This window comes from Rhizobium sp. Root483D2, assembly GCF_001426685.1.
In the GTDB taxonomy this organism is placed as follows: domain Bacteria; phylum Pseudomonadota; class Alphaproteobacteria; order Rhizobiales; family Rhizobiaceae; genus Pararhizobium; species Pararhizobium qamdonense.
In genome coordinates this window covers 1,205-116,547 of the sequence record NZ_LMFB01000005.1, presented here as the reverse complement: position 1 = coordinate 116,547, position 115,343 = coordinate 1,205, and the positions used below count along the sequence as shown (strand labels likewise).

At 60.5% G+C, this 115,343-nt stretch carries 95 protein-coding genes and 1 other annotated feature (1 of these 96 cut by a window edge); of the genes, 27 read left to right on the top strand and 68 right to left on the bottom strand.

Annotated features, from left to right (window positions below; all coding sequences use genetic code 11):
• Window positions 1–358, bottom strand: the beginning of a protein-coding gene (locus ASD32_RS04080; RefSeq protein WP_082546632.1) for a class I SAM-dependent methyltransferase. The gene continues 557 nt to the left of window position 1, outside the view; 358 of the gene's 915 nt are visible here — the first part of the coding sequence; its start codon is at window positions 356–358; its stop codon lies off the left edge, out of view.
• Window positions 359–1,236: 878 nt separating this feature from the next.
• On the opposite strand from ASD32_RS04080, the gene ASD32_RS04075 reads away from it, so the two are divergent.
• Window positions 1,237–3,318: a carboxy terminal-processing peptidase gene (locus ASD32_RS04075; RefSeq protein WP_060636621.1), complete on the top strand. Its 2,082-nt coding sequence runs from the start codon at window positions 1,237–1,239 to the stop codon at window positions 3,316–3,318.
• Between the two features lie 365 nt (window positions 3,319–3,683).
• Window positions 3,684–3,833, top strand: coding sequence for a hypothetical protein (locus ASD32_RS29980; protein WP_162252633.1), 150 nt, complete (start codon window positions 3,684–3,686; stop codon window positions 3,831–3,833).
• 138 nt (window positions 3,834–3,971) lie between these two features.
• Here ASD32_RS29980 and ASD32_RS04070 read toward each other — a convergent pair whose 3' ends face one another.
• Window positions 3,972–4,655 carry a GntR family transcriptional regulator gene (locus tag ASD32_RS04070; RefSeq protein ID WP_060636620.1) on the bottom strand — a complete coding sequence of 228 codons (684 nt, stop codon included), beginning with the start codon at window positions 4,653–4,655 and terminating at the stop codon, window positions 3,972–3,974.
• A 143-nt stretch (window positions 4,656–4,798) separates the two neighbouring features.
• On the opposite strand from ASD32_RS04070, the gene ASD32_RS04065 reads away from it, so the two are divergent.
• The 9 genes from ASD32_RS04065 to ASD32_RS04025 all read left to right on the top strand — a co-directional run bounded on the left by ASD32_RS04065 (window position 4,799) and on the right by ASD32_RS04025 (window position 12,025).
• Window positions 4,799–6,313: an aldehyde dehydrogenase family protein gene (locus ASD32_RS04065; protein WP_060636905.1), complete on the top strand. Its 1,515-nt coding sequence runs from the start codon at window positions 4,799–4,801 to the stop codon at window positions 6,311–6,313.
• Window positions 6,314–6,437: 124 nt separating this feature from the next.
• Window positions 6,438–7,388, top strand: coding sequence for a substrate-binding domain-containing protein (locus ASD32_RS04060; RefSeq protein ID WP_060636619.1), 951 nt, complete (start codon window positions 6,438–6,440; stop codon window positions 7,386–7,388).
• A gap of 72 nt (window positions 7,389–7,460) precedes the next feature.
• Entirely contained in the window at window positions 7,461–8,480 is a 1,020-nt protein-coding gene (locus tag ASD32_RS04055; RefSeq protein ID WP_200953565.1) for an ABC transporter permease, read from the top strand.
• A complete protein-coding gene (locus ASD32_RS04050) occupies window positions 8,480–9,217 on the top strand; it encodes an ATP-binding cassette domain-containing protein (protein ID WP_060636901.1) in 738 nt (245 codons plus the stop codon). The genes ASD32_RS04055 and ASD32_RS04050 overlap by 1 nt, the downstream gene beginning before the upstream one ends.
• Before the next feature lie 31 nt (window positions 9,218–9,248).
• The gene (gene kduI / locus ASD32_RS04045; protein ID WP_060636618.1) at window positions 9,249–10,091 is read left to right on the top strand and encodes a 5-dehydro-4-deoxy-D-glucuronate isomerase; all 843 of its coding nucleotides are present in this window, start codon (window positions 9,249–9,251) and stop codon (window positions 10,089–10,091) included.
• Window positions 10,088–10,843, top strand: a complete 756-nt coding sequence (gene kduD / locus ASD32_RS04040) for a 2-dehydro-3-deoxy-D-gluconate 5-dehydrogenase KduD (protein ID WP_060636617.1) — start codon at window positions 10,088–10,090, stop codon at window positions 10,841–10,843. The genes kduI and kduD overlap by 4 nt, the downstream gene beginning before the upstream one ends.
• Before the next feature lie 11 nt (window positions 10,844–10,854).
• Window positions 10,855–11,184, top strand: coding sequence for a cupin domain-containing protein (locus ASD32_RS04035; protein ID WP_060636616.1), 330 nt, complete (start codon window positions 10,855–10,857; stop codon window positions 11,182–11,184).
• A 158-nt stretch (window positions 11,185–11,342) separates the two neighbouring features.
• The gene (locus ASD32_RS04030; RefSeq protein ID WP_060636615.1) at window positions 11,343–11,597 is read left to right on the top strand and encodes a hypothetical protein; all 255 of its coding nucleotides are present in this window, start codon (window positions 11,343–11,345) and stop codon (window positions 11,595–11,597) included.
• Window positions 11,594–12,025, top strand: coding sequence for a type II toxin-antitoxin system VapC family toxin (locus tag ASD32_RS04025; RefSeq protein WP_060636614.1), 432 nt, complete (start codon window positions 11,594–11,596; stop codon window positions 12,023–12,025). The genes ASD32_RS04030 and ASD32_RS04025 overlap by 4 nt, the downstream gene beginning before the upstream one ends.
• Here the strand turns inward: ASD32_RS04025 and ASD32_RS04020 are convergent.
• From ASD32_RS04020 to minC, 14 genes are all read right to left on the bottom strand, one after another.
• Window positions 11,994–12,359: a hypothetical protein gene (locus ASD32_RS04020; RefSeq protein ID WP_060636613.1), complete on the bottom strand. Its 366-nt coding sequence runs from the start codon at window positions 12,357–12,359 to the stop codon at window positions 11,994–11,996. The two genes, ASD32_RS04025 and ASD32_RS04020, sit on opposite strands and share 32 nt — an antisense overlap.
• Window positions 12,359–13,846, bottom strand: coding sequence for a siroheme synthase CysG (gene cysG, locus ASD32_RS04015; RefSeq protein WP_060636612.1), 1,488 nt, complete (start codon window positions 13,844–13,846; stop codon window positions 12,359–12,361). The genes ASD32_RS04020 and cysG overlap by 1 nt, the downstream gene beginning before the upstream one ends.
• Window positions 13,818–16,475: a nitrate reductase gene (locus ASD32_RS04010; RefSeq protein ID WP_060636611.1), complete on the bottom strand. Its 2,658-nt coding sequence runs from the start codon at window positions 16,473–16,475 to the stop codon at window positions 13,818–13,820. Before ASD32_RS04010 ends, cysG begins: the two co-directional genes overlap by 29 nt.
• Window positions 16,476–16,786: 311 nt before the next feature.
• Window positions 16,787–17,122 carry a nitrite reductase small subunit NirD gene (gene nirD, locus ASD32_RS04000; RefSeq protein ID WP_156383048.1) on the bottom strand — a complete coding sequence of 112 codons (336 nt, stop codon included), beginning with the start codon at window positions 17,120–17,122 and terminating at the stop codon, window positions 16,787–16,789.
• 5 nt (window positions 17,123–17,127) lie between these two features.
• Window positions 17,128–19,578: a nitrite reductase large subunit NirB gene (nirB, locus tag ASD32_RS03995; RefSeq protein WP_060636609.1), complete on the bottom strand. Its 2,451-nt coding sequence runs from the start codon at window positions 19,576–19,578 to the stop codon at window positions 17,128–17,130.
• Between the two features lie 5 nt (window positions 19,579–19,583).
• Window positions 19,584–20,381, bottom strand: a complete 798-nt coding sequence (locus tag ASD32_RS03990) for an ABC transporter ATP-binding protein (RefSeq protein ID WP_060636608.1) — start codon at window positions 20,379–20,381, stop codon at window positions 19,584–19,586.
• A gap of 12 nt (window positions 20,382–20,393) precedes the next feature.
• On the bottom strand, window positions 20,394–21,287 hold the full coding sequence (gene ntrB, locus ASD32_RS03985; protein WP_060636607.1) for a nitrate ABC transporter permease: 894 nt from the start codon (window positions 21,285–21,287) through the stop codon (window positions 20,394–20,396).
• 111 nt (window positions 21,288–21,398) lie between these two features.
• Window positions 21,399–22,697 (bottom strand): CmpA/NrtA family ABC transporter substrate-binding protein, encoded by a 1,299-nt coding sequence (locus tag ASD32_RS03980; protein ID WP_060636606.1) that lies wholly within the window; start codon window positions 22,695–22,697, stop codon window positions 21,399–21,401.
• A 372-nt stretch (window positions 22,698–23,069) separates the two neighbouring features.
• Window positions 23,070–24,368: a CmpA/NrtA family ABC transporter substrate-binding protein gene (locus ASD32_RS03975; RefSeq protein ID WP_060636605.1), complete on the bottom strand. Its 1,299-nt coding sequence runs from the start codon at window positions 24,366–24,368 to the stop codon at window positions 23,070–23,072.
• Window positions 24,369–24,402: 34 nt separating this feature from the next.
• The gene (locus ASD32_RS03970) at window positions 24,403–24,990 is read right to left on the bottom strand and encodes an ANTAR domain-containing response regulator (protein ID WP_060636604.1); all 588 of its coding nucleotides are present in this window, start codon (window positions 24,988–24,990) and stop codon (window positions 24,403–24,405) included.
• 192 nt (window positions 24,991–25,182) lie between these two features.
• Window positions 25,183–25,680, bottom strand: coding sequence for a hypothetical protein (locus ASD32_RS03965; RefSeq protein ID WP_060636603.1), 498 nt, complete (start codon window positions 25,678–25,680; stop codon window positions 25,183–25,185).
• Between the two features lie 131 nt (window positions 25,681–25,811).
• Entirely contained in the window at window positions 25,812–26,075 is a 264-nt protein-coding gene (minE, locus tag ASD32_RS03960; RefSeq protein WP_060636602.1) for a cell division topological specificity factor MinE, read from the bottom strand.
• A complete protein-coding gene (gene minD / locus ASD32_RS03955) occupies window positions 26,072–26,887 on the bottom strand; it encodes a septum site-determining protein MinD (RefSeq protein WP_060636601.1) in 816 nt (271 codons plus the stop codon). Before minD ends, minE begins: the two co-directional genes overlap by 4 nt.
• A gap of 33 nt (window positions 26,888–26,920) precedes the next feature.
• Window positions 26,921–27,670 (bottom strand): septum site-determining protein MinC, encoded by a 750-nt coding sequence (minC, locus tag ASD32_RS03950; protein ID WP_060636600.1) that lies wholly within the window; start codon window positions 27,668–27,670, stop codon window positions 26,921–26,923.
• Window positions 27,671–28,144: 474 nt separating this feature from the next.
• On the opposite strand from minC, the gene ASD32_RS03945 reads away from it, so the two are divergent.
• The gene (locus ASD32_RS03945) at window positions 28,145–28,498 is read left to right on the top strand and encodes a hypothetical protein (RefSeq protein ID WP_060636599.1); all 354 of its coding nucleotides are present in this window, start codon (window positions 28,145–28,147) and stop codon (window positions 28,496–28,498) included.
• Between the two features lie 343 nt (window positions 28,499–28,841).
• Entirely contained in the window at window positions 28,842–29,597 is a 756-nt protein-coding gene (locus ASD32_RS03940) for an MBL fold metallo-hydrolase (protein WP_060636598.1), read from the top strand.
• 26 nt (window positions 29,598–29,623) lie between these two features.
• On the opposite strand, the gene ASD32_RS03935 is transcribed toward ASD32_RS03940, so the two are convergent.
• On the bottom strand, window positions 29,624–30,394 hold the full coding sequence (locus ASD32_RS03935) for an SDR family oxidoreductase (protein WP_200953557.1): 771 nt from the start codon (window positions 30,392–30,394) through the stop codon (window positions 29,624–29,626).
• Between the two features lie 23 nt (window positions 30,395–30,417).
• Here ASD32_RS03935 and ASD32_RS03930 point away from each other — a divergent pair, with 23 nt between their 5' ends.
• Entirely contained in the window at window positions 30,418–31,371 is a 954-nt protein-coding gene (locus tag ASD32_RS03930; RefSeq protein ID WP_060636597.1) for a LysR family transcriptional regulator, read from the top strand.
• Between the two features lie 5 nt (window positions 31,372–31,376).
• On the opposite strand, the gene ASD32_RS03925 is transcribed toward ASD32_RS03930, so the two are convergent.
• From ASD32_RS03925 to ASD32_RS03880, 10 genes are all read right to left on the bottom strand, one after another.
• On the bottom strand, window positions 31,377–32,147 hold the full coding sequence (locus tag ASD32_RS03925) for an enoyl-CoA hydratase (RefSeq protein ID WP_060636596.1): 771 nt from the start codon (window positions 32,145–32,147) through the stop codon (window positions 31,377–31,379).
• Between the two features lie 24 nt (window positions 32,148–32,171).
• Entirely contained in the window at window positions 32,172–33,068 is an 897-nt protein-coding gene (gene mmsB / locus ASD32_RS03920) for a 3-hydroxyisobutyrate dehydrogenase (RefSeq protein WP_060636595.1), read from the bottom strand.
• A complete protein-coding gene (locus tag ASD32_RS03915; protein WP_060636594.1) occupies window positions 33,065–34,168 on the bottom strand; it encodes an enoyl-CoA hydratase/isomerase family protein in 1,104 nt (367 codons plus the stop codon). Before ASD32_RS03915 ends, mmsB begins: the two co-directional genes overlap by 4 nt.
• Window positions 34,152–35,543 carry a dihydrolipoyl dehydrogenase gene (gene lpdA, locus ASD32_RS03910; protein WP_060636593.1) on the bottom strand — a complete coding sequence of 464 codons (1,392 nt, stop codon included), beginning with the start codon at window positions 35,541–35,543 and terminating at the stop codon, window positions 34,152–34,154. The genes ASD32_RS03915 and lpdA overlap by 17 nt, the downstream gene beginning before the upstream one ends.
• 4 nt (window positions 35,544–35,547) lie before the next feature.
• Window positions 35,548–36,867: a dihydrolipoamide acetyltransferase family protein gene (locus ASD32_RS03905; RefSeq protein WP_060636592.1), complete on the bottom strand. Its 1,320-nt coding sequence runs from the start codon at window positions 36,865–36,867 to the stop codon at window positions 35,548–35,550.
• Between the two features lie 2 nt (window positions 36,868–36,869).
• A complete protein-coding gene (locus tag ASD32_RS03900) occupies window positions 36,870–37,883 on the bottom strand; it encodes an alpha-ketoacid dehydrogenase subunit beta (protein WP_060636591.1) in 1,014 nt (337 codons plus the stop codon).
• Between the two features lies 1 nt (window position 37,884).
• Window positions 37,885–39,117 (bottom strand): thiamine pyrophosphate-dependent enzyme, encoded by a 1,233-nt coding sequence (locus tag ASD32_RS03895; RefSeq protein ID WP_060636590.1) that lies wholly within the window; start codon window positions 39,115–39,117, stop codon window positions 37,885–37,887.
• 65 nt (window positions 39,118–39,182) lie between these two features.
• Window positions 39,183–40,310 carry an acyl-CoA dehydrogenase family protein gene (locus ASD32_RS03890; RefSeq protein WP_060636589.1) on the bottom strand — a complete coding sequence of 376 codons (1,128 nt, stop codon included), beginning with the start codon at window positions 40,308–40,310 and terminating at the stop codon, window positions 39,183–39,185.
• 25 nt (window positions 40,311–40,335) lie between these two features.
• A complete protein-coding gene (locus ASD32_RS03885) occupies window positions 40,336–41,523 on the bottom strand; it encodes an acetyl-CoA C-acyltransferase (protein WP_060636894.1) in 1,188 nt (395 codons plus the stop codon).
• Window positions 41,524–41,545: 22 nt separating this feature from the next.
• Window positions 41,546–42,313, bottom strand: a complete 768-nt coding sequence (locus tag ASD32_RS03880; RefSeq protein ID WP_060636588.1) for a 3-hydroxyacyl-CoA dehydrogenase — start codon at window positions 42,311–42,313, stop codon at window positions 41,546–41,548.
• A 191-nt stretch (window positions 42,314–42,504) separates the two neighbouring features.
• Between ASD32_RS03880 and ASD32_RS03875 the strand changes: the two genes are divergently transcribed.
• Window positions 42,505–43,515 (top strand): AraC family transcriptional regulator, encoded by a 1,011-nt coding sequence (locus ASD32_RS03875; RefSeq protein WP_060636587.1) that lies wholly within the window; start codon window positions 42,505–42,507, stop codon window positions 43,513–43,515.
• 49 nt (window positions 43,516–43,564) lie between these two features.
• On the opposite strand, the gene ASD32_RS03870 is transcribed toward ASD32_RS03875, so the two are convergent.
• Window positions 43,565–44,251: a GntR family transcriptional regulator gene (locus ASD32_RS03870; RefSeq protein ID WP_060636892.1), complete on the bottom strand. Its 687-nt coding sequence runs from the start codon at window positions 44,249–44,251 to the stop codon at window positions 43,565–43,567.
• Window positions 44,252–44,430: 179 nt separating this feature from the next.
• Here ASD32_RS03870 and ASD32_RS03865 point away from each other — a divergent pair, with 179 nt between their 5' ends.
• The 6 genes from ASD32_RS03865 (at window position 44,431) to ASD32_RS03840 (ending at window position 51,367) form a co-directional block, all read left to right on the top strand.
• Window positions 44,431–45,465: a 4-hydroxythreonine-4-phosphate dehydrogenase PdxA gene (locus tag ASD32_RS03865; RefSeq protein WP_060636890.1), complete on the top strand. Its 1,035-nt coding sequence runs from the start codon at window positions 44,431–44,433 to the stop codon at window positions 45,463–45,465.
• A gap of 69 nt (window positions 45,466–45,534) precedes the next feature.
• On the top strand, window positions 45,535–46,524 hold the full coding sequence (locus tag ASD32_RS03860; protein ID WP_060636586.1) for a tripartite tricarboxylate transporter substrate binding protein: 990 nt from the start codon (window positions 45,535–45,537) through the stop codon (window positions 46,522–46,524).
• A 62-nt stretch (window positions 46,525–46,586) separates the two neighbouring features.
• A complete protein-coding gene (locus tag ASD32_RS03855) occupies window positions 46,587–47,087 on the top strand; it encodes a tripartite tricarboxylate transporter TctB family protein (protein WP_060636585.1) in 501 nt (166 codons plus the stop codon).
• A gap of 33 nt (window positions 47,088–47,120) precedes the next feature.
• Window positions 47,121–48,659 (top strand): tripartite tricarboxylate transporter permease, encoded by a 1,539-nt coding sequence (locus tag ASD32_RS03850; protein ID WP_060636584.1) that lies wholly within the window; start codon window positions 47,121–47,123, stop codon window positions 48,657–48,659.
• A 39-nt stretch (window positions 48,660–48,698) separates the two neighbouring features.
• Window positions 48,699–49,652 (top strand): sugar phosphate isomerase/epimerase family protein, encoded by a 954-nt coding sequence (locus tag ASD32_RS03845; protein ID WP_060636583.1) that lies wholly within the window; start codon window positions 48,699–48,701, stop codon window positions 49,650–49,652.
• A complete protein-coding gene (locus tag ASD32_RS03840; RefSeq protein WP_060636582.1) occupies window positions 49,649–51,367 on the top strand; it encodes a dihydroxyacetone kinase family protein in 1,719 nt (572 codons plus the stop codon). The genes ASD32_RS03845 and ASD32_RS03840 overlap by 4 nt, the downstream gene beginning before the upstream one ends.
• A 79-nt stretch (window positions 51,368–51,446) precedes the next feature.
• Here the strand turns inward: ASD32_RS03840 and ASD32_RS03835 are convergent, their stop codons facing one another.
• The 21 genes from ASD32_RS03835 to ASD32_RS03735 all read right to left on the bottom strand — a co-directional run bounded on the left by ASD32_RS03835 (window position 51,447) and on the right by ASD32_RS03735 (window position 82,262).
• Window positions 51,447–51,998 carry a glutathione peroxidase gene (locus ASD32_RS03835; protein ID WP_060636888.1) on the bottom strand — a complete coding sequence of 184 codons (552 nt, stop codon included), beginning with the start codon at window positions 51,996–51,998 and terminating at the stop codon, window positions 51,447–51,449.
• A gap of 58 nt (window positions 51,999–52,056) precedes the next feature.
• Window positions 52,057–54,234, bottom strand: coding sequence for a tetratricopeptide repeat protein (locus ASD32_RS03830; protein ID WP_060636581.1), 2,178 nt, complete (start codon window positions 54,232–54,234; stop codon window positions 52,057–52,059).
• Window positions 54,231–55,283, bottom strand: a complete 1,053-nt coding sequence (locus tag ASD32_RS03825) for a glycosyl hydrolase family 8 (protein WP_060636580.1) — start codon at window positions 55,281–55,283, stop codon at window positions 54,231–54,233. The genes ASD32_RS03830 and ASD32_RS03825 overlap by 4 nt, the downstream gene beginning before the upstream one ends.
• Window positions 55,280–57,631, bottom strand: coding sequence for a cellulose biosynthesis cyclic di-GMP-binding regulatory protein BcsB (locus ASD32_RS03820; RefSeq protein WP_060636579.1), 2,352 nt, complete (start codon window positions 57,629–57,631; stop codon window positions 55,280–55,282). Before ASD32_RS03820 ends, ASD32_RS03825 begins: the two co-directional genes overlap by 4 nt.
• The gene (gene bcsA / locus ASD32_RS03815) at window positions 57,628–59,814 is read right to left on the bottom strand and encodes a UDP-forming cellulose synthase catalytic subunit (RefSeq protein WP_060636578.1); all 2,187 of its coding nucleotides are present in this window, start codon (window positions 59,812–59,814) and stop codon (window positions 57,628–57,630) included. The genes ASD32_RS03820 and bcsA overlap by 4 nt, the downstream gene beginning before the upstream one ends.
• 108 nt (window positions 59,815–59,922) lie before the next feature.
• Entirely contained in the window at window positions 59,923–60,849 is a 927-nt protein-coding gene (gene bcsN / locus ASD32_RS03810) for a cellulose biosynthesis protein BcsN (protein WP_060636577.1), read from the bottom strand.
• Window positions 60,850–61,035: 186 nt separating this feature from the next.
• Window positions 61,036–63,057: a penicillin-binding protein 1C gene (gene pbpC / locus ASD32_RS03805; protein WP_244490105.1), complete on the bottom strand. Its 2,022-nt coding sequence runs from the start codon at window positions 63,055–63,057 to the stop codon at window positions 61,036–61,038.
• Window positions 63,058–63,119: 62 nt separating this feature from the next.
• Window positions 63,120–68,570: an alpha-2-macroglobulin family protein gene (locus ASD32_RS03800; RefSeq protein WP_060636575.1), complete on the bottom strand. Its 5,451-nt coding sequence runs from the start codon at window positions 68,568–68,570 to the stop codon at window positions 63,120–63,122.
• 178 nt (window positions 68,571–68,748) lie between these two features.
• Window positions 68,749–69,918 carry an FMNH2-dependent alkanesulfonate monooxygenase gene (ssuD, locus tag ASD32_RS03795; protein ID WP_060636574.1) on the bottom strand — a complete coding sequence of 390 codons (1,170 nt, stop codon included), beginning with the start codon at window positions 69,916–69,918 and terminating at the stop codon, window positions 68,749–68,751.
• A gap of 247 nt (window positions 69,919–70,165) precedes the next feature.
• Complete coding sequence (locus ASD32_RS03790; protein ID WP_060636573.1) at window positions 70,166–71,563, bottom strand: FAD/NAD(P)-binding protein; 1,398 nt, start codon at window positions 71,561–71,563, stop codon at window positions 70,166–70,168.
• Window positions 71,564–71,802: 239 nt separating this feature from the next.
• The gene (locus ASD32_RS03785; protein ID WP_060636572.1) at window positions 71,803–72,195 is read right to left on the bottom strand and encodes a hypothetical protein; all 393 of its coding nucleotides are present in this window, start codon (window positions 72,193–72,195) and stop codon (window positions 71,803–71,805) included.
• Between the two features lie 165 nt (window positions 72,196–72,360).
• The gene (locus tag ASD32_RS03780) at window positions 72,361–73,077 is read right to left on the bottom strand and encodes an ABC transporter ATP-binding protein (RefSeq protein ID WP_060636571.1); all 717 of its coding nucleotides are present in this window, start codon (window positions 73,075–73,077) and stop codon (window positions 72,361–72,363) included.
• Window positions 73,058–73,822, bottom strand: a complete 765-nt coding sequence (locus ASD32_RS03775; RefSeq protein WP_060636570.1) for an ABC transporter ATP-binding protein — start codon at window positions 73,820–73,822, stop codon at window positions 73,058–73,060. The genes ASD32_RS03780 and ASD32_RS03775 overlap by 20 nt, the downstream gene beginning before the upstream one ends.
• The gene (locus ASD32_RS03770) at window positions 73,822–74,820 is read right to left on the bottom strand and encodes a branched-chain amino acid ABC transporter permease (protein WP_060636569.1); all 999 of its coding nucleotides are present in this window, start codon (window positions 74,818–74,820) and stop codon (window positions 73,822–73,824) included. The genes ASD32_RS03775 and ASD32_RS03770 overlap by 1 nt, the downstream gene beginning before the upstream one ends.
• Before the next feature lies 1 nt (window position 74,821).
• Window positions 74,822–75,685 carry a branched-chain amino acid ABC transporter permease gene (locus ASD32_RS03765; RefSeq protein WP_060636568.1) on the bottom strand — a complete coding sequence of 288 codons (864 nt, stop codon included), beginning with the start codon at window positions 75,683–75,685 and terminating at the stop codon, window positions 74,822–74,824.
• A 123-nt stretch (window positions 75,686–75,808) separates the two neighbouring features.
• Window positions 75,809–76,981 carry an ABC transporter substrate-binding protein gene (locus ASD32_RS03760; RefSeq protein ID WP_060636567.1) on the bottom strand — a complete coding sequence of 391 codons (1,173 nt, stop codon included), beginning with the start codon at window positions 76,979–76,981 and terminating at the stop codon, window positions 75,809–75,811.
• Between the two features lie 259 nt (window positions 76,982–77,240).
• Entirely contained in the window at window positions 77,241–77,804 is a 564-nt protein-coding gene (locus tag ASD32_RS03755) for a hypothetical protein (RefSeq protein ID WP_060636566.1), read from the bottom strand.
• Window positions 77,805–77,952: 148 nt separating this feature from the next.
• A complete protein-coding gene (locus ASD32_RS03750) occupies window positions 77,953–78,903 on the bottom strand; it encodes an omptin family outer membrane protease (RefSeq protein ID WP_162252635.1) in 951 nt (316 codons plus the stop codon).
• Between the two features lie 237 nt (window positions 78,904–79,140).
• Window positions 79,141–80,403, bottom strand: coding sequence for an MFS transporter (locus ASD32_RS03745; protein ID WP_060636564.1), 1,263 nt, complete (start codon window positions 80,401–80,403; stop codon window positions 79,141–79,143).
• 108 nt (window positions 80,404–80,511) lie between these two features.
• Window positions 80,512–80,799, bottom strand: coding sequence for a metal-sensing transcriptional repressor (locus ASD32_RS03740; RefSeq protein WP_060636563.1), 288 nt, complete (start codon window positions 80,797–80,799; stop codon window positions 80,512–80,514).
• Between the two features lie 233 nt (window positions 80,800–81,032).
• On the bottom strand, window positions 81,033–82,262 hold the full coding sequence (locus tag ASD32_RS03735) for a DUF882 domain-containing protein (protein WP_244490095.1): 1,230 nt from the start codon (window positions 82,260–82,262) through the stop codon (window positions 81,033–81,035).
• 326 nt (window positions 82,263–82,588) lie between these two features.
• Here ASD32_RS03735 and ASD32_RS03730 point away from each other — a divergent pair, with 326 nt between their 5' ends.
• On the top strand, window positions 82,589–83,755 hold the full coding sequence (locus ASD32_RS03730) for an ATP-binding protein (RefSeq protein ID WP_060636886.1): 1,167 nt from the start codon (window positions 82,589–82,591) through the stop codon (window positions 83,753–83,755).
• Window positions 83,756–83,883: 128 nt separating this feature from the next.
• Here ASD32_RS03730 and ASD32_RS03725 read toward each other — a convergent pair whose 3' ends face one another.
• From ASD32_RS03725 to ASD32_RS30575, 6 genes are all read right to left on the bottom strand, one after another.
• Window positions 83,884–86,259, bottom strand: a complete 2,376-nt coding sequence (locus tag ASD32_RS03725; RefSeq protein WP_244490104.1) for a DNA translocase FtsK — start codon at window positions 86,257–86,259, stop codon at window positions 83,884–83,886.
• A gap of 329 nt (window positions 86,260–86,588) precedes the next feature.
• Window positions 86,589–86,789, bottom strand: coding sequence for a hypothetical protein (locus ASD32_RS03720; protein ID WP_060636560.1), 201 nt, complete (start codon window positions 86,787–86,789; stop codon window positions 86,589–86,591).
• 11 nt (window positions 86,790–86,800) lie between these two features.
• Entirely contained in the window at window positions 86,801–89,041 is a 2,241-nt protein-coding gene (locus ASD32_RS03715) for a glycosyltransferase family 4 protein (RefSeq protein ID WP_060636559.1), read from the bottom strand.
• A complete protein-coding gene (locus ASD32_RS03710) occupies window positions 89,038–92,268 on the bottom strand; it encodes a glycosyltransferase (protein ID WP_060636558.1) in 3,231 nt (1,076 codons plus the stop codon). The genes ASD32_RS03715 and ASD32_RS03710 overlap by 4 nt, the downstream gene beginning before the upstream one ends.
• Window positions 92,265–94,499: a UDP-galactopyranose mutase gene (gene glf, locus ASD32_RS03705; RefSeq protein WP_244490103.1), complete on the bottom strand. Its 2,235-nt coding sequence runs from the start codon at window positions 94,497–94,499 to the stop codon at window positions 92,265–92,267. Before glf ends, ASD32_RS03710 begins: the two co-directional genes overlap by 4 nt.
• A 191-nt stretch (window positions 94,500–94,690) precedes the next feature.
• Entirely contained in the window at window positions 94,691–95,989 is a 1,299-nt protein-coding gene (locus tag ASD32_RS30575) for a glycosyltransferase (protein ID WP_244490094.1), read from the bottom strand.
• Between the two features lie 349 nt (window positions 95,990–96,338).
• On the opposite strand from ASD32_RS30575, the gene ASD32_RS03695 reads away from it, so the two are divergent.
• The 4 genes from ASD32_RS03695 to ASD32_RS03680 all read left to right on the top strand — a co-directional run bounded on the left by ASD32_RS03695 (window position 96,339) and on the right by ASD32_RS03680 (window position 99,633).
• Entirely contained in the window at window positions 96,339–96,731 is a 393-nt protein-coding gene (locus ASD32_RS03695; RefSeq protein WP_060636556.1) for a hypothetical protein, read from the top strand.
• A 10-nt stretch (window positions 96,732–96,741) separates the two neighbouring features.
• Entirely contained in the window at window positions 96,742–97,014 is a 273-nt protein-coding gene (locus ASD32_RS03690) for a hypothetical protein (RefSeq protein ID WP_060636555.1), read from the top strand.
• Between the two features lie 262 nt (window positions 97,015–97,276).
• Window positions 97,277–97,332, top strand: a sequence feature (sul1 is cis-regulatory element that is thought to sense ions involved in sulfur or methionine metabolism; They are found in Alphaproteobacteria).
• A gap of 70 nt (window positions 97,333–97,402) precedes the next feature.
• Window positions 97,403–98,869, top strand: a complete 1,467-nt coding sequence (locus ASD32_RS03685; protein WP_060636554.1) for a SulP family inorganic anion transporter — start codon at window positions 97,403–97,405, stop codon at window positions 98,867–98,869.
• 155 nt (window positions 98,870–99,024) lie between these two features.
• Entirely contained in the window at window positions 99,025–99,633 is a 609-nt protein-coding gene (locus ASD32_RS03680; RefSeq protein WP_060636553.1) for a J domain-containing protein, read from the top strand.
• Window positions 99,634–99,759: 126 nt separating this feature from the next.
• On the opposite strand, the gene ASD32_RS03675 is transcribed toward ASD32_RS03680, so the two are convergent.
• The 7 genes from ASD32_RS03675 to ASD32_RS03645 all read right to left on the bottom strand — a co-directional run bounded on the left by ASD32_RS03675 (window position 99,760) and on the right by ASD32_RS03645 (window position 107,027).
• On the bottom strand, window positions 99,760–101,379 hold the full coding sequence (locus tag ASD32_RS03675) for a dihydroxyacetone kinase subunit DhaK (protein ID WP_060636552.1): 1,620 nt from the start codon (window positions 101,377–101,379) through the stop codon (window positions 99,760–99,762).
• Between the two features lie 10 nt (window positions 101,380–101,389).
• Window positions 101,390–102,385, bottom strand: a complete 996-nt coding sequence (locus ASD32_RS03670) for an ABC transporter ATP-binding protein (protein ID WP_060636551.1) — start codon at window positions 102,383–102,385, stop codon at window positions 101,390–101,392.
• Window positions 102,378–103,475, bottom strand: coding sequence for an ABC transporter ATP-binding protein (locus ASD32_RS03665; RefSeq protein WP_060636550.1), 1,098 nt, complete (start codon window positions 103,473–103,475; stop codon window positions 102,378–102,380). The genes ASD32_RS03670 and ASD32_RS03665 overlap by 8 nt, the downstream gene beginning before the upstream one ends.
• Window positions 103,476–103,477: 2 nt before the next feature.
• On the bottom strand, window positions 103,478–103,666 hold the full coding sequence (locus ASD32_RS03660) for a hypothetical protein (protein ID WP_060636549.1): 189 nt from the start codon (window positions 103,664–103,666) through the stop codon (window positions 103,478–103,480).
• Window positions 103,663–104,604, bottom strand: a complete 942-nt coding sequence (locus ASD32_RS03655) for a carbohydrate ABC transporter permease (RefSeq protein ID WP_060636548.1) — start codon at window positions 104,602–104,604, stop codon at window positions 103,663–103,665. The genes ASD32_RS03660 and ASD32_RS03655 overlap by 4 nt, the downstream gene beginning before the upstream one ends.
• On the bottom strand, window positions 104,601–105,584 hold the full coding sequence (locus ASD32_RS03650) for a sugar ABC transporter permease (protein ID WP_060636547.1): 984 nt from the start codon (window positions 105,582–105,584) through the stop codon (window positions 104,601–104,603). The genes ASD32_RS03655 and ASD32_RS03650 overlap by 4 nt, the downstream gene beginning before the upstream one ends.
• Window positions 105,585–105,689: 105 nt before the next feature.
• A complete protein-coding gene (locus ASD32_RS03645; protein ID WP_162252634.1) occupies window positions 105,690–107,027 on the bottom strand; it encodes an extracellular solute-binding protein in 1,338 nt (445 codons plus the stop codon).
• Between the two features lie 278 nt (window positions 107,028–107,305).
• Between ASD32_RS03645 and ASD32_RS03640 the strand changes: the two genes are divergently transcribed.
• Window positions 107,306–108,328, top strand: a complete 1,023-nt coding sequence (locus tag ASD32_RS03640) for a LacI family DNA-binding transcriptional regulator (protein WP_060636881.1) — start codon at window positions 107,306–107,308, stop codon at window positions 108,326–108,328.
• A gap of 25 nt (window positions 108,329–108,353) precedes the next feature.
• On the opposite strand, the gene ASD32_RS03635 is transcribed toward ASD32_RS03640, so the two are convergent.
• From ASD32_RS03635 to ASD32_RS03610, 6 genes are all read right to left on the bottom strand, one after another.
• On the bottom strand, window positions 108,354–109,619 hold the full coding sequence (locus tag ASD32_RS03635; protein WP_060636546.1) for an SfnB family sulfur acquisition oxidoreductase: 1,266 nt from the start codon (window positions 109,617–109,619) through the stop codon (window positions 108,354–108,356).
• Between the two features lie 83 nt (window positions 109,620–109,702).
• Window positions 109,703–110,515, bottom strand: coding sequence for a MetQ/NlpA family ABC transporter substrate-binding protein (locus ASD32_RS03630; protein WP_060636545.1), 813 nt, complete (start codon window positions 110,513–110,515; stop codon window positions 109,703–109,705).
• Between the two features lie 20 nt (window positions 110,516–110,535).
• Window positions 110,536–111,195, bottom strand: a complete 660-nt coding sequence (locus ASD32_RS03625; protein ID WP_060636544.1) for a methionine ABC transporter permease — start codon at window positions 111,193–111,195, stop codon at window positions 110,536–110,538.
• Window positions 111,185–112,282 (bottom strand): methionine ABC transporter ATP-binding protein, encoded by a 1,098-nt coding sequence (locus ASD32_RS03620; RefSeq protein WP_082546627.1) that lies wholly within the window; start codon window positions 112,280–112,282, stop codon window positions 111,185–111,187. Before ASD32_RS03620 ends, ASD32_RS03625 begins: the two co-directional genes overlap by 11 nt.
• Window positions 112,283–112,288: 6 nt before the next feature.
• Window positions 112,289–113,518 carry an acyl-CoA dehydrogenase family protein gene (locus ASD32_RS03615; protein ID WP_060636879.1) on the bottom strand — a complete coding sequence of 410 codons (1,230 nt, stop codon included), beginning with the start codon at window positions 113,516–113,518 and terminating at the stop codon, window positions 112,289–112,291.
• Between the two features lie 80 nt (window positions 113,519–113,598).
• Complete coding sequence (locus ASD32_RS03610; RefSeq protein WP_060636543.1) at window positions 113,599–115,014, bottom strand: LLM class flavin-dependent oxidoreductase; 1,416 nt, start codon at window positions 115,012–115,014, stop codon at window positions 113,599–113,601.
• Window positions 115,015–115,343 lie beyond the last annotated feature (329 nt).

Sequence of the window (115,343 nt, the reverse complement as noted above, 5' to 3'; positions counted from 1 at the left end):
TGAATTCGGCTTTATGGGATAAGCCAAATGATGCAAAAAGCGCTTTTCCCTGTTCGACCCTTTGCTCGCTTATCTCAAATAATTCAAAAGCTCCAACGATCCCGCATTTTATCAATTGTAGTTCTTTGCCACCTGCGCCACACCCGATCGAGATGCCTCGCTCTAGGATTTTCCCCGCAAGTTGCGCTTTCAGCTTGTCGATAAGGCCATCCATCCAGGCCGCGCTGTCAGTGCCAATTCGTTTGTTAATTGCTCGAACGCAATCGGGGAAGAGCCAATATCGGCGGGGAATAGGACCCATTGTGACGGTATTCCAGTGCTGGGACGCTTTGGACTTTGTTTCGGTTGGCTCCATCATTAAAAGCCCAACTTGGAGGAGTTCTCTTTGGGATAAGTTTTGACCATCCGATCTTTATTCCGTTTTGCGGCTCGGCTTCCCAAAACCTGGCTCGCGGCTTCGTTGAAACTTTTTCGCATGAACGTCCTCCAAGAAATAATCCACCTTATACTTGCGGTAAATGTCAATTTGCAACTACCCTCTGCCAGGCTCTATCAACAATCTTCATTAAAGCTGAATCTAGATCTTTCCAAAAGCCGACGGATATGAATCGATGGCTTCGTTTCAAGGGTTGCAGCACTTTCTTTGCGATAAGATTTTGGCGAATATAGGCTTTGTCTTCTGGCCCGGTAGTCGCCGACGATGGACAGGCCACCCCAATACGAGATCAGGGAGGGTGGCGCATGCCCCACAAACTTCTGATCTCCGCAACATCACCACCTTGCCTTTTGCCGCCGAAATCTCGAACCTAATCCCGTAGAAAATATCGGGCAGTTCATGCATGGAAAAACCGGCTCTCAAGTCGCGTCTACAAACTCAACGACGGCATCATCAATCACTGCTTCCACCCTCGGGGAACACTGAAGAACCATCCATGGAATCATGCCTATGGGCTTTCGGAACGGGGCTATGGTTCTCATTAATTATGCGGTATTCTATCCAAACGACCGGTTTATTTTTTAGATTGGATTTTGCGTTTCGCTTTGTGGAGGCCGCTCTCAACCCTCCAGTGTCCCCCGTCACGGTATAGTGAGTTGAAACTCCCCGCCCGGCGCTTCAGAGTTGTCGGCGATTAAACCGATGCATCGAGGCAAAAGTTTCTTTCGTTGCTAAAAGGCCGTAATTGTTCCACCAACCTCCGTTACCGACGACACGACGTTTCAAAATTGGATAGCTGAATGCGTATACGATCTGGCTTGCTCTGTATTTTCCTGGCTCTCGCGCCCTCGGCTTACGCGCTGGATGCCGGGTCGCCGCCTGTTTTGGCGCCGCAGAAAGAGCAGGCGCAGGCTGCCCGTTTTAGTGCGCAGTTTCTGTCGCGGTATGGGTATAAGCCGGTTCCGCTTGATGATGCCCTGTCGGCGAAGATCATGGACCGGTTCATCAAGTCGCTCGATCCGGACCGGGTGCTGTTTCTGCAGGCCGATATTGATACGTTTATGGCAGACAGCACGAAGATCGATGATGCCATCAAGCGGGAAGATCTGAAGATCCCGTTTTCGATCTTCAACACCTATGGGCAGCGTGTGGCCGGACGGATGGACTATGCGCGCAATCTGCTGAAGCAAAATTTCGATTTCAGCGTGCAGGAAGTCTATGCGTTGGAGCGTGAGGACGCGCCCTGGCCGCAAACGGAAGCTGAAAGTGATGATCTCTGGCGCAAACGCGTCAAGGGCGACTGGCTGCGGCTGAAGCTGGCGGGGAAAACCGATGCGGTAATTCGCGATACGCTTGGCAAACGCTACCAGAACTCCCTCGAGCGCGCCTTCAAGTACAAGAGCGAGGATGTGTTCCAGTCGTTCATGGACGCGTACACCACGTCGGTTGACCCGCACACGGACTATTTTGGCGCGCGCGCGGCGGCGGAGTTCGATATTTCCATGAAGCTGTCGCTGGTGGGTATCGGTGCTGTCCTGCAAGAGCGCGACGACTATACGACGATCCGCGAGCTGGTGCCGGGCGGCCCGGCGCAGCTGTCCGGCAAGCTGATGGTCGGTGACCGCATCACCGGTGTCGGTCAGGGCGAGGACGGTCCGATCAAGGAAGTGGTGGGCACGCGCCTGGATGAAGTCGTACAGATGATCCGCGGCAAGGAGGATAGTGTCGTCCGGTTGGATATCCTGCCGGCGGATGCCGGGCCGGATGCCAGCCACCGCGTCATCAGCCTGAAGCGCGACAAGATCAGCCTCGACAAACAGGCTGCCAGGAAGGCGATCCTGCCCGTCAAGGACGGCGAGGCGACGCGCAAGATTGGCGTGATCACGCTTCCGGTGTTTTACGAGGATTTCGAGGCACGGCAGAAGGGTGATCCGGAGTATAGAAGTGCAAGCCGCGATGTGGCCAAGCTGCTGGGTGAACTGAAGCAGGACGACGTCGAGGGCGTGGTCATCGATCTGCGCAACAATGGCGGCGGGTCGTTGAGCGAGGCGATCGAATTGACGGGCCTGTTCATCGGCAAAGGGCCGGTGGTTCAGCAGCGCGGCGCCGACGGCCGGGTCGAGGTGGGAAGAGATGATCTGTCAAAGCCCGCCTGGACCGGGCCTGTCAGTGTGCTGATCAATCGCGGCTCGGCATCGGCATCCGAGATCTTTGCCGCAGCCATCCAGGACTATGGCCGTGGCGTGATTGTCGGCGAACCGAGTTTCGGCAAGGGAACGGTTCAGACCGTGATTAATCTTGACAAGGCGGCGCGCAACAGCAAGCCGAAATTTGGCGAGCTGAAAGTGACGATTGCCCAGTTTTTCCGGGTGAATGGCGGCACGACACAGCTGCGTGGGGTGACGCCCGATATCAGCCTGCCGGGTCTTTCGGATCTGAAAAGCTTTGGTGAAGCGAGCTTCGACAACGCGCTGCCATGGACGCAGATCAAGCCGGTCAGCTATGCACCTTCCGGCAATAACGCGGCGCTGCTGCCAAAGTTGCAAAGCCGCCATGATGAGCGGGTGCGAACCGACCCGGATTTCCAGCGTTTCGTGGAGGATATTGACGAGCTGAAAGCGCAGCGGGAAAAGGGCTTCATCTCGCTCAATCTGACCGAGCGCCGCAACGAACTGGCCGCTCAGGCAGCGCGTTCGAAGGCGCGCGCGCAGATCAATGATGGCGTCAACCTGAGTGAAGACGATGGGCTGCAGGCGGACGAGCGTAGCCTTAGCGCCGATCTTGCCCTGGAAAATGCCCGCAAGAATGCCAAGGATGTCCTGCTGAACGAGGCTGCAGCCATTCTTGCCGATGGGGCGGACTTGCAGCAAAGCATGCAATAGGCAGTCGCGGGTGACGCAACCACCGAAGACTGAGGTATTGCGTTGCGTAGGCTTGCGCTCTGGCTGGAATATGGATCTAGGCCCCGCAGAGGCGGCTCTGCAATGGACGGGCGTGCGATGGTGATCGCTTGGGCGGATTGGGACTGGGGTGGATAGCGCCCCAGTCCGGTCAGGAAAGCTGTTTGGTGGCCCCGCCATCGGCCGGTCAAGGCCCATCTCTTGGCAAGTCGCGTCCGGAAGATTTGCCAGCCGCGCCGCATTCTCCCCAAAAATGGTGCATCCACCGCAGGAAATCACGGGTGCTCCATTAGGGTTTCGTTAAGGATGCGAGGCCAGGCTTTCAACATCCGAAAGAGGAGTTGATTATGGCAAATACAATCGTCGATCTGCTTGAAAGTGCAAAGATTCTCGCCAAAGTGAACGGCGACCAGATGCTTGGCTATCTCATCGAGATGGCCCTGGTGGAGGCCCGGGAAGGCCAGCCGGCATCCGCGAAGGCAAAAAAAGCAGCGTAACTGTTCCACAAGGCGACATGGTGTACCGCGTATAGCCGTCACAGGAAGCGGTGGGGCGTTCGGTTCCTACCTTTAAGGACAGTCCGTGTGCGCACGCTGCATGCGTTGGATTCCGTGATGGCCGCTGGGTCAATGCCGCTATTCGAACAGGTCGCGGTTATCGGATTCGATCTGCGGCAGGTCGTTCAAGATGCCGTTGAGATGTGCCCGCATGGCGTCTGCGGCGGCATCGGCGTTTCTAGCGTCGATCGCGGTGACGATCTTTTCATGCTGCTCGATAAGATTGTTCATCGACGTGGGGTTGCGAAGTTGCAGGTTGCAGACCCTGTCCATATGCGCCTTGATATCGGAAATCGCATTCCAGGCGAGACCGCAGCCTGCACCTTCCGCGATTGCGATGTGAAACTGCTCATCCTCCCGCCGGAATGCATTATGATCGTGATCGGTCGCCGCCATCTTCTGGCGCAGCAGGATGCTGTCGATCTTCCGGCGTGTCCATGTGTCGAAGCTTTCGCTGGCCCGGCGGGCCACAGCCACTTCGATCGCCTCGCGCACGAAACGGGCTTCCATCATTTGACGGGCTGAGATCCGGACGACCACCGTGCCGCGATTGGGGCGGATCTCCACCAATTTCGATTTTCCAAGAGCGATCAGCGCTTCGCGGACCGGCTGCCGCGACACGCCGAGACGGGACGCGATTTCCTGTTCGGAGAGGCGCGAGCCGGGGGCGAGGTCCAGCCGGATGATGGCCTCGCGCAGATCGCGTTCGACCTGCGCTGCCGTGGTTTCCCCGGTCTCGATCTTCAATGTTTCAAGGTTCATGCTTTTCGCCGCCGCTGTCTCGTTGACATCCGTTTATAACCACCATACAGTACCATACATATTAGCGGTAACACAAGCGCGGCGCTCGATACGCCGGGCCGGAATGGAGGAGCCGGGACGGACATCCCGGTTGGTTGATGACGATACAGAACAATTTCATAGCGCCCGATTCTAGTGATCCGCGGCTACAGAGTAAATCCCGCTACCGGATGCTTGTCGATGGCAAGTCTGTGGATGCGCAGTCAGGCAAAACCATCGATCGCGTCAGCCCCGGCCATGCCGGCATCGTTGTCGGAACATGGCCTGACGCGTCTGCGGATGACGTCCGCGCCGCCATCGCTGCCGCCCGCCGCGCCTTCGATACAGGTCCCTGGCCGCGCATGTCGGGTGCCGAGCGGTCGCGGCTGATGTTCAAGACCGCCGAGCTTATTCTCGCCAATGTCGAAGAGATCGCGCTGATCGAGAGCCTGGAGGTTGGAAAGCCGATCGCACAGGCGCGCGGCGAAATCACCTTCTGTGCCGATCTCTGGTCCTATGCGGCCGGTCAGGCCCGCGCGCTGGAAGGCCAGACCCACAACAATATCGGCGACAATCGTCTCGGCCTCGTGCTGAGGGAGCCGGTCGGCGTCGTCGGCATCATCACACCATGGAACTTTCCCTTCATCATCGCCTCCGAGCGCGTGCCCTGGGCGATTGGCGGCGGTTGCACGGTGGTGCTGAAGCCATCCGAATTCACCTCCGGCACCTCGATCCGCATGGCGGAACTGGCGCGCGAGGCAGGCATTCCTGACGGCGTCTTCAATGTCGTCACCGGTTATGGCGATCCGGCAGGCCAGATCCTGGCGGAAGATCCGGGCACCGATATGATCGCCTTCACCGGCTCGGTCAGGGTTGGAACGAAACTCGGCGAGATCGCCGCCCGCAGCGTCAAGCGCGTCGGCCTGGAACTGGGCGGCAAGGGGCCGCAGATCGTTTTTGCCGATGCGGACCTCGACGCGGCCGCCGACGGCATCGCCTATGGCGTCTACCACAATGCCGGCCAATGCTGCATCTCGGGAAGCCGGCTTCTCGTTCAAGAGGGCATCCGCGATGCGCTAATGGAGCGCCTGCTCGACATCTCCCGCAAGGTGACCTTCGGTGATCCGCTGAACGAGCGCACGAGGATCGGTGCGATGATCTCGGAGGCTCATGCCGCCAAGGTCCATTCCTATGTCGAGGCGGGGCAGGCGGACGGGGCCGAATTGCTGCTTGGCGGCATGCGGGTCGGGGAGGGCTCGGGCCTCTATTATGCGCCGACCGTGTTTTCCGGCGTCACGGCCGATATGTCGATCGCCCGCGAGGAGATCTTCGGTCCGGTTCTGTCCACGCTGACATTCAAGACGGCCGATGAGGCGGTCGCCTTGGCCAACGCCTCGGAATTCGGCCTGTCGGCCAGCGTCTGGTCCACCAATCTGGAAAACGCGCTGCAAAGCATCCGGCGTATCCGCGCCGGGCGCTGCTGGATCAACAGCGTCATCGATGGTGCGCCTGAATTGCCGATCGGCGGCTACAAGAAGAGTGGTCTCGGACGGGAGCTCGGCCGCTACGGTTTCGACGAATATTCGCAGTTCAAGGGCATTCACGTGACCTTGGGCCGGCCGGATCCTTGGTTCCGGTGAGCATGCTCACCGGCATCTGAGGCAGAGGAGGAGTATCCCGGCTGGCGCGATCTTTGGTCGGAGCCCGCCAGCCGGGACATGGGTCTTTCGACCCCGATTGCACATCCAAAGGGAGGATACGCAAATGAAATTGACCAGACTGAAAACCGCAATGCTTGCGGCATGCGCAGCTATGGCTTTCACATCCACCGCCGTGGCGGCCGATGTCAAGGCGACGATGATCATCTACCTTGATCCGAGTGTCCAGTTCTTTAACCCGGTCGTCAAAGGCGCACAAGATGCCGCTGCCCAGTTCGGCGTCGATCTCGACGTGCAATATGCCAACAACGATCCGGTGCGCCAGAACGACCTGATCGAAAGCGCCACAGTGAGCGGCGTCGATGGCATCGCTGTTGCCATTTCCTCGTCGGATGCGTTTGACGCCAGCATTTGCGCTGCCGTCAAGGCAGGCATCATCGTCATCGGTTTCAACAATGACGACCTCGATGGCGCCAAGGGCAATTGCCGCCAGGCCTATGTCGGCATGGATGAATTCGCCTCCGGTTACGAGCTCGGCAACCGCATGATCGAGCAGTTCGGCCTGAAGGAAGGCGATGTCGTCTTCAATCCGCGCGAAATTCCAGAAGCCTCATTCGCTGTCGCCCGTGGCGGCGGCATCGAAAAGGCGATGAAGGAGAAGGGCATCAAGGTGGAAACGGTGCGCTCCGGGCTCGATCCCGCCGAGGCCCAGAATATCATTGCCCAGTTCCTGATCGCCAATCCCACCGTCAAGGCGCTGTTCGGCACCGGATCGGTCACCTCGACCGTCGGCGCCGGCGCCATCAAGGATGCCGGCATCGATATTCCCTTTGGCGGGTTCGATCTGGCGGTGGAAATCGTCAATGCCGTGGAGTCTGGCGCCATGTTCGCAACGATGGACCAGCAGCCCTATCTGCAGGGCTACTATCCCATCGCCCAGATCGCGCTGGCCAAGAAATATGGTCTGACGCCCACCGATGTCGATACGGGCCAGGGCGCCTTCCTCGACAAGTCGCGCATCAGCTCGGTCAAGCCGCTGATCGGCAGCTACCGCTAGCGCGTTTCGCCTGAGAGACCTTCCGGCCACCAACCGGAAGGTCATCGCGATCCCTGGAACAGAGTGATGACAGTGACCTATGCCATGACCGACAGTACCGTGCCAAAATCGCGCACGAAAAAACAATCGCTGCTGAAGCAGATCATGACGATGCCGGCCGGAGCCATCCTCCTGGTCTTTGCGACCCTGCAGATCGTCTGCATCGTTGGCGCGCTCGCCTATCCCGACGACTTCCGCTATTTGTCGCCGCAGAACCTGACGATCCTGATGAAGGCCATTCCGGTGCTCGGCTGCCTGGCGCTCGGCGCAGGTATCCTGATGATCGCCGGTGAATTCGACCTGTCGATCGGCTCGGTCTACACGTTGACGGCCGTCCTGATGGCAAGCCTCGTCGATGGCGGCATGAGCGCGTTCATTGCAGCGCCGCTCGGTATTCTGCTCGGCGTGATGATCGGACTTCTCAACGGTACGATCACACTGCGCTTCGGCCTGCCGTCCTTCATCGTCACGCTCGGGGGACTGCTGTTCTGGCGCGGTGCGGTGCTGCTCTATAATGGCGCCGTCCAGGTCCGGTTCGATCCGGAGCCTGCCTTTACCAGCCTGTTTGCCGGAACGATCTTCGGCATCAATGCCGCCTTCATCTGGATCGTGCTGTTCGTCATCGGCTTTTACCTGCTGCTGCACCGTCACCGGTTTGGCAACCATGTCTTTGCGACCGGCGGCAATCCCGCTGCGGCGACCGCCATCGGCATCAACACCGATCGCGTCAAGATGATTGCCTTTGCCATTGCCGGCGGCATGGCGGCTGTTGCCGGCATCATCGCCACGGCGCGCGTCGGCAGCGTTCAGCCGGGGCAGGGGGCGGGGCTGGAACTCCAGGCGATTGCCGCCTGCGTCATCGGCGGGCTTTCACTGCGCGGCGGGCGCGGCTCGATCATCGGGATCTTCCTCGGCGTCATGCTGATCCACACCATCACCGATGTGCTGCTGCTGCTCAGAGCACCGGGCTTCTATCTCGACATGTTCATCGCCACGCTGATCGTGGTCGCGGCCGCCTTCAACCATCTCATCGAACGCCGGGGGGCTGCATGATGTCCGCACCCAATCTTCTCGAACTGCACAATATCTCCAAGAGCTTTGGCGCATTGACGGCGCTGCGCGACCTCAGTTTCCACATCGGCCCCAACGAAGTCGTCGGCCTTCTCGGCGATAACGGCGCCGGCAAATCGACCACGGTCAACCTGATATCGGGGATCCACAAGCCGACCTCTGGCCACTTGAGCGTCGACGGCCAAAGGGCGGTGTTTACCTGCCGGTCCGATTCCGCCGATGCCGGGATCGAAACGATCTATCAGAACACCGCCCTGGTGGATTCGCTCTCCATCACCCGCAACATCTTCATGGGGCGCGAGCGCACCAATGCGTTCGGCTTCCTGAAACAGGGGGAGATGCGCGATATTGCCATGGAGGTGCTGGAAAAGGCCGTCCATATTTCCGGCATTGATTCTCCCGACAAACTGGTGGGAGACCTCTCCGGCGGCCAGAAGCAGGCCGTCGCCATCGCGCGTGCCGTCTTCTTCAAGCGGCGGGTGCTGCTGCTTGACGAGCCGACCTCGGCTTTGTCGGTGCGCGAAACCGAGGCCCTTCTGGCGCAGGTGCTGAAGCTGAAGGCCGAGGGCGTGTCGAGCGTGCTGGTGACGCACAATCTCTATCACGCCTACCAGGTCTGCGACCGGTTCGTGATCATGAGCCACGGGACCAAGGTATTCGATGTGCAAAAGGCCGATACCAGCATCAGCCAGCTCACCGAATATGTCGTCCTTACCTGACCCTTTCCTTCAAAGCCAAGAGGCAAATGCCGTGACAATTTCCGTAAACGTGCGCCAGGTCGTCGGACCAGAAGACACCGCCCGGCGCGACACGAAAGGCCTGCGCGAAGGCTTTCTCATCGAGGGGCTTTTCTCCAAAGGCCAGATCAATCTCACCTACAGCCATCTCGACCGGATGATCGCCGGCGGCATCGTGCCTGTGGAGCAAACGCTTGTCATCGACGAAGTCAAGGAAACCGGCACCAGCCAGTTCCTCGAACGGCGCGAAGCCGCCATTCTCAACATCGGCGGCAAGGGCACGGTAACGGCCGGGGGTACCGAGTATCCGCTGGGGTTTCAGGACGCGCTCTATGTCGGCATGGGGCAGGGGACGCTATCGTTTCGCAGCGACGACCCCAATACCCCCGCCGCATTCTATCTGCTGAGTGCGCCGGCACACCGCGTCTGCCCGACGATGCTGATCACGCTCGACATGGCAAAGAAGGTGCGTACCGGCTCGGCCGAAGAGGCCAATGCCCGGACGATCAACCAGTATGTGCATCCGGACGTCTGCGAGAGCTGCCAGCTTCTGGTCGGCCTGACGATCTTCGAGCCCGGTTCCGTCTGGAACACCATGCCCGCGCATGTGCATGACCGGCGCATGGAGGTCTATCTCTATTTCGGCATGGAGGAGGCGACCCGCATCTTCCATTTCATGGGCGAACCGCATGAAACGCGCCACCTCGTGCTGAAAAACCTTGATGCGGTGCTGTCGCCGGGGTGGTCCATCCACTCCGGTGCAGGCACCGGACGCTACTCCTTCATCTGGGCGATGGCCGGCGATAACATGAGCTTTACCGACATGGACAAGGTCCCGATGGAAAGCCTGAGATGAACCCGTTCGATCTTTCCGGCCGCTGCGCCATCGTCACCGGCGCAAACACAGGCATCGGCCAGGCGATCGCCGTGGGCCTAGCCAATGCGGGCGCCGACATTATCGGCGTCGGACGCTCGCCGATGGTCGAGACCGCTGATCTCGTCACCACTGCCGGCCGGGCGTTTCACCCGCTTCTGGCCGATCTTTCCAGGATGGACGAGGTGCGCGCCGTCATCGCGGATGCCTGCGCCATCCGGCAATCTCCTGACATTTTGGTCAATAATGCGGGAATTATCAGACGCGCCGATACGATCGATTTCACCGAGGAGGATTGGGACGCCGTCATGGACACCAATCTCAAATCGGCATTCTTTCTCTGCCAGGCCTTTGCACGAGTGGCAATGGCGCAAAAGCTCCCCGCTAAAATCATCAATATCGCGTCCCTCCTGTCGTTCCAGGGCGGCATTCGGGTGGCATCCTATACCGCCGCAAAAAGCGGCCTTGCCGGGCTGACGCGATTGATGGCCAATGAATGGGCAGTGCATGGCATCAACGTCAACGCCATCGCCCCCGGCTATGTCGAGACCAACAACACCACGGCACTGCGGGCAGACGCCGAACGCAATGCCGATATCCTCAAGCGCATTCCGGCCAGGCGCTGGGCGCGGGCGGATGATATGGCTGGAGCCGCCGTCTTCCTCGCCTCGCACGCCTCGGACTATGTGCACGGCACTGTCCTTCCGGTCGATGGCGGATGGCTTGCACGATGACGGAGAAACCAATGCCTGAGCACACCACATTACCGGAAAACCTCATCTGGACGGAAACCTCCCCCGGCAACCGCCGCGCCGTTCTCTCGCATCGGCCCGAACTGATGCTCGTTGCCTTCAGTTTCGACAAGGGCGCCATCGGCGCACTGCATTCCCACCCGCATACGCAGGTCAGCTACGTGGCCAAGGGCGTTTTCGAAGTGACGGTCGATGGCATAACTACCACGCTGCCCACCGGCAGCAGCTTCATCGTCGCACCAAACCTCGTCCATGGCGTCGTGGCGCTTGAGGAGGGATTGCTGATCGACACGTTCACGCCCAGACGGGACGATTTTTTGTAGTCTGCCTTCGGCTGCGCTTGTCAGCGCTCGAACGGTTCGCCGAGCGAGGCCGGCATTTCAGCTTTGGCAAGCAGCTGCCACAAATTCCACCTCCTTGAAAAGCGATATCATAATGTATATTTTGATATCAAAGCTATCGTTCTTTCGAGGTGATATCAATGCCGGCGGTGACCATTCGTAATCTGTCAGAGGAAACGCATCGCGCTTTAAAGGTGCGAGCAGCTCACCATGGCCGAAGCACCGAGGCGGAAATCAGGGACATTATTGAAGCCGCCGTGCGTCCAGCTGAGCGTGTCAAACTCGGGTCTTTACTGGCGGCCATCGGCCGTGACGCGGAGCTTTCTAACACCGATGTCGAAGCGCTACAGCAAAACCGCGGTAAGACACCCGCCGAGCCTATGACATTCGAATGATCTTGCTCGATACCAACGTGATATCGGAGCCTTGGAAACCGGTCCCTGACGAGACAGTGGTCGTCTGGCTGGACGCACAAGCGGTCGAGACGCTGTTTATCTCAGCGATAACAATTGCCGAACTGCGTTTTGGTATCGCCGCCATGCCCGCTGGCAAACGGCAAACTATCCTCCGTGATCGCCTGGAGGCCGAAGTGCTTCCGCATTTTGCCGGGCGTATCCTGCCTTTTGGCGTTGCCACGTCGCAGTTTTATTCGGAACTGATGGTGCGCGCGCGGTTGTCCGGTAAGGCGATCGGCGAGGCCGATGGATATATTGCAGCCACGGCAGCAGAAAACCATCTTGCGGTCGCAACCCGCGACCTCAATCCTTTCGAGGCCGCTGGGTTGAAGGTGATCAACCCTTGGATTCTGCAGCAATCAAGCTGACCGCCACGACCGGATCTATTGAGATCCAAATATGAAACATCAGTAAAACGCTCGCTAAGCTCAGCGCGACCTCGGTTGAGGTGCGCACCTGAAGCCTCTTAAGAACAAAGGGCAAGAGCAAGCCCAATGCGACAATCAACCCACCAGCGCCGAGTGTCGCGGCATTGAATGCCAATCCTACGGCGCTGAGGCAGATTGCACTTGCCAGGGTTGTTGCCGGTGCGCGTAAGATGTCAACATTGGTGGATGACGAGAAAATCGGGCGAAACCGGCTCCAACTGAGCGCGATGGCCAAGCTGAGCGAGAGGGCGGCCAGGATATTCGTCGCCATCATCAGCGCCTCCGAATTTTCATCAGTTGCGAGGGGTTCGACATCATCGCCGTCGATCGGCCGGCTTTCGAAAACACACGGCCGACCCCAATCAGCACAGGGTTCTCGACGCCGATAACCGTCATGGCCTCTGCCATCGTGTCGAGTGTGCCGGCCCATTGCGTTTCGTCGCTGCGTGTCACGGCGCTCATGATGACGGCTGGAGTGTTCCCGTCCATCCCCGCCGCAAGCAACCGCGCGCTGATCTCGCCTGCTGTGCGGCCACCCATATAGAAGATCGTCGTGGTCGCGGGCTTTGCAAGATGTTGCCAGTCGAGATTGGCGGGCAGGTGGCCGGAGCGGGAATGGCCGGTGACGAACTGGACTGCTTGCGCATGGTCGCGATGGGTCAGTGACACCTTCAGCCGTGCGGCCATGGCGCTGGCGGATGTGATCCCGGGTACGATGTCGACCGGGATGCCCTCTTTTTCCAGAGAGGCGATTTCTTCTCCGGCGCGCCCGAAGATCATCGGGTCGCCGGATTTCAGCCGGACGACGCGCTTGCCGGCCTTGGCGAGCGAAATCATCATGGCGTTGATATCTTCCTGCTTGCAGCTTGTCCGGCCGCCGCGTTTTCCCACCAGCAGACGCTTTGCCTCGCGTCTAGCCAGTTCCAGGACGTCGCTGGACACGAGATCGTCAAACAGGATGACGTCGGCGGCCTGCAGGGCCCGCACCGCCTTCAAAGTCAGGAGCTCGGCATCGCCGGGGCCTGCGCCAACGAGCGTGACGCGGCCGGGGGATGAATTTTCTGCAGCGCCTAAGCCGCTGGCGATGGCCAGAAGATCATCCTCGATGCCAGCGTCCGGAGCCGGGCCGAAGGCGCGATCGACAAAACTTTCCCAGAAGGCACGGCGCGGCGCACCGGGGTTGAGCCGTGCATTGACCTTCGCGCGCAAGGCATGCGCCAGCGCTGCCCAGGATTTCAACGATGGCGGCAAGAGCGTTTCGATCCGGCGGCGGATGGCCTGTGCCAGGATCGGCGCCGCCCCATCGGTCGAGATGGCGACGACGACAGGTGAACGGTTGACGATCGACCCGAATTGGAACTGGCAGTATCTGGGCTTGTCGATGATATTGACGGGAACCCCGGCCGTGCAAGCTGCCTCAAAGAAGGCGGCAGCGGACGCGTCGTCCTCACTATCGGCAATGGCGATTGCAGCACCCTCAAAGACCTGCGGCGACCATGAGCCATCGTGATGAAACAGGCGCCCTTCGCCCGCGTCCGAACTCCGGTTGATGATCTCCACGAACGTGTCGCTCAGTTCTTCGGCATAGACATGAACATCAGCACCGCAAGCTAAAAGGAGCTCGGCCTTCCAGGCCGCCGCGTCCGAACCGCCGGCGACAATGGCGCGTTTGCCGGCAAGCGCCCAGAAGACCGGCAGCGTGGCGAGCGGCGCCATGCGCGCAGGGGTGCGGTTATTCGGCAGCAGCTGCAAGACATCCATCGATGATCCCCCTGATTTCCGCGCGGCAGGAGCCGCAGTTGGTTCCGGCGTTCAAGTCCCGGCCGACGGCTTCAACGCTATGGCAACCGCTGCGAACAGCAGCGACGATCTGGTTGATGCCGACGCTGAAGCAGGAGCAGACGGTGGCGCCGGGATCCATGCGGCCTGCACCCGGCCGGCCGGCAACAACCGCAAAGCGCTTGCCGATTTCGCTGTGGGGAACCGTCAGCTGTTCGATCGCCCAGTTGCGGGCAACGGCAACCGGTTGGAGCGCGACAAACAGAGCGGCGGCCAGCCGGTCTCCATCAAAGAAGGCAAGGCGCAGATCGCCGGACTGCGCATCGGCATAGCCGAGCGGGTCGATATGGGCGGGAATGTTGAACTGCATCCGGCACCATTCCGACCAATCCTGCGGCGCCGCGTCAAAGGCGAGTTCGATGCGCCAGCCGCCATCCGCCTTTGCCAGCGCCCAATAGGCGGTGTCCGGATGCTCCGGTTTGATCGCAGAAACGGCAAAACCATAGTGAGAGACCGCAAAAGACCGCGCGGCAACAGCGATGTTCTTGGAGGCGGGCTGACCGGAAACGGGGTCGGTGACCGGGGCGACGACGGCGTCGATCCTGGCCTTGGCAGAAAACTGGCCATTCCAATGCATCGGCACGAATAGGCTTCCGCGCGCCTGCCGGTCGGTGACAAGGGCGCGCACCACGGCCTTGCCATAGGGGCTTTCGATCTCGACCAGTGCAGCGCTGGTGATGCCCATCTCCATGGCGTCGCGGGGATGGATTTCGGCGAAGGGCTCGGCGATATGCGCAGACAGGCGCGCGCTCTTTCCCGTCCGCGTCATCGTGTGCCACTGGTCACGGATGCGGCCGGTGTTGAGCGTGAAAGGCAAGCCGGCGCTGGTTCGATCTGTCACGGGTGCATGAATAGCAATGAAACGCGCCTTGCCATCGGCGTGATAAAACCCGCCGTCGCAGAAGAAGCGGGTCTGCTTCGCCGTCGTGCCTCGCGGCTGCGGCCACTGGAACGGCATCAGCGCATCGTAGTCTTCATCGCTGGTTTGCGCATGCGCGCCGATATCGAAATCGCGGCTGCCGCCGTTTTCAAACGCTGAAAGCGCTGCATGTTCGGCAAAGATGGCGGCGGCGGATGAAAAGGAAAAGGCGCCGGCAAAACCCATGCGGCAGCCGACTTCGGCCATCTGCCACCAGTCGGCCTTGGCTTCGCCGGGTGTTGAGAGAAAATCGCGCTGGCGGGAGATGCGGCGTTCGGAATTGGTGACCGTTCCATCCTTTTCGCCCCAGCCAAGCGAGGGCAAAAGCACATGCGCGTATTGCGTCGTATCGGTTTTTTCAAGCACATCGGAGACGACGACGAAGGGGCAGGCGGTAAGCGCAGCCGCGACCGCGTCGGCGTCCGGCATCGAGACAGCCGGGTTGGTCGCCATGATCCACAGGGCCTTGATCCGCCCATCGGCGACAGCGCGGAACATATCGACGGCCTTGAGGCCGGGCTTGCGGGCGATTACCGGTGACGCCCAGAAGCGCTGAACGCGGCCGCAGTCCTCCGGGTTTTCGATGGCCATGTGGGCCGCGAGCATATTGGCAAGCCCGCCAACTTCGCGTCCGCCCATCGCATTCGGCTGGCCCGTCAGCGAGAATGGTCCCATGCCGGGCCGGCCGATACGGCCGGTCGCCAGATGGCAATTGATGATGGCATTGACCTTGTCCGTGCCGGATGCGGACTGATTGACGCCCTGGCTGTAGCAGGTGACGACCTTTTCGGTCTCCTCGAACAGGCGGTAGAATTGCCGAAGCTGCATGGATGGCAGGCCGGTCAGCTCCATCAGTTTGGCAATGCTGAGCGCAGAGGCGGCCGCGAATGCTTCAGCAAAGCCTTTCGTATGCTTGCCGATATAGTTCTGGTCGATCGCTGCCGTGCCGGAAAGGTGGGCGAGAAGCCCCATGAACAGCGCCACGTCGCCATCCGGTCGGATCGCCAGGTGCAGGTCGGCAATATCGGCCGTCATCGTCCGGCGCGGATCGATGACGACGATCTTCATGCCGGGCCGGGCGGCCTTGGCTGCGGCAAGACGTTGGTAGATGACGGGATGACACCAGGCGAGGTTTGACCCGGTGAGGATCACCAGATCGGCAAGTTCGATGTCCTCATAAGTGCCGGGAACGGTATCGGCCCCGAAAGCGTGCTTGTGGCCGGCGACGGAGGACGACATGCAAAGGCGCGAGTTGGTGTCGATATTGGCCGAGCCGATAAAGCCCTTCATCAGCTTGTTGGCCACATAATAATCTTCCGTCAGCAGCTGGCCGGAGACATAGAAGGCAACCGAGTCCGGTCCGTGCCTGGCAATGGTTTGCGAGAAGCGAGAGGCAACACGGTCGAGCGCGTCGTCCCAGCTTGTCCGTTGGCCGTCCACCTGCGGGTGAAGGATACGGCCGTCGAGATCGATAGTTTCGGCGAGTGCCGAACCCTTGGAACAGAGCCGTCCGAAATTGGCGGGATGATCGGGGTCGCCCTTGACGCTGACCATGCCTGCGCCGTCGATTTTGGCAATGACGCCGCAGCCGACGCCGCAATAGGGGCAGGTGGTTTTTGTTTCAGTGGACATAGAGAATGTTCCGCTGCAGGGTTACGAGATCGCCACGCGTTACCCCGCCATGTCCCCTATTCGCATCGCGTCGCTCACATTCGTTTTTTCGATCCAGGGCAAAAGCGTCGAGATCCCTCTTCTCCCCAGCGGGGAGAAGTGCCGAGCGGATGCGAGGCGATGAGGGGGGCTTCGGCGAAGCCGGAGCCAGACAGAGGTGGCCTTCGGCCCCCCTCATCCGGCCCTGCGGGCCACCTTCTCCCCGCTGGGGAGAAGAGGACGCCAGGACGAAACCTCGGTCCAATTTTCGTGCCGCAAACTCCATCATGCGCCTATTCCGCCGCCATCATCAAACTCTCAAGCGAGATGAATAACGCACCGTGGTCGTTACGCACCCGGATGGTCCGGACCTCGCCCTGATCGGCACCCAAAGCCTTGCCGGTTTCAAGGGAGATGACCCAATTGTGCAGCGGGCAGGTGACGGCGGTTCCATGGACGATGCCTTGGCTGAGAGGCCCGCCCTTATGCGGGCAGTGATCCTCGATGGCGAAGACTTCGTTTTCAGCGGTACGGAATACGGCGATCTTGCCCTGCGGGGTTTTCACGCAGCGCGCACCGCGCAGCGGGATTTCTGTGATGTCGCCGATCGCGATCCAGTTCATGTCCATCGTCATCACTCCGCCGCCTCCGGATAACCGACCGTCGCCATCGGCCGGAATTCGTGCTTGTCCTTGCCGGAGACCCGCTCCGACCAGGGATCGACCTGGGCGAATTTTTGCGAAAACACGAAACGGTCGTAATAGGCCTGGCGCTTGTCCGCATCGCCCATGATCTGGCGGCGGATTTCATCAAGGCCGATGCGCTTTGCCCATTTGTAGATGCGCTCGAGATAGCGGCCCTGTTCGCGGTACATCTGGGTGAGCGCCACGATATATTGCAGCGCCTCATCCTCGGTCTTGACGAGACCCAGCACTTCGGTGCCCTTGATGTCGAGCCCGGCGGCACCGGCAAAATGGAGTTCAAAGCCGCTATCGACGCAGATGACGCCGATATCCTTGCAGGTGGCCTCGGCGCAGTTTCGCGGACAGCCGGAGACCGCGAGCTTCAGCTTGGCCGGTGTCCAGGAACCCCACATGAACTTTTCGATGCGAATGCCGAGCCCGGTCGAATCCTGCGTGCCGAAGCGGCACCAGTCGGACCCCACGCAGGTCTTGACCGTGCGCAGACCCTTGGCATAGGCCTGGCCGGAGATGAAGCCGGCCTTGCCGAGATCGGCCCAGACGGCCGGCAGGTCCTCCTTCTCGATGCCGAGAAGGTCGATCCGCTGCCCGCCGGTCACTTTGACCAGTGGGATTTCGAACTTGTCGACGACGTCGGCAATCGCGCGCAGCTCGCCCGCATTGGTCACGCCGCCCCACATGCGCGGAACCACCGAATAGGTCCCGTCCTTCTGGATATTGGCGTGGACACGTTCGTTGATGAAGCGCGATTGGTAGTCGTCGGCATATTCGTCCGGCCAGTCGCAGACGAGGTAATAGTTGAGCGCCGGGCGGCATTTGGCGCAGCCGCAGGAGGTCTTCCACTCCAGTTCCTGCATGACCGCCGGAATGGTCTTCAAGCCCTTGGCCTTGATCAGGCGGCGCACGTCGTCGTGACCGAGCTCCGTACAGCCGCACATCGGTTGAACAGCCTTTGGATTATAGGCATCGCCCAGCGTGATCGTCATCAGCTGCTCGACCAGCCCGGTGCACGAGCCGCAGGAGGCCGACGCCTTGGTATGGGCGCGGACGTCGTCGAGAGAGGTCAGGCCCTTGCCGGTGATTGTTGTGGTGATCTTGCCCTTGCAGACGCCGTTGCAGCCGCAGATTTCCGCATCATCCGGCAAGGCTGCAACGGCCGCCGTAGGGTCCAGCGGCGACCCTCCCTGGTAGGCCTGGCCGAAAATGAGCGTTTCGCGCATTTCGGAGATATCGGTGGCTTTCTTCTTCAGGTCGTTGAACCAGGCCCCATCGGCCGTTTCGCCGTAGAGCACGGTTCCGATGATGCGGTTGTCCTTCAGCACCAGCCGCTTGTAGACACCGGCGGTGGCGTCGCGCAGCACGATCTCGTCGCGGTCGTCGCCTTCGGCGAAATCGCCAAGCGAAAAGAGATTGATGCCGGTGACTTTCAGCTTGGTTGGCGTGTCGGAATGCACGAAAGCGGGGGTGCGGTCGCCGGCCAGATGCGACGCGGCGATACGGGCCATTTCGTAGAGCGGTGCAACGAGACCATAGACCATGCCATCGACCTCGGCGCATTCGCCGAGCGCCAGGATATCGCCATCGGACGTCTGCATGCCGGCATCGACAACGATGCCGCGATTGACTGCAAGACCGGCCTCTTTCGCAAGTCCGGCGCTGGGCCGGATGCCCACCGCCATGACGACGAGGGTCGCCGGGATGATCGTGCCGTTGTCGAGTTCGATGCCCTCGACCTTGCCATTGCCGATGATGGCTTTCGTGTTGGCCTTGCAGATAACCTTGATGCCACGGTCCTCAAGCGCACGCTGCAGCAAATAACCGGCCGCCGGATCAAGCTGGCGGTCCATCAGGGTGGGCGTGACATGCAGAACGGTAACATCCATGCCACGGGAATTGAGGCCCGCCGCCGCCTCAAGACCCAAAAGACCGCCACCGATAACGATGGCTTTTTCGCGCGACTGGGCGGCGAGCAGCATGGCTTGCACGTCGTCGATGTCGCGATAGGTAATGACGCCCGGAAGGTCCTTGCCGGGAACCGGGATGATGAAGGGGGTGGAGCCGGTGGCGATCACCAGCTTGTCGTAGCTTTCGGTGACGCCATGGTCGGAGGTGACTGTCTTGGCCGTGCGGTCGATCGCAACGATCCGATGGCCCTTGTAGAGCGTGATGCCATGCTCGATATACCAGCCGTCGCCGTGAATAACGATCTGCTCATAGGTCTTTTCGCCCGACAGGACGGGGGAGAGCATGATGCGGTCATAGTTGACACGCGGCTCGGCGTTGAAGATCGTGACCGTGTATTTCCCCGGTGCCTGTTCGAGCAGGTGCTCCAGCATGCGGCCGGGCGCCATGCCATTGCCGATGATAACGAGTTTCTGGGTCATTCCGGTTACTCCGCAGCTTCGACGAAGCGGTGACGCTCGTAGAGAAATTTCAGCACGGCCTCGCGGCATTTGAGATAGGTCCGGTCGGAGGCCAGCTCGATACGGGCGCGCGGCCGGGCGATCGGCACGTCGAGCACCTCGCCGATGGAGGCTGCCGGGCCATTGGTCATCATCACGATCCGGTCGGACAGGAGCACCGCCTCATCGACATCGTGGGTGATCATCAGCATGGTGTTGCCAAGCCGAAGATGGATGTCCATCACCGCGTCCTGCAAATGCGCGCGGGTCAAGGCATCGAGCGCGCCGAAGGGCTCGTCGAGCAGCAGGATCTTCGGCTCCATGGCAAGCGCGCGGGCAATGCCGACGCGCTGTTTCATACCGCCGGAGATTTCCGAGGGTCGTTTGTCCCTGGCATGGGCCATCTGTACGAGATCGAGATTGGCCATGACCCAGTCATGACGCTCCGTCTTCGTTTTGCTGCGGCCGAACACCTTGGAGACGGCGAGATTGACGTTCTCATAGACGGTCAGCCAGGGCAGAAGACTGTGGTTCTGGAAGACGACGGCGCGTTCGGGGCCCGGCGCATTGACCTCGCGGTTTTCGAGAAGCACCGCGCCCGCCGAAACCGGCGTCAGCCCGGCGATGAGATTGAGCAATGTCGACTTTCCGCAGCCGGAATGGCCGATGATCGAAACGAACTCGCCCTTGGCGATCGTCAGGTTGATGCCCTTGAGGACTTCGGTGCGGCTGCCCGCCCGGTCGAAATATTTGTCGATATGGTCGAGCTTGAGATAGGTGTCCATGATCGATGCTCCTTAAGCTGCCGAGGCGCCGCGCGTGACGATGGTGCCGACAGCCGAAACCAGCTTGTCGAGGATGAATCCGACGACGCCGATATAGGCCAGCGCGACGATGATGTCGGGCAGGCGCGACGAGTTCCACGCATCCCAGATGAAGAAACCGATGCCGACACCGCCGGTCAGCATTTCCGCCGCGACGATGGCAAGCCAGGAGAGGCCAATGCCGATGCGCAGGCCCGTGAAGATGTAGGGGGCGGCCGAGGGCAGCATGATCTTGAAGAAGAACTCGATCTGGTTGAGACACAGAACCTTGGCGACGTTGCGGTAATCCTGCGGGATGTTGCGCACGCCGACGGCGGTGTTGATGATCACCGGCCAGATGGAGGTGATGAAGATCACGAAGATCGCCGAAGGGTTGGAATCCTGGAATGCGGCCAGCGACAGCGGCAGCCAGGCGAGCGGCGGCACGGTGCGCAGGATCTGGAAGATCGGATCGAGACCCCGCATCGCCCAGATCGACTGGCCGATCAGCGCACCGACGAGAACACCGGTGACGGCGGCAAGGCCGAAGCCATAGGCGACCCGTTGCAGCGAGATCAGCACACGCCAGCCAAGACCGATATCCTGCGATCCGTAATTGAAAAACGGATAGGCGATCAGGTCGTAGCTTTCCTGCCAGACCTGCGATGGCGGCGGCAGCGTCGCGCCCACCTCCGAACAGAGAACCTGCCAGACGGCCATGAGAACGGCGAGAACGACCAGCGGCGGCACGACGTTGCGCGCCATTGCGGTTGCCATTTTTCGGGCGTTGAATTTCGCAGCGGGCCTGCCGGGCAGGGCGATGACCTGACCGTTTTTGGATATTGCCGGCAGTATTGTTGGGCGTTGTTTATGGGCAGTTGCTGTCATCGTCTTCGTCCTCGATCGTGAATCCGGCTGTGTTGGTGAGCCCCTCATCCGCCCTTTCGGGGAGAGGGCTAGGGTGAGGGGCAGTGCCCGCAACTGTCATCGTGAACCCCATCAGGACGCAGCCTTGATCGACAGGCTGTCGAGATAGGCGGACGGGTTTTCCGGATCGAAGACCTTGCCGTCGAAGAAGGTTTCCGTGCCGCGCGAGGTGGTCGCCGGAATATCGGTGGCGGCAATGCCGAGATCTGCGGCAGCAGCACGCCAGATATCTTCGCGGTTCACCTGATTGACCAGCGCCTTGATGTCCGTATCGGGCGCGAATTTGCCCCAGCGGATGTTCTCGGCGATGAACCAGGTGTCGTGGCTCTTGAACGGGTAGGATGCGCCGTTCGCCCAGAACTTCATCTGAAGATCGGTACCATCGGCGACACGGCCATTGCCGTAGTTGATGTTGCCCTTCAACCGGCCGATAATGTCTTTTGCAGGCACGTTGAACCATTGCCGGCGCCCGACGATCGCGGCCATTTCGTCCTTGTTGTCCATGCTCTCGCACCAGATCTGGGCCTCCATCACCGCCATCATCAGTGCCTTGGCGGCGTTGGGGTTTTTCTCGACCCAATCGGCGCGAAGCCCGAGCGCCTTTTCCGGGTGTCCCTTCCAGATCTCGCCGGTGGAGGCTGCGGTAAAGCCGATGCCCTGGTTGACCAGCTGCTCGTTCCACGGCTCGCCGACGCAGAACGCGTCCATATTGCCGACCTTCATATTGGCCACCATCTGCGGCGGCGGCACGACGATGGTGGAGACGTCCTTGTCGGGATCGATGCCGCCGGCGGCCAGCCAATAGCGCAGCCACAGGTCATGCGTGCCGCCGGGGAAGGTCATCGCCACTTTGATGTCGCCGCCGTCGGCCTTCTTTTTCGCAAAGGCTGCCTTCAGCTTGGAGGCATCGAGCTGAACGCCGGTATCGGCATATTCCTTGCCGACTGAGATTGCCTGGCCGTCACAGTTGAGCCGGGCAAGGATTGCCATCGGCACCGGGACATTGTTTTGCGTAACCTTGCCGGCATGCATCAGATAGGGCATGGGCGAGAGGATATGTGCACCATCGATGCCGTTTGCGGCACCGCCCAGCACCAGGTTGTCGCGCGTCGCACCCCAGGAGGCCTGCTTGGCAACCTCGACATCCGGCAAGCCATGCTTTTCGAAAAAGCCCTTTTCCTTTGCGATCACCAGCGCGGCCGCATCGGTCAGCGCGATATAGCCGAGCTTGACACCGGTGACTTCCGGACCGGCAGTAGCCGCAAAAGCGCCTGACGGGAAAGTGGTCTTGATAGCGGTGAACAAGGCCGCTGCCGCAGTCGTCTTGAGAAGAGTGCGGCGGGTTATGCCGTTGCTCAAAGTAGATGTCATGGTTTCTTCCCTATGGTTGCGGGGACTGTGACGGGCCGGAAATTTGGCAATAAAAAACGCCGCTCGGAGATTGCACCCGCCGGGAGAAATTTCATCCCGGACTGCAAAAACCTTACGACGTCGATGTCTGTGCGAACGCCAGTCTTGGGTTCGGCTCGCCGCGATCGCCATTGACCGCTGCGATTTATGTCATGCAATGGCTGTGCCAGTTTCGAACGAAAAATCTATCCCATTGAAACGGCTGGATTTTCTATGAAAATCATAACGGCGCACAAAATTTGATCATGACTTTGTGTTGCAAAATTTTTCAGCGTTTGCTTTTGCGGTGCTAACGTGTCCGGAGAAATTTTGTGCAATGCAAAATGCAAAACGTCAGATGTCATCGCCGAAACTGCCGTCGCGAAGCACTGTTTTGACCGGAAATCCCGCGACGTAATCGGCGATCCGCCCGGGATCGAAGACCTGGCCATCCATGAAGCGGTCACCGTCTGCAGCGCCCTCGATAGCCATGTCTGCCTCTGCCGGACAAGCCTTCCCGCCAAGCGCAAGGCGGTAGATATCCGGCCTATAGGCGGCGGCCGCCGCCGTCCCACCCTCAGGCGAAAAATCGGTCTGTCCCCAGCGGATCATCTGGCTGTAAAGCCAAAGCGCCTGGCTCGGCCGCGGGTAATTGGCCGCGCCCGCATGGAAGGTGAAGTAGTTGGTGATAATGCGCCGGTTCCCCTCGGCATCAAGGTTGAATTCGCCGGCAAGAACCCGGCGGATAATATCGACCGGGGCCGAGATATAGCGGCTGTCGGCCAGTGCCGCAGACAGTGCATCATGATTGACCGGATCATCACACCAGCGCGCGGCGGCATCGAGCGCGACGATCAGCCGTGAGACGGTTTCCGGGTGAGTTTCTGCCCATTCCGGCCGCATGCCGATCACCTTTTCCGGTGCTGACGGCCATATATCCTGCTTTGCGGCGACGATGCGGCCGACGCCGCGTTCGGACGCGACCATATTCCAGGGCGCACCAACGCAAAAGCCATCGATGGCACCAGCTGCCAGTGCGTCCGATGTCATCGGCGGCGGCACGACGACAAGTTTGACATCCCTGTCCGGATCGATGCCGCCGGCGGCCAGCCAGAAGCGGAACTCGTAGTTATGGGAGGAGAAGGGGTAGGTGACCCCCAGCGTTGGCAGCGGTTCGCCGCGTGCCTTCATGCCAAGTATCACCTTGGCCAATGCCTGCGCATTGTCCAGTGCGCCGGCCGTCTCCGGAAGCTCTGCCTCGCGCCGCATGCGGGCATAGAGCCGGGCCGAAAGCGTGATGGCGTTACCGCCACGCCCCAGCGAAAATGGCGTGATGGTCGGCGAAGGGTTGGAGCCAAGCCCCAGCATCGAGGCAACCGGCATCGGCGACAGCATATGGGCGATATCAAACTGGCGGAAGGCCAGCCGGTCGCGGACATTGGCCCAGGACACGTCCTTGACGAGATCGAGAAGGATGCCTTCCTTCTGTGCAAAGCCGAATTCGGCGGCTGCAATCAGCACTGAGGCATCGACAAGCGGAATGAACCCGGCGCGCAGCGTGCGCGGACCTTCGCCGGTCAGCCGTCCAGGCGCCGCCAGTTGGCTATTGCCGCCGGGCGGTGCGCCGGACGGATGCGTGGATTTCGTCATCATGTTCACTCCACTGCCTCCCTGGGCATCCCGGCCGTCACATCAAAAGCCGTGCGGCGGTAACGACGCTTTGCGCGATGTCCGCCATCTTCTTCTTTTCGTTCATGGCTGTCTGGCGCAGCAGTGCGAAAGCCTGCTCTTCCGACAGACCGCGCATCTTCATCAAAATGCCCTTGGCGCGCTCGACGATCTTGCGCTCTTCAAGCGCCGATTTCGCCTGCGCCAGTTCGCGCTGCAGTCTTGAGAACGCGTTGAAACGGCTGACGGCCATGTCGAGGATTGGTTTGACCCGCTCTTTCTTCAAACCGTCGACGATATAGGCGGAGACGCCGGCATCGACGGCAGCCTCGATGGAGGCCGTGTCCGAGCGATCGACAAACATGGCGATCGGCCGCCCGACCGTCCGGGTCAGCTGGAACAGGTGCTCCATCATGTCGCGATTGGGGTTTTCCAGATCGATGAAGATCACATCGGGCCGCAGCGTCTCGATGATCCGCGCAATACCATTGACCTCGTGCACGACGGTCACATTCGCATGCCCCGCCTCGCGCAATCCTTCCTCGATGATCGACGCGCGGATCGCGTTCTCATCGATGACAAGAATGGTGAGGTCGAGATAAGCCATTCGGCATTCATGACGCAGCGCAACACAGAGCGCAACATGAAATCGCCTAAAATTGGGGCATTCTCAAAAAAGATCAAAAGCTAGGCGTTTTCGGCTTGCCCCTGCAGCCGCACAGGTTAATGCGCCAGGGTGGGAAGGCGTGTAGACTTTAGGAATACTGCCCCACACTCGTCAGCCTGCTTCCAATGCTGACTACCTGGATAGGCGGATATCGCTCGTCACGACGTTCCGGCCGGTCTTTGGATCCTTGTCCGTGGTGCGCAGGCGCAAGCCCCTCGTGCCAAGCTTTTCGATCGTCATCTGGGCGCTGCGATCGCCGTTGATCTCCCGGCTCCAGCGGACGGCAAAGTTGATTGTGTTGCCGCGCCTGGTCCCGGAAAGCCGCGAAGGACGTCCTGACGGGCCGATATAGGTGCCGCTGTAAGTCGCTCCGTTTGCCTTGATATCGGCAGAGACTGCCCGGCGCACGACAAGCAGACCCCGGCACTGTCCCGTCATGGACAATGCCGCGCCCCTGGGACGGCTCGCGAACGTGCACGTTACATTGACCGGGGAGGAGCCGATTTTCGTGATCACGATGCCCTTGCCTGACCAGGCACCACCAATGGATTTGAGAAAACCGCTTTCGTCTGCAAGGACAGGCTGGGAAAAGGCTGCGATGAGGACCGCAGCCATAAGAGCGATTTTCATGGGGAATCCTTTGACAATTGCGCGCATCAGGCACAATCGCCATCCTTGGAAAAGGTTCCATAATCGCATCGGCGCTGGATTGACCACCGGGGAGGACGGCTAGCATTATTGCCGGATGAAGCAGATGGCCTTCAGGCCGCCTTCCTCGTGGCATCGAAGGGGATTTCGACATCGACCACGAGTGTCGAGACCTGGATGCCGCGCTCCAGCTTGACGCTGACCTTTTCGCTGTCGATCTCCATATGCTTGGAAATCGCCCGGAGAATTTCGTCGCGCAATTTGACGACGAGGTCGGAATCGCCAGCCGATGCCCGCTCATGCGCGAGCAGCACCTGCAGCCGTTCGCGGGCAGCCGGTGCGGACTGCGATTTGGAAAACAGACGGAACAGGTTCATGCCGCTTTCCTTCCAAAGATCTTGCCGAACAGGCTGCGCTTTTCGCCGGGGATGGTGATCGGCAGGATTTCGCCCCTCAACCTGCGCGCCGCATCGAAATAGGCCATGGCCGGCGCACTGCGGCCGTCCGCGAGCGTGACGGGGGCGCCGACATTCGACGCGCGCAGCACATCCATGCTTTCCGGAATGATGCCGAGAAGCGGGATCGACAGGATATCGAGGACATCGTCGACTTTCAGCATATCGCCGCGTTCGGCGCGGCCCGCGTCGTAACGGGTCAAGAGCAGGTGCTTTTCCATCTGCTCGCCGTTTTCGGCCTTCAGTGTCTTGGAATCGAGCAGTCCGATGATGCGGTCGGAATCGCGCACCGAGGACACCTCCGGATTGGTCACGACGATCGCAACGTCGGCATGACGCATGGCGAGCGTCGCGCCACGTTCGATGCCTGCGGGACTGTCGCAGATCACCCAATCAAAGGCGTTCTTCAACGCCTCGATAACCTTTTCCACGCCTTCCGGCGTCAGATTGTCCTTGTCGCGGGTTTGCGAGGCGGCGAGCAGGTAGAGCGTTTCCACGCGCTTGTCGCGGATCAGCGCCTGCGTCAGCTTCGCTTCGCCCTGGATGACATTGACGAGATCATAGACGACGCGCCGCTCAGCGCCCATCACGAGGTCGAGATTGCGCAGGCCGACATCGAAATCCACCACCACGACCTTGTCGCCATTTTGCGCGAGCGCTGCGCCCAAAGCTGCAGTCGATGTCGTCTTGCCGACCCCGCCCTTGCCGGACGTCACCACAATTACCTTGCCCATATACCTCTCCAATTCAACAAAACCGTCTTCGTTTTAGCCGAGCGCTTCAGCCTTGATCGTCTCGCCTTCAAGCCAGATCTGGACTGCTTTTCCCCGCAGCCGTGGATCCATGTCCTCCGCCGTCTGGTAGAATCCGTCGATTGCGATCAGCTCCGCTTCCAGCTTGCGGCAGAAGATCCGCGCCGACGCGTTGCCCATCGTACCCGCCATCGCCCGCCCTCTCAGCGCGCCATAGACATGGATCGATCCCCCGGCGACCACTTCCGCACCGGATGCAACCGAGCCGGTAATGGTGATGTCGCCCTCGGGATGAAACAGCGCCTGCCCCGAGCGAACCGGTTGGCTGACAACAAGCGACGGCGCGGCTTTCGTTGGTGCAGAGGAAGAGGCTATGACAGCCTCAACCACCGCTGCGTCCGCCAAGGCTGGCTTTTCCGTTTCCCCGGCACTCGGCAATTCCACATCGGAGGCCGGACGCCCATCCTGCATGGCTGGCGGCAGGTCGGGCCCGAGCAAAGAAGAGCGCGCACCCTCGATCCCCATCACTCTGACGTTTCGCGCACCGAGCTGGCTGACAAGCTCGCGCAGCTGCGCACGATCGATCTCAAGACCCTGAACATCGAGCACGATCGGGCGCCGCAGGAAGAACCCGGCGGAACGGGACGCAAGCGCATCGAGCTGCACGAGCCAATCTTCAAATGGCAGCTCGGGCGCCAACGCAAGCGCAAGAAAGGATCGCCCCTTAAGACGGATCGGCCGGGATTGTGTTAACACATCATTCAACTTGGTAAATTTTCCGTTGCCACCGTTCTGCGAGAAAATGGTTAACAGAAGGTTAATGGAAGGCTACGCATATAGGGGTTTGATGAGAGGCCTTACCAATGTGAAGCTTCATCTTAGACGCCGATGCGACGCGCCATGGATTAGCGATTTTACGATTGGCCGAACCTTTCAGAGCCAATGAGAGCGGACGCCACGCGTGACTGGAAAATTAATTTTCGCCGCGAAATGCAACGAGCAACATTTTCATGCGTACTGCAAGTGGCGGTTTCTTATAAGAACCGTTGTTACGATTGTTCATTATACTGGACATTTGAATTGTGTTTTCGCGCTACGGCTATCCAATTATTAGCGGTCGCTTGCTGCCATTTCTTAAAACCATTATCCGAATAAATTTCTTGCATAAGTTGCGGCAGCAGGTATGCTGCGATGCACAAAAATTTAATATACATAAGACAAATTTAATTGGAGGCAGTTTTGCTCCTGAATAAGATTTTCTCGTTTAACTGGACAAAAGTTCCTGATGGCAACCAGGATGTAGAGGCTCTCCTTAGAGGCTATTCGCTCTTCAACGAGGCTGATTATTTGTTAGCTCACCCAGATGTAGCTCTTGCTGTATCGGATGGTACATTTTTGTCTGCACTGCAACACTTTCAGCTGTATGGGAACGCGGAGAGCAGGTTTCCCGGCTATTCAGGGTTTAACTGGGATGACTATATAAAAGCGAATGCTGACTTGGCAGATTTTCGGAAAGACGGTGATCCGGAAGCGAAAGCAAAGAAACACTTTAAAGAAGCGGGCTACGCAGAAGGTAGAAGGATACGGCCCTGATTGAACCGGTTGGTGGCCTTCACTGCATTGGCAGGTTAACAAGACCTAAAATCTATCCGCAGTTGCAAGGTGATTGCATGGCGGTTACGCCCGCATTTAATTTTTTACTAGCGCGCTGGGGGTAAATTCTTGCTAGCGTAACANACACGTCAAAAGCAGTATATTAGTTCCATAATCTATCTTATGTGATAGATATATGTAGCCGGGGTGGGTTCAAGACTCAATCGCGACAAATACCTCGCCCTGTGTTCCCTACAGCATCCCTACTTTTAGACTTGCTTTTATTCCAACAGGCGCGACGATGGCACGAACAATCCCGCCAGCTCCTATTGAGGAAACTCGCATGAAACTCCAGCTAATCCGCAATGCCACATTGAAGCTGGAATATGCCGGGCGTACCGTTCTGATTGATCCTTATTTCGCAGACAAACACAGCTTGCCGTCGTTTACCGGCCGGTCGCCCAATCCGATGGTGGAGCTTCCGATCGCCATTGAGGATATTCTGGAGGGTGTGGAGATGGTGATCGTGTCGCATCTTCATACCGATCACTTCGATGATGTTGCGATGCAGCGGGTGCCGAAACATTTGCCGCTTTTCTGTCAGCCGGGTGACGAAGAAACCATTCGCGGGGCCGGGTTTAGCAATGTGACGCCTTTGGCCGGCACTGCGATCTGGCGGGGACTGACACTGACGCGCCGCGAAGGCAGCCATGGTCTTGGGCCGGTGGTCGAACTGATGGGGCACGTCATGGGATTCACCCTTGAAGCTGCGGAGGAGCCTTCGGTCTATTGGGCTGGCGATACCGTTCTCTACTCACCGGTAACTGACGTGATCGCCGCGAGCACGCCGGATGTCATCGTCACCCATTCCTGCGGCGCGCGCTGGGATGGAGACCTGATCGTGATGGACGCTGCTGAAACGGTTGCCGTATGCGAAGCCGCACCGGATGCCATTGTCATTGCCACCCATATGGAAGCGCTTGATCATGCGACGATCAGCCGTGAAGATCTGCGGCACGTGGCGGATGCGAAGGGCATAGCGGCTTCGCGGTTGCTGATTCCGGCGGATGGCGAGACGGTGGCCGTTGGGCGGCCTTGACCGGCTGGGCGCCCCCGTTTCCTATTTTAGCGCAGCGTGTAGCCGCCGTCGCTGTAGAGCGTTGATCCGTTCATATTGCCGTTGTCGAGCAGGAAAAGGGCCGCATCCGCAGCGTCTTCGACGGTCCCGACCTCGCCGGTGAGGGCGATTGTCCGCCAGCTTTCGAAAACTGGTTCGCGAATGGAGGCGTCGCGGTTGCGCCAGAGGTTGCTGTCGATCGGGCCGGGCGACAGGCAGTTGACACGGAGCGGCTTCAGTTCGACGGCCAGCGCCCGGGCAAGCCCCTCGATTGCGGCATTGCAGGCGGAATAGGCGGGATTGCCGATCGGGCGAACCGAGGCGGCGCCCGACATCAGCACGATGGCTGCATTCTTGGCAAAGTGAGGCAGCGCCGTGTGCACGGCCCAATATTGGCCCCAGAACTTTGCCCGGAAGGGGCTTTCGGCCGTCTGCGCATCGGCATCGCGGAACGAGGCGGTGCGATAGGTGGTGCCGGGGGTGAACAATCCCGCCAGATCCTCCTCTCCGGCAAAAAAACCTGCAAGCGACGCCCGGTCCTCAATATCGACAGACCGGATGCTGGCCAGCGGACCGAGTTGCCGGGCTGCCGCCTCCAGTCTTTCGCTGTTTCTGCCACCGATCAGGACGCGGTCGCCCCGCTCAACAAGCCGTTGCGCAAGGCCAAGGCCCATTCCCGAGGTGCCGCCGATGACGGCATATGTTTTTGCTGTTCTCATGACAGCGATTGTATTGGTGACTTTACGGCCGGAGAAGCGACATCCGGTCTTGGCATTCATGACTTGATTTCGTTAAATCGCGCATGACAAGGAATGACCGAACCGGATCGATCCGCATTTTCATCGCTGTCTGCAGCGCCCGCTCTTTCGCGGCAGCCGCAGTGCAGCTTCATCTGTCGCCGTCTGCCGTGGCAAAGGCGATTGCAAGACTGGAGACCCGGCTCGGCGTTCGCCTGATCGAAAGGACGACTCGGCGGCTGCAGTTGACGCAGGAAGGCGAACGCTATTTCAAGAGTTGCAGCCAGGCGCTCCATGAGATCGACCGGATCGAGGCGGAGCTGGCGGCGACGCGGTCGGAGCCGAGTGGGCTGGTGCGGATCAGCCTGCCGCCGCTATTTGGTAGGTCCGTTGTTGCTCCCGCACTTTTTGCCTTGGCGGATGTCCATCCCCTGCTCTCCTTCGACATCACGCTCAAAGGCGAGAAAGCCGATTTTGTTGCGCAGCAGGTGGATGTGGCCGTAAGGATCGGCCAACTGGAGGATACGTCGGGCTTGACTGCCCGCCGTCTTGGCACCCAGACGATCGTGCTGTGTGCATCCACCGCCTATCTCGACCGGCACGGCACGCCGCAATCGCTAAGCGATCTTGCGGCACACCGGCTGATCGCGACCAGTGGCGAGAGAGGCGTTGTGCCCTGGTCCATCAATGCGTCTGATGCCGCAGGCGCCGATGACAGGGTCGAGACATGGGTGCCCCCTGCCCGGCTGTTGCTCGACGGCAGTGCGCTCACGCTTGCGGCGATCAAGGCCGGTCACGGCATCGGCCTGTTGCCGCAGTGGCTGGCGGCGCCGGAGCTTGCGTCGGGGGCGTTGAAACAGGTGATGGCAGGGCGGATCGGTAGCGATCTGCCCATTCATGTGGTCTGGCCAAGCGCTCCGGTGATGCTGCCGCGATTGCGCGTGACGATCGATGCGATCGTGGCGGCCACCCGCCGTTCGGTGATCTGGGATGGCGCAGGCGAGGCGCGTCCGGTTTAGAGCCTCTATTTGCCTTGAAACTGCGGCGGCCGTTTTTCGATGAAGGCGGACATGCCTTCCTTCTGGTCCTGAGTGGCAAACAGCGCGTGAAAAATCCGGCGTTCGAACAGGATGCCTTCGCGCAGGCCGCCCTCGAGCGCACGATCGACGGCTTCGCGCGCCGCCATGGTGGCGGATTTGCCGTATCCGGCGATGGTTTGGGCGGCGGCCAATGTTTCCTCCAGCAGTTTTTCCGCCGGGATTATGCGGGCGACGAGGCCGCAGCGTTCGGCCTCTGCCGCATCCATCATCCGGCCGGTCAGGATCATGTCCATCGCCTTGGCCTTGCCGACCAGCTTTGTCAGCCGCTGCGATCCCCCCATGCCGGGAATGACGCCGAGCTTGATTTCCGGCTGGCCGAACATGGCGGTGTCGGCGGCAAAGATCATGTCGCACATCATCGCCAGTTCGCAACCGCCGCCCAGCGCATAGCCGGAAACCGCAGCAATCTTGGGCGTGCGGAACGAGGCGAACCGGTCCCAGGCGGCAAAGAAGTCCTCGCCGAACATATCGGGGAACGACTTGTCCGCCATTTCCTTGATATCCGCGCCCGCAGCAAAGGCCTTGTCCGAGCCTTTCAGCACGAAACAGCCGACGCCCGGATCGCGGTCGAGCGGCGCAAGCTCTGTCGCCAATGCGTTCATGATGTCTGAGTTGAGCGCGTTGCGGGCGGCGGGGCGGTTCAGCGTGACGATGACGACGCGGTCCTGCTGTTCGATGATGATCGGTTCTTCCATGGACAGAATCCTCTTGGCGGCGTTTCAGGCTGTGTCAGACAGTGCTTGTTGTTGCCGGAGCATATCGATGATCCCGGAAAAATCCTTGCCGTCGTTTCCGAGCTCGTTGAACAGCGTGTAGAGCTCGGCTGCCTTTGCGCCAAGCGGCGTGACGGCGCCGGCCGATTGGGCTGCCTCCTGCGACAGCTTCAGGTCCTTCAGCATCAGCGCGCCGGCAAACCCCGGCTTGTAACCATGATTGGCCGGCGATGCAGGGACGGGGCCAGGGACCGGGCAATAGGTGGTGAGTGACCAGCACTGGCCGGAGGAAACCGAGGCGACATCGAACAACGCCTGATGCGAGAGGCCGAGCTTTTCGCCAAGCACGAAGGCTTCGCCGACAGCAATCATGCTGATGCCCAGGATCATGTTGTTGCAGATTTTTGCCGCCTGGCCTGCCGCCGGTCCGCCGCAATGGATGATCTTCTTGCCCATCGCCGCAAAGACCGGCTGGGATTTTGCAAATACATCCTCTTCGCCGCCGACCATGAAGGTCAGCGTGCCGGCGGCAGCACCTCCCGTGCCACCGGAAACGGGCCCGTCCAGCGACGGGCAGTGATGGGCGGCCGCCAGGCCGTGCGCCTTGCGGGCGCTGTCGATATCGATGGTCGAGCAATCGATCAGAAGCGTGCCGGGAGGAACGGTGGCGACCAGCTCCTGCCAGACAGACAGGACATGTTTGCCGGCGGGAAGCATGGTGATGACGGTATCGGCGCCTGCAACTGCGTCGGTCAGCGAGGCGCAGGCGATCACCCCCTTGTCTCTTGCCTCGTCCAGCAGCGGCTGTGAAAGATCGAAGCCCCTGACCGCATGGCCCGCCTTGACCAGATTGGCAGCCATCGGGCCGCCCATATGACCCAGACCGATAAATCCGATCGTCATGCTGGTGATCCTTCCTTGATCCTGTTTGAAAAGAGCGGGTGGCTGGAGGGCTGGAAATAGGCATCGACATCGGCTGCGGTGACATCGGCAAGCCGCTGCGGCCGCCATTGCGGATTGCGGTCCTTGTCGATCACGGCCGCGCGCACGCCCTCGTAGAAATCATGGCTGCGCAGAACCGCAGCCGTCGCTGAAAATTCCCGTTCAAGGCAGTCTTCCCGCGTGCCGGTTTTGCGCCCGAGCCGCAAAAGACGCAGCGTGACATTGAGGCTAAGGGGTGACTTGGCCGCAAGAACGGTAAGAAGTTTTTTGGCAAAAGGGCTGTCATCCGAACGCAGGGCAGCGATGATGTCTTCGATCATGTCGAAGGCAAAAAGGCGATCGATCGCAGGTTGCTGCGGCTCCAGGACGCCGGCCGGCGGTTTTTCAGAAAAGCCCGCAATCACGGCGGAAACTGTCTCGCGTGAACTGTGGGCGGGCAGCGCGGCCAAGGCTCCGGTCAATTCCGCAAGCCGTCCGGACTTTATAAAAACATCGGCGAGACCGGCGAGAATGGCATCGGCGGCACCCAGCGGTTCACCGGTCAGGCCGATATAGGTGCCAAGTTCATGGGCCTGGCGGGTGAGAAACCATGATGCGCCGATATCCGGGAAAAAGCCGATGCCGGTTTCCGGCATGGCAAAACGGGTACGCTCGGTGACGATCCTGTGGCTGCCATAGACAGATATGCCGACGCCGCCGCCCATGACGATGCCGTCCATGATGACGGCATAGGGTTTCGGATAGCGGCTGATGCGGGCGTTGAGCCTGTATTCCTCGCGCCAGAACGTTGTCGGCACGTCCGATCCGGTTCTGCCGCCATCGTAAATGGCGCGGATATCGCCACCGGCACACAGGCCGCGCTCCCCCTCGCCGGTCACGAGCACGGCTGAAATGGAGGGGTCGCGTTCGAAATCGTCAAGTGCCGTGTCGATGTCGCGCACCATTTGTAATGTCAGACTGTTGAGCGCCTTGGGACGGTTGAGCCGGATGCGGCCGAGTGCGCCCTGGCGCTCGACCAGCGTTTCTGTCTCTGTTGCGCGCGTTTCAGATGTGGAGGGCATGGCCAAGCGCTTTCAAGGCGGCTTCCTGGAAGCCTTCGCTGCGGGTCGGATGAGCGTGGATCGTCGCTGCAATGTCTTCCAGACGTGCGCCCATTTCAATCGCCAGCGCGAAGGCGCTCGAAAGTTCGGAAACCCCGGAGCCAACCGCCTGGATGCCGAGCACGAGATTGCTGTCGGCGCGCGCCACGATGCGCACGAAGCCCTCTTCCGAAAGCATGGTCATGGCGCGGCCATTGGCATTGAAGGGGAATTGCCCGACACGGATCTCGTAACCCTGCGCCCGTGCCTCGTCGGGTGACAGACCGGCGGTGACGATCTCCGGATCGGTGAAGCAGACGGCGGGAATGCAACGCTTGTCCCAGATGCGCTTCTTGCCCGCGACGATTTCGGCGACCATCTCCCCTTGCGCCATGGCGCGGTGGGCGAGCATCGGCTCGCCGGTGATATCGCCGATGGCATGAATGCCGCGCATCGATGTCCGGCAGCGATCGTCGATGCGCAGGAAATTGCCGGCACGGTCGAGATCCAGTTCGTCCAGCCCCCAGCCTTGCGTGCGCGGCTTGCGGCCGACGGTCACGAGGATCTTGTCGGCGGCAAGCTGCTCTTCCGCGCCCTCACTGGTTTCGATCAAAAGCGCGTTGCCGGATAACCCCTTTGCCCTGGCGCCGGTCAGGACGCGGATACCGAGATCGGCAAGGCGCTTGGAGACCGGCTTGACAAGCTCGGCATCATATTGCGGCAGGATTTGCGACGTGGCTTCGACAATGGTGACGTTCGAGCCGAGCTTGGCGAATGCTGTGCCCAGTTCAAGCCCGATATAGCCGCCGCCGACGACCACCAGCTTTGGCGGCACGGTTTTCAGCGACAGGGCTTCGGTCGAGGAGATGACCGGTCCGCCGAAGGGCAGGAACGGAAGTTCCACCGGTTCCGACCCGGTAGCGATGACGATCGTTTCGGCGCGGATGACCTGCATTCCGGTTTCCGTTTCGACTTCCACGGTCTTGCCGTCGCGGAATTTTGCCCGGCCATGCACGATCTTCACCCGGGCCTTGCGCAACAGGCCGAGCACGCCGCTGTTCAGGCGGCCGACGATGCCGTCCTTCCAGGCAATAGTCTTGAAAAGATCGAGGTTCGGCGCTTCGACGGAGATGCCGAGCGGGCTTTTCGCTTGCGCCATGTGCGTCACCCTCTCGAATTCCTCGGCCGCATGGATCAGTGCCTTGGACGGAATGCAGCCGATATTGAGGCAGGTGCCGCCGGCCTTGACGGCTTCGACGATGACGGTATCAACGCCGAGCTGCCCCGCCCGGATGGCGCAGATATAACCGCCGGGACCCGCGCCGATGACGAGAAGTTTGCAGACGATCTCTTTCATGGGCTCAGCTTTCAATGAAAATCAGCGCAGGGGTTTCGAGCAGCGCCTTAATGCGCTGGACGAAGGTCGCCGCATCCCAGCCATCCACCACCCGGTGATCGAAGCTGGACGACAGGTTCATCATCTTGCGCGGGATGAATTGATTGCCGTCCCAGACAGGCCGCGTCATGATCTTGTTGACGCCGACGATCGCCACTTCCGGATGGTTGATAATCGGCGTCGTGGCGATGCCGCCCATGGCGCCGAGCGAGGTGATGGTGATGGTCGAGCCGGACAGCTCTTCCCGCAGCGCCGAGCCGGTGCGGGCCGCTTCCGCCAACCGCACCACTTCGGCAGCACATTCCCAGATGCCGCGCGCTTCCGCGTGGCGCACGACAGGCACCGTCAAACCAGCCGGGGTCTGGGTGGCAATGCCAATATGCACAGCGGCATGCCGGCTGATCATACCGGCGTCGTCATCGAAGGTGGCATTGACGACCGGCTGCTCATCGATCGTCTTCACCATCGCCCGCATCAGGAAGGGCAGGATCGTCAGCTTGGTTTGCTCCGGTTTGCGCGTCGCGTTCATCGCTGCACGCAAATCTTCCAGATCGGTAACGTCAATTTCCTCAACATAGGTGATATGGGGAATGCGCGACGCTGCCAGCACCATCTTTTCGGAAATGCGGCGGCGCAGGCCGGTGACCTTGATCTCCTCGATAGCGGTCCTGCGGGCAAGTCCGGTGGCCGCCGGTTGCGGATGGGCGCCGCGCGCCAGAAACTGGTCGAGATCGTCATGGGTGATGCGCCCGGCCGGGCCAGACCCCGTCACCTGCCGCAGATCGACGCCGCCATCCTGTGCCCGAAGACGGACGGCCGGCGAGGCCAGCGGCTTGTCCCCAGTCGTTTCAGATGCGGCACGCCTTCCCTTCTCCCCAGCCGGGAGACGGTGGCCCGCAGGGCCGGATGAGGGGGCTGGCTGGCTGAGAGAGGCCGGGGATACCCCCTCATCCGCCCTTTGGAAACCTTCTCCCCGCTGGAGAGAAGGGGAAGTGGCTGTTATGGTCTCCGCCATCGGAACAGCTTCCGCCTCACCGTCCTCGCCCGCGACCTGAATGCGTACCAGCGGCGCCTTGACGGCAACCGTATCGCCGATTTCGGCGCCGAGCCAAAGGACCGTGCCATTGACCGGCGACGGGATTTCGACCGTTGCCTTGTCGGTCATGACGGCGGCCAGCACCATGTCTTCGCGGACGGGATCGCCGATCTTGCAGTGCCATTCGACAAGCTCGGCCTCCGCCACGCCTTCGCCGACATCCGGCATCTTGATGATGAATTCACCCATGCTTACGCCTCCATCACTTCGGCAAGCGCACGGCCAACGCGGCCGGGTCCGGGAAAATAATCCCATTCCTGCGCATGCGGATAAGGCGTGTCCCACCCCGTCACGCGCACAATCGGAGCTTCCAGGTGATAGAAGCAATGTTCCTGCACCAGCGCTGCCAATTCAGCGCCGTAACCGGATGTCAGCGTCGCCTCGTGGACGACGACGCAGCGCCCGGTCTTGGTGACCGATTGCACGATCGTATCGAGATCGAGTGGCAACAGGCTGCGCAGGTCGATCACCTCGGCATCGACGCCCATTTCCTCGACGGCGGCCAGTGCCACATGCACCATGGTGCCATAGGCGATGACGGTGACCGCAGATCCGGGTCTGCGGATTTCTGCCTTGCCGATCGGAATGCTATAATGGCCTTCCGGCACCTCGCCGAGTTCGTGCTTGGACCACGGCGTGACCGGCCTGTCATGATGGCCGTCGAAGGGGCCGTTATAGAGGCGCTTCGGCTCGAGGAACATCACAGGGTCGGGATCTTCGATCGAGGCAATCAACAGGCCCTTGGCATCGTAGGGATTGGAGGGCACGACGACTTTCAGGCCGCAGACATGGGTAAACAGAGCCTCCGGGCTCTGGCTATGCGTCTGCCCGCCGAAAATACCGCCGCCGGTCGGCATGCGCAGCACGATCGGGCAGGTGAAGTCGCCGTTCGACCGGTAGCGGATGCGGGCGGCTTCCTGGGTGATCTGGTCATAGGCCGGGTACATATAATCGGCAAACTGGATTTCGACGCACGGTTTCAGACCATAGGCGGCCATGCCGATCGCCGTGCCGACAATGCCGCTCTCGCTGATCGGTGCGTCGAAGCAGCGGGTCTTGCCGTATTTCGCCTGGAGGCCCTGCGTGCAGCGGAACACGCCGCCGAAATAGCCGACATCCTCGCCGAACACCACCACATCGTCGTCGCGCTCCATCGAGACGTCCATGGCGCTGCGCACGGCCTCGATCATCGTCATTCTCGCCATGTCAGTATCCTGCCTTCTGCCGCTGGCGGCGAATATGGGGCGGCATTTCGGCGTAGACGCCCTCGAAGATATCCCGCACGGAGGGTCTGCCGCCGGCATGCAGGGTGCCGTGCACCTCCGCCTGTTTTTGCGCCTGGATCACCTCGTCGAGGATTTCGGCTTCCGCCTGCACATGCCGCTCTTCCGACCAGGCGCCACGCACGATCAGATGTTTCTTCAGGCGCAGGACGGGATCACCGAGCGGCCAGGCTTCCGATTCTGTTTTCGGGCGGTAGGCGCTCGGGTCGTCGGAGGTGGAATGGGCGCCGACGCGGTAGGTGACATATTCGATCAGCGTGGGGCCCAGATTGCGCCGCGCCCGCTCGGCCGCCCAGTGGGACACGGCATAGACGGCGAGATAATCGTTGCCATCGACGCGCAGCGCCGGAATGCCGAAGCCAAGGCCGCGCGCGGCAAAGGTGCCGGAGCCGCCGCGGGCAATGCCCTGGAAGGTGGAGATCGCCCATTGATTGTTGACGATATTGAGAATGACCGGCGCCTTGTAGGTCGAGGCAAAGACCAGCGCCGAATGGAAATCCGATTCGGCAGTCGAGCCATCGCCGATCCAGGCGGCAGCGATCTTGGTGTCGTTCTTGATGGCCGATGCCATGGCCCAGCCCACAGCCTGGACATATTGCGTGGCGAGATTGCCGGAGATGGTGAAGAAGCCATGGTCCTTGGAGGAATACATGATCGGCAGCTGCCGGCCGCGCAGCGGGTCTTTTTCGTTCGAGAAGATCTGGTTCATCATCTCGACCATCGGATAATCGTCGGCAATCAAAAGACCCGCCTGACGATAGGTCGGGAAGTTCATATCGCCTTTTTTCAGCGCCTTGCGGAAGGCGCAGCTGACGGCTTCCTCGCCCAGATGCTGCATGTAAAAGGATGTCTTGCCCTGCCGCTGCGCCATCAGCATGCGGGCATCGAAGGCGCGCAGCTTCATCATGTTGCGCAAGCCTGTCAGCAGTTCCTCATCCGGCAGCAAGCCCGCCCAGGGGCCGACCGCTTCGCCATCGCGGTTGAGCACGCGAATGATCGAATAGGCGAGATCGCGGATGTCTTCGGACGCCGCATCGACCTCAGGACGCGGAACGGACCCGGCCTTGGCAATATTGACGTTGGAAAAATCCGGCATGCCGCCAGGCCGGACGGCTGGTTCCGGAACATGAAGGCTCAATTGCGGGAACTCGGTCATGCCTCGTTCTTCCTCCCATTGTAGCCCTGTCTTCCAGTCTCCTCCCGGAAGCAGGGCTCGTTCTCTTATAGACTACGTGCAATCACGATGCGTTGCACGTCGCTTGTGCCCTCATAGATCTGGCAGATGCGGACATCGCGGTAGATACGCTCGACCGGGTAGTCAGACATGTAACCATAGCCGCCATGAATCTGGATCGCATCCGAGCAGACCTTTTCCGCCATTTCCGAGGCAAACAGCTTGGCCATCGACGCTTCCGTTAGGCAGGGCTCGCCGGCTTCCTTCAATGCGGCCGCATGCAACACCATCTGCCGGGCAACACTTATCTGCGTGGCCATGTCGGCAAGGCGGAAGGCGATGGCCTGATGCTCGATGATCGGCTTGCCGAAGGCGATGCGTTCGCGGGCATAATCGCGCGCCGCCTCGAAGGCTGCCCGTGCCATGCCGACCGATTGCGCGGCAATGCCGATCCGGCCGCCCTCGAGATTGGCAAGCGCAATCCTATAGCCCTCCCCCTCAGCGCCCAACCGCAAATCGGCGGGAATGCGCATATTGGTGAAGGCGATCTGGCAGGTATCGGAGGAATGCAGGCCGAGCTTCTGTTCGACGCGCACCACCTCATATCCCGGCGTCTCCGTCGGCACGATGAAGGCGGTGATGCCCTTCTTGCCGACATCGGGGTCCGTCACTGCAAACACGATGATGACATTGCCGTTCTTACCGGAGGTGATGAACTGCTTGGCACCATCGAGCACATAATGATCGCCGTCGCGGCGGGCGCGGGTACGCAGGTTGGACGCGTCGGACCCGGCCTGCGGCTCGGTCAGCGCAAAGCCGCCGATCCATTCGCCGGAGGCGAGCTTCGGCAGGAAACGCTGCTTCTGCTCTTCCGTGCCGAATTTCAGGATCGGCACGCAGCCGACGGAACTGTGTACGCTCATGATGGTCGAGCACGGCCCGTCACCTGCGGCAATCTCTTCGAGCGCAACGGCATAGGCGACCGTCCCGGTTTCCGAGCCGCCGTAGGCTTCCGGCACCAGCATGCCGAGGAAGCCGAGTTCGCCCATTTCCTTCAGCTCGTCTTTCGGAAATACATGCGACACGTCACGCCCGGCAGCGCCTGGCATGAGGCGCTCGCGGGCGAAATCGCGGGCCATGTCGCGGATCTGGATCTGTTGTTCAGACAGGATCATGTCCGGGTCTCCTCCCCTTAAATCCTCAATGCCGCTCAAGCGCGATTGCCGTCGCCTCGCCGCCGCCGATGCAGAGCGAAGCCATGCCGCGCTTCAGATCGTAACGCTCAAGGGCTGCCAGCAATGTGACGATGACGCGCGCGCCGGATGCGCCGATGGGATGGCCGAGCGCGCAGGCGCCGCCATGGACATTGACCTTGTCATGCGGCAGGTCGAGATCGCGCATCGCAGCCATGGCAACGACAGCAAAAGCCTCGTTGATCTCGAACAGATCGACATCCTTCAAGGCCCACCCGGTGCGTTCGCTGAGTTTCTTCAGCGCGCCGATCGGGGCCGTGGCAAACAGATTGGGTGCCTGCGCGTGGGTGGCGTGGCCGGTGATCGTGGCAAGCGGCGTCAGTCCCCGGCGGTTGGCCTCCGAGCGCCGCATCAGCGCCAGCGCGGCGGCGCCATCGGAAATCGAGCTGGCATTGGCTGCGGTCACGGTGCCGTTTTCGCGGAAGGCGGGTTTCAGCGTCGGGATTTTTTCAAGCCGCGCCTTTCCCGGCTGCTCGTCGCGGCTGACGACCTGTTCGGTCTTTCCCGCCTTCACCATCACCGGCGTGATCTCGGCATCGAACGAACCGTCTTCGATCGCCTTCTTGGCACGGGTGAGCGAGGTCACGGCGAAATCGTCCTGGGCGGGACGGGTAAACTGGTAGGCCTCGGCGCAGTCTTCGGCGAAGCTTCCCATCAGCCGTCCCTTGTCATAGGCGTCCTCCAGCCCGTCGAGGAACATGTGGTCGATGATGCGGCCGTGACCGAGGCGGTAACCGCTGCGGGCACGATCGAGCAGATAGGGCGCATTGCTCATGCTCTCCATGCCGCCGGCCACCGCGATATGGGCGCTCCCGGCCGCAATCAGGTCATGGGCCAGCATGGCCGCCTTCATGCCTGAGCCGCACATCTTGTTGACGGTGCTGGCACCGGTTGTAAACGGCAGGCCGGCGCCGATCGCTGCCTGGCGGGCCGGAGCCTGCCCCTGCCCGGCCGGCAGAACGCAGCCAAACACAACTTCCTCGACCAGGTCCGCTGCCACGCCACTGCGCTCCAAGGCGGCGCGGATGGAAGCCGCGCCAAGCTCGGACGCGGTCGCGCCCTGCAGATCGCCCTGAAAACCGCCCATTGGGGTTCGGGCGGAGCCGACGATGACGATGGGATCCTGCATAGTCATTTCAAAACCTCCCAAGGCCGGTTCAACGCGGCGCCATGCGCAAGGCGCCATCCAGCCGGATGACCTCGCCATTCAACATGGTGTTCTCACAGATATGGCGCACCAGAGCGGCAAATTCATCGGGGCGGCCGAGACGCGGCGGAAACGGCACGCTCTTGCCAAGCGCTTCCTGCGTCTCCGGCGGCATGCCGGCCATCATCGGCGTTTCGAAAATGCCGGGTGCGATGGTAACGACGCGAATGCCGAAACGGGCAAGTTCACGCGCGACCGGCAGCGTCATGCCGACGACGCCGCCCTTTGAGGCGGCATAGGCAGCCTGGCCGATCTGTCCGTCGAAGGCGGCGACCGAAGCCGTATTGACGATAACGCCGCGTTCGCCCTCGCTGTCTGGAGCCCCATTCTGGATGGCAACGGCGGCAAGACGGATCATGTTGAAGGTCCCGACCAGGTTGATGCCGATCGCCTGTGCAAAACTCTCAAGCCGGTGGGGGCCGTTGCGGCCGAGAACCTTTTCGCCCGGCGCAATGCCGGCACAATTCACCAGGCCATGCAGATGCCCGAAGCTCTCAAGCGCCGCCGTGACAGCCGCCTGCCCCTCGGCTTCGCTTGTCACGTCCGTCTTGATGAACCGGGCACTGGAGCCGAGATCGGCGGCAATCTGCGCACCGGCTTCGCGGTTGACATCGGCGATGACGATTTGGGCGCCAGCTTCCGCCAGCATGCGGGTGACCGCCGCACCAAGGCCGGAACCGCCGCCCGTCACCACGAAAACCTTGCCGGAAATTTTCATAGCGCTGCCCTTCCGTTTGGAAGGCGTGCGGCATTTTCATTTTGATACGTCATGCAGCCTCCCCGCCGCGTTCCGCCCATCATGCCTGATTTCCATCATGGCATGTTTGAGTCTACGCTTGCGCGGTATTGCAAGCGATGACAGAACTGTCCTTCATTTTTCGGACATTTTTGCCATAGTGGAGGATACCGATGGTGGATGCGGACCGGCGGATGATCTCGCCCTCGTTCGTCGAGGAGGCGCTCGATTGCCTGCGGCGGGCGGGCAAGCCGACGGCGCCATTGCTGGCGTCGCTGGGATTGCAGGCAATGGTCGGTACCGCGATTTCAGCCGAAAGCTACGGTGCCCTTTGGCTGGCGGTAGCGGCGGAGGTGGACGACGAGTTTTTCGGCATGGGCGAGCGGCCGATGCGCAGCGGCAGTTTCACGCTTCTGTGTCATTGCGTCCTGCATGCAAAGACGCTGGACCAGGCCCTTCGCCGGGCGCTGCGTTTTCTCAGCGTCGTGCTGGAAGATCCAAGCGGCGAACTGGTGATCCGCGACGGCCTTGCTGAAATCGTGCTGACGGACAAGGGGAATGCCCGCTCGGCCTTTGCCTACCGCACCTACTGGATCCTGCTGCATGGCATCGCCTGCTGGCTCGTCGGCCGCCGCATTCCGATACGCCGGGTGGATTTCCGCTGTGCAGAACCTCTGGAAGGAGCCGACTACCGGCTCTTCTTCGGTGCGCCCGTGCAGTTTTCACAGCCCGTCAGCTGTCTGGCGTTTGATCGCGCCGTGCTGAAACTGCCGATCGCCCGCACCGAGCAGGCGCTAAAACAGTTTTTGCGCGGTGCTCCTGCGAACATCCTCGTGCGCTACCGCTATGATGCCGGTCTCGCAGCGGGGGTCCGCAAGCGGTTGCGCGATCAGGCACCGGCGGCCTGGGCGGGCTTTGGCGACCTTGCCGCCCAGATGCACATGTCGGCCTCGACGTTACGCCATCGTCTGCAAGGCGAAGGCCAGAGCTTTGCCGGGATCAAGGACGAAATCCGCCGTGATCGCGCCATCGACATGCTGCTGAACAGTGAGGCCAGTGTCGGGGAAATTGCGGCGCAGCTCGGCTATTCCGAGCCAAGCGCCTTTCACCGCGCTTTCCGGAAATGGACGTCCAAGAGCCCGGCGGCCTTTCGGCGCGCGGCTGGAATGCCTGGCGGCGGATAGGGTCGCGATCTCCACGAGGATTGCGTCTGGCGCCGGTGTGCCCGTCGCCTTACAGTGACGCCTTCACCCTGTCCCAGGCGTTGAACAGGTGCCGGCCAAGAACTTCGGAGAGGCCGGCCTTGTCACGGGCTTCGAGTGCCGCAATCATTTCCTCATGTTCGCTGACGGCGGCCGCCCATTTTTCGGGGCCTTCATGGCCGATGAAGCGGATGCGCTTCAACCGGGTCTGCAGCATGGCATGGATATCAATGAGCGAACTGTTTTGCGCCAGCCGGACGATCGCGGTGTGGATGTCCTGGTTGAGCTTGTAATATTGCAGCCGGTCGGCGGCCTTGTAGCGGTCGATCATCTCGTCGTGCAGGGCCCGGACATGGGCGATCTCGGCATCGGTCGCCGCGTCGCAGGCAAGACGCCCGGCGAGTTCTTCCAGCGTGCGCAGCACCGTCAGCATGTCGTGCACATCTTTCGGACTGAAGCGTTTCACCACGGCACCCCGGCTCGGCACCAGTTCCACCAGCCCCTCGCTGGCGAGATATTTGATGGCCTCGCGCAGCGGCGTGCGTGACACGCCGAGCTGTTCGCCAAGCTGACCTTCATGAAGCCGGGTGCCGGGCTCCAGATCCCCTTCGATGATCATGTCGCGCAGGTGATTGACCAGCGTGTCATGCAGCGCCATGCGGCGGATCGGCCCGGCGCTGCCATCGGCGCGGCGTTGCAATGTGGAGATATCGTCCATGTCTATGCCCATCCGCTCTGCCGCGTTGAGTGTCTGAATCGTTTTTCACGCATTGCGACCATGAAGTCCGCCCGTTCCGGCGTCAACAAAAAATGCTGCATACAGCATACAAAAGACTTGATGCAGAATTTTGAATGACGTATGACGATGGCAACAGCATGAAGCGGAGGACCTTCACCATGACCCTGAATACCGACGATGCGCGTCCCGTCATTGCGCTCGCCATGGGCGATCCTGCGGGCATCAGCCCCGAACTGACCGCCAAGCTCATTGCGATGGAAGACATCCGCGATGCGGCCCATCTGGTCGTCATCGGCGATCGCCGCATTCTGGACGAGGGTGCGCAAAGCGCCGGGCTGACGCTCGATCTCGCGTCCGCAACGCTTGAGAATTTCGAAAGTGCAGGCACGCAAAAACACGTGTTCATCGACCTCGCCCATCTCGACCCGGCAGATGTCGATCGCGGCGAAGCGACGCTTGCGGGCGGCACGTTTGCCACCACCAATTTCCGCACGGCCCTGCAATTGGCCGACACGGGCCGGGCGCAGGCGGTCTGCTTCACGCCCTTCAACAAGAAGGCAATGCGTTTTGCCTATCCCGGCTATGACGACGAAATCCGTTTCGTCGCCGATGTCATCGGCTTTACCGGCAAGGTGCGTGAGTTCAACGTTCTTGAAAAAGTCTGGAATGCGCGCGTCACCTCGCATATTCCGCTGTCCGAAGTTGCCGCCAGTCTGTCGGTCGATGGTATCCTGGCGGAAATCGAATTGACGCGGCAATGCCTGAAGGCGGCCGGTTACGAGAACCCGCGCATCGCGGTCGCAGGCCTCAACCCGCATGCCGGCGATGGCGGCAGCTTCGGCATGGAAGAAATCGATATTATCGAGCCGGCCGTGCAGTTTGCCCGCCAGCGCGGATGGGATGTCGAAGGCCCCTTCCCGGCCGATACTGTCTTTCTGCGCGCACTGAAGGAAGGGTTTCAGGCGGTCCTGACCATGTATCACGACCAGGGCCAGATCGCGATGAAGATGATGGGTTTCGACAAGGGCGTCACCATGATGGGCGGACTGCCATTCGCCCTGTGCACGCCCGCTCACGGCACGGCATACGACATTGCCGGCAAGGGCATTGCCGATGCCGGGGCAAGCCGTGAGGCCATTCTTCTGGCTGCGCGCATGGCGAAAAGAAGTGCGGCGCAGGCCGCCGCTGCCTGAATTCGAACGGTTTTCGTTTCTACCGGCGTGGAGGAGGTCCACGCCGTCCAATCAACGGAGGAGTCTAAGATGAAAAATTCGGTCTCAATCGCATGCATCATGGCAGCCGCGTTCGGCGTCGCTGCCCCGGCCATGGCCTTCGAGCCCAACCGTCCCGTCGAGTTCGTCGTGACGGCCGGTCCCGGCGGCGGCACGGATATTTTTGCCCGCACCATCCAGTCGATCATCGCCAAATATGAGCTGATGAAAGCGCCTGTGGTCGTGACCAACAAGGGCAGCGCCGGCGGTGCGGAAGGCTTCGTCTATACCGCAGGCTACAAGGGTGATGCCTATAAGCTCGCCTTCGGCACCAACAATGCCTATCTTCTGCCGGTCCGCGCCAAGGTGCCCTACAAATCGGAAGACCTGACGCCGGTCGCAGCCCTTGCAGCCGATGAATTCGTGCTCTGGGTCAACGGCAAGGCCGACATCAAGACAGCCGCCGATTTCGTTGAAAAGGCGAAGGAATCCGGCAATTACAAGGTTGGCGGAAGCCAGTCGAAAGACGTCGACCAGATCCTGACCTCGATGATCAATGAAGCATCAGGCACCAAGCTCGGCTATATCCCGTTCAAAAGCGGCGGCGAAGCAGCCGTTCAATTGGCCGGCGAGCATATTGCCGCCAACGTCAACAATCCCAGCGAGAATCTTGGCCAGTGGCAGGCAGGCATGGTCAAGCCGGTTTGCGTCTTCAAGTCCGAAAAGCTGAAGAGCGACGGCAAGGTTGCCGGCGAACTCGGCTGGGGCGATATCCCGACCTGCAAGGAAAGCGGCATCGCAATCGAAAACTATTCCATGCCCCGCACCGTCTGGCTGCCCTCGGGCGTCGAGCAGGACGTTGTTGATTTCTACGCCGGCGTGTTGAAGAAGGTATCGGAAACGCCGGAATGGGCCAAGTATCTGACGGATACGTCGCAGTCGGCTGATTACATGAGCGGCACCCAGCTTGCCGATTTCATCAAGACCAACGAGGCTTCCGTGACGCAAGTGCTGACGCGCGAAGGCTGGCTGGCCAACTGAACCCATCAAGGTTCCCTGCGGGCGCTTTTACAGCGTCCGCATTCACCGGAAAGGTTTGAACGATGAGCGAGAACAGCGCCAGGGGCTTGTCCCGTTTCGCGATGGAAATCGGCGTCGCCCTCTTGACCGGCGCCTTCGGGGCCGCAGTCTGCTACGGATCGGTCGAGGCCGGTACCGGCTGGACCGACATGGGGCCGGACGCCGGGTATTTTCCCTTCTATATCGGCCTTCTGATCCTGTTCGGGAGTGCCGCAAATCTGATCGGTGCCTTGATCAAGCATCGCGGCACAGGCGAAATCTTCTTCGAGGCGGCGCGCTTCAAGGTGGTTCTGTCGTTCCTGCTGCCGCTCGTCGCCTTTGCTGCGGTCTCGACGTTTCTCGGTCTTTACATCGGAACGGCGCTTTACATCGCCGGTGCGATGACGTTCCAGGGCCGCTACAAATGGTGGATCGGCCTGCCTGCGGGGATCACCGTCTCGCTTCTCTTCTTCGTCATCTTCGAAATCGGCTTCAAGGTTCCGCTCCTGAAAGGTCCGGTCGAGGCGTGGTTCGGGATCTACTGATCCCGCCGCCTTGTAGTCTTTAGGAGGAAAGACATGGAAAATATCGGTCTCCTGATCGACGGCTTCGGCCATATCCTGAGCTTCAATCATATTCTGTTGATGATGCTCGGCGTTACGCTCGGCATTCTCGTCGGCGTGCTTCCCGGTCTTGGTGCGCCCAATGGCGTGTCGCTGCTTTTGCCGCTGACTTTTTCGATGGACCCGATTTCCGCGATCATCCTGTTGTCCTGCATGTACTGGGGCGCCCTGTTTGGCGGATCGACGACGTCGATCCTGTTCAATATCCCCGGCGAGCCATCGTCCGTCGCCACGACCTTTGACGGCTACCCGATGGCGAAATCCGGCCAGGCAAGCCGGGCGCTGACGCTCGCCTTCGTCTCTGCCGGTATCGGGGCGCTGGCCGGCGTGGTGATGATCACGCTGCTGTCCGGCTGGGTCGCCAATTTCGCGCTGCGCTTCTCGTCGCCGGAATATTTTGCCGTCTATTTCCTCGCATTTGCCAGCTTCATCTCCATGGGTGCGCAATCGCCGTTCAAGACGCTGGTTTCGATGATGCTCGGCTTTGCGCTGGCGTCGGTCGGCATGGATACGATCTCCGGCAATCTGCGTCTTACCTTCGATATTCCCGAGTTGATCAAGGGTGTCTCCTTCCTGATCGCCGTCATGGGCCTGTTCGGGATCGGCGAACTGCTTTTGACGACCGAGGAAGGTCTGCGCTTTGAAGGCATCAAGGCGCGCGTCAAGCTTTCCGAGATCGGCCGCACGCTCAGGGAAATGCCGCGCTACTGGTTCACCATCCTGCGCTCCACCTTCATCGGCATCTGGATGGGAATCACGCCCGCCGGTCCGACGGCGGCGTCCTTCATGAGCTACGGCGTTGCCCGCCGTTCGGCCCGTGACAAGTCAATGTTCGGCAAGGGTGATCCGCGCGGGATCGTGGCGCCGGAAACGGCCGACCATTCGGCCGGAACTTCAGCCCTGCTGCCGATGCTGGCGCTCGGCGTTCCCGGATCCGCCACCGCCGCCGTCATGATGGGCGGCCTGATGATCTGGGGTCTGACGCCTGGTCCGACGCTGTTTACCGACCGGCCGGATTTCGTCTGGGGTCTGATCGCCTCGATGTATCTCGGCAATATCGTCGCCGTGATCCTGGTGCTTGCCACCGTGCCGCTTTATGCGTCGATCCTGCGCGTCCCTTTTGCCATCATTGGTCCGATCATTGTCGCCGTGATCTTCTCCGGCGCCTACCAGGTGGCGAATTCGGTCCTGGATATCTGGCTGGTCATCGCCTTCGGCCTGCTCGGCTATATCTTCAAGAAGCTGGAATATCCGCTGGCTCCGCTGGTTCTCGCCATGGTTCTCGGCGACAAGGCCGAGGATGCTTTCCGCCAGTCGATGCTGATGTCGAACGGCGAACTCTCGATCTTCTGGTCGAACAGCCTCGTCTCCGGCCTGATGGCATTGGGCCTTGCGCTGCTCCTGTCGCCGCTGGTGTTCTGGCTGATAGGGCTCGTGCGTGGCGGCAAGAAGGACGCAAGCCCGCCTGTCGATGATGGAAAACCGGTGGCCTGAGCGGCTGCAGCATCTCCCGGATCTGTGAAGGATGACACCATGACCGCTGAACCGCGCCGGTGGAACAGAGAGAATTGGCCGATCGCGGCCGCAATGATCCAGTATCCAAACACCCTGCCCGGCGGGCGTTCGGTCCAGGATCAATCGGTCGAGGAATGGAAAGAAACGCTTGCCGAGGTCGTTGACGCCGGTTTTATCGAGCTAGACCCGACCGATAGCTGGCTCCGGCTTGCCGACCTTTCGCCCGCACGGCTTGACGCCTTCATGGCATTGACGCGGTCGCTGGGGCTGACGATCCCCGCGATCTCGACGGCGCGCCGAAGCGTGATCGACGCAAAATTTGGCGACGAGTACCTCGCCTATGGACACCGGGTCATCGACACTGCCAAGGCGATCGGCGCCGGGTCCGTGTCCTTCGGCCTGTTCGAGCCATTAACGGAGGCGCAAAAGAAGGCGTTGTGGTTCTGGACCGTCGATGGCGCGAAAAATCCGGACGATGCGGCGACATGGGGCAAGGCCGTGTCGCGGATACGGGAACTGGGACGTCACGCCGAAGAACTCGGCATCGAGCTGGCATTGGAGATGTACGAGGATACTTATCTGGGCACGGCGGAAAGTTCGGTCCGTTTTGTCGAGGAGATCGGGCTTGCCAATGTCGGGATCAATGCGGATCTGGGCAATCTCATCCGGCTGCACCGCCCGGTCGAGCACTGGCAGGACATGATGGCGAAGGTCGCGCCCTATGCGAAATACTGGCATGTGAAGAACTATACCCGCACCGAGGATCCGGCATCGGGCGTCATCGTCACGCATCCCGCCCCGCTCGAATCAGGTATCATCAACTATCGCGCCGCCATCCGCATGGCGCTGGCCCACGGCTTTTCGAGCCCCTTCCTGTGTGAACATTATGGCGGCGACGGGCTATCCGTCAGCGCCGCAAACCGCAATTATCTGAGGCGCATCCTGCCTCAAGACCAAGGACCGACGTCATGACGACAATTTTCGATGAGCCCGAGGATTTCGCAACCGCTGCACTTCAAGGCTTTGCCGCGATCTACGGCCGCTACGTCCGCCATGTGAAGGGCGGCGTGCTGCGCTCGACCAAGGTTCCAAAGGGCAAGGTCTCGGTGGTGATCGGCGGCGGCTCCGGTCATTATCCGGCTTTCGCCGGTTATGTCGGTCCGGGCCTTGCCGATGCGGCGGTGGCGGGCGATGTGTTTGCCTCCCCCTCGACGGCGGCAGTGGCGCGCGTCTGCCGCCATGCGGACCAGGGCGGCGGCATCCTGCTGGGTTTCGGCAATTATGCCGGTGACGTCCTGAATTTCGGGGTTGCTGCCGAACGGCTGAGGGCTGAGGGCATCGACGTGCGCATCGTGCCGGTGACCGATGACGTGGCGAGTGCGCCGATGGATGCGGCGGCAAAGCGCCGGGGCATTGCCGGCGATCTCGTCGTCTTCAAGATTGCCGGGGCTGCGGCGGAAGCGGGTATGAACCTCGATGAGGTCGAGCGTCTGACGCGCCACGCCAATGACCGCACCGTGTCCTTCGGCGTCGCCTTCAAGGGCTGCACGCTTCCGGGCGCTTCCGGTCCATTGTTTACGGTCCCGCACGGCCAGATGGCCCTCGGTCTTGGCATTCACGGCGAGCCGGGCATCCGGGAAGAGGCCATTATCCCCGCCAAGGATCTGGCCAAGCTCCTGACGGACAAGCTGCTGGCCGAGCGCCCTGCCGGGACGACAAAGGCCGGCGTCATCCTCAACGGCCTGGGGGCAACGAAATACGAAGAGCTGTTCGTGCTCTGGACGTCGGTTGCGGCGCTTCTCAAGGATGCGGGTCTGGACATCGTCGCACCGGAAGCGGGAGAGTTCGTCACCAGCCTCGATATGCAGGGTTGCTCGCTGACGCTGCTCTGGCTCGACGATGAGCTGGAACCTCTCTGGTCGGCCGCCTGCGACACGCCTGTGCTGCGCCGTGGCGCAACCTTTTCGACGGAGCCGGCAACCGATGCGCTGGACGACAGCGAAGGAAAGATGGTGTTTGCGCCCGCTTCCGAAGCATCCAGACAGGGCGGTGAATGCGTCGCCGGTTTGCTTGCGGTCATCGCTGCAGCGCTCAAGGATGCCGAAGACGAACTTGGCCGGATCGATGCGCAGGCGGGCGACGGCGATCATGGCCAGGGCATGCGGCGCGGTTCCGCCGCCGCACGCGATGCTGCCAACGCAGCCGTTGCCGCAGGCGCTGGTGCCGCAAGTGTTCTGGCCGTTGCCGGTGACGCCTGGGCGGATAGGGCCGGCGGCACATCCGGTGCGATCTGGGGACTTCTGCTGCGCTCCTGGAGCAATGCGCTGAGCGACAATGATGCGATCGGAAAGGATGCCGCCGTCAAGGGCGCCCGGCTGGCGCTGGATGGCGTGACCCGGCTTGGCCGCGCCCGGCTCGGCGACAAGACGCTGGTCGATGCGCTGATCCCATTTGTCGAAACGCTGGAGCGTGAGGCAGAATCGGGGAAATTGCTGCCGCAGGCCTGGTCTTTGGCGGCAGAGGCTGCAAAAATCGCAGCGGATGCGACCTCAGCGCTCACCCCGAAACTGGGCCGCGCCCGGCCGCTGGCTGAAAAAAGCATCGGCCATCCCGATGCCGGAGCGATCTCGCTGGCGCTCGTTGCGCGGGTGGCTGCAGATTATATCGAAAAGAAATCAGCGCGGTAATGCGCACCGCATTTGTTGCGACCGGCTTTGCGTTTACCGCATGGCCGGTCGTTCTTGTTTCCGGACAGATTGCGCCGTCTCAACCGCGCTGTGACAGTTCCCGATCGATCGCCGAGACAAGGCGTGCATCCTCAGCGGTGACATCCGGTGAAAAGCGGGCGGCGACCTTGCCGTCGCGGCCGATCAGGAATTTTTCGAAATTCCACAGGACGTCGGCTTTGTTTTCCGGATCAACGCCATAGCCCTTCAGCCGGTCGCGCATCGGACCTTCACCGATGGCGTCGGGTGCGATTGCCGTCAGGCTGCGATACAGCGGGTGAACGCCCTCCCCCTTGACGGAAATCTTTGCAAAGATCGGGAATTGCACATCATAGGTGCTGGTGCAGAATTCGATGATCTCGGCTTCCGTTCCCGGCTCCTGCTGCATGAAATTGTTTGAGGGAAAGGCAAGGACGACCAATCCCGCATCGCGTTTGGCCTCATACAGCTTTTCCAGGCCCTCATACTGAACCGTCAGCCCGCATTTCGATGCGACGTTGACGACCAGCATCACGCGGCCACGAAATTCGGCGAGGGTCGTCAAGCGGCCGTCGGCTGTCTTGACCGGAATATCCAAAGGGGAAGATGTCACGTTGTCCACTCCGCTCCCTGTGATGCTCAGGAAGAGCGGGGGGAGCTTTGCGTCCCGATCAACCTTTTCTATCCGTTATATCGTGGATGACGCCAAGTCCACGCTGGCCATCGCGATTGCCGATGGCAGCCAGCGCCTCGAACACCCGCCGTGCGTCGTCGTAGCGTTTCAGCTTGAGATAGGCATAGCCCCGCAACGTCAAAAGGTCGGTCCGTTCCGGCGCGATCTGCTTCAACTGATCCAGCGCAAGCAGCGCTTCGCGCGGCCGGCCGGCGTCGAACGCCGCCACAGCCTTGTCGGCCAGAAGCGCCTGTTGCAGTTCGAAGGCGCGTTGACGGTTTTGCGGCGCCTTGACGGCGGAGACGGCAGCTTTGCCGGCAAGACCAGCGCGCAGATAGGCAAGGCTCTGGCCATAGGCGGCGTCCTCACGCGTTTTTGCCGAAGAGCCAAGCATTCCAACCTCGAAGGCCGCGGCCGCTTCGATCGGCCTGTTACGCTCCATCAGGCACCAGCCGCGCGTCAACGCTGCTTCCGGAGCAAGCGTCTGCGGATTGATCGTCGATTTGCAACCCCGGTCGACCGGGGCCGTCCGGCGCGGCCGCGCCGAAACAACCTGTTCGCTCTGTTCAGAGCGCTCGTATTCCACATCCTGCGCGACCACAACGGTGCGCTGCTGCTGCCGCCGGATGGGAACCGTTTCATTGGCAACAGGCAGCTGGTGCTTGGCGACGTCTGGCTGTTCGACCTCGCCAACCTTGGCAATGCGTTCAGACCGTCCAGCCCAGAGGCGCTGGATTTCGGTCAGGCCCTTCAGGTCATCCAGTTGCAGATAGGTCACGGCCAGGCCGTAAGCCGACGGCTCGTCGTCGAGCTTCCAGCTGAGTGCAGTGCGAAACCATTGCAGGGCCGTTTGCGGCTGGTTCAGCGCGCGGGCATACCAGCCGAACTGCTGGGCCGTGGCCGCATCGCGTGATTTGATCACCTCTGTGGCAATGCGCTTCAAGACGTCACCGGTGATGGCAACCGGTGGTTCCAGTGCCAGAAGGTTGGCGGTCGCCGCGAGATAGACGGCCTTTGCTTCCTTGGAATCGTCGCGCCAGCGAAACATGGTATCTTCGGCGGCGAGCTGGTCGTTGCGATCGATCAAGGTCAGGGCAAGGCCCTGCGAAGCCGACGCCGTGTCTTCCTTGTCGCGCGCCTTGCGGAACCATTTTTCGGCCGTTTCCATGTCGCCACGCGGCAGGTAGTACCAGCCGAGCAACAGGGCATCGGAAGCAAGGCCACCGGTTTCGGCAAGGCGCTCGATGCGCGAGAGATATTGCGGTGGCACGACGATCTTTCCGTCGGCATTGGCTTCGGCAACGAACCGGCGCGCGAGATCGTCGCGAATACTGTCGAATTCCATCGTGCCGTCAGGCGCCGTCTTTTCCTTCGCAAGCAGGTCTTCGACACTCTTGGAGGGAAGAATGGCGGCGGCCTTTTGAACCGTGGCAAGCCGCTCGGCAGCATTCTGGCAATTGTTCAGGATATAGCCATAGGCGTCTGTCGCGCGCTGGGCCTTATCGGTGCGGAAAAAGGCTTCGGCCACGCGCCAGAGAACATCGACCTCGCTGCAGGTGAGCAGGCTCGGTGTTTCGGAGCCGATCCGCACGACGGTGTCATATTGCTTGAGGTCAGAGGCATTGATCAGCCGCGCGCGCGCTTCGGCGACGGTCAAGCGGTCGATCAGATCCGCAGGCGGTTTCCATGCGGGTTCCGCCGTCTGGCGTTCTGCGATAGCCTTGCGGACCTCGGCGTAGCGGGACTGGGCGTAAAGGTCCCACATCGTCTCCAGCTGCTTGTCCTCGTTTTGAGGAACCGCGAGGGGATCCTTTGGCGGCACCCAATCCGGATACAACGCCTTCAAACGCGAGATTTCGGCCTGCAGCCTGGCCGTATCGCCACGGCTGGCAAAATAGCGCAACGCGCTCTCGTCCACCGTCGCCGCAGTCGCTGCCGTCACCACGCTGTCGAGAACGGGCCGGGCAGATCGCTTGATTTCCCGGAAGACCGGCGTGCTTGCGCCATTGACGCCCGTGTTCGACTGCTGCGCCAAGCGTGGCGACAGCGATGTGGGCTCTTCCGCATCCATCAGGGAAAGGGATCGCATGGCATTCTTGACGTAGTCAGGCTTGTTCATCCCGAAGACGATAATGGCGAGGACCGCTGCTGATAATGCGATGAAGGTGGACTTCATAAGCACTCCGGCTGCTGAGCAGCTATAAAGGATAGCCCCAGCAAATGGAGCGTCGAAGGATAATAGCGGGTCGGCGCGAATTGCTTCACATCTTCCGGTACCGCCGTCTTGTCCAACACACAGGCCAGAATATAGTTAATTATTCGATAACCCGGATCGGCAAGGCTGTCCTTCGGCAAGCCGGATACTATATCTATAGTTGCGTATCCTCCATTTGCACCAGTTGTTCCGCGCATCAGCCGTGTCAAAAGATCCCGGTCTTTCACCCCGGCGCGCACGAGATAAAGCGGAATGCGCACGGCATTATATCCGAATTCGGCGGGGAAACCCATCGCAGGACCCGGTGCCGATTTCAGGGAGACCCAATCTGCGGGAAGTTGTTTCGGGCCGAAGCGAAGTTCGCCGAGAAGGGCAAGACCATCGGTACGAAGCTTCGACCAGACCGGCGATGGGGCCAGTTGATTCAAGACCGGAAAGGCTTCGAAAATCCAGTAGGACGGATTGATGACCGGGCCGTCTTCGCGGTCGCCGGCGGCAAACCCGGTTGCGGCCGGGAGGAGCAATGTCCGGCCGGAGATTTGGAGAATCGTCTTTTCCAGAATGGCCCTGGCTATGCTGGCGCCATTTTGGGTGTAATCCGGCCGGTTCCATTGTGTGCCCGCCAATCCCAGCGCATAGGCAATCAGAATATCGCCATCGGTCGCATTGTTGATGTCGGTGACATGCGGTTTTGTGGCGGGGTTCCATTTCCAGGCTGCAAGGCCATCGCTGCGCAACAGCAGTTCAGTGCGGGTAAACGACCAGATCAGTTCGAAATCTGCGGCGTTGCCGGCAAGCACGGCCAGCAAAAGCCCGTAGCCTTGGCCTTCGCTATGGCTGATATTGCCGTTGGCATCGTCGATGATGCGGCCGCCCGGATCAAGGAATTTCGCCTTGTAGGCTTGCCAGGCCTCGGCTGCGATCAGGGGCTGCTGAGCGGCCGCCGGGGTACCCGCCAGACAAAAGCTGAACAGTCCTGCAAGGAAGGCCGCCAGCAGTTTCGTCCTCATTTCCGCCGCCCGAGGTTGCCCAGCATCGTCGCGGTTGCCAGGCCGAGGATGACGGCCAGCACGGCGAGCAGCACAGCGTAGGACAGGATGTTCGTCGATAGCCAATTGGCGGCGATAAGCCGGTAATTGAAGAATGATCCGGGCTGGGTCGGCACGAACTGGAAGCTGTTCACCGGCACGGTCTGCACCGTCTTGGTGCCGGCTTCATAGGTCGAAATGCGCCCGGCAAGCTGTTCCCAGTTTGCATGTCCGCTTAAGGCCTGCATGTTGTCGCGCAGATCCTTGCCGGTCGGCGCGGCAAGGACCGTCCAGGTCCCCGATCCATCCGGGCTCGCGGCCTGCGCCATCAGCAGCGACGCGTCGCTTGACGGCATGAAGCTGGTTTCCGACCTTGGCGCGAAGCGGAGCGAAGTCAGCGTGATGTCGAAATTCTGCTTCAGCCAGCCTTCAAGCGCGCTGATCTGGGCGCTGAACGGACCGTCCTTCAGCTTATCGCGCCACTCGTTATAGGCGGCCTGCGTATCGACCCCTTGAGCCTGGGCGCCCGTGTTCGGGCCCCACGTGTTCCGGCTCGCTTCCGAGATGTTCATCTGCGTAAACACCGCTGGCGGCATCTGCGAGAGCGAGCCGATAAAGATGGCGCTCCTGTTGCCGATCAATGCCGGCGATGCGACCGTTTCGACGGGAAGCGGGTGTCCGGCGGATGCGGCAAGCCGTCCAAGGAATGTCGCCGCCGCCGAAAGCGTGTTGGTGTCGATCCGGTCCAGGAACAGCGGAACGGGATCAGGGGTCCTGTTATAGGGCGCCCCGGTCCCGGCGGTCGCCGCGAGATTGGGCAACTGGCCGACCCGGGCAAAATCCGGCATGTGGAATTCGGACGTATCGAACAGCGCAAAGCGGGGCGCGTCCGTGCCGGTTGCGCCAGGCGCACAGACCTTGTCGCTTTCCGTTGACAGAATGGCTTCGATGGCAATCGTGTTCACGCCTGGACGGAAATGCCGCATCGTGACGTTGATCGGCAGATGACGAAGCAATCCGCCGCCTGATGACGTAATCGGCACGGTCGAGGCGATACTGTCATTGACGTAGATATCGATATGACTGCCCGGCAGCACGGCCGAAGAATAGGCCGCGTCCAGAAGGATCACGGCTTCGCCATAGGAGGCGGCATAGAAATCGGACGGAACGCCGATCGTGAAGTCGGTTCGAAACCGCCTGCCGGAAAATTCCTCGGTCTTCAGCCCCAGCTGCGAAAAAGGCAGACGGCTATTGGAAAACAGGAACGGTGCATCCGGAGAGCGCCAGCGCTGCGTGGTGATGACATCACGGCGTGCAGGCAGGGAAACATCGGTCGGCGCAACGATGCTCTCGATCGCACTGCGGATCGCCTGCCATGTCGGGCCGGTGATCACCAGAACCGGCGACCCGGTTTTGGGGTCCTGTACGAAGCCGGCCACCGGCGCGGCGGCCGCGCCATCGGGCAAGGAGGCCAGCAGCGGCGACAGCTCGGCATTGGTGCCGACGAGGACTGTCATCTCTCCCGGCCCGGAGGGCGTGAGTTTGCTCGTTTCGAAAGAAAAGGATTGGTTCGGCATATCGGCCAGGACCGCCAAGCCCTGCGACAGGCGCATCAATGGTATCGTCGAGACCGGCTGTTCCAGCGCCGGGACGACAAAATTGAACCGGGTCAGACCGCCCTCATCGACGCCGATGGCCTTGATATCGTCAAGGCTCTGCATGCTCACCGGATCATTGGCGGTAAAGCTGAGAAAGGTTTTCTCGGCATCGACATTCGACCAGAGTTCGTAGGTCGACTGCACATCGCAATCGGTGCGGTGACGCTGGCTGGAGCGCAGGCGGATCAGGTTGGATCCCGGCTTCAGCAAGTCCTTAGGCAGGTCAAGACTGAGGTCGGAGACGGATTCCGGCGAGCGGATGGCTTCCTCGGCAATCTTCGTATTGTTGACCTCGACCGTCAGGCGGGAGGTTTCCGGGGCCACGAAAATAGAGTTCTGATAACCGAGATTGAGCTTTGCCCCCGAAGCCGCCTGTTGCGCGGTCAGATAGACAGACCAGAGGCGGTCTTCGAATTCGCCTGTCAGGCCAAGGCTGCCTTCCGGCAGGATATAACGCTGGAAGGGAACGGTCTCGACGGGTTCGGCAACCGGCGCAACCGTCACCGGCTGGGACCCGGCCGCACCATTGCCCTCGCCTTCCGGCGGCGCCGTCACTGCGGGACTGTCGGAAGCGGGCCGCTCCGGCGTCATGTCAAAGGGCAATGTCTGGGCGTTGAGCGGGCCAGCCGGCAAAGCAAGCAGCGTCAGAGCAAGGATGACGGCCTTGGTCATTTTTTCGCTCCCGCTGCAACCTTGGCCTTGCCGCCTCCACCGCGATTGCTGAAGAAATAGGCGAGCCCGCGGCTTGTCTGGTAAAAAGCCAGCCCGAAGAACCAGATCGTTCCCCGGAAAAGGCCCGGATTGCCACGGCGTGATAACTGGAATTCCGTCCATTGCTGGGAGTTTGCAAAAATCAGGTCGGCAACGAGACTGTGATCGCGGGCCGCTTCCGGCAGGTACTGGCAACCCATCGTGACGATATCGCCATCGACCTGCGTGTTACGGACGGCAACGGGAAGGATTTCCGCCGTTTCGCGGCCATGCGGCGTAAACCGGATCAGGCCGCGCGTGTTGACCGTAGGTGAGCCGATCGTCTTTGCATAGACATTGATGCGGGCACCATAGACCGAAACGTCGTCGATCGTTGCCGGATACCATTGTTCGCCCAGCCCGAATTCGCAGCGGCGCGTGACTTTGACCCGCCGCGTCGCCGACAATTCGCCGCGTTCGGAAACGACGCCGAGCGCGCAACCGGCGAGCACCAGATTGAGCAGGTTCCAGGCGCCCACCACCAGCGTCACGTCGGCCTTATAGGGCTCGGTATAGACCCGGTAGATGGTCACCAGAAGCGCAAGCAGCAGCACGCCGAAGATGATGAAGAACGGCCTGCTGATTTCAGACAAACGGCTGACGAGAACGGATTCATCCTTCGCCGTCACCTTGAAGCTCGGCTTCCTCGGATTGACGATCGCCGAGACAACGGCCGGCAGGAGGTGAACCGTCTGGACATATTCATAGAGCTCGGAGATCCAGGGCCAGCGGAAGGAGCCGTAGAGATAGTTCTGCATCATCAGGTTCACGAGCATATAGGCAAGGGTATAGCCCAGGAACTCGCCGCCGGACGCGGTGAAGATTTCCAGGTCGAAGAAGAGGTAACAGAGCGGCGCAAAGAGAAAGATCGTTCTTGGGAACGGAAAGAGCCAGAACAATGTCGAGGACATGTAGCAAAGCCGCTGCGGGATCGACAGGCCGCGCTTCAAGGGCGGGAATTTGAACCGCAGGATCTGCATCATGCCCTGCGCCCAGCGGCTGCGCTGACCGATAAAGCTGGCAAACGTCGCCGGTTGCAACCCGGCGATCAGCGGCCGGTCGACATAGACGCTGTTCCAGCCGCTGGCATGCAGGTCGATCGCGGTTTCGCAGTCTTCCGTGATGCTGACGCCGCTGAAGCCGCCGGTCTGGTCGAGCGCCTGACGGCGCAAAACGGCTGCCGAGCCGCAGAAGAACGAGGCGTTCCACTTGTCCAGTCCGCGCTGGATAATGCCGTAGAACATTTCGTTCTCGCTCGGCATCTTCTCGAAGGTGCGCAGATTGCGTTCGACCGGGTCGGGGTTGAGGAAGAAATGCGGGGTCTGAACGAGAAACAGCCGTGGATCGTCCTCAAAATAGCCGACCGTCTCCAGAAGAAAGTCTCTCGCGGGCGCGTGGTCGGCGTCGAAGACGGCGATCAGTTCGCCGTCAGAATGCGCCATGCCATTATTGAGATTGCCGGCCTTGGCATGCTCGTTGCGGTCGCGCGTCAGGTAGCGCACATCGAGATCGGCGCAGAGCGTCTGCAATTCCTGGTGCCGGGACTTGGCCGTTTGGCTTTCGAGCAGATTGGCCGAGCTTCGCTTCTGCAGCGTGCCGCCATCGTCAAGCAGCCATACGGTCAGCTTCTCGGCCGGGTAATCCATGGCCTTGGCTGCAGCCAATGTATTGGCCAGCAGATGCGAATCCTCATTATAGGTCGGTACGTAAACATCGACGCTTGGATATTTCCCCTCCGACGCAGCCCGCGACGGGCGCGACGGCAGCGGCATGGCGACGACGAATAGGCTGAGCGCCAGCATCATCACGCTGTACATTTCCGCAAGATAAAGCAGAAAGCCGGGAATGAAGTTTTCCAGCTGGTTGACCGGCGGCAGCGTGCTGGTCGTGCGCCAGTAGACGTAGCGCATCACGATCGCCGTGCCGAAAGCGAGCGCCGTCAGCCGCCATGTGCCCTCGGCTTTGAGGATTTTCAAAACAGCCATGAAGGTGACGACGGCAATACTGGCGATCAACTGGGTCTGCAGGTTGATCGGCAGCGTCACCAGCGCAATGACGCACAGGGAAGCTATTCCCCAGAAAAGAATGATACTCGCCTTGCGCATGGTTGGTGCCCTTCAGGAGGCCACCCGGTGACACGTCAGTGCCGGCGGACGCCCTCAAAACGCCATGGTCAACTCAAACTGCAACCGGCAATTCGGATCATGCCGATGTTACTTGCATTGCCCGGCACCCGCCGATTGGCTCACACAATCAGGGGACGGAACAACAATCCCCTTCATATCCCCCGATGTTGGTAAAGGAATGGTTTCTTCCGGCGCCGGTTGTTTGATTGGCACGATTTTTTCCTTCGCGACAACCACTTGGCGCGGCCGCACAGCGGGGCGAACCCGCTCGGCAGGGACTTCCGGCATCAGATTGCCGCGGATGTCATCGACCTTCGGATAGATCGGATGTCCAGTCCGGCCAAAAGCCGGATCGACACTCTGGGGCGCGCCATAGGGGTTCCAGGTGGCCGTATTGAATGCGCCACGGATCGTATAGCCGTACATCTGGCTGACCAGCTTTTCCTCGCTGGCATTCTCTTCGCAAAGCCGCAGCCGGACCTGGATCGTGCCCTGGTTCTGGAAGGCCGTTCTGGCATTGTCGGGCGAGCGGATCTGCTGCCAGCCATAGAGGCATGCATCGTTGCCGCGGCCGCGCCCATAGGCATAGCTGAAGGGCCCGTAATTGTTCTGCATGTAGATCGGTGATTGCCGGAGTGCTACGCCCGGAAGCTCACGGCGCATTTCCCTAGCAATATCGCCGGCGCGGACAGAGCTGTAACCGAGCGACTTCGTTCCATCGAATTTCAATCCGACCGGACCGAACAGCTGGACACGCATGAGATTCTGGCCGGGCGTCGAGGCGGATGTGAACAGGAAGATGTCCTGCTGGGTCGCGTTGCTGAAACTGCGCTCGACGATATTGACGATGGCTGGCCCGCCCGGTCCCGGCAGCGCAAAGGCCGTCTCGGTCGGCACGGTCGTTGCAGTATCGGACAATCTCACGCCGTCGCGCGCTCCGCAGCCGACAAGACCAAGCGTCAGGACGACGCCGGCAAGCGCATATCGAACGGCCAAGGGAAGCGGAAAAGACAATATGCCTCCGTCAATGTCATCGCAACTGGGTGTCCCCCCGGCGCGGTTTCGAATCAGATCGGATCGAATCATGTCTCACTGATAAATCATGAGACGATGTTCGGGAATCCCCATTCCTGATAGGGCACAATTCGGAGTTGCCAGTTCCGGCCTGATGGCGGCTCGACCGAAACAATTCCGGTGATTCTAGTCGAGAAAAACCCGCACGCTCGCGGCCCGCCCGGCGGCATCGATGACGGTCAGCGTGGAATAGCCGGCGCCATCCGGTACCCATTGATTGACACGGCGCCGCGACGTCTCGGGAAGCGGTTTGCCATTGGCAAGCCAGCGGAAGGGTGCCCGCCCGCCCTGGAGCTTGAGCACAAGCGGCATCGCCACGCCGTCGGTATCGACCCCCAGTTCCACACGGGCGCCTTCCGGCGGATAAACGATCTGCGGCGCGGCTTCCCGGATGGAGGCGGAAACGAGGCCATTGGCGCTTAAGGAAAACCGGCGCTGGCTGATCGGCAACTCGGCTTGCGCGATGCGAACAGCACCGGCCGGGGCACGCGGAAGCGGCGTCATGGCAACGCCTGACTTGGCAAAGCCGTCAAACAGGATTGGCGCCGCCATGCCGTAGCCTGTCAGGCCCGGGACCGCGCCATTGTCCGGACGGCCGACCCAGACACCCAGCACATAGCGGCCATCGAACCCGACGGACCAGGCATCGCGGTAGCCGTAGCTCGTACCTGTCTTGTAGGCGATACCGCGCTGGACGGCGCCTGCCGGCGGCAGCACGCCCGAAAGAATATCGGCGATCTGCCAGGTGGCAACGGCGTCGAGAAGCGGTTCGTTTTCAATTGGGCCCGGTTGCTCGCGAATCCCGTCGCCAAGACGGACCGGCTTACCGCGATTGGCAAGGCCGGCATAGAGCTGCACGAGATCCTTCAGGTTGATGCCCAAGCCGCCAAGGCCGATGGCCAGGCCCGGCGCCTCGTTCGCAGGCAGGATGGGCCTCACCTCGGCGCGGCGGAAGCGCACCATCAGGCGCGTTGGGCCAACAGCATCCAGCAACCGTACAGCAGGGACATTGAGCGACAATTGCAGGGCCTGGCGGATGCTGACATCGCCCTGATAGGTCATGTCGAAATTGCGCGGCCGGTAGCCGAAGAAATCCGCCGGCCGGTCTTCGATGATGGTTTCCTGCGACACCAGCCCCTCCTCGAAGGCGAGGCCATAGATGAACGGCTTCAGCGTCGAGCCGGGCGAGCGGGAAATGCGCGTCATGTCGATCCAGCCGGAGCGGCTGGCATCGAAATAATCGGCCGACCCGAGTTCACCGACAATCTCGCCGGTGCGCGCATCGGCCATGACCATGGCGATCGAGACCTTGGGCCCAAGGCGCGCGGCAGCCTCCTTGGCGACGGTTTCCAGCCCCTTCTGGATATTCCGGCGCAGCGTCGTCTGGTGCTGGATAACCGCAGGTTCTTTTCGCCGCGCCGCTTCTGCGACATGGGCTGCAAAGGCCGGCAATTGCAGACGGCGCTCCGGCACGGCGGTCAGGCCAGCGCGTTCCGCCTCCCCTTCGCCGATCACGGCGGAAACGGCCATGCGCTCCAAAACCCGTTGCCGTGCCGTCTCGGCGGCTTTCAGATGACGGTCGGGGCGGCGCTTTTCCGGGAGCTGGGGAAGCGCCACCAGAAGGGCTGCTTCCGATACGGTCAGACGCCGGGGCTCCTTGCCGAAATAGGCAAGGCTTGCCGCACGAATGCCCTCCAGATTGCCGCCATAGGGCGCGTGGGTGAGGTAAAGATCAAGGATTTCGGCCTTGCTCAGGCGGCGTTCGATCTGCACGGCGCGGGCAAGCTGGCGAAACTTTGCCGCAAACGACCGGCCTTCCCGCGGCTCGATCAGCCGTGCCACCTGCATCGACAGCGTTGAGGCGCCCGAGACGATCCGCCCATGGGTCGCGAACTGCCCGGCGGCGCGCATCAGTGCGATGGGATCGACGCCCTTGTGCTCGAAGAAGCGTTGATCCTCATAGGCGATCAACATGCGCACGAATTGCGGATCGACGTCCTTCGCCGTCGTCTGCAGCCGCCAGCGGCCCTGCGGCGTCGCAAAGGCCCGCAACAGCTGTCCGTCCGCATCCAGCACTTCGGCAGAGACCGTGCGCGCTTGCTCGAGCGGCGGCGGATAGGCGTGGTCCGCCGCTTCCAGGCCGGACATGATGGCGACGCATAGAAGGGCGGAGCCCACCAACGCGCCGCAGATTTTTGCCCAGAGAGCCATTATTCGACCGCCTGAACCTCCATGCGCCCCATCGCGGAGCGCGCGGAGAATTGCGGCCGGTACATGTCCTCGATGCTGGCAGCCGGATGATCATAGGTGCCCGGCGTCACGGCACGAACCACATAGGCAACGGTGATCGAGCGGTTATCACCCGCTGTCCGGTCGAAGGCAGCAACGAAACGGTCGCTGCGGAACTCCGTATGGGCAGCCTCGACTTCGCCGATCCATTCGAAGTTCGACAGTTTGGCACTATCGACAAGGGTCGGATTGTCGATCTCGAAACCGGCGGGCAGGAGGTCGGTGATCAGCACCCGCGACGGCCAGGTGTTGCTTTCCGTGGCGTTGATGACGACCACGTAACGCTCGTTCTGCCTGGCCTGCGTGACATTCGCCTCCTCACCGTCGAGCGTATAATAGGTTCGCTCGATGCTGAAGCCGTTGCCGCCGGCAGGCAGCGGGAATGCGGGCGCCGCAACCGTCGTGACGACGGCGGCAACCGGTTCGCTCGACCGGTTGGTGATCGTCACCGGCTGATCAAGAACCTCGTCGCCGCTCAACCGTGCGGCGTAACCACCGCTGCGCGGTGTGCCGTTAATGTCGAGATTGAGGTCGGTATCGCCGCCTTGAATGGCGCGGGCGGCCAATAGCGTCCACATCTGCTCCTGCGTGCTCGTATAGGATTTCTGCTCCCACTCGCGGGCGACGATCTTGGCGAGTTGCGGGATGATCGTTGGCACCGGCCGGGCTTCCGCTGCCAGCGTCAGAACGGCAGCATCGTCGCGCAAGGCCGAACCGTAGTCGGACCGGTCAAGGCTTGCATCGCTTGCCGACATCGACATTTGCAGCGCATCCTCGAAAATACTTTGCGAACGCTGCGCATCGCCGTAAAGGGCGAGAGCCGCAGCCAGATGCCCTTTCGACAGCGGCGTCGGGAATTCCGCAAGCTTGGTGTCGGCGTAATATCTGAGATCGCTGATTGCAGCCTTGCGGTTGCGGGCCAGCACATAGAGCGAATAGGCAATCTCATTGCCTTGGCTCTTCATGTCCACATCGTAGCTCAGCGCATTTTGTAGGTTATCGAGCGCCTGCACCATGGCCTGGTCCGGAACCTGGTATTTCTGTTCGCGGGCGCGTGTCAGGAAGTCCGTGACATAGGCGTCGAGCCAGAGATCGCCGGAACCGGGGCTCCAGAGGCCGAAACTACCGGTCGAAGACTGATAGGACAGAACCCGGTAGATCGCTTCCTGAACGCGCTTCTGGACATCGCCATCCTCCGGCAGGCCGGACTGCTTGGCGAGTTCACTCAGATACAGCAGTGGCAGCGCCCGGCTGGTCGTCTGTTCGGCGCAACCATAGGGGTAGCGGTCGAGCGATGTCAGCAATGCCGGAATATCGAAGGCGGCAGAGCGGGTGACGCTGATGCTGACGGCCGATCCCTGCAGCATGCTTTCGGCCAGAAGATCGCCATCGACCTTGAGGCTGGCATTCGGCTCGATAGTGATGGGGTGGCGGGTCGTTACCGGCAGGGCTGCGGGCCGGACCGGAACCGAAACCGACTGTTGCAGCGAAAGCCCGTCGGCGCTCGTCAGCTCGATCGAGATCGCGCCGTCACCCGGATGGACGCCGGACAGCGGAAGAGTGAGGTCGAATTTACCGCCCGGCTTGACGTTGAAGGTCTGCTCGGCTTGCGCCGCATCGATCACTACGGAGGAACTGCTCGTCACCTTCAGGTTCATGTCGCCGGCAGGGCCATCGGTATTGGCGATGTCGAGCCGAAGCTCCGCCTTATCTCCGGGCGCCAGGAACTGCGGCAGGCTCGCCGTCACCACGACCGGATCGCGAATGACGACATCGGTTGAGGCATGCCCGACGCCGGCCTTCGACCAGGCGACAGCCATGACCCGGGCGGTTCCGTTGAATTGCGGGATGTCAAAACTGACAATCGCTTTGCCGTCCGCATCCAGCTGAACCGGGCCGGAGAAGAACGCCACCAGTTTTTCGGTCGGCGGCTTGCCCTGCAACGCCATCTGGCCGCCGTCGCCACCGGTGCGCAGACGCCCGGTCGCTCCGAGCGAGCCGTCGATCAAACGCCCGTAGAGATCGCGGATTTCGAGGCCAAGCTGGCGCTGGCCGAAATACCATCCGGCCGGATCGGGCGCTTCATAGCGCGTCAGGTTGAGAATACCGACATCGACGGCGGCAACCGTGACATAGGCTTCCTCGCCCACCCCTGCCCCGGTCACCGCGACCGGAATATTCAGCGTCTGGCGTGGCAGCGTCTTTTCCGGCAGGTCGAGCGTGACGGAGAGCTTGCGCTCTGCGGGATCCACAGCCAGCCATTTGATGCCGATGGAGCGCATCGGCATGCGGCTTTCCTGCGCATCGCCCGGACGGTAGAGCGTTGCCGTGACATAGGCGCCCGCGCCGAAATCGGCGGTGATGGGAATATCGACCTCGCCGCCCTCGGCCGGGATGGAGGCCGTCTGCGTGGCGATCAGCTTTTCCGAGCCGATCGTCACCAGGACTTCGCCGGCAAAACGCGGCGACACGCGCAGCTTGGCGGTGTCGCCGATCGCGTAATTCTGCTTGTCGAGCGCAACCTCCAGGCCATCCGGCGTTTCCGTCGAGCTTGCGGTGACATACCAGCCGGAATCGAACTCGACGCTGGAGGCCGGGCCGTCGGTATCGGCGGTTTCCAATTCGAGCCTATAGCGGCCCCAACCGGCCGAGATGGCGATCTCGCCGCCATCCGTGGTCACGTCCAGGGTGCCGTTCGAGACCTGCTTGGTGGATGTGACCGGTTCATATTTCCAGGCGGTGCCGTCGCGATACCACTGATAGTCCTGTTCGACGCGCAGCAGCTTCCAGGTCAGGCCGGTCTTTGCCTGCTTGGCGCCGCTCTCGTCGATGGCGATGACGTGGAACTTGCCGACGGCGTTTTCCGCGAGATCGCCGGAAAATTCCGGCTTGATGCCGATCATGGCGCCCGCCGGCTTGACCGGCAATGTCAGCGAACGCTCGACAGCGCGGCCACCGGCTTCCTGAACACGCACGGTGATATTGGCGTTCAGCAATTGCGTGGTCGAGGGCACGTCCGTCAACGTGACGTCGAAGGTGGCTTTGCCATCTTCGTCGAGCGGCTCCAGTCCCTCCAATGTCGTACGGCTGTCTTCCGTCGCCTCTTCATCGGCAAGACCAAACAGGTAGCCCTTGAAATCTTCAGTTTCGCGGGTCGGCTTCAGGCCGACTTCGCCTTCGAGCTCCAGGCCAGCGGCCGGGGCGCCATAGAGGAAGCGGCCGTCGATGGTCACCAGTACCGGCGTATCGATCTCGATCTGCTTGGCGGTGCTTGCCATGTCGAACTCGACCCGGTCGGGCACGAAGTCATCGACCTGGAATTGCCTCTCGCTGATCGCCGTACCCTTCGGATCGGTGAAGATCTGCACCGTCCAGGTGCCGCGCATGGCATTGGGCTGCAGAGGCAGATCAAGTGCATAGCCGCCCGCCAGGCCACCGTCGCTCACAACGCGGCGGTCTTCGACGCCGTCGGGGCGCATGAAGATGAAGGTCAGCGGCAGTTTTTCAATCGCGATCGAGGCGCTGTCGCGGGCCAGTGCGGAGACATGCACGGTTTCGCCGGCGCGGTAGATACCGCGTTCCGTCCAGGTCAGCACGTCGATGGCGCCAGGCGCCGCACGGCCGGTGACGCCGCGGTCGGAAAGGTCGAAACCAGCGCGGGTCAGGTCGAGGAAAACGTAGTCGTCATCGCCGCTCTTTGCAGTAATGACGGCCGGCGTCATGGCGGCGGTGCCGCGCAGCAGGCCGGCATCGAATGTCGCGCGGCCGTCGGCGTCGGTGGTCGAGGTCCCCAGCACTTCATTATTCTTGGCAAGCAAGGTCAGTTCGATCCCGGCCATCTGCTTGGCCGATGCCAGCGAGCGGGCAAAGACGGAGAGCCCGTCGGTCCCGGAATAGGTGGAAAGCCCAATATCCGAGATGACGAACCATTGCGTTGCCTGGCTGTCCCATTCGTTCCGCGCACCCGTGGCCGAAACGGCGGTCAAAACATAGACGCCCGGCTTACGCTGCGGCAGCGCTTCATCGACCGGGAAACTGGTCACGACTTCCTTGTTGAGATCGGTCGCAATGTCGATCGATCCCTGCCAGACCATTTCGCCGTTTTCATCCTGGATGCGCTGGGCACTATAGCCATCGAGCTGCGTCAGGAATTGCGAGGCCGTCAGCAGCGAGGCAATGTTGCGGTCGCCGATGCGGTAAAGTTTCAGATTGGCGCTGGCGGTGTTTACAGAAACGATCGGAATGCCACGGCGGGCCGTGCCAGGCAGAACGAAACTGTCGCCGGTAAAGCGGACCATTGCGGCGCGGTCGGGAATGTAGACGTCGAGATTGACATTGGCTTCCAGCGGCTCCTCGACGGAAGACGGAAGTCCCGAGCGCAAGGCAATCTTGTAACGCTGCCCGTGGGTCAGACCCTCGACGCAGATTTCGCTGCCCTTGGCTTCGAGAGCCTTGGGCGTGGCGCCGTCCAGGAGAACGAACGGCGTGTAATCGACACCGGCCTTGACCAGCGGCTCGGAAAACTGGACGCAGACGCGTGGCGTCGCACTGTCGGAATCAATCTTATGTTCAGTCACGCGAAAACCCTGGCGCGAGCGCAGGTCCGTGTAATCGGCCCGGACGGATTTCGCCTCGACCAGCGCCAGGCTGGCCTTGTAGGCGCTGAGTGCGGCCCGAAAATTCTCGGTATTTTTCAGTGCGGTAGCGAGAACTTCCAATGCCTCTGCCCGCGCCTGCGTGGTGCGCGACAGCTGATAGGCATTCAGCGCTGCAAGCGATGCCTGGGTGGCAAAATCGGAATTACCGTAAACGCGATTGGCAGCGCGCGCCGCTTCGATCCACAAGGCGCCGTCATCGGGCGTGATGGCGAGCGCGCCCTGAAAGGCTTTCAATGCCGGGGCAACATTGCCGGCCGCGAGCTCGCGATAGGCCGCGTCCTTGCGGCCCTTCAGCCCCAGTGCATCCTGGTCCGACAGCACAGAGAGATTGTCTTTGGTGGCACGGGCGTCAGTGAGCAGTTGTTCGGTGACGAACGGCAAGGCCGGGGGCGCGCCAATATCCGGTTCTGCCGAGGCAGCATCGACAACCTTGCCGGCGACAGCGCCGGCGAATGTGTTCAACGTGTTATAGTCGGATTTGAGAAAGCACCATTTCACCTTCGGATTATAGGTGAAGGCGCGGCAGGACGTATCTGCGACACAGATTTTTTCGCAATCGCCAAGGGAGACGTTCTGTTGCGTGCGCAGGTCGAAGCCGAAATAATCGCCGTCCTGCGTGGTGACGATATGCCTGCCCTGCTCCGCCGCCTGAACTGCGGGCGAAAATGCCAGAACACCGAGAACAAGTGCTGATAACCGGATAAACGCGCGCATAGACAAAAGTCCTCCCCAACGCTGCCGTTTTGAACCGGTTTACTCTTTAGGCTCGCCTTAAGCTTGTCAACCGGACTTCGGCAGCGGCTGTTGTATAGCCACTGCCCTGGTTAACGGTTGAATGTTACGATTTATTCGTTCCACCGCGAACAAATCCGCCGATAGCGTTTTCGTCAGCTCAGGATTGCGCCACCTTGAGCGGAGGACGGTGATCCCCGGCGATGGTTTCGCCGAACGGACCGGTATTGGCGCTCGCCTTGTGAGACTTGACCGGGTGGTTGAGAGGAAGGTTAGGGAGCACCAGTTCGCCGAACCGGTACGCCTCTTCCAGATGCGGATAGCCGGAAAAGATGAAGGTATCGATGCCGATCTGACGGTACTCGTCGATCCGCGCCTTGACCTGATCGGGATCGCCCACGAGTGCGGTCCCCGCACCGCCGCGCACCAAGCCGACGCCCGCCCACAGGTTCGGGCTGATTTCCAGCTTGTCCTTGCTGCCCCCATGCAGCTTGCTCATCCGGCTTTGGCCGACGGAATCCATCCGCTCGAAAACCTTCTGGGCGGCGGCAATCGTATCCTCATCGACATATTTGATCAGTTCGTCGGCAGCGGTCCACGCCTCCTTTGCGGTCTCGCGGACGATGACGTGAAGGCGGATACCGAAGGTGAGCTCGCGGCCTTCGGCTTGCGCAAGTGCCCGCACCTCCGCCACCTTCTTTTCCACATCCTCGGGCGGTTCGCCCCAGGTCAGGTATTTGTCGATCGTGCGGGCAGCAACCTGCTGGCCGACACCGGAGGAGCCGCCGAAATAGAGAGGCGGGTGCGGGTCCTGGACCGGCTTGAACAGAAGTTTGGCATCCTCGATATCGAAATGCTTGCTCTTGGTCGTAACGTCTTCGCCGCGCAGCACGGCCTTGTAGATATTGATGAACTCTTCGGTGACCTCGTAGCGTTCCTCGTGCGAATAGTGGATGCCGTCGCCCTTGTTCTCGATCGGGTCGCCACCGGTGACAACATTGATCAGCAGGCGGCCGTTGGATATGCGATCGAGCGTCGCGGTCATGCGGGCGGCGAGCGTCGGGCTGAGCAGGCCGGGACGCACGGCGACGAGATAGCGCAGCTTTTCCGTCAGCGGCGCCAGCGCCGAGGCAACGATCCAGCTGTCCTCACAGCTGCGGCCGGTCGGGATCAAGACGCCGAAATAGCCGAGCGTGTCGGCCGCCTGGGCGACCTGCTTCAGGTAGTTGAGATCGACATTGCGGCCGCCGATCGATGTGCCGAGATAACGGCTGTCGCCATGGGTCGGCAGAAACCAGAGAACGTCGATCTTTTCCGGAACGGGGCTCATATGCGATTGTCTCCAGCATGGTCTGATAGGAAATGGGTCATCGCGCCTATTTTTTCCGGGATCGGCCGGGATCGCAAAATTATAATATCTATAAATTTTCTTGTGAAAGGAAAATCCGTTCGCGTTGGCGGCCTTCTTGAGGCGTTACACCCGCAAGGGATGACCCGGCTGTTCAAACGGAAATGTGTGGCCCGGCTCAGAAACGGCAGCGTTCGGGCCAGCTTATTACAGGGGTCATGACCGGATATCAGCTTGCCTGCAACTGCGGCAGAGACCGGGCGCCGATCAGAGTCGCGGCCGCATAGGTTTGCGTGACAATCTCGGGAACAAGATCGATATCGGGCAGCGAGCCGAGACCGAGCGGGCCGACAGCGAAGAGACCGGCGGGGCGGCCCTTTGGCGTTATGAGTTCGCCTGCGGGGTTGACGGCAAGACCGAGGTCGAGTTCGTCCGTCGCTGCCAGGCCCGCATCCAGAAGGTCGGCGACGACGGGGTCCCGAAGATCGGGCGACAGGCAGCGGCAGTCGATCACCTCGTCGGCTGCAAAATGGCTCTCGGCCGGCTGGCCTGCCCACCGCACCAAAAGGCCATCCGCCGTGCGTTTCAGCGTGGTTCCGCGCTTGAGTTCAGTCAGGCCGCTGGCAAATTCACGTTCGAGCCTGGCATGTACATCGGCCGGAAGGCGATTGCGATGGCTGTCGTAAATCGCACGCAGATGCCGGTTGAACTGTCTTTTCTCGCTGGGGGGAAGCGATGCCCAAAGGGTGCGGGCACGTTTGCGCAGCCCGTTCATGGCCGCCTGCCAGCTCCAGCCGTTCTCTTCAGCTTCGGCGCAGGCGTCGCGAACGAAACGCACGATATTGCGCAGCTGCGATGGCATGGGCTGCGTCGGGAAGACGGCGTCGGCCGGCATGCGGGTATGCGGCTGCGGCAGGAAACCGCGGCGCGACAGGATGGTGATATGGCCGGTAAAGCCGCCATCGCGCAATTGCAGAACCTGGTCGACGGCGCGCAGGCCATTGCCCATGACGACCACATGCCGCCGGGTCTCGGGATGCTCCATCAAAATGGCGTCCATCACCTGCTCGCTTGTCTCCAGCGGCGGCTTCAAACCGTAGCCGGTCGCAAGCACAACGGTGTCATAGACCGCCTCGCCGCCATCGGCCAGGCTCAGCGTGAACAGGCCGTTATCGTTGCGGCGGATATGGCTGATGCCGTCGTTGGACATCTGCACGGTCACATCCGTGCGCTGCGCCAGCGCCTCGGAAAAGCGCTGATAGACATAATCGCTGAACGTGGCCTTTGGCACGAAAATCTGTCCGAAACCCGGAATTGCAGCCGACACGGCTTCGCGAAACGGGGCATTGGCCTGTAGCCAGCGGGTAAAATCCTTTGGCTCGCCGGTCGAAACGGAGAGATCGCGGGCGCGGCTGTTGAGAATTTCGGTGGAGCGCGCCGTTGCCAGCGCCTGTCCGCCGCTGATGATCGGGCGCGGATCAAACATACGCAGCCGGAATGGCTGGTTGACCGACTTCAACAGGGCGATGGCCATCATCAGGCCGGAAAAGCCGCGGCCGACGATGGCGATCTGCAACGGCTGATCGCCGCGCAGACTGAAGGACGGCGAAAGACCATGAACCGTCATATCATTTCCTCCCCGCATCACGCGGCTGGATGGTTGAACCTCGGCACCCCTACTCCAACGCCAGTTCATCAATATGCGGTACATTCACTGTAATTCATTAGTTTAAACACGGACAACCCGCCCTATCAAGTCGTTTTCACAGCCTGTTAAAACGCGATATGTTTCCGTTACTTACGTTGCATATATGTGAAAGCGGCCGCCTCCGGCAAAGCCGGAAGCGGTCTGGAAAGCCAGAATTCTTAAGTCTCGGCGCGGGGAGACCGCAGCTTTTCAAACCGGCGCAAAAAGACGCCGATATCGCTGCCGCTGCGTTGCAGCTGTCTCTTGCGAATGACCACGCACATCACCCTGGCCGCCGTGGAAAATGTCATCTCGTCCAGCGAGTTGCTGCTGCTCCAGGGCTTGGTGAGCCGCTCGGTAATGGCGCTGACCATGTTGTTGGGCAGGATGTCGGTGCAATCACGCATATGGTCGAAGACCACACCGATGGAGACTGGCATGCCCAGGTGATAAACGACGGGAACGTCGGGATCCTCGGCCCAGTCGTCATACGCTTCCAATGCATCACGAAACAGCAGATGCAGCGTGATCGGAGCGTGTCCCTCATGCAGTTCGGGTAAAAGGTTGTTCATTAGCACATCCTCATCGTTGGGAACGGTGGTTGGTGCCGACAGAAATCGACCTGACGCGAGAATGCACGAAAGTGAGGATTGTTCCACCGCTTAAAAAATAAAAAGTCAGCGGTTATGCGAAGCCCCTGGCAAGTGAACACTGACAGGAAATCAGTTGGCTTCAGGTCAGTGCAACCCGCCCACACCGAGCAGCCGGTCGACCGCATCATGATCGGCAGCCAGCGCCTGCGGCGTGCCGCTCCAGGCTACCCTGCCGCGTTCGAGCACGATCACCTGATCGGCGAAATCAAGAGCGCTCTGGATGCGTTGCTCCACAAGGACGATGGTCATGTTGCCGGTGCTTGCAAGTTCGGAGAATGCTTTCATCAGCTCTTCGCAGATCACCGGCGCGAGCCCTTCAAGCGGCTCATCGAGCAGAAGGACGGTGGGGCGGCCAAGAATGGTGCGCGCCGTGGACAGCATCTGCTGCTCGCCGCCGGAAAGCTGGGACCCAAGATTTCCCTTGCGCTCGAAAAGACGCGGAAACATCGCATAAGCTTCCTGAAGATCGCTTTTCGGCCGGTCCTTCAGGCCGACGAACAGGTTTTCCTCAACCGTCAGCGTCGGAAAGATGCAGCGGGTTTGCGGCACATATCCGAGCCCCGTGCGGGCGCGCAGCGCGCTGGAAATGCCGGTAACATCGGCTTCGCCAAGACGGATGCGCCCGTCATAGCGTTTCGTCTGTCCAGCCAGCGTTGCAAGCAGCGTCGTCTTGCCCATGCCGTTGCGGCCCAGCACCGCCAACCGTTGCCCTGCCGCAACCGAAAAGGAGACGTTTTCCAGAACCCGGGTCGGGCCATAACCCGCCGACAGGTTTTCGACGTCAAGCGGCGTGGCTGGCATTGGCATAGCTCCCGAGATAGGCTTCGCGCACGGCGGCATCCTTGGTGACATCGGCTGGAGAACCGTCGAATATGATCGTGCCTGCGGCCAGGACGATGACCCGCTTGGCAAAACGGAAGACCAGATCCATGTCATGCTCGATCATCAGCACCGCAAGATCGGCCGGCAGGTCGGCAAGGGCCTGTTCAATGCGGCCGGTATCGCTTTGGGGCACGCCGGCGGCGGGCTCGTCCAAGAGCAGCACTTTCGGTTTGAGCGCCAGCGCCATGGCGATTTCGAGCAGGCGCTGCTGGCCATAAGCAATCTCGCTCACCTTGCGGTGCATCAGGTCGATCAGGCCGAGTTTTGTCAGGAGCACGCTCGCCTCGTCCATGACATCGGGCATGGACAGGAAATTGCCGAACATCTTGCCGGTGCGTCCATCCCGTTGCAGGATAGCCAGCGCCACATGCTCGGCTGGCGTCATCTCCTGAAACAGCCGCGTCACCTGAAAAGAGCGCACCAGCCCGCGCCGGACGCGGCCGATCGCATCGATTTTCGTCACGGTTTCGCCGTTGAGCCGGACCTCGCCGGAATCGGGCCGCAGATTGCCGGTGACGAGATTGACGAATGTGGTCTTGCCGGCCCCATTGGGACCGATCAGCGCCACCCGGTCGCCCGGCGCCATCGACAAAGAGACATCGTTGGTCACGGTAAGGCCACTGAACGCCTTGTTCAGATTGAAAACGTCGAAAACCGCGCTCATCAGCGTTTCTCCAGGCGGCGGGCGATCGAGGCGAATGCCGTGCCGTAAAGGCCCTTGGGTGCAAACAGGACCACCGCGATCAAAAGGGCGCCCACCATGGTCAGCCAGTGGAACGGATTGGCCGCCGAAACATAATCCTCAAACAGCATGAAGACGACGGTGCCCGTCAGCGCTCCAAACAGCGAGCCGGTGCCGCCGAAAACCAGCATGACCAGGGATTCGGCGGATTGGGTAAAGGATAAACTGTCGAGGCCGACGACCTGCGTGGAGATTGCATTCAACGCCCCACCGACGCCGGCAACGGCGCCGGAGATGACATACATCTTGATCAAGGCGATTTTCGGCGACGCACCCATGGCCATGATGCGCAGCGGATCCTCCTTGATACCCCGGCACAGCATGCCGAAGGGCGAACGCACCAGAAAACGCAACAGGACAAAGACGGCAAGCAACAGAACAACGCCGAATATATAGGCGGTCTGTCCCCAGAGATCGAATTCGAACCGGCCGAACAGCGGATCAGGGGAAATTCCCGACAGGCCGTCGCTGCCGCCCGTCCAGGATGACGCCTTGTTGGCAAATTCATGGAAGAGATAGATCAGCGAAATCGACAGGACCAGCTGCGGCAACCCATGGGCCCGCAGGATGATGACGCCGCAGATCAGTCCGGCGATGGCGCCGCCGACAATGCCGGCAAGCGTCATTAGCAGCGGGTCGGTGATGCTGAAATGTGCGGCGGCAATGCCTGCGGCATAGGCGCCGGAGCCGAACAGGGCGGCATGGCCAAGGGTTGCCACGCCGCAATAGCCGGTGACGAGATCGAGCGACAGGACCAGAAGCGCGATGGCGATGATCCGGGTCAAAAGCGCCAGATTATCGGGAAACAGGAGGTAACCAACGACAGCAACCGCCGTGATGGCACCGATGCCGATCAGATCGCGGCCGAAAGTGCGGCTTTGCCGGGTGTCGGCGGTGTCAGAGTTCATGATGAGCGTCATCCTAGCGTGCCCGTCCGGCAAGGCCACGCGGGAAAATGCAGATGATGGCGATAACCGCGAGGTAGAAGAAAAATTCGCCGAATTCCGGCATGAGATAGCGCCCGGTCGTATCGATACCGCCGAGAACCAGGCAGGCAAGAAGCGCGCCGGGGATGGACCCCGCGCCGCCAACGGAAACGACGACCAGGAAGGTGACCATGTAACGCAGCGCATAATAGGGTTCGACCGGCAAGAGCTCAGCACCAATGACCCCGCCAAAAGCCGCAAGGCCGACCGCCACAGCAAAACTGACCGCGTAGATGATTTCCGTGCGCACGCCCAGCGCCGCAGCCATGGAGGCATTGTCGACGGAGGCGCGCAACTTGACGCCAAAGGCGGTTTTCTCGATGGCAAACCAGAGTGCACCAGCCACCGCAAGCCCGCAGATGATGGCAAACAGGCGATGCACGGCGATCGATCTGAAACCGAGATCGGCCGATCCCTGCAGCGCCGCCGGCAGCGGGATCGTCTTCAAGGTCGGGCCGAAGACATAATTGGCGATGCCGATGATGCAGAAGGTAATGCCGATGGTCATCAGGACCTGCGTCAATTCCGGCGCGCCATAAATCCGCCGGTAGAGCAGCCGTTCGATCGGGATTGAAATGATCACGGTGCCGGCGACGGCGAGAAGAACGGCGGCTGCATAGCCCAATCCAAGATTTTGCGCCGCATAGGAGGCGATGTAACCGCCGATCATGGCAAAGGCACCATGGGCCAGATTGACCACGCGCATCAGCCCCATGGTGACGGAAAGCCCGATCGAAATGACGAAGAGCACCATGCCATAGGCGACAGCGTCGATGGCTATACTGAAGACTGTTTGCATTGCGCAACTTCCACTTGATTATTGACGGGAGACGGGAAGGCCCCCTCTCCCGTATCGCAAAATCCTGGCAATCCACCAGCGTCTAGGTATCCTGCGGCGCCGGTCGGATATAGCCCTGACCGGCTACTTGACGGCTGCCAGGCCGGGGTCGCCCTGTTTTTCGAAGGTCTGGATCTCCTTGTTGTAGTAGGAGCCGTCATCCGCCTTGGTGACTTCGCGCAGATAGATGTTCTGCGTGATATGGCGCGATTCCGGATCGATGGACACTGGGCCGCGCGGGCTGATCCAGGACAGGCCCTTCACCGCGTCGACGGCTTTCTGCGCGTCCTGTTCGCCACCGGTCGCCTCGATCATCTTGTAGATGACATTCATGCCATCGAAGGCGCCGACCGCCGGGAAGGAAAGCTCGGCCGGATTACCGATCGCCTTGGAGGCCGCCTCGACAAATGCCTTGTTTTCAGGGGAATCGTGCGAGACCGCGTAGTGGAACGTCGTCTGGATGCCCAACGCAGCGTCTCCCAGCGCCGGCAGATCGGATTCCTGCGTCAGGTCACCCGGCGCCAGGAACTTGATACCGGCTGCCTTCAGGCCGTTTTCATTATAGGCCTTGACGAAACCAAGCGTGGTCGGCCCGGACGGCAGGAAGGCGAAAACACCCTGCGCGCCGGAATCCTTGATGCGCTGCATGATCGGGCTGAAGTCATTGGTGGAGAGCGGGATGCGGATCGCCTCGACGACGGATCCGCCCTCTTTCTCGAAACCGGACTTGAACGCGTTCTCGGCGTCGACACCTGGTCCGTAATCGCTGACGATGGAGATGACCTTGGCAACACCGGCATCATGCGCGACCTTGGCGATCGGCAGCGAGGTCTGCCAGGTTGTGAAGGAGGTGCGAACCACCAGCGGGCTCTTCGTCACGATTGCCGATGTCGCGGCATTCATGACAATCAGCGGAACATTGGCCTGTTGAAGGATCGGCGTGACGGCCATCGCATCGGGGGTAAAGTAGAACCCGGCGAGATATTGGACCTTTTCCTTGACCACCAGTTCCTGCGCCAAAGCCTTGGATTGGGCGGGATCAGCAGCAGGCAGGTCGCGGTAGACGATCTCGACCGTATCGTCGCCGATCGCCGCGCCGTGCAGTGCGATATAGGCGTCGATACCGGCCTTGAAGTTCCTGCCTTGCAACGCGAACGGTCCGGAGAATGGTCCGACAACACCGATCTTGATCGTATCGGCATAGGCAGCGCTGCCCATGATAATGGCCGCAAACGCGGCGATGATGGCCCGCTTCATAATTCTCCTCCCTGAATGACCGGCATGCTCCCGAAGAACCGGCACAAATGACTGAAACTACAGTTGGCCGCAGTTTGTCACGCAGAATGGTAATGTAAAATGAAATATCAAGCGGGATTTCATATGCATATGATTATGGATCAGGGTGTTTTGGCGGGATTGCGATCACTGCCCTCTTTTCGCGGTCTCCAGCTACCGCAGCATTTTAGGGGTATCCAGGTTCGTGCGGCAACCGCTCCAGAAGCGCTTTGCAGTGCCGTCAGGCAAACAGTGCCGTCGCCCCGGTAACAAGCAGGATGGCGGCGGCGACCGCGATGCCGACGGTCTTTTTGCTCTTTGCCAATGCGGCTAAGCTCAGGAGGACGTAGTAGGTCAGGTTCAGGCCCGCCCAAAGCGCGATGCTGGAGGGTGGCCACGGCGTTGTGAATGCGGATATTGCCGGTGGAATCTGCGTCAGCAGGTTGCTGGCGAGCACGCAGAAGGCAACTTCGCGCCGGTGGCTCATGATATGGTCGTCGAGGGTTGCTGTCTCTGCGGCCTTCGGAAAGACTTGCGTGGCTGCGAAATAGTAAAGCAGCGCGACCACGGCAACAGCGTAGGCGACGAGATAGCTGACCTCGGCCAGTTCCCGATAGGCCCAGGCATTCATCCAGAAGGTAATGAGATCAACGAGAAGCAGGATGCCAAATAGGGGCGCGACGACCCCCAGCCTGCGGGTATGGCGTTCGTCATAGGCGCGCGAAAACCCGCCCGCGACCTCGGCAACGGCCAGACCGAGCAGCAGGCCGTAAAAGGCAAACATGAACCCGAAGGCTTCGCTCATCGGATACTCCTCGACATAGTGAAGGGCTCATCATCCCCCCTAAGGCGGCACACCGGAAGCTTTCGCCAAGAGACCTGCTTCTGGCGTCGGATTTGCCCGGCGAGGCCACCATCGCTGGCGGCTTCACCGTCGCATTGCGCTTCAGAGATTAAAAGTGGCCACGAAGACCAACCTGGAGCGACATCGTCTTGAGGGAGGCGCCGGCGGCGTTTCTGTAGAGGACCTCCGTCCCGGTTGCCGTGTCGGTCGAGTTCAGATCGCCCTTCTTGCGGAAGACATTCTCGAAATTTCCAGCGAGATAGATCGATGCCCTGTCGGTCAATTGATAATCGACGGCTGCATTAAGCTTGAGGACCGGCGCGGCCTTCATGTCTCCGAAAAATCGGGTGCCGGTCAGCCAGTGATCGTCCTGATCGTCGATGCCAAGCGTCATGCCGCCCTTCACGCCACCGGACAGGGTCAGGCGGTCGAAACGCGTCGAGCCGTCAAACCCCAGAAAGAGGGTCGGCACCTTCTGTTCGTAGGAGATGCCGTTGACGCCATCCGGCAGGTCGCCAATGTCATTGCGGAAACCGCCGTCACTGTAGATGTAGGAGCCGCCAAAGGCTTTCCAGCGCAACTTGGTGTACTGGAACCCGCCACCGACGCTGAGATTGCTGCGGTCGTCGGCAAAGATGGTCCGGCCGATTTCCACCGTGCCGCTGAAATAATAGTCAAGACGCGTATCGGGATGAATGGAGCGGTCGCTCCAGCCGTTCTTGGTCTGGTCAACGGCGAAACCCGGCACCCAGTCATAGTCGACCATGTGGCCATCCCCGTCAAAACCAAGATCAATCTTGCCCTTGATATGCCAGTTGTTACCAAGATCGGCGCCAGCTTGTGCGGTGTAGAGAACAACGCCGTCTGCGTCCCAATCGAGCTGGCTTGCTTTGTCGTTGCCGAGATAAACATATTCGCGCGATTCAATGTTCATGACGCCTGCGCCACCGGAGAGCCAGAAGCTGCCATCGGCAGAACTTGCAACCAGATCATTGGCACGCACCAGCGATGCACTGAGCATCATTGCCATGAGCGCATATTGGAATATTCTTACTTTCATTATAAATTTCATTAGGTTGAATCCCCACTCAAAGCCTGCCCTTTTCTTGCCACATTCGATGCGTCCGGCAATGGTATGATTTATCTAAAACTTGAAATGCAGTTGTGAAATGCGCAGAGGCGTTGCAAATCTGCACTAGATTTTAGGGGTCACGTCCGTTGGTTGGGATGATGCTGGCTGGGTCTGAATAGCCAGCGGAACCCCAGAAGCGAGTAGATGGAGCATTCCAGCGGTTGATCAGCGTTCGCGCGGTGCCGGGTTCCGGCCCACGGCTTGAGAACCGCCGGGATCGAGATCGACATGAACATGGCGTTTGTCATCGTCATCTGCCGGCCAAAGGACACTGGCGGCAAACGCTCCGAGCGCCGTGATCACCGCCAGAACAATATAGGTTGCGGTGATGCCAGCCGTCGCGCCGAGCCATCCTGCCAGCGGATAGGTTATCAGCCAGCATCCGTGTGAGAGCGCAAACTGGGCCGCAAACAAAGCCGGCCGGTCTTCCGGCGAAGAGGAACGCCGCAAGATTCTCCCCGACGGCGTCAAGACGAGAGAATAACCGATGCCGATCACCGCCCAGACGAGGATCAGGCCAATATAGGAGGCGGTGAACATCCCGGCGACGAGAGCGGCAACAAGGACCACCGTTCCGGCAAGCATGACCGGGCGATCGTCGATCTTTTTCAAAAGGCGGGGAAGAGACAAAGCTGCAAGCATCGATCCAAGGCCGAATGTGGCAAGCGCAACGGCCGTATAACGCTCGCCAAGCCCCAGCGCGCTTTGGACCAGAACCACCGTATTGACAAAGACCATCGAACCGCCAGCGGCAACCGCAAGGTTCAGCGCGAACAGGCCCCTAAGGCGCGGGACGGTCAGGTAAAGCCGGATGCCGCGCGTGGTTCTATCGTAGATACTGCGCGGCTGGGCGGGCTTTGGACTGGGCAGGAGGACCGAGACAACAAGGCTCGCCGATGCGAGGAAACCGATGACGGTTCCCAGATAAAGATTATGGTAGCTCATCAGCGCCAGAAGGGCGGCGGCGAGGAGCGGACTTCCGACCTTCTCCAGATCATAAGCCAGCCGCGACAGCGACAGTGCGTTTGTGTAGTCGTCTTCATCCGGAAGAACATCGGGAATGGTTGCCTGGAATGTCGGCGTGAAGGCGGCCGAGGCGGCCTGAAGCACAAAGATCAGGAGATAGGCCTGCCAGACGCCGGTGATGAACGGAAGACAAAGCGCCACGGCAGCGCGCACGAGATCCAGCGAAACCAGCATTGCGCGCCGTGGCAGCTGTTCGGTGAACGCCGTGGCGATGGGGGCGACGACGACATAGGCGATCATCTTGATTGCCAGCGCCGTACCGAGCACCGCGCCTGCGTTCCCTTCTGCAAGTTCGAACGCCTGCAGGCCTAGCGCGACGGTTGCCAGACCCGTGCCGAGCAGCGCAATCACCTGCGCGAGAAAGAGATGACGGTAGGTGCGGTTTCTCAGGACGGCGAGCATCAGGTCACCCCAGTTTCGGTTGTCGGTGCGGTGCGGCGGCGGAATTTCGGGCGCCGGTCACCCGCTTCCGGCCCGCAGAAAAAGGGCCGCGCTCATATTGGGCCGTGCTTAAAGATATTTGGTGATGGTCTTGAACTCGGCCATCGTCTGCCTTTGTTCGCGGCCGAGCGAGCCGACGGTGTCTTCGAGGCAATGATCGAGGTGATCCTGGATCAACGTCCGTTTGGCATTGGTGATCGCCTTTTCAACGGCATGAAGCTGCTGGGCAATGTCGAGGCAGGGGCGCCCGCCCTCGATCATGGCGATCACGCTTTTCAAGTGGCCTTGGGCCCGCTTGAGCCGCTTGATGATCTCGGGGTGGCTATCATGCGTGTGTTCGTGGGATTCTTCACTCATGCGAAAAACCTATCCCCCTGGAGAGGATAAGGCAATATGAAAATGTCCTTGAATATTAGTCACTGTTGTCACCGGCAACGGATGAGTCCGCTTCGATCAAAGATAGACGGCCCAAAACGCCCTATCACCGCGATGGACGATAATCTCACGCTAGCGGCGTGCCGCACCCAAAGATGTTGAAGGCTGCTGATCGATATCAGCAATCCATAGCCCAACTGGCAGAGACCAAATCTCTACAGTGCACGATCGGGAATTGCGCGCCATGAGGCTGGCAAGACCTGGAGCGTTTGCCTGGAAACGCGCGGGGCTCTCATGCCGATGACATCACCGGGAGAATGCAGCGCCCACCGCATCAATGACGTGCCGGAGATCGCGCCGAAATCTGCTTCCCGCTTCCAGGATACGGTGATCGGCAGGGAGGCGAGTGTTTCCATGCGGGTCTTCAAGGTGGCATGCGCCGTTGCAAACGGCTCAAATCCGACGAAACCTGATTGTATCTTGGGCGTTTCCGGCGCAGTCAGCGCTGTAATCGGCCCGATCGACGCCGTTTCTATCGTGTCCAACGAACCGGCAGTCCGAGCGGCAATCACCGGCTTCAGCATCGGCCGGATCATCGGAATGGGGACGGCGTAAGAGGAAAGATCGGCAAAGGATGGCTTTTCAACCTGGCCACCGGGGGCCGTCTGCGTAGCAAGAGCATCCAAAGCTTTGCTGCGCGGCGCGGAATAAAGCGCCGTGACCAGGCCACCGCTATTGTTCTCCAGGCCCTGCGCTGTCGCAGGCGTTTTTGCGTCCGTGGCTCGGCGCGCGCTGGCGACAGTGGCGGAACCGGAGCGTTTGCGGCGGTCTGCGACAGCCTGGGCATAGCCCGGCAGTGAGCTGCCATCGGCGGCAAGATGCATCGTTCGCCCGTTCGGGAATATGCGGGCAAGTTCCTTTCGCGACATGCGCGGCCAGGCACGGACATTGCCGACATCGAGATGGACAAAGGGAGACCCGGACGTAGGATAATATCCCACTCCACCGCCCTGCATCTGCATGGCAACAGCGCGCAATGTCGAAAGCTTCACGCCGGGGATAAAGAAATCCATCGCCTTTCCAAGTGTATGCTGGCTGTTCTTGGCAACGCCCGTGCTGCGTGAGCGCGAGCGCAGCATATTGTTGGTCGCTGGCGACCGGTAGGCGGACACGATGTGGATATAGTCGCTGGCACCGCTACGATCATACACTTCCCACACCAGATCAAGCAGCCGCGGGTCCATCCGGGCGGGCTCGTTGCGCCGCCAGTCCCGCAGCAACCGGTTGATCTTTTCCATTCCCTTCGGATCAAACCTGCCATTGCGTTTGAAGGTGATCGTCGCTTTTTCGCCCGTATGGGTGAAGTAAAGTTTGAGCGCACGGTCCTCTGCAGCGGCGGCCGCCGCAGAGCCCAAGAGCGCGGGAACGGCAAAAAGCATGGTCATGATGAGCCGCGTGACGCAACGTAGCATGTTGGAAAATATTCCGGCCGCTTGATTGGCCAAATATCCGGCTGAACTCTTGTCCGTTACACACGCTGACACAACAAAACCCGCCCAAAAATGAACCACACAATCGGCTTGGAAAGCCCGTATCAAAAGGGTTTCCAGCGATGATTATGGTCAACAAAGTCCTAACAAGGGGTTATGATCGCCTGTGGCTCGGCGATTTACGCTTGGAGAGCGAATTATTCCAATCCAGTGCAGATGGATTCGGCCGTAAGGTATTTTTTTACCTTGCATTTATGGAGTCAAATTCCATAAATGCAAGGATGATTGAGCGTCGGATTGCTGCAGAGCTGAAAGACCTGATCGATAGCACCCCGGCTGTCGCGCTCATTGGGCCGCGTCAAGTTGGCAAAACAACCCTTGCCCTTGAAATCGGAAAAACCCGCCCATCGCTCTATCTGGATCTTGAATCGGATGCAGACCGCGCGAAACTGGGCGAACCAGAACTTTATTTGGCGCAGCATAGCGATAAACTCATCATACTTGATGAAGTCCACCGGCTTCCCAACCTCTTCCAGAACCTGCGCGGCTTGATAGATAGCGGCAGACGTGAAGGAAACAGAACGGGACGCTTCCTCCTTCTCGGCTCGGCTTCGATAGAATTGCTCAAACAATCGGGAGAAACCCTCGCGGGCCGGATTGCTTATCTAGAGATGAACCCCATCGATGCCATGGAAGTGCCAGCCGCTGCGCTAAATACGCTTTGGGTTCGTGGCGGCTTTCCCGACAGCTTTCTTGCACCAAACGACCGCGTCAGCCAGAGATGGCGTCAGGATTTTATCAGGACCTATCTTGAACGGGATATACCGCTGCTTGGGCCACGCATTCCCGCTGAAACACTGCGCCGTTTCTGGACGATGCTCGCCCACCACCAGTCAGGCCTCCTCAATGCTGCGGATTTTGCGCGTGCACTCGGTGTCGATGGCAAGACTGTGGCGTCCTATCTCGATCTTCTCGTGGATATCTTGCTCGTGCGCAGGCTCGAGCCCTGGCATTCAAATCTCGGCAAGCGTCTTGTTAAATCACCACGCATCTATGTTCGCGATAGCGGAATAGCCCACACGCTCCTCGGACTTGTCACCCAGGAAGACCTGCTCAGCCATCCCGTTGCCGGAGCAAGCTGGGAGGGGTTTGTTATAGAAACACTGATAGCGGCAGCGCCGCCCGGCACACAAAGCAACTTCTACAGAACCGCAGCCGGTGCCGAGATCGACCTGCTTCTCACCCCTCCAGGCCGCAGGCCTTGGGCTATCGAAATCAAGCGCAGTCTGGCCCCCAAATTGGAAAAGGGGTTCTACCTCGCGTGCGAAGATATTGATCCCGAGAAGCGCATCGTGATCTATCCCGGAACCGGGAACTTTCCGCTCAAAGACAATGTGACAGCAATGCCCCTTACCTCGGCAGCACAGGCCCTAGCTGATCTTATCTAGCGAAATTGGGACAATATCTGATCGTCCATCAAAGCCCAACGTCGCGGGCAGCGGCTCCGTCGCCAACTCCAAATCGTCAGCTTGAAACCACGGACTGCGCCCATCCGGCCGCAGTCCGGCAGCCCCTTTTATTCCTCGTCGCCAGTTGGCATTTCGGCGACTTCGCGGCCTGCCGATAGGATCGAGCGCTTGCCGACATGGTTTGCCGAGCCGACCAGCCCTTCGCGCTCCATCCGCTCGACCAGCGAGGCTGCTCTGTTATAGCCGATCTGCAGGCGGCGCTGGATATAGGATGTCGAGCACTTTTTGTCACGCAAGACGACCTTGACCGCCTTGTCATAGAGGTCGTTGCCGTCCTCTTCCGCCATTGCGCCCTTGTCGAAAACGGCAGCGTCGTCTTCGGCCGGCCCGTCGATGTCCTCGGCATCTTCTGTGACCGTGCCAAGATATTCCGGGCGCCCTTGCGTTTTCAGATGTGCGACGACCTTTTCGACTTCCTCGTCGGAAACGAAGGGGCCGTGGACACGGGCAATCCGCCCGCCGCCGACCATGTGCAGCATATCGCCCTGTCCCAAGAGATGCTCGGCGCCCTGCTCGCCCAGGATGGTGCGGCTGTCGATCTTCGAGGTCACCTGGAAGGAGATACGGGTCGGGAAGTTTGCCTTGATCGTGCCGGTGATGACATCGACCGAGGGGCGTTGTGTCGCCATGATCAGGTGGATGCCGGCGGCACGCGCCATCTGCGCCAGACGCTGGATAGCCCCTTCGATCTCCTTGCCCGCAACCATCATCAGGTCGGCCATCTCATCGACGATGACGACGATATAGGGCATGGGCGCGAGATCCATTTCCTCCTGTTCGAAGATCGGCTCGCCGGTCGAGCGGTCAAATCCGGTCTGCACGCTGCACAGGATCGTTTCGCCCTTGGCGCGCGCCATCGCAGCGCGTGCATTGTAGCCGTCGATATTGCGCACGCCGAGCCGCGACATCTTGCGGTAGCGGTCCTCCATTTCGCGCACGGCCCATTTCAGCGCCATCACCGCCTTTTTCGGGTCCGTCACCACAGGTGTCAGAAGATGCGGGATGCCGTCATAGACCGACAATTCCAGCATCTTCGGGTCCACCATGATCAGGCGGCATTCCTCCGGCTTCAGCCGGTAGAGCAAGGACAGGATCATCGTGTTGATCGCCACCGACTTGCCCGAGCCCGTGGTGCCGGCGACCAGAAGATGCGGCATCTTTGCCAGTTCCGCGACAACGGGCTCGCCGCCGATCGTCTTGCCAAGGCAAAGGGCCAGCTTGAAACGCGTCTCGCCGTAGTTTTCAGACTCGATCAGTTCGCGGAAATACACCGTCTCGCGCACCGGGTTCGGCAGTTCGATGCCGATGACATTGCGGCCTGGCACGACGGCGACACGGGCCGAAAGCGCCGACATCGAGCGGGCGATATCGTCGGACAGGCCGATGACGCGCGACGACTTGACGCCCGGCGCCGGTTCGAATTCGTACAGGGTCACAACAGGCCCCGGGCGGACATCGATGATCTCGCCGCGCACGCCAAAATCCTCGAGCACGCTTTCGAGCAGGCCGGCGCTCTGTTCCAGCGCTTCCTGTGTGATAACAGCAGTCTGCTGGACGGATGGTTCCTGCAGGAGCGTCACCGGAGGGAAAATATATTCGCCGGCCCCAGCATCCGAGGTCATTTCGGGAATGGCCACGAACGTATCGGGCCGCACCGCGCGGATCGGTCTGGACACCGCCACGGCTGGCTTGGCAATGCGCACAGGTTCAACCGGCTCGGCGAGCTCTGCCACAACCGGTCGGATCTCTTCAACGATGGGCGGCGTCGTTTCGACGGGCGCGGGGCTGCTCACGACAGGTACCGCAACATTGGGCGCCGCAACATAACGGCCTGCCGCCTTCACGCCGATTTCGCGGTAGAGCGCCGTCACCGAACCGGCGGCGGAATGAACCTCTGGGGGCTGCCAATGCATGACCGGCGCCAGAATATTGATGTCGGCATCCATATCCAATGTGTTCCAGAACACTTCATCCGACACATGCAGGAAGGAACTGGCCTGCCTTGTCACCGGTTCCAGCACATCTGCGGCCACGGCTTCCTGCTCGGCCGGAAAACAGGCGAGATCGAGATCGGCGGGCTCAGCATGTTCGTTCGCAGCCAGGCGCGACGCTTCCAGTTCCTGCCTGAGACGATAGGACAGCAATTGAATACCGGATACGGCAGGCTTCTCTTCAGGCACAGGCTCGACCGGGACAGGCTGCGCAGTAACGACGACCGTTTCTATCGGTTCGACCACTGCGGGGACGGTTATGATGGCAACATCCTGCACAGGCTGGTTCGGCTCTTCGGCTTCCTTGCGGATCTCGCCGGCGGGGCGCTTAGAATAGACACTTTCCGGGGTCCGGGTGAAGCGGACGTTGGGTCCAAGCACGAACGCGCTCTGCCAGACGGGCGCATCCCCCCGCCCCTCGATCTCAGCCATCGCGTCGGTATCGGCCTCATATGGGCCTTCCTCGCTCTTTACATCGGCGGGAGCGCCATAGATGCGGCGCTCCGCTTTTCCCAGATGATTTTCCGGGTCTGCAGGCCGATCCCCTGTATGATCAAAGCCGTTCGAAAAATTGGTTCGGGAAAGACGCATAGGGACCTGCTCACTCAAAATTCACGCGCAATGGGCACACCCCATTTCAATAGAAAATAAAGGTTAATCACCCCTTTCCAGAAGACCGTTTTGAACGAATTTCCATTGGCCATCGACGGTGGCATCATGATCGGATCAAGGGCAAATATGCCGTTTTCCGGCCCTTCAGCTCAGGTATCGCCGCCCGCCGCCGCTGAATTTTTCATGTTCCATTCGCTGCGGATGTTTACATCACGGCCCGGTGCCCGCAGCCGGCGATCCGTCGCCCAGCGAGGAAAAACCACGCTGTTCAACCCGGCGGACTGAGCCAACACGAACGGCATGCTTGCCTCAGTGCGATCCGGCGGCAGGAAGCCGCCGAATTCGGCCACTCACAACCCTTTTAGCGCCGAAGACTGCGCAGTGTCCTCGCAAGCGGCTCGTATTCCTGCCGCTCTGCCCCCTCAATCCGCATCGATAGGAGGCCGTTCTCACAAGCCCTGTCGTCGTCCCAACCGGGATGATTGACGATGGGATAGAGGCAAATGCCTTCGATCGGCACACCGTTGCGCAAAGCGGCCTGAACCTCGGCATGGACATAGGCAATCCAGCTCTCTCGGCGCTCCGCCTCGATGCCCGTTTCTGCGATAAACATCGGTTTTCCATAGCGCGCATAGGTTTCGGTCAGGATCGTGCGCAGCGGTTTATAGAGCGGGTGATCCATGTCGATCGGCGGCCCGCCGTGAATCCACTGGTTGTTGTGGTAGTAGTTGACGCCGACAATATCGAGGTATTTTTCCGCACCGCCGATCTGCGGCCACATCCGGCCGGCGATCAGGTCCCAGCCTTGAAACTGCGACTGACGATGACCTTCCGCCACCCGCCGTTCCCAAGGGCGGGACGGCTCGGGGACGACGTTGATCACCGGATCGCAATGGACAAAGCGGGCACGCGGATCGACAGTGAGAATGGCGTCCATCGCCGCGATGGACGCGCGCGCCAGCTGGATTTTCAGCTCAAAACCGCGCCCGTTCGCAAAAGGATTGAGATAGCCGGCATCGCCACCACCCCAGGAGAAGAAGGAGATTTCATTGACAGGCGAATAGAAAGGAACCGCGCCGCTTTCCTGCCTGACGATGCTTGCTGCGGCACGGGCAAAGCGGGCGAAACGCGCAACAAAATCCGGCGACCAGATGTCGATGTCATCCGGCCAGCCATAGTGCAGCAGGTCCCAGATCACCTGGGTGCCGGTATCGTTCGACGCCTTGAGCATCGGCAGAAAACTCGACCAGTCGTATTGTCCGGGAACGGTTTCGATCAGATGCCAGCGCAATCCATCCCGCACCGTGCGGATTTCGTGCCGGGCAAGTTGCGAATAGTCGTTTGCCGCGTGAACATCGTGTCCGGTCGCCGCAATGACATCCAGGCGTTTTCCGGCCGTTTCACCCTCATGCGCCCGCAACCGGTGCGTGGAACATTCGAAGCCGCCTTGCAGAAAGGATTGGAACAGTCCCGTCGGCTGTGCTGCCATCTTTTCTGCCAGGACCTGCCGTATGAGATCTTCCCACTGGGGGACCACGGCGGCGACGCTATAGTGGGTTTCGACCTTTAGCCGCAAGGCTTTACCAAGACTTGCGCGCAATTCGCTTGAAGCGATCAGCCTCTTCATCGTCGTGGCGACGGAAGCCGGGTCACCATAGGGAACGAACAGCCCGGACACCCCATCCTCGATCTGCTGCAGGGCGCCATTATCCGGCGTGGCGATGACCGGCAAGGCGGCCGCGCCCGCCTCTGCGATCACATGGGGCATGCCCTCGCCTTTTGACAGCCAGGTGAAAATATCTAAAGCCGACAGCAGCGCTGGAATATCCTTCCGGTCTCCGAGGAAGGTGAGGACGCCAGCCAGTCCGCGGGCGGCCACCAGGGATGTCAACCGGATGGCATAATCCGGCATGAAGGCATCCGGCCCGCCAACGACCACGAACCGCGCAGAAGCGTCTGTGGCATACACGATCGCAGCCGCTTCGATGAAATCCTCGACATTTTTCTTGGGGTCCAGACGGCCGACCCAGCCGATCAAAACGTTGCTGTCCGTGACGCCGAGTGATGCGCGCACGGCACTTCGCTGAGACGGATCGAATTCCGCGAGGTCCACCATGGACGGAATCTCGATCGCATCGTCTTCACGGCCCGGCATCATAGATGCGGCGGCATCGCGTATGGACCGGCAGACGCCGACATAACGGCTGGTAAAATGCTTCGGCCCCGCCAAGGCCTCCGACACCAGGCCGCCATGCTCGATCAAAGGCGGCCTCAGATGAAGACGCTCCAGCGCCGGATATATGTCCGCAACATTCTGGCACGAGATCACGATATCGTACCCCGGAATCTTCTGTGCCAGATAGCCGACCGTGTCCTGAAACGACAGTTCGTAAGGTGTCGTATCGACATCGACACCGAGTGCCGTCAGTTGCTCATGCGTCTGCTCCGGCATATTGGGCCTGCGGAAACATGCGACGACATCGAGCTTGTAGTGCGCGCGGTCGAGATTGCGGGCGAGAAGCCGGACTTCGGTTTCCTCCCCTCCCACGACCAGCCATGCGAACACGAAGAGGATACGGACCGGCGGTTCGAGCGGGCTCATTCATGGACCTTGAAAACGATTTGCAGGAATTCCGGCCGGTTTTCCACCAGATCGGCGAGGAATTTCGGCCCATCCTCAAAGGGGACGATATGGGTGATCATATGCTCGTGGATCAATGCGCCGTGGCTTTTCATCAGTTGCACGGTCTCGCCGGCAAGCCTGCGCCTGTCCCAAAGCGGGGACAGTCCGCGCGGAACGCGGTTGATTTGAGCGCAGCGAATGTTCAGGCCGTTATGATGGAATTCCTCGCCAAGCCGCAACGCATCGGCACCATCCTGATAGAAGGCCAGGTCGATCACCGTGCCCTGCGGCCGCAACGCTTTCAGCGCCACATGCAGGCTTCGGGACTGCGCGCGCGTCTGGAAGACGATATCGGCGCCGCGATCGTTGCCTCCATTGTGCCAGCGTGCCTTCGCATGCTGCCAGATCTCCTCCTCGTTCATCGCCGTCAGACCCATGGCCTGCGCCTTGCCGCGCCGGAATTCCGAGGGGTCGGCAATGACGACGTCAGACGCTCCGAGTTTCTGCGCAAACAACGCCGTCATCAAGCCCACCGTGCCGGCCCCCAGAACCACCACCCGGCGCCCGGCAATCCCCGCGCCAAGCGCAAAGACATTGTTCCCGAGGGCATCCGCGTCGGCATGCAGGATGCCATTGGCCGCAATCGGTCCCATCTGCGCCACGAAGACGCCGAGAACGGGATCGATATCGGCAGGCATGGGGATCAGCACGTCGTGGAACGGATCGGCGGTGTGGCCGGTCTTGTGCGCATAGGTCGTGGCAACGACATCGCCCTGTTGAAAGCCGAAAGCTTTGCTTTCAGAGACGCGGGCCACCTCCATATAACCCAGGAACGGAACCGGGTAACGAAGGTCGGGCTCATTTTCGATGAACACGCCACGGCCACCGTCAAAACGGGAGTGAAAATAAGGATTGGTGTTCTTAATGAAGGTGAGTTCGGTTCCGGCGGAAAAACCGGTGTAAAGCGTGTCCAGCCGGACATGGCCGTCTGCGGGCGGCCCCTCCTCATACTCGAAGTGATATGCTTTTCCGGGGCTCTCGATCCCGAGCGAGCGGATATGCCGATGGCCGGGCGCAAGGCCTTGCGGCGCCTCCATGCGGGGCTGATGCTGGAGTGGTGCCATTGCATTGCGGTGAAGAGCCGGCGCCTCAACGCCGACCGGCTCGCCGCTGCGTGCCGAGGATGCGACCGCAAGCGCAAGCCGGTGCGTTGCCAGCGCATCCGCATAGGTGCAGCGGATATGATTATCGCCACCGCGTACCGCATCAACAAAATCGCGGTCTTCCCGCCAGACCGGATCACCCTCGGCCTGCCGGACCGGCCTGCCGGCGCCCACGTCGACCATGATATCATGATCCGTCAGTTCGATTGCCAGGCGGTCGGCGAAGATATTCAGGCCTATCTTGTGGCTCCAGCCAAGCAGGCATGTCGAGGAAATATTGGCAATGACGCCCGATTGAAAGGTGAGGCTCGCGGTGGTGACGGCGGGTACGTCGAGGCCGGGAAATTCCGGCCGTTCCTTGAAGCCGGTACGGCCATAGACTTCCGTGACCTCTCCAACAAGATAACGGGCGAGATCGACGATATGCGTCGTCTGCTCGACCATCTGGCCGCCCGAACGATCCTGCTTCCACCACCATTGCGGCGGCGGCGTTTGATCCAGCCAATAGCCGGACAGAAGCTGCGCCGGATTATCGGCAAGAAGCCGGCGTGCCTCCTCAACAGTATCGAGATAGCGCCAGTGATAGCCCACACCTGTGATGAGCCCGGCGGCCTCAACTGCCGCTGACAATTCTTCCGCCAGCCCGATATCGAGCGTGATCGGCTTTTCGACGAAGAACGGGATACCCCTCGCAATTAGATCGCGCTCGGCCTCGCCATGGGCAAAGGGTGGAATGCAGATATAGACGGCATCCAGCGTTTCCTGGTCCAGCATCGCTCTGTGGCTGTCGAAAGCCTTGGCGCCGAACCGCGACGCGGCCTGCGTGGCGCGGTCGAAATCCGGGTCGGCAAAGGCGGCCAGTGTTACATCTTCGAAACCGGCGAGAATATCAAGATGCCGGTGGGCAATACCACCGACGCCGATGAAGCCGATACGTGTCTTGTTCATGAAAGCATGTCCTTGTGCATCAAATGCCTGTTCTGAGAGAAAGCGGCGGTAGACGGAGGCGGTTTCATCCGCCATGCGCTGTGCTGAAAATTCGGCGTGGAACCGTTCGCGGCCGGCTTGCCCTGACGCTTTTGCCTCAGATCGATTTCCGAGTGCCTCAATCAGAACGCCTGAGAGAGACTGAGGATTGGCAGCTTCCGCAAGGAAGGGATGGCCGGTTCCAAGCGCCTCGACAGTGCCGCCGATCCGGGTTGCGACAACGGGCAGTCCCAGCGACATCGCCTCAAGCACTGCGAGCGGCAGGCCCTCGAATTGCGAGGGCAGCACGAACAGGTCGGCGCTGGCCATCAGTTCTGCGATATCTGTGCGGCGCCCCAGAAACCGGACATTCGTGCACAGCGACAGATCTTCGACCAGCGCCTGCACCGCTTGCATCTCCTCACCCTTGCCGACCAGCAACAGGACGACAGATGGATCGGCAGCTAAAACCGCAGGCAGCGCCCTGATCAGCGACGCGTGATCTTTTTGCTTGGAAAACCGCGCCACGGTCAAAAGAACCGTCTTTCCTGCAAGGCCAAGCTCCGCTTTGGCAGACCGGGCTTCCGGAAGCGCGAAAATACCATTGCGCACCACCGTTATCCGCTGGCCGTCAACGCCGTTTTCTTGAAAGCTTGCGCGGGACGATTCCGAGACCGCAATGTGATGAGACAGCGCCTCGCTTTCCCGCGCATATTGTTCCCGCTGCTCGGTGTCAGTCAAAAGATAGGGCAGATGCTCCGTGCGGATGACGGGAATAGTGCAGGCCGAACCGGCGTTTGCGATCGCGTGCCCCTCCCAGCCGATACCCGCATGGACATGAAGCAAAGCAACGCTGGACGAGCGCAACCAAAGCTCGAACGCGCCGATATCGCCGATGGCCTTCACCGCGAGCCCGCAAGTTGCCGCTTTTGCCAAAAGTTCCATGTCGCCATAGGCTGCGAGCGTGACGTCGAACTGTGGCTGGAGCGACCGTCCAAGCGTCAGCATATGTTCGCCCATGCCCGATGGATCGAGACTATCGGTCGCAAGGACAATCCGATGACTTCGCCTGGTCATTGCGCACGGGCAGTAACGACATCGCCCGCATCGGCCTTGGTCATGCGCCTGTATGTGGCCAAGGCCTGGCCGACCACCTGATCCATATTGTAATATTTGTAGGTGCCAAGCCGTCCGACAAACGTCACATCGCTATGCTCACGCGCCAGCGCCTCATACTGCTTGTAAAGCGCCTGGTTTTCCGGCCGTGGAATGGGGTAATAGGGATCTCCGTCTGCGCAGGCGAACTCATAGGAAATGCTGGTTTTCGGATGGATCTGCCCGGTCAGGTGCTTGTATTCGGTGATCCGCGTATAGGGAACCGACTCCGAGGGATAGTTGACGACACCAACGGGAAGCAGACGCCGCGTGTCATGCGTCTCGTGCTGGAATTTGAGACTGCGATACGGCAAACGGCCAAAGCGGTAGTCGAAATATTCGTCGATCGGGCCGGTAAAGATCGTGTGGCCCACCTGATAATCGCGGCGGATATCCGCATATTCCGTTGAGGTCATGACGGTGATATTGTCATGATCGAGCATGTTTTCGAACATCTTGGTATAACCATGAAGCGGCATCGCCTGGAAATTATCCAGAAAATACCGGTCGTCGGCATTTGTGCGCGTTGGAACGCGCGCGGTCACCGATTTGTCGAGCTGCGAGGGATCAAGTCCCCATTGCTTGCGGGTATAGCCTTCGAAAAAGGTCCGGTACAAATCACTGCCGACCTGCGACACGACCACATCCTTCGACGTGACGATCGGATCGCACGGCTCGGCGCGCCCGGCCAAAAAGCGCGCCGCCTCCGCTTCGTTGTGCAGATCAAGGCCATAAAGCCCGTTTAGGGTCGTCACGTTGATCGGCACAGGCAAACGCAGACCATCGACATCGGCAAGGACCCGATGTTCGTAGGGTCTCCAGGCGGTGAACCGGGAGAGATAGTTGAAAACATCCTCGCTGTTGGTGTGGAAGATGTGAGGCCCATACTGGTGGATGAGGATGCCGTCTTCGTTTTGGACATCGTAGGCATTGCCGGCAATATGCGGACGGCGGTCACAGACAAGCACACGCTTTCCGCCATCGGAGGCCAGCCGCTCAGCCAGAACAGAACCCGCAAAACCCGCGCCAACAATCAGGTAGTCATAATTGGACGGATTAGTTTTTCCTGACCCATGTGGACGGCTCTTTCTGGGCGATTTCACGGGAGACAGCCTCCTTGTCACGGCCTCTTCCACCAGGACACTCATGGCCGAGAACGTCTGATCCCAGGACGAACCCGAAAGCATCTCATCGACCGGTGTCAGCCATGCGTCACCTGCCTTTTTCAGGGCAAGCGCCTCGTCGCAGGCGGCGGCAAAACTTTCAGGCTCATCCGCCAGAAAGACACCTTCCAGATCACCATAATGGCGAACGACGTCCGTCACTCGCGTGCTGACCACCGGGCGCCCTGCGGCCAGATATTCCGGCGTCTTGGTCGGGCTGATGAACTTCGTCGCTTCGTTCAGGGCAAACGGCATCAAGGCCGCATCCCATCCTGAAAGATAGGCCGGCAATTCGCTGTAATGCTTTTGCCCGAGATAATGGATATTGGCAGCCTTCGGCAGATCTTCCGGGGCGATCTTCACGACCGGGCCAATGAAAATAAAGGACAGGTTCGGCCGCGCCTTGGCCACGGCAGCCAGCAAGACGAGATCCAGACGTTCGTCGATGACACCGTAATAACCAAGCTTCAGCCCAGGGATCGCCTTCTGATCGGATGGCTCAACACTTTCGTCCCGCGCCGTGCGGAAATGGCTGACATCCACACTCGAAGGGAATGGATGGATATTGTCATGCAGATGAGCCTTCACCTCGTAGAGGCTGTGACCGCCGGTAAACACCACATCGGCGCGGGCAATCAGCGCCGCCTCCGTTTCCTTCAGCCGGGGTGGTGCGAATTTGAAATTCGCCAGTTCGTCCATGCAATCATAAACGATAGCCGACGCATCCACATGGCGCGCAAAACTGTACATGACCGGCGTGTAGAACCACAGGATCGGACGTATCGCGTCATTCAGCGCCAGCAGTTCGTCCAGGAGCTTGCCGAGCGCGGTTTCACGCTCCGCCTCGGACCACCAATGCGGAATGCGCGGGCGAACCGATTTGACTGTCGTGCCTTCAAAAGGGTGGATTTCCAGATAGGCGAGATGATGGTCTGTAGGGATCTGCTCTTCAAAGAAAAACACCTGCCGGTCTTGCGCGAAGCGGCCCATCAGATGCTGGGGACGCTGCAAAACAAAATCCCAGCGCAGATGGGAAAAACAAATCAGCGGAGCATTGCGAGCCGGAACTGCTGGTGACGTCTGAAAGAACGAACTGGAGAGATTCATTGCACATCCGCTGTTGAGAGACGCACGAGAACTACGATTCCAAGGCTTTGTTCCGGAGCTCTCTTAAAAGATTTCTAATGTATCCCAAGCCCTGTCAGAGCCTGTAGTTTGCGCACAGAATGAGGCCAGGTCCATTTGTCGATGACGGCTTGCCGTGGCGAAAAATCTGAAAGGCTTGCGAGCATATCCAGGATTCCCTCGTGAAAAACGCCTGAAGCCGCCACCCGTCCCGTCTGCGGTGTGATGTATTGAAGTCCACAGCTGAGCGCGCTGTTGGCAAGCACCGGTAGGCCCGAAAGCATATATTCGGTGAGAATGGCAGGAGCCCCATCATCGACGCCGCAGACGACACCGATTTTGGCTTGGTTCATCAGCCGGTTAACCTGCACAAACGGCACGCCCGGCGGCCCAACGAAATCGACATTGATCTGGAGGTCACGGGCACGCTCCCGAAGGGCATCTCCGAGTTCGCCATAACCGAAGACGCAGAGCGCGCTGATGGACCGTGGAAGTTTTGCCATCGCATCGAAGAGAATGTCGTGCCGCTTGTAATGTTGAGCGGCGGCGACATAGATGATGTCATAGGGTTTCGGCCCGTCGATCGGATAAAACATGCTGTCGGACGCAAATTCCGGACCGATCGGCAGGATGGCGGTTTTCATGCCGGGATGCCGGGCTGTGACCTCGTCTGACTGCCACTGCGCCCCCGTCAGCACCAGATCGAAATGCCGGCTGACCTCGGGCGGAACCCGCAAGGCCGGCGCATCGATCGAATTGTAAATCTTGTAGCTCGTTTCACAGGCAGCCAGAATCTCCGCCGACACGCCGAGCCCCCAGACGCAAAGAATATCCGGCGCACCGAACGTTAGGATATGAGCAAGCATGTCGTTTGATGCGAACGGCGCTTGCGGACCATTGAGCTGAAACGATCGCCGGACCAGATGCGGCGCATGGCGCACATCCGCCGAAGGCGGATCATCACCGCGCCAATGGGTCCAGATCTCGACGGCATCGACAATACCAGCTTTGACGCATGCCAGCGGCAAACGCTCGATATACCCGCCCTCCACTTCGAAATCGTGGCCCAGGGTAACATCTGCAGCACGCTGCGCCGCAATTTCGCTCCGCCATTTTGCGCAAAGTTCTTCGATTGTGGGCACGCGCGCAGCGAACGCTTCCCCATCCTGAAAATCGCTGATGACGACGAGCCGCCGGGGTCTGGAATTTGGTTTCATCAGTTCTAGCGGCCTATCTTTGGGACGTGATAGTTCATTCATCAATTCGGCCACATCGGGCGAAAGCGCATTCAGTTCCACCTTGTCCAGATTGCGGTGGTCACGTTTAATCTGCGTGTTGAGCGCGACTGAGATCATCGAATTCGGGCTGTTGAAACCTAGACGCGTTCCAATTGTTCCACGGAATGCGCCAGATTATCTCGCTCCCAATGGGTTAAGACACCAAGAGGCCGTTGGTGATCTTCGGGCGGAGATAAGGGCCTTAGCCAAGGACTGCGATCACACCTCGCTCTCCACGCCTGCATTCCCCCGCAAGTACTCCAAAAGATGATATCGGCGGCGGCGGCGCCCTCCCACAAATCCTCAATGTGCCAACGCAAGCGCAGTTCTCTCCCGGCCGGGCAGCGGCAGCTCTATGCTCTGCCAAGACACGGAACATTTACCGCCACCAACGGTTACATCATGCGATATTCAGGAAGGAACCATCATGGCAACGTATAAGGATGAACGCGGCGAAACGGTCTCGACAGCGGAGACGGAAAAAGTCGTGCAAGCGAGCCCCGCGCAAACGCGGCAGGGCCCATTGGGAAAACCAGTCCTGATGGTGCTGATCGGCGGCCTGCTTTTGGCCGCCGTTGCCTGGGCCGTGGTGGGACAATATGGCGAGGCAATCGATAACAATGCCGCAACCAACACCCAGCCGGCCACAAGCGAGACAAACGCCGTCGTGACGCCACCAGATCAAAACGTCATCGATAACACCCCGCCTGCAGGCGATAAAATGCAACCCGCCCCCACTGACAGCGATCCGACAGCCGAATCCGGTACAGGCGGAGATTCCCAGTCCGTGGCTCCCGCTGGCACAGAGAAAACGCAATAGGAGGGTAAGCATGACCGATGATGTAAAAACACATAAGCCGGAAGAAGAGCCGGCTCCTCTTGTCGATGAGGCGCTGGCAGCGACGGATCGAAACGCAGGTAAACGGCAAGGCTTGGCTGCCTTACAAGCGGAGGAGTCCCGACTAGAAGCATATGCCCAGGAAGCCTCATCCCGAGCCAAGAAGTCTGCGATCGACGATATTCGCCAATACATCCGGTCTCAACCACTGGCAATTGCGGCTAGTGTGGGGATCGCAGCTTTCGTTTACGGACTTAGCAGATGAGTGAGAATGGTTTGGATGCGTTTAGGGAAAAGTTTTGAGCTGAGGGGCCGTAATCAAGATGACTTGTTCGATACGATTATTTACCTTACATGCCCAGCGCAGGTTGTCTACTAGCATCCGAAAACGCCGGTACTCACTAACGGCTTGCGGAGATATGGTATATATTTAGCGAGGGAGCCGCTGATCCTCACTCTCAATTTCCGACACACCGATTTGAGCATTGCGTCGCTGCAAAAATCCGGTTTATAAGTCCTGCAATCACCACGGACCCGGTGGAATTCCGGGTGGCTCTTCTGGCCGCCGATCCGCCAGACAACGCAAAACCTGCATGCCGATTTGAGAGCCGCATTCACCAGCGCGCCGGTCATGCTTTGCGAGACTGTATCCCATGCAATTTTCATCCATCCGCCGGGATTGGTCCGCCAATCCCTTACGCGACATGCTTGCAGGCGCTGTCGCGACCTTTGCGCTGATCCCGGAAGTCATTGCCTTTTCCTTTGTAGCGGGGGTCGATCCGCAGGTCGGTTTGTTTGCGTCCTTTGTCATCGGTATCGTCATCGCCTTTACCGGCGGGCGGCCAGCGATGATTTCGGCGGCGGCAGGGTCGGTCGCGCTTGTTGCGGCGCCGCTGGTGCATGCGCACGGGCTGCACTATCTGTTTGCAGCCGGTCTTCTGGCGGGCATGATCCAGATCCTCTTCGGGGTGTTGCGGCTTGGCGTGCTCATGCGATTCGTGTCAAACTCCGTGCGGACCGGCTTCGTCAATGCCCTGGCCATCCTGATCTTTGCGGCTCAGCTTCCGCATATTATCGGGGGCGACTGGATTTCCTATGTCATGCTGGCTGCCGGTCTGGCCGTGATCTATCTTGTGCCAAGGATCACCACGGTCATCCCCTCGCCGCTGATCTGCATCCTTGTTCTGACGGTTGCATCGTTCACGCTGGACCTTCCCGTTCTGACCGTGGCGGACCTTGGCAAGCTGCCGGATACGCTGCCGGTCTTCGGCTGGCCGCACGTGCCTCTGACCTGGGAAACACTCACCATCATCGCCGGCCCTGCCGTTGCCATCGCCATGGTCGGCCTGCTCGAATCCATGATGACGGCCAGCGTCGTCGATGACCTGACGGCGACCACAAGTTCGAAAAACAGGGAATGCACCGGTCTTGGCATCGCCAACTCCGCAGCCAGCCTGTTTGGCGGGATCGCCGGGTGCGGAATGATCGGCCAGACGGTCAGCAACGTCAAATATGGCGGACGTGGCCGTCTCTCCACCCTGTTTGCGGGCGCGTTCCTGCTGATCCTGATGGTGCTGCTGAAGCCATGGGTTTCGCAGGTTCCCGTCGCTGCACTGGTGGCCATCATGGTGATGGTGTCGATCGATACATTCGACTGGTCGTCGCTGCGCTCGGTGGTTGTTCACCCGAAGATGTCGAGCGCCGTGATGGTGGCGACCGTCATCGTGACGGTGTTCAGCTCCAACCTGGCACTGGGCGTCACGGTCGGCGTGCTCCTGAGCGGCGTCTTCTTCACGTTCAAGGTTGCCCGGTTGTTGCGCGTCGAAACCGGGATCGATGCGCAGGCTCGCCGTATCCGCTACCGCGTGTCCGGCCAGGTCTTCTTCGCGTCCGCCGATATTTTCATCGAGGCTTTTGATATTCAGGAAGCGGAGGGGATGACGGTTTTGATCGATGTGTCGGACGCGCATTTCTGGGACATTACTGCCGTCGCGGCACTCGACAAGGTGGTGCAGCGGTTCAAGCTGCATGATATTGCCGTTGAAGTCGCCGGTCTCAATCGGGCAAGTTCGGCGCTTATCGGCAGCCTCGACGGGGGTATGGAGCCGAAGACGGCTTGAAACAGGCGGGGGACATTCCCCCATGGTTGCAGCGCGCAGATCTGCGGATTTCCAAGCGTCCCTGAAGCTTGAAAGTTAGGGCGGCTCTCGCTAAAGCGTCTCTTCCAGCGTATCCATTCTTGCCGAGAAGAGGCCTCTGCCTCCATAAAGGTCCCATGACACTTGATTCGAAAATATTCGTTGGCCTGAAATCCACGCGTAAAAAGCAGGCGCCCGACAGCGAGCCCACCGGCCCGAAATGCCAATGGGACGGCTGCGACAAGAAAGGCACGCATCGTGCGCCGGTCGGGCGGGATGCGGAAGGCCTGTATCTGCTGTTCTGTCTTGAGCACGTGAAGGAATACAACAAGGGATATAATTTCGCCACCGGCCTGTCTGACGCCGACATCGCACGCTACCAGCGGGAAGCGACCACGGGCGGGCGCCCGACATGGGGGACCAGCGTCAACCAGGCGAGCGAAATCCCGATCCCGTCCACCGTTCGCTCCGGATCGGCAAAAGCATTGAACGCGCGCAAAAATGCAGCGCAGCGCCAGGCGCAAAAGGCCAATCTCCAGGTGCGCAAGCTCAAGGTTCTCGAAGCCAAGGCGTTCGAAACACTCGGTCTTTCACACGATGCGACAGCCGAGGAGATCAAGACCCGCTACAAGGAACGGCTGAAAATGCATCATCCCGATGCCAATCAGGGAAACCGGACCTCGGAAGACGAACTTCGCGCCTCCATCGAGGCGCACAAGATCCTGAAGCTGAACGGCTTCTGTTGACAGGTCCCTCCAGGGTGCTCTGGATGGACACATCGTCTCACGCATCGAACGGATAAACGGCCTGCGGGAGCAACGCCCGCCGCCTTTGACGGCGGCACGCCCTGCCCCGCTGCCTGCGTGATCAAATCACCTCGCCAGATGCTCAAACAGGCGTGCCACTGCCTCGGCACCCGGATCGATATGGCCTTCCAGCTGTTTCGCATTGATATAGGCGGCACGGCCGGCTTTTGCCTTGAGCATGCCCGCCGTGCGGTTTGCGCCAGTGCGGGCGGCGGCGGCGGCCGGTTTGATACCCGTCTCCAGTGCATCGAGGGCGGGTGACAGCGCATCCACCATCGTCCGGTCGCCAAGGTCAGCGCCGCCGATTTCCTGCATGCGGGCAAGGCCTGCCTTTAACGAATCCGCCATCGGCAGGCCGCTTGAGGCCGCGTCTCCGGCCGCCGCAAAGAAGATGGCAAGCAGCACGCCGGAGGAGCCGCCCATCGTCTGGTTCAGTTCCTGGCCAATGGCGCGATAGAGTTGGGTATGGTCCGAGAGCGGCAGGCGATCGATCGCATTGATGAGGGCGCGTGCAGCGCCTGCAAGTGTCGATCCCGTATCGCCGTCACCCGACTTGGCATCCAGCGCATTCAGATCTTCTTCCGCTGCAATCAGGACCTTGCAGCAATCGACGAGGAAGTCGCGCGTCTCCTGGTGATTGGACGGCTGCGGCGTGATCGGCGTCAAGCCGTCTGGCAGCACGTCGATCCGGATGGGTTTGACAGTGGATAGTCCCGGCCAGGCCGCAATGGAAACCGGGGCGCTCAAGGCCTGGATATCGGCTTCATCGGCCGGATAGAGCGAGATGGAAAAGCCCTGCATGTCGAGCGATGTCATCATGGGTGCCGGCCCAACAACATGCGAAATCCGGCTGCCGATCGATGAGCCAATCAGTTCATGGGTCAGGACCGACATTTCAAGGGCCGACGTGCCGCCGAGATTGTTGATCAGCGCAACATGCGGGCGCTCATCGATGGCAGCGGCCAGTTTGTCCGCCACGGCCTGCATCGCGTTTTTTGCGCCGGTGAATGCGATCTGTTCCACACCGGCTTCGCCGTGGATGCCAAGGCCGAGTTCGGCCATGCCAACGGGAATGCGGTCTTCTTTCGGTGATCCCGGAACCGTGCAAGTGTCGAGCGACATGCCGATGCTCTTTGCCCCGGATATGACGCGGCGGGCGGCGGCCGTGACTGTTTCAAGATCGGCGCCGCCTTGCGCAAGGGCGCCTGCGATCTTGTGGACGAAGAGCGTTCCTGCCACACCGCGCGCCTGCGGCAGATCCGGCAAGGCGACGTCGTCGCCGATGATGACCATATTGACGTTGAGGCCGAAGGCCCGGGCGCGCTCCGCCGCCAGCCCGAAGTTCAGCCGGTCGCCGGTATAGTTCTTGACGATCAAAAGGCATCCGGCGGGGCCTGTTACGGCGAGGATTCCGGCGAGAACCGCATCGACGCTCGGCGAGGCAAAGACGTCGCCGCAGACGGCGGCTGTCAACATTCCCTTGCCGACAAAACCGGCATGTGCCGGCTCGTGCCCGGAGCCGCCGCCCGAGACCAGCGCCACCTGCGATTTGTCCCAATCGCCGCGCAAGACCACGCGAATATGCGGGTAACCATCGAGACGCACTAGCGCGCCACCGCTCACGGCCAGGAGGCCATCAATCGCCTCGGTGACCAGGTCTTCCCGCGTGTTGATAAACTGTGCCATATCTCTTCCCTTAGCTTAAGCGCATGCCGTCCGCATCGAAGTAGAGCGGCTTGTCCGGCTGGATTTTGACGATGTCCCCGCTCCTCAGCCGCGTGTGGGCCTCGGTCACGGTGACGATGTCTTTTGTCTTGAAGACCAGGTGAAGGCGCGTCTGATCGCCAAGATGCTCGACGCGTTTGACCAGCGCCTCCTGACCTTCGCCTTGCGTAATATGCTCCGGCCGCAGGCCGATATTCACGGCTCCCGGCGGTGCGCCGGGGAACGTATCGGCGGCGAGCACATTGATGCGCGGCTGCCCGAGCCGTGTTGCCGTATAGAGGCTCACCGGACGCTCGTAGATTTCGCGCGGCGATCCGAACTGGACCAGCCTGCCTTCGTTGAGAACGCCGATATGGGTCGCCATCGTCATCGCCTCGATCTGATCATGGGTGACGTAAAGCAGAGTGGCGCCGGAATTGGCCTGGATGCTCTTCAACTCGACGCGCAGGTCAGCCCGCAGCTTGGCGTCAAGCGAGGAGAGCGGCTCATCCATCAGATAGATCTGCGGATTGCGCACAAGCGCTCTGCCGATCGAGACGCGCTGCATCTCGCCGCCCGAAAGGTTGGTCGCCTTGTTGTCGAGCTTATGGGAAATCTGCAGCATCTCCGCAATCGCGTTCACCTTGCGCTCGATCTCGGCCTTCGGCGTCCGCAAAAGCGGTGACTTCAACGGGAATTCGAGGTTCTGCCGAACGGTCAAATGTGGGTAGAGGGAATATTGCTGAAATACCATTGCAACATTGCGCTCGGCGGGTGTGAGGTTTGTAACGGAACGGCCGGCGAAAGAGATATTGCCGCTATCGGGCTTGTCCAGTCCCGACACCATACGCAGCGTCGTGGTTTTTCCCGCACCGGTCGGGCCGAGCAGAACCACGAAGGAACCGCCGGGGATCGTCAGCGACAGGCTGTTGAGCGCCGCGTGGCCGGCAAAGGTCTTTGTCACGTTTTCCAGGACGACATCAACCATGGCGCAAGACCCTCTCATTGGCTTCAGACAGCAAGGCCTGCCCCTTCACGCCATCAAAGACCGTGAGGGTTTGCCGGTCGAATTCGAGACCAATGATCTCCCCCGCCGTTGCCGATTGCCTTGCCGGGGTGCGCGCCTTGATCTCCCCGTTGGGGGTCGCCATCGTGACGATCTGCGTCGTGCCGAGATATTCGGTGGCAAGCACCCGTCCGCGATAGGCCGACGCATCGGAAAAGCGGATATGTTCGGGCCGCACGCCCATGGTCAGCTTGCCGCTCAAACCCTGCCTCGACACGGGGATATCGATCCGGTGTCCGGAGAGCTCGATAGCGTCGCTGCCCGTGCCGATCATACCGTCGAAGTCGAAGAAATTCATGGCCGGGGAACCGATGAATTTGGCGACAAATTTGGTTGCCGGCCAATCATAGATATCCTGCGGCTTGCCGAACTGTTCGACGACGCCATGGTTCATCACGACGATCTTGTCGCCCATCTGCATGGCTTCGAGCTGGTCATGGGTAACGTAAACCGTGGTGGCGCCAATACGGTCGTGAAGGGCGCGCAACTCCTCGGCCATATGCTCGCGAAACTCCGCATCGAGCGCGCCCAGCGGCTCATCCATGAAAAAGGCCTTGGGACGGCGCACGATCGCGCGGCCAAGCGCAACACGCTGCCGGTCGCCGCCCGACAATCCGCCAACCGGCCGGTCCAGAATGCTTTCGATCTTGAGAATACGCGCGACCTCTTCCACACGGCTTTTTGCCTCGGTGCGGGACATTCCCTGGCTCAGAAGCGGATAGGAGATATTCCTGCGCACATTCATATGCGGATAGAGCGCAAACATCTGGAAGACAAAGGCGATGTCGCGTTGACTGGCCGGCTTCATGCCGACTTCCTCGCCATCGATGTAGATTTCACCACTGGTCGGCAGTTCGAGGCCCGCCATCATCCGCAAGGTCGTCGTCTTGCCGCAGCCGGACGGCCCCAAAAGCATGAAGAACTCGCCGTCCTCCACCGTAAACGAGGAGGACTGGACGGCCGTGAAGGCTCCGAACTCCTTGCGCACATTCTGAATTCTGATCTGTGCCATGGTTACTCCGGAAAATGACTGACGATGATGAACATCACGGTGCCCACCAGGGTGACGATGAAGGAGGCCGAGTAGAGCGACAGCGAAAACGGCTGCATCAGCATGAAGACGCCGAGCGCGATGAGGATCGACGCAAGCATCTCCCAGGCGCCACGCTTGAAGCCGCTGATACCCTTGATGAATTCGGTCATTTGCGGACAGCTCCAAATGTGATGCCGCGCAACAGATGCTTGCGAAGGACGATCGTGAAAATCATGACGGGCACGAGAAACAGCGTCGCACCGGCCGCCACAGCCGGCCAATCCTGGCCGCCGACACCGATGATGGTGGGAATGAAGGGCGGTGCGGTCTGGGCCGTGCCCGATGTGAGGAGAACGGCAAAGGCATATTCGTTCCAGGCAAAGATCAGGCAGAAGATCGCCGTCGATGCAATGCCGGTCATGGCCTGCGGCAGGACGACCTTGTAGAAAGCCTGAAAGCGCGTGTAGCCATCGATCAGCGCCGCCTCTTCGTATTCGATCGGGATTTCGTCGATGAACCCCTTCAAGAGCCAGACGGCCAGCGACAGGTTGACGGCCGTATAGAGCAGGATCATGCCGGCATGCGTGTCGTTCAGCCCGAGAGACCGGAACATCAGGAAAATCGGGATGGCGACCGCGATCGGCGGCATCATGCGCGTCGACAGGATGAAGAAGAGCAGATCATCCTTCAGCGGCACCTTGAAGCGCGAAAACGCATAGGCTGCGGCCGTCCCGAGAACGATACACAGAACGGTCGAGCCAAAACCGATGATCATCGAATTGGAGAACCGCTCCAGGAAGCGCGACGGGCCGGCAATGATGAACCCGTCCTTGCGCACGATGCGGTCATACCAGGTGTTGGGCTCGCCGAGTTCCTTCAAATCCTGTTCGGTCGCCCGGGTCCTCGTGGTGAACAGGTTGACATAGCCTTCAAGGGTCGGCTCGAAGAGGGTCTTGGGCGGATAGGCGATGGCGTCGGACGGCGACTTGAAGCTTGTCGCGATGATCCATAGCAGCGGCAGGATGGTGATCAGGGCATAGAGGACGACAAGCGTTCCGGCAGCCCATTTCTGACGAGCCGAAGGCTCTGTGACGGAATAGCTGCTCATCTCTGCTTCACCTTGTTAAGCGCTTTGACGTAGATCGACGCGAGGCCGAAGACGGTCACGAACAGGATGACCGCGTAGGCCGACGCATATCCCGTGCGCCATTTCTCAAACGCTTCGCGCTTCAGGTTGATGGAGGTCAGTTCCGTGACCGAGCCCGGCCCTCCCCCGGTCAGCTGAACCACGAGGTCGAACATCTTGAAGTTTTCGATCCCCCGGAACAGCACGGCCAGCATCAGGAACGGCAGCACCATGGGAATGGTGATCGTCCAGAACTGGCGCCATTTGCTGGCGCGGTCGCATTCGGCCGCCTCATAGATGCTGCTGGGTATGGAGCGCAGGCCCGCAAGGCAGATCAGCATGACGAACGGCGTCCACATCCAGGTATCGACGATGACGATCGCCCAAGGTGCCAGCGCAACATCGCCGATCATCGAGAAGGCGGATGGGTCGGTTCCAGTGAGATAGCCGACCGCGTAATTGAACAGGCCGATTTGCGGCTGGTAGAGAAAGGTCCAGAAATTTCCGACGACGGCAGGGCTCAGCATCATCGGCAGGACGATGATCGTCGTCCACAGGTCGTTGCCGCGGAATTTCTTGTTGATCAGATAGGCGAGCGCGAAGCCAATCAGGACCTGCAGGACGATCGTCCAGATCAGGAAATGCGCTGTCGCCTGCATCGTCTGCCAGATATCGCCGTCAGTGAGGACGCTGATGTAATTCTTCAGTCCGACGAACTGCACCTCGGCATTGGGGCGGTTGACGCGGAAATTGGTAAAACTCAGCCGGACTGTCCAGATCAAGGGAAAGATATTGACGGCGAGCAGCAGGAAAATGGATGGCGCCACGAACAGCCAGGCGATCGCTCTATCCGAGAGCCCCCGGTTGCGCTTGGACACACCATTGCGTTTGGACACGCCACTGCTTTCGGGCAGAGCGGGCGGCGTTTCGCCCACAGCCTGGCCGGCCGGTGAATCGAGCATGGTATTCCCCTCAAATCAGAAGCAGCATCACTCACAAGGACCGGCCGGCCACCAGCCGGTCCTGCGCGGGCACTCTCACCCGCAGAAAGCTCAGGCGGCGGGCGCCTAATACTTGTCCTCGTCTTCGAAGATCGCCTTCCAGTCGGCCGCAAGGCCATCGAGTGCTTCCTTGGCGGTGCCTTGGCCGGCAACGACATAGTTATGGAAACGCTTCTGCGATGCCTGCAGCAGCGAGGCATAGGACGGCTCTGCCCAGAAATCCTTCACGATGGCCATGGAATCCAGGAAGGTCTGGGCATAGGGCTGGCTCTTGGCAAATCCCGGATCCTCGACCACGGCGCGAAGAGCGGAGTAGCCGCCCAGCTGCCACCACTTGGCTTGCACGTCGGGCTGGGCAAACCACTTGATATACTCAAGCGCTGCATCCTGCTTTTCGGAAACGGCCACCACCGAGATGCCCTGGCCGCCGAGCTGGGCAAATTGCTTGCCATCCGGTCCGGCCGGATTGGGGAAGTAGCCGGACTTGTCACCGCCGACATTGGGGTCGGCATTGATGCCGGGCCATGTGAAGGCGAAGTTCATCTGCAGCGCCACCTGGCCGGATTTATAGGCGTCGATATTCTCCGACATATAGGCATCGGACGATCCGGGAGGAGCGCAGCAATTGTAGAGTTCCTTGTAGAATTCCAGGCCCTTCACCGACTTCTCGGAATTGACATATCCTTCAAGCTCATAGGGCTTGTCTGGGTTCTGATATTCGAAACCGTAGCTGTACAGCACGTCCATCGCGCCCATGGTGATGCCTTCGGAGCCGCGCTCGGTATAGATCGCAGCGCCATAGACCGTCTTGCCGTCGATCACCCGGCCCTGGAAAAACTCCGCGATATGCTTCAGCTCTTCAAAGGTCTTGGGAACGGCAAGATCATGCCCGTATTTTTGCTTGAACTCGGCCTGGAGTTCGGGCCGTGAGAACCAGTCCTTGCGGTAGCTCCAGCCGACGACATCGCCGAAAGCGGGAAGCGCCCAATAATTTGGCGTTCCCTTGGGCCATTCGGAATAGCCGGTAACGGTCGCCGGGATGAAATCGCTCATCTTGATGCCTTCCTTGTCGAAGAAATCATTGAGCTTCACATATTGGCCGTTTTCCGCAGCGCCGCCGATCCATTGGCTGTCGCCGATCATCAGATCGCAAAGCTTGCCGCCCGAATTCAGCTCGTTGAGCATGCGGTCCGCAAAGTTGGGCCAGGGAACGAATTCGAAATGCATCGTGTTGCCCGATTTGGCCTCGAAATCCTTGCTGAGCGATACCAGCGCATTGGCCGGATCCCATGCCGCCCAGCACAAAGTTAGGTCTTCAGCCTGCGCGGATGTCGTCGCGCCGAACGACGCGAGACCGGTCACGACGCCGGCCGCAACTGCCGATTTCAGATATGAACGTGGCATGAAATCTCCTCCCTAGTGACACTCCGACCTCCATCGGCATGTGTCTGAATGCTCTCCTCGAGCACTATTCAAGACCGGCTCAAAAGCCAGCCCTCCCTCCAACATCCGGCTTCGCAGTCCATCGACCGTCTGTGCCGCCGTCGTTAGGATGGTATAACTGAGGTGCGCACCTCAATGCAAGATGATTTTGAGGTGCGCACTTCAATTTCTTGCTTTTTTGCGCAAACTGTTGGAAAACGGCGGTGGACGATGCGTGAGAAACGGAAAGACATTCGATGATACGACCCACCGCGAAGGATCTGGCGGAAGCCGCCGGCGTCAGCCTGGCAACTGTCGACCGGGTGCTGAACGACAGGCCGAATGTCAGTGCCCGAGCCTCGCGGCGGGTTCAGGAAGCCATTGAAAAAATTGGTTTTGTCCGCAATCTTGCGGCCGTGGCCCTTGCCCGCAACAAGATCTACCGGTTCCGCTTCGTCCTGCCCAGCAAGGGAGACCAGTACCTGCTGGAACTGTTGAACCGCGTCGGGGAAGCCAGCCGGACGCTCAAGTCCGATCTGACCGAGATCACTGTCGATCAGATTGCGACCGACGATCCCTACCAACTGTCGCGGCATCTGGCGGCGATCGAAACCGAAGAGGTGGATGGCGTCGCCGTGATGGCCCCGGAATCGCCACAGGTGCGCGACGCTTTAAGCCGTCTGATGACACGCGGCATTCATCTTGTGCAATTTCTATCCGGCCAGGAAAAATTGAAAACCGCCGATTTTGTCGGCGTCGACAATTTCGCCGCAGGCGCCACGGCCGGCCGGATCATCGGCCGCTTTCTCGGCAAAGAGCCCGGCAAGATCATGATCGTCGCCGAAACCATGGTGGCGCGCGACAGTATCGAGCGCCGCCGCGGGTTCGACAGCATCATCAACGAACAGTTTCCGCATCTGCGCGCCCTGCCATCACTTGAAACCTATGGGGATAGGAGCCGGGCCGCCGCGATCATTCAAAATGTCGTTGCGCGTCACCATGATATCAGGGCGGCCTATGTGATGAGCCCGGAAAGCCGCATCCCGGTCTCGGCGATCTCAGAGCACGCCGACCTGCAAAAGGTCACCGTCGTCGTTCATGAGCGCACGCCGTTCAGCGAGGAAGCCCTGCGCACCGGACGCATCGACGCCATCATTGCGCAGGACCCCGGCCACGCGGTGCGCAGTGCCGTGCGCATCATGCGCGCCCGCGCCGACTTGCGCGACCCGATTGCCGCCCAGGAAAAGATCCGGATTGAGGTTCTGCTGAAAGAAAACCTCTGAGCAAAATTCCGACCCGCCCGCTCCGTCAAATCCAGGAATGCAGCGGCGGCTGGATGTCGTTGAGATAGAACTGGCCGATCGCGTGCAGTTTCCAGCGCACGGGATCGTGCAGCGTGTGGGTGCGCGCGTCGCGCCAGAAACGGTCGAGATTGTGCACGCCCAGCGTCGAGCGCGTTCCGGCAAGTTCGAACAGTTTGGACGAGGCAAGCAGCGCAATATCCGTGCTCAGCACCTTGGCTTCGGCAACCGCGATCTTGGCCAGACCGATCGTCTCCTCGCTGACCTCAGCGATCGTGGCATCGAGTTGCAGGCCGGCGCGCTCCAACAGGGCCTCGGCGGCATGCAGCTTGATTTTCAGATCGCCGATTGCCGCAATCGTATAGGGATCATCCGAGGCGCGCGCCTGGCCGCTATCGATCCATGGACGCGCATGATTGCGAACGAGGTCTATGGTCGCTTCGATAGCGCCTCTGGCGATGCCCGCATCGATGGCCGCGTGGATCAGCTGGCTCTGCGGTCCGACAGCGCTTGGATGTTCATAAACGATATGCGCTGGCAGGACGCGCGCGGCATCGACGAGGACATTGTCGATAATGACCGTGCCACTCGCAGTCGTCCGCTGCCCAAAGGCGGACCAGTCGTTGACGACCGTGAGGCCGGGTGCATCGCGGTCGGCGACGGCGACCACCACATGCCCGTCCTCATCAAGCGCGACGATGGGGACGAGATGGGCAAACAGCGCCCCGGTCGAATAGAATTTCTGGCCTTGAACGGCATAGCCGTCGCCATGCGCCTTCAAGGTCGTCTCGAAGGCCTCGACATTCTTGCCCTTGAATTCCGAAAACGCATTGCCGAGCCGCTGCCCGGCCAGCACCTTGCCGAAAAGATCGCGTTTCTGCGCTTCGCTTCCGGTCAACCGGATCACATCGATGATTTCGAAGCTGTTCTGGGCGATCTGGGTCAAGGAGGGGTCGCCGGATGCCAGCGTCGCAAAGACCTTGGCAAGCATGACCTGGGATACGCCGGCGCCGCCATACGCCTTGGGAATGGTGATGCCCCAAAGCCCGCTTTGCGAAAACAGATCGACCTCGGCAAAAGGCAACCGCCGCTCGCGGTCCCGCTCGACCGCCTCGGCCGCAAACAGTGGCTTGAGCTGTGCTGCGACGGCAAGTGCCTCGGCATCGTCACGGATCACGTGGGCCGCAATAGCCGGTTTTGCCGGAACCCATCCGGTGTCACCCGGCAGCAGGGGTGTTGCGAGAATGGCTGCGGCAGTGGCAGAGTTACTCATGGAAAACCGTCTTTGGCTGGTGTTGCATCGTGAAAACCCTGGCGGAGCCAGAAGCACCGCCAGGTTCGTAAGGCCGCGTTAAATCAGAAGGCAGCGACGATCTGGCCCTTGTAACGGTCCTCGATAAACTTGCGCGTTTCGGCGCTGTTCAAGGCCTTTGCAAGCTTTGCAATCCGCGGATCATCCTTGGTTTCCGGACGCGTGACCAGATATTCGCTCCAGACATTGTAGCCATCCTGGCCGCGATCGATCAGCAGCGCCTTGGACAGATCAAGCTTGGCCTCGAACACATAATTGCCGTTCAGCGCGCCGAGATCGACTTCGCCCAGTGCGCGCGGCAAAAGTGCCGATTCAAGCTCGACGATCTTCAGGTTCTTGGGGTTGTCCACCACGTCCTTGAGGGTCGGCAGCTTGTCGTCCGGCGAGGTGAGTTCCGGCTTGCCGCTGACCTTGATCAGCCCGAGCTTTTGCAACAGCAGCAAGCCACGCCCGCCGTTGACGGGGTCGTTGGGGATCGCCACCGTCGCGCCATCGGCCAGTTGGTCGATCGCGCTGATCTTGGTGGAATAGGCGACGAACGGCTCGATGTGAACCGGAACGATCGGGACGAGACCCGTTCCGCGCTCCTTGTTGTAATCGTTGAGGAACGGCCGGTACTGGTAATAATTGGCGTCGAGTTCGCCGGAAACGAGCTGCGCATTCGGCTGGATATAATCGGTAAAGACGCGGATATCGAGGTCGAGGCCTTCCTTGGCGACGATCGGCTTGACGAATTCAAGGATTTCCGCGTGCGGAATGGCGGTCGCGCCGACGATGAGCGTATCGGCAGCCTTTGCCGCCTGCGACAGGCCGAATGCCATAGCGGCCGCGAAGGTCAGAGTTTTCAGAATGCGCATGCGTATCCTCCTATATGGGTTCATTTTCGGGAAAAGTGGGAGACGAGCCGGTTGCCGGCCGCCTGGATGAGTTGGACGAAGACGATGAGGATGACCACGCAGACCAGCATGATTTCCGTCTGGAAGCGGTGATAGCCATAGCGGATCGCCAGGTCTCCAAGACCGCCGCCGCCGATCGCGCCGGACATGGCGGTGTAATCGACCAGAACGATCGCCGTGACGGTCACCGCAGCCAGAAGGCTCGGCAGGGCCTCCGGCAGGACCGCGCGGAAAATCGTCTGCGTGGTAGAGGCGCCCATCGCCTGGCTCGCCTCGATAATCCCTCCATCGACCTCGCGCAGCGCCGTCTCGACCAGCCGCGCAAAGAAGGGAGCCGTGCCGATCACCAGTGGAAAGATCACGCCGCGAATGCCAAGCGACGTACCGGTGACGATCACCGTAATGGGCATCAGGACAATCAGAAGGATGATGAAGGGGACGGAGCGAATGATGTTCAGGACGAAGGACAGACCGCCATAGGCAAGCGGCTGCGAAAAGATCTGCTGGCGTCCGGTCAGATATAGGAGAATTCCCAGAGGCAGCCCCAGAAGCACCGTCAAGGACAGCGCGCCCCCGACCATGGCCAGCGTTTGCGACAGGGCCTTGACGATATCGGCCCAGTAGAGGTTCTCAAACGACATGACGAAGGCCTCCGTCCCTGTGCAGAGCCGGCAAGGGCGTCAGCGAAGGCCTCTTTTCCCCATCCGCGTCATGGAGCTCACCGCCATGGACTTCGACCGTGACGCCGCCGGCGCGCAATCCGGCAATGGCGCCCGCGACATCCTGCCCGGAGAGCGACACGGTGAATTGCGCATAGGGGGTGTCGCGGATATTGCCCACCCGGCCGGCGAGGATCTGGTAATCGGCGCCGTGTTCGCGGGCAATCTTGCCAAGCAGCGGCTTGCGCGCCGCATCGTTGAGGAATGTCAGCCGCACGATCCGCCCCGACACGCCGGCGGCTGCGATATTGCTCAAAAGCCCGCCATCGGGTTCGGCTTCCCGCACCAGTTTCAACGTCGCCTCGTGTTGCGGATGCAGGAAGACCTGCGTGACCGGCCCTGTCTCGACAACCCGCCCATGGTCGAGGACCGCGACACGATCGCAGGTGCGGCGAACGATATCCATCTCATGGGTAATGAGCACGATGGTCACGCCGAGGTCGCGGTTGATCTGCCGCAAAAGCTCAAGCACCGAGCCCGTGGTCTGCGGGTCGAGCGCGCTGGTCGCCTCGTCGCACAGAAGAACTTTCGGCGCGCAGGCAAGGGCGCGGGCGATCCCCACCCGCTGCTTCTGGCCGCCCGACAATTGCCGCGGATATTTTTGCGCATGGGCTTCAAGCCCGACCCGCGCCAGCAAGGTTTTGACCTTGTCCGCAATCTCGTGGCGGCCGTATTCGCCGGTCAGTTCCAGCGGATAGGCGACATTGCCGAAGACCGTGCGGGCGCTGAGCAAATTGAAATGCTGAAACACCATGCCGATCTGACGGCGCAAATCCCGCAGGTCCCCGCCCTTGAAATCCGTCACGGCGCGGCCGTCGACGATCACCTCGCCGCCGGTCGGGCGCTCCAGCAGATTGATCAGCCGGACCAGCGTGGATTTTCCAGCGCCGGAGGAGCCGATGATGCCGAAGATTTCTCCCTTGGCGATCGAAAGGTTGACGCCATCGAGTGCCGTGACGGCCCCGGTCTTTCCGGGAAAATCCTTCCTGATGTTTTCGAGCGTGATCATGACGGGTCAGACCGCACTCAGGCCAATGCGCCACTGATAGGGCGGCAAGGTGCCGTTGACGGAGAAATCGCCGATGATGCGGTCCTTGTAGATGCGCGGATTGTGCGATGCGAGCGTCCGCGCATTGCGCCAGTGCCGGTCAAGCCCTGACGGCTTCTTGGTGGCCGACGCGCCGAGCGCATCGAAGACGATGGTTGCTGCATCAAGAATGAGCGTCGAAACCACGGTCTGTGCCTGGGCGGTCTCCAGCTCGGCAACGGCATTTGCCGTCTCCTCCGCTTCGGGATCACCCGCAAAATGCGCATCGAAGGCCCGCTGCAGCGATTGCGCCGCCTGCAGGACGATGGCGCTGGCGCCATAGGCGTTGCTGCGGATCCGGCCGACGATTTGCAGGACCTGCGGGTCCTGGCTCGAACGGGGGCCGGCCGCATTGGTATAGGTCCGGCGGCGCTCAGCCACGGCCTTTGAGACATCATTGGTCAGCGCACGGCCGATCCCGGCGAGCGTTGCCAGATGCACCAGCTGGTAGAAAGCGGCGGAATACCGGAATTTCTCTTCGTCGATGATGACGTCGTCGGCTGAGATGTGCACATTGGTGAAGGTCGTCGTGCCGCTGGCCGTCAGCGTCTGGCCAAAACCATCCCAGTCGTCGATCACCTCGACACCGTCGGCATGGCGGCGCACGGAGACGGCAACGCCCTGCCCGTCCTCATTGCTCGCTCCGACATCGATCCAGTCGGCAAACAGCGAACCTGTCGTGTAATATTTGGTGCCGTTCAGAACCAGTTTGCCGTCTTTTCCGGAAACGCGCGTCGAAAAGCCTTCCTGCTTTGCCTCGCCGATTTCCGTCCAGGCATTACCGGCGATTTCGCCGCGCACCAGGCGTTCGGTCCAACGGGTTCGCCACGCGCCGCTGGCCTTGTTGACGATATCCTCGGCAAAGCCGAAATGACCGCGAAGCGCCTGCGTGATGTTGGAATCCGCCTCCGACAACTCAATGAGAAGATTGAAAAATTCCGGCAGCGTCGCCCCCTGCCCACCTTCTGCAACGGGAAGCCGCAAGGCTCCGAAACCGGCCTGTTTCAACCAGCCGATCTGCTCATGCGGCAGGCCGCGCTCGAGTTCGCGTTGCACCGCACCTTCAGCGATGCGGGCAAAGAGCGGCCGGAAACCTGCGGCCAGTGTTTCATAGCGCGGGCTTGGCCCGGCGCCCCATACCAAATCGACCTGGCTCACTGACGTTCCTGCATTCGTTTCCGGTTGATGGTAAAGGCCTGCGGCCGGTTTTGCGTGGCGTTCGAGAAGTGTGTCCCCCATCACGCACCCACCGTCTTCAGCTTGGGCTCGCCTTGCAGCTGGCGCGCCTTGACCGCCTCGATGTCACGGTAGCCGTCGGCCGGATGGGTCTTGGGCAGATAGGGGCCATCGCCAAAGAGCTTTTCTCTCAGCGTGCCCGGCTTGTAAGCGGTGGGATAGGCGCCGCGCTTTTGCAGTTCCGGCACGATATGGCCGACGACATCCTCGAAACTGTCGGGTGTCACCGCATAGGCGATGTTGAACCCATCGACACCGGTATCTTCGACCCATTCCTGCAGGATATCGGCAATCCGCTCAGGCGAGCCGACGAAGACGGGCCCCATGCCACCGATGCCGCCAAACTGCGCAAGCTCGTCGATCGTCCACGACGTATCGCCACCGGCAATATGTTCGACAAAGGAATGGATGGCGTTGGTCTCGATCTTCTTGACCACGTCCGTCGGCGCGTACTGGCCGAAATCGATGCCGCTCCAGCCGGACATGAAGGTGAGCGAGCCGTCATAGGAGACGTAGCTCTTGTACTCCTCGAACTTCTTTTGCGCTTTCTCTTCGGTTTCGTCGGTGATGATGGTGATCAGCGTGTAGATGAACACCTTCTTCGGATCGCGCCCGGCCTGGGCAATGCGTTCGCGGATGTCGGCGACATAGCCCTTGAGCACCGATTTCGTCGGTGCGGCGACGAAGATGCACTCGGCATGACCGGCGGCGAATGTCTTGCCCGGACCTGAAGCGCCCGCCTGGTAGAGAACCGGGGTGCGCTGCGGCGACGGCTCGCTGAGGTGATAGCCGGGCACATCGAAATATTTGCCCTTGTGGCCGATTTCGTGGACCTTGCTGGGGTCGGTGAAGATGCGGTTCTCGCGATCGCGCAAAACCGCCCCCTCCTCCCAGCTGCCCTCGAACAGCTTGTAGAGCACCTCGACATATTCGGTGGCGACCTCGTAGCGGTTGTCATGGCCGCGCAGCCCGCCCTGACCGATATTCTTGGCGCCGCTTTCCAGATAGGACGTGACGATGTTCCAGCCGACACGGCCCTTGGTGTGATGATCGGCCGTCGCCAGCCGGCGGGCAAAGGTGTAGGGGTGCTCGAACGAGGTCGATGCGGTGATGCCGATGCCGAGATGTTCGGTGGCGAGCGCGATGGGTGCTGCGAGCTGCAGCGGGTCGTTGACCGGGATCTGCGCCGCCTGATGGATCGCGTGATAATTGGTGCCCTTGTAGACATCATAGTAGCCGATGACATCGGCAATGAAGATGCCATCGAAGACGCCGCGCTCGAGCGTGCGGGCGAGATCCTGCCAGTAGTCGAGGTCCTTGTATTTCCATGACCGGTCGCGCGGATGCGACCACAATCCCGGCGATTGGTGGCCAACGCAGTTCATGTCGAAAGCGTTGAAGCGAATTTGACGGGCCATGGATATCTCCAGTTTCCAGACAGGCGGCGGTTGAAAACACCGCCAAAGCCGGAACAAAATAGCCGCAAATCCGCGCAAATACAGATAATCTATGTTTTTTATAATCTAAATAAGGAAATCCAATTCCATTTATATCGCCGCTCAGCCATGGCCGGACAGCCGCTGGTTGTTCATGCTTGCAAGGCTCACCCGGCCAAACATTTTGTGCCCGGCCGGTCCCTTTTTTGCTGCGGCCGGGCACACGCTACCGGAGCGCTTTTCCCCGTAAGCCGTGTCATCGGATTGCCAGCCCCTTGTCGTTGAACTTGTGCACGCGGCCTTGTTCGGGG

Bases quoted from the DNA above. Each gene is read 5' to 3' on its own strand.
- ASD32_RS04075 (WP_060636621.1), top strand. From the start codon at position 1,237: ATGCGTATACGATCTGGCTTGCTCTGTATTTTCCTGGCTCTCGCGCCC.
- ASD32_RS29980 (WP_162252633.1), top strand. From the start codon at position 3,684: ATGGCAAATACAATCGTCGATCTGCTTGAAAGTGCAAAGATTCTCGCC.
- ASD32_RS04070 (WP_060636620.1), bottom strand. From the start codon at position 4,655: ATGAACCTTGAAACATTGAAGATCGAGACCGGGGAAACCACGGCAGCG.
- ASD32_RS04060 (WP_060636619.1), top strand. From the start codon at position 6,438: ATGAAATTGACCAGACTGAAAACCGCAATGCTTGCGGCATGCGCAGCT.
- ASD32_RS04050 (WP_060636901.1), top strand. From the start codon at position 8,480: ATGTCCGCACCCAATCTTCTCGAACTGCACAATATCTCCAAGAGCTTT.
- kduD (WP_060636617.1), top strand. From the start codon at position 10,088: ATGAACCCGTTCGATCTTTCCGGCCGCTGCGCCATCGTCACCGGCGCA.
- ASD32_RS04035 (WP_060636616.1), top strand. From the start codon at position 10,855: ATGCCTGAGCACACCACATTACCGGAAAACCTCATCTGGACGGAAACC.
- ASD32_RS04030 (WP_060636615.1), top strand. From the start codon at position 11,343: ATGCCGGCGGTGACCATTCGTAATCTGTCAGAGGAAACGCATCGCGCT.
- ASD32_RS04025 (WP_060636614.1), top strand. From the start codon at position 11,594: ATGATCTTGCTCGATACCAACGTGATATCGGAGCCTTGGAAACCGGTC.
- ASD32_RS04020 (WP_060636613.1), bottom strand. From the start codon at position 12,359: ATGATGGCGACGAATATCCTGGCCGCCCTCTCGCTCAGCTTGGCCATC.
- cysG (WP_060636612.1), bottom strand. From the start codon at position 13,846: ATGGATGTCTTGCAGCTGCTGCCGAATAACCGCACCCCTGCGCGCATG.
- ASD32_RS04010 (WP_060636611.1), bottom strand. From the start codon at position 16,475: ATGTCCACTGAAACAAAAACCACCTGCCCCTATTGCGGCGTCGGCTGC.
- nirD (WP_156383048.1), bottom strand. From the start codon at position 17,122: ATGGACATGAACTGGATCGCGATCGGCGACATCACAGAAATCCCGCTG.
- nirB (WP_060636609.1), bottom strand. From the start codon at position 19,578: ATGACCCAGAAACTCGTTATCATCGGCAATGGCATGGCGCCCGGCCGC.
- ASD32_RS03990 (WP_060636608.1), bottom strand. From the start codon at position 20,381: ATGGACACCTATCTCAAGCTCGACCATATCGACAAATATTTCGACCGG.
- ntrB (WP_060636607.1), bottom strand. From the start codon at position 21,287: ATGACAGCAACTGCCCATAAACAACGCCCAACAATACTGCCGGCAATA.
- ASD32_RS03980 (WP_060636606.1), bottom strand. From the start codon at position 22,697: ATGACATCTACTTTGAGCAACGGCATAACCCGCCGCACTCTTCTCAAG.
- ASD32_RS03975 (WP_060636605.1), bottom strand. From the start codon at position 24,368: ATGATGACGAAATCCACGCATCCGTCCGGCGCACCGCCCGGCGGCAAT.
- ASD32_RS03970 (WP_060636604.1), bottom strand. From the start codon at position 24,990: ATGGCTTATCTCGACCTCACCATTCTTGTCATCGATGAGAACGCGATC.
- ASD32_RS03965 (WP_060636603.1), bottom strand. From the start codon at position 25,680: ATGAAAATCGCTCTTATGGCTGCGGTCCTCATCGCAGCCTTTTCCCAG.
- minE (WP_060636602.1), bottom strand. From the start codon at position 26,075: ATGAACCTGTTCCGTCTGTTTTCCAAATCGCAGTCCGCACCGGCTGCC.
- minD (WP_060636601.1), bottom strand. From the start codon at position 26,887: ATGGGCAAGGTAATTGTGGTGACGTCCGGCAAGGGCGGGGTCGGCAAG.
- ASD32_RS03940 (WP_060636598.1), top strand. From the start codon at position 28,842: ATGAAACTCCAGCTAATCCGCAATGCCACATTGAAGCTGGAATATGCC.
- ASD32_RS03935 (WP_200953557.1), bottom strand. From the start codon at position 30,394: ATGAATGCCAAGACCGGATGTCGCTTCTCCGGCCGTAAAGTCACCAAT.
- ASD32_RS03930 (WP_060636597.1), top strand. From the start codon at position 30,418: ATGACAAGGAATGACCGAACCGGATCGATCCGCATTTTCATCGCTGTC.
- ASD32_RS03925 (WP_060636596.1), bottom strand. From the start codon at position 32,147: ATGGAAGAACCGATCATCATCGAACAGCAGGACCGCGTCGTCATCGTC.
- mmsB (WP_060636595.1), bottom strand. From the start codon at position 33,068: ATGACGATCGGATTTATCGGTCTGGGTCATATGGGCGGCCCGATGGCT.
- ASD32_RS03915 (WP_060636594.1), bottom strand. From the start codon at position 34,168: ATGCCCTCCACATCTGAAACGCGCGCAACAGAGACAGAAACGCTGGTC.
- lpdA (WP_060636593.1), bottom strand. From the start codon at position 35,543: ATGAAAGAGATCGTCTGCAAACTTCTCGTCATCGGCGCGGGTCCCGGC.
- ASD32_RS03905 (WP_060636592.1), bottom strand. From the start codon at position 36,867: ATGGGTGAATTCATCATCAAGATGCCGGATGTCGGCGAAGGCGTGGCG.
- ASD32_RS03900 (WP_060636591.1), bottom strand. From the start codon at position 37,883: ATGGCGAGAATGACGATGATCGAGGCCGTGCGCAGCGCCATGGACGTC.
- ASD32_RS03895 (WP_060636590.1), bottom strand. From the start codon at position 39,117: ATGACCGAGTTCCCGCAATTGAGCCTTCATGTTCCGGAACCAGCCGTC.
- ASD32_RS03890 (WP_060636589.1), bottom strand. From the start codon at position 40,310: ATGATCCTGTCTGAACAACAGATCCAGATCCGCGACATGGCCCGCGAT.
- ASD32_RS03885 (WP_060636894.1), bottom strand. From the start codon at position 41,523: ATGACTATGCAGGATCCCATCGTCATCGTCGGCTCCGCCCGAACCCCA.
- ASD32_RS03880 (WP_060636588.1), bottom strand. From the start codon at position 42,313: ATGAAAATTTCCGGCAAGGTTTTCGTGGTGACGGGCGGCGGTTCCGGC.
- ASD32_RS03875 (WP_060636587.1), top strand. From the start codon at position 42,505: ATGGTGGATGCGGACCGGCGGATGATCTCGCCCTCGTTCGTCGAGGAG.
- ASD32_RS03870 (WP_060636892.1), bottom strand. From the start codon at position 44,251: ATGGACGATATCTCCACATTGCAACGCCGCGCCGATGGCAGCGCCGGG.
- ASD32_RS03865 (WP_060636890.1), top strand. From the start codon at position 44,431: ATGACCCTGAATACCGACGATGCGCGTCCCGTCATTGCGCTCGCCATG.
- ASD32_RS03860 (WP_060636586.1), top strand. From the start codon at position 45,535: ATGAAAAATTCGGTCTCAATCGCATGCATCATGGCAGCCGCGTTCGGC.
- ASD32_RS03855 (WP_060636585.1), top strand. From the start codon at position 46,587: ATGAGCGAGAACAGCGCCAGGGGCTTGTCCCGTTTCGCGATGGAAATC.
- ASD32_RS03850 (WP_060636584.1), top strand. From the start codon at position 47,121: ATGGAAAATATCGGTCTCCTGATCGACGGCTTCGGCCATATCCTGAGC.
- ASD32_RS03845 (WP_060636583.1), top strand. From the start codon at position 48,699: ATGACCGCTGAACCGCGCCGGTGGAACAGAGAGAATTGGCCGATCGCG.
- ASD32_RS03840 (WP_060636582.1), top strand. From the start codon at position 49,649: ATGACGACAATTTTCGATGAGCCCGAGGATTTCGCAACCGCTGCACTT.
- ASD32_RS03830 (WP_060636581.1), bottom strand. From the start codon at position 54,234: ATGAAGTCCACCTTCATCGCATTATCAGCAGCGGTCCTCGCCATTATC.
- ASD32_RS03825 (WP_060636580.1), bottom strand. From the start codon at position 55,283: ATGAGGACGAAACTGCTGGCGGCCTTCCTTGCAGGACTGTTCAGCTTT.
- ASD32_RS03820 (WP_060636579.1), bottom strand. From the start codon at position 57,631: ATGACCAAGGCCGTCATCCTTGCTCTGACGCTGCTTGCTTTGCCGGCT.
- bcsA (WP_060636578.1), bottom strand. From the start codon at position 59,814: ATGCGCAAGGCGAGTATCATTCTTTTCTGGGGAATAGCTTCCCTGTGC.
- pbpC (WP_244490105.1), bottom strand. From the start codon at position 63,057: ATGTCCGGCCTGGAAGCGGCGGACCACGCCTATCCGCCGCCGCTCGAG.
- ASD32_RS03800 (WP_060636575.1), bottom strand. From the start codon at position 68,570: ATGCGCGCGTTTATCCGGTTATCAGCACTTGTTCTCGGTGTTCTGGCA.
- ssuD (WP_060636574.1), bottom strand. From the start codon at position 69,918: ATGAGCCCCGTTCCGGAAAAGATCGACGTTCTCTGGTTTCTGCCGACC.
- ASD32_RS03790 (WP_060636573.1), bottom strand. From the start codon at position 71,563: ATGACGGTTCATGGTCTTTCGCCGTCCTTCAGTCTGCGCGGCGATCAG.
- ASD32_RS03785 (WP_060636572.1), bottom strand. From the start codon at position 72,195: ATGAACAACCTTTTACCCGAACTGCATGAGGGACACGCTCCGATCACG.
- ASD32_RS03780 (WP_060636571.1), bottom strand. From the start codon at position 73,077: ATGCCAGCCACGCCGCTTGACGTCGAAAACCTGTCGGCGGGTTATGGC.
- ASD32_RS03775 (WP_060636570.1), bottom strand. From the start codon at position 73,822: ATGAGCGCGGTTTTCGACGTTTTCAATCTGAACAAGGCGTTCAGTGGC.
- ASD32_RS03770 (WP_060636569.1), bottom strand. From the start codon at position 74,820: ATGACGCTCATCATGAACTCTGACACCGCCGACACCCGGCAAAGCCGC.
- ASD32_RS03765 (WP_060636568.1), bottom strand. From the start codon at position 75,685: ATGCAAACAGTCTTCAGTATAGCCATCGACGCTGTCGCCTATGGCATG.
- ASD32_RS03760 (WP_060636567.1), bottom strand. From the start codon at position 76,981: ATGAAGCGGGCCATCATCGCCGCGTTTGCGGCCATTATCATGGGCAGC.
- ASD32_RS03755 (WP_060636566.1), bottom strand. From the start codon at position 77,804: ATGAGCGAAGCCTTCGGGTTCATGTTTGCCTTTTACGGCCTGCTGCTC.
- ASD32_RS03750 (WP_162252635.1), bottom strand. From the start codon at position 78,903: ATGAAAGTAAGAATATTCCAATATGCGCTCATGGCAATGATGCTCAGT.
- ASD32_RS03745 (WP_060636564.1), bottom strand. From the start codon at position 80,403: ATGCTCGCCGTCCTGAGAAACCGCACCTACCGTCATCTCTTTCTCGCG.
- ASD32_RS03740 (WP_060636563.1), bottom strand. From the start codon at position 80,799: ATGAGTGAAGAATCCCACGAACACACGCATGATAGCCACCCCGAGATC.
- ASD32_RS03735 (WP_244490095.1), bottom strand. From the start codon at position 82,262: ATGACCATGCTTTTTGCCGTTCCCGCGCTCTTGGGCTCTGCGGCGGCC.
- ASD32_RS03730 (WP_060636886.1), top strand. From the start codon at position 82,589: ATGATTGAGCGTCGGATTGCTGCAGAGCTGAAAGACCTGATCGATAGC.
- ASD32_RS03725 (WP_244490104.1), bottom strand. From the start codon at position 86,259: ATGGCTGAGATCGAGGGGCGGGGGGATGCGCCCGTCTGGCAGAGCGCG.
- ASD32_RS03715 (WP_060636559.1), bottom strand. From the start codon at position 89,041: ATGAGCCCGCTCGAACCGCCGGTCCGTATCCTCTTCGTGTTCGCATGG.
- ASD32_RS03710 (WP_060636558.1), bottom strand. From the start codon at position 92,268: ATGACCAGGCGAAGTCATCGGATTGTCCTTGCGACCGATAGTCTCGAT.
- glf (WP_244490103.1), bottom strand. From the start codon at position 94,499: ATGGGCCGCTTCGCGCAAGACCGGCAGGTGTTTTTCTTTGAAGAGCAG.
- ASD32_RS30575 (WP_244490094.1), bottom strand. From the start codon at position 95,989: ATGATCTCAGTCGCGCTCAACACGCAGATTAAACGTGACCACCGCAAT.
- ASD32_RS03695 (WP_060636556.1), top strand. From the start codon at position 96,339: ATGGCAACGTATAAGGATGAACGCGGCGAAACGGTCTCGACAGCGGAG.
- ASD32_RS03690 (WP_060636555.1), top strand. From the start codon at position 96,742: ATGACCGATGATGTAAAAACACATAAGCCGGAAGAAGAGCCGGCTCCT.
- ASD32_RS03685 (WP_060636554.1), top strand. From the start codon at position 97,403: ATGCAATTTTCATCCATCCGCCGGGATTGGTCCGCCAATCCCTTACGC.
- ASD32_RS03680 (WP_060636553.1), top strand. From the start codon at position 99,025: ATGACACTTGATTCGAAAATATTCGTTGGCCTGAAATCCACGCGTAAA.
- ASD32_RS03675 (WP_060636552.1), bottom strand. From the start codon at position 101,379: ATGGCACAGTTTATCAACACGCGGGAAGACCTGGTCACCGAGGCGATT.
- ASD32_RS03670 (WP_060636551.1), bottom strand. From the start codon at position 102,385: ATGGTTGATGTCGTCCTGGAAAACGTGACAAAGACCTTTGCCGGCCAC.
- ASD32_RS03665 (WP_060636550.1), bottom strand. From the start codon at position 103,475: ATGGCACAGATCAGAATTCAGAATGTGCGCAAGGAGTTCGGAGCCTTC.
- ASD32_RS03660 (WP_060636549.1), bottom strand. From the start codon at position 103,666: ATGACCGAATTCATCAAGGGTATCAGCGGCTTCAAGCGTGGCGCCTGG.
- ASD32_RS03655 (WP_060636548.1), bottom strand. From the start codon at position 104,604: ATGAGCAGCTATTCCGTCACAGAGCCTTCGGCTCGTCAGAAATGGGCT.
- ASD32_RS03650 (WP_060636547.1), bottom strand. From the start codon at position 105,584: ATGCTCGATTCACCGGCCGGCCAGGCTGTGGGCGAAACGCCGCCCGCT.
- ASD32_RS03645 (WP_162252634.1), bottom strand. From the start codon at position 107,027: ATGCCACGTTCATATCTGAAATCGGCAGTTGCGGCCGGCGTCGTGACC.
- ASD32_RS03635 (WP_060636546.1), bottom strand. From the start codon at position 109,619: ATGAGTAACTCTGCCACTGCCGCAGCCATTCTCGCAACACCCCTGCTG.
- ASD32_RS03630 (WP_060636545.1), bottom strand. From the start codon at position 110,515: ATGCGCATTCTGAAAACTCTGACCTTCGCGGCCGCTATGGCATTCGGC.
- ASD32_RS03625 (WP_060636544.1), bottom strand. From the start codon at position 111,195: ATGTCGTTTGAGAACCTCTACTGGGCCGATATCGTCAAGGCCCTGTCG.
- ASD32_RS03620 (WP_082546627.1), bottom strand. From the start codon at position 112,282: ATGATCACGCTCGAAAACATCAGGAAGGATTTTCCCGGAAAGACCGGG.
- ASD32_RS03610 (WP_060636543.1), bottom strand. From the start codon at position 115,014: ATGGCCCGTCAAATTCGCTTCAACGCTTTCGACATGAACTGCGTTGGC.